General features: G+C 64.0%; 109 protein-coding genes and 1 pseudogene (2 of these 110 running past the window's edge). 89 read left to right on the top strand and 21 right to left on the bottom strand.

The features are described 5' to 3' along the window. The 5 genes in view from ACYCVF_RS00285 to ACYCVF_RS00305 are tightly spaced (at most 29 nt apart) and all read left to right on the top strand, a layout consistent with a single transcriptional unit that may run on beyond the window. A protein-coding gene (locus ACYCVF_RS00285) for a DUF3141 domain-containing protein (protein ID WP_459596522.1) crosses the window boundary here: on the top strand, positions 1-1,594 show its 3' portion. Its footprint begins 626 nt before the window's first position; 1,594 of the gene's 2,220 nt are visible here — the last part of the coding sequence; its start codon lies off the left edge, out of view; it ends in the stop codon at positions 1,592-1,594. A gap of 29 nt (positions 1,595-1,623) precedes the next feature. Further along, complete coding sequence (locus ACYCVF_RS00290) at positions 1,624-2,586, top strand: phosphate acetyltransferase (RefSeq protein ID WP_459596523.1); 963 nt, start codon at positions 1,624-1,626, stop codon at positions 2,584-2,586. Between the two features lie 5 nt (positions 2,587-2,591). Then, positions 2,592-3,806, top strand: a complete 1,215-nt coding sequence (locus ACYCVF_RS00295; RefSeq protein ID WP_459596524.1) for an acetate/propionate family kinase — start codon at positions 2,592-2,594, stop codon at positions 3,804-3,806. Continuing rightward, on the top strand, positions 3,803-4,591 hold the full coding sequence (fabI, locus tag ACYCVF_RS00300; protein WP_459596525.1) for an enoyl-ACP reductase FabI: 789 nt from the start codon (positions 3,803-3,805) through the stop codon (positions 4,589-4,591). Before ACYCVF_RS00295 ends, fabI begins: the two co-directional genes overlap by 4 nt. 18 nt (positions 4,592-4,609) lie before the next feature. Next, entirely contained in the window at positions 4,610-4,864 is a 255-nt protein-coding gene (locus ACYCVF_RS00305) for a DUF3551 domain-containing protein (RefSeq protein ID WP_459596526.1), read from the top strand. A gap of 260 nt (positions 4,865-5,124) precedes the next feature. Here ACYCVF_RS00305 and ACYCVF_RS00310 read toward each other — a convergent pair whose 3' ends face one another. From ACYCVF_RS00310 to ACYCVF_RS00330, 5 genes are all read right to left on the bottom strand, one after another. Beyond that, the gene (locus tag ACYCVF_RS00310) at positions 5,125-5,583 is read right to left on the bottom strand and encodes a MaoC family dehydratase (RefSeq protein WP_459596527.1); all 459 of its coding nucleotides are present in this window, start codon (positions 5,581-5,583) and stop codon (positions 5,125-5,127) included. A 13-nt stretch (positions 5,584-5,596) separates the two neighbouring features. Beyond that, the gene (locus ACYCVF_RS00315) at positions 5,597-6,247 is read right to left on the bottom strand and encodes a 3-oxoacid CoA-transferase subunit B (RefSeq protein WP_459596528.1); all 651 of its coding nucleotides are present in this window, start codon (positions 6,245-6,247) and stop codon (positions 5,597-5,599) included. A 4-nt stretch (positions 6,248-6,251) separates the two neighbouring features. Next, positions 6,252-6,905 (bottom strand): CoA transferase subunit A, encoded by a 654-nt coding sequence (locus ACYCVF_RS00320; protein WP_459596529.1) that lies wholly within the window; start codon positions 6,903-6,905, stop codon positions 6,252-6,254. 90 nt (positions 6,906-6,995) lie between these two features. After that, positions 6,996-7,439, bottom strand: a complete 444-nt coding sequence (locus ACYCVF_RS00325) for a hypothetical protein (protein ID WP_459596530.1) — start codon at positions 7,437-7,439, stop codon at positions 6,996-6,998. A gap of 152 nt (positions 7,440-7,591) precedes the next feature. Further along, positions 7,592-8,518 carry an alpha/beta fold hydrolase gene (locus ACYCVF_RS00330; RefSeq protein WP_459596531.1) on the bottom strand — a complete coding sequence of 309 codons (927 nt, stop codon included), beginning with the start codon at positions 8,516-8,518 and terminating at the stop codon, positions 7,592-7,594. 131 nt (positions 8,519-8,649) lie between these two features. Between ACYCVF_RS00330 and ACYCVF_RS00335 the strand changes: the two genes are divergently transcribed. From ACYCVF_RS00335 to ACYCVF_RS00355, 5 genes are all read left to right on the top strand, one after another. Then, positions 8,650-11,157, top strand: a complete 2,508-nt coding sequence (locus tag ACYCVF_RS00335) for an alpha/beta hydrolase (RefSeq protein ID WP_459596532.1) — start codon at positions 8,650-8,652, stop codon at positions 11,155-11,157. 8 nt (positions 11,158-11,165) lie between these two features. Beyond that, on the top strand, positions 11,166-12,029 hold the full coding sequence (locus tag ACYCVF_RS00340; protein WP_459596534.1) for an alpha/beta fold hydrolase: 864 nt from the start codon (positions 11,166-11,168) through the stop codon (positions 12,027-12,029). A gap of 39 nt (positions 12,030-12,068) precedes the next feature. Next, positions 12,069-12,419, top strand: a complete 351-nt coding sequence (locus tag ACYCVF_RS00345; protein ID WP_459596535.1) for a phasin — start codon at positions 12,069-12,071, stop codon at positions 12,417-12,419. A 58-nt stretch (positions 12,420-12,477) separates the two neighbouring features. Beyond that, positions 12,478-12,930, top strand: coding sequence for a potassium channel family protein (locus tag ACYCVF_RS00350; RefSeq protein ID WP_459596536.1), 453 nt, complete (start codon positions 12,478-12,480; stop codon positions 12,928-12,930). A gap of 142 nt (positions 12,931-13,072) precedes the next feature. Then, positions 13,073-15,877, top strand: coding sequence for a PAS domain S-box protein (locus ACYCVF_RS00355; protein ID WP_459596537.1), 2,805 nt, complete (start codon positions 13,073-13,075; stop codon positions 15,875-15,877). 185 nt (positions 15,878-16,062) lie between these two features. Here the strand turns inward: ACYCVF_RS00355 and ACYCVF_RS00360 are convergent, their stop codons facing one another. Next, positions 16,063-16,419: an HdeA/HdeB family chaperone gene (locus ACYCVF_RS00360; RefSeq protein ID WP_459596538.1), complete on the bottom strand. Its 357-nt coding sequence runs from the start codon at positions 16,417-16,419 to the stop codon at positions 16,063-16,065. 487 nt (positions 16,420-16,906) lie between these two features. Next, a complete protein-coding gene (locus tag ACYCVF_RS00365; RefSeq protein ID WP_459596539.1) occupies positions 16,907-17,590 on the bottom strand; it encodes a helix-turn-helix domain-containing protein in 684 nt (227 codons plus the stop codon). 246 nt (positions 17,591-17,836) lie between these two features. Between ACYCVF_RS00365 and ACYCVF_RS00370 the strand changes: the two genes are divergently transcribed. From ACYCVF_RS00370 to ACYCVF_RS00380, 3 genes are all read left to right on the top strand, one after another. Continuing rightward, positions 17,837-18,469, top strand: a complete 633-nt coding sequence (locus tag ACYCVF_RS00370; protein ID WP_459596540.1) for a response regulator transcription factor — start codon at positions 17,837-17,839, stop codon at positions 18,467-18,469. Between the two features lie 170 nt (positions 18,470-18,639). After that, positions 18,640-19,014: a response regulator transcription factor gene (locus ACYCVF_RS00375; RefSeq protein WP_459596541.1), complete on the top strand. Its 375-nt coding sequence runs from the start codon at positions 18,640-18,642 to the stop codon at positions 19,012-19,014. 498 nt (positions 19,015-19,512) lie between these two features. Continuing rightward, positions 19,513-20,178, top strand: a complete 666-nt coding sequence (locus tag ACYCVF_RS00380) for a helix-turn-helix domain-containing protein (RefSeq protein WP_459596542.1) — start codon at positions 19,513-19,515, stop codon at positions 20,176-20,178. A gap of 31 nt (positions 20,179-20,209) precedes the next feature. On the opposite strand, the gene ACYCVF_RS00385 is transcribed toward ACYCVF_RS00380, so the two are convergent. From ACYCVF_RS00385 to ACYCVF_RS00395, 3 genes are all read right to left on the bottom strand, one after another. Further along, the gene (locus ACYCVF_RS00385) at positions 20,210-20,740 is read right to left on the bottom strand and encodes an invasion associated locus B family protein (protein WP_459596543.1); all 531 of its coding nucleotides are present in this window, start codon (positions 20,738-20,740) and stop codon (positions 20,210-20,212) included. Positions 20,741-20,824: 84 nt separating this feature from the next. Then, positions 20,825-21,715, bottom strand: a complete 891-nt coding sequence (locus ACYCVF_RS00390; protein ID WP_459596544.1) for an alpha/beta hydrolase family protein — start codon at positions 21,713-21,715, stop codon at positions 20,825-20,827. 12 nt (positions 21,716-21,727) lie between these two features. Further along, the gene (locus ACYCVF_RS00395) at positions 21,728-23,416 is read right to left on the bottom strand and encodes an aspartate:alanine exchanger family transporter (protein WP_459596545.1); all 1,689 of its coding nucleotides are present in this window, start codon (positions 23,414-23,416) and stop codon (positions 21,728-21,730) included. A gap of 140 nt (positions 23,417-23,556) precedes the next feature. On the opposite strand from ACYCVF_RS00395, the gene ACYCVF_RS00400 reads away from it, so the two are divergent. From ACYCVF_RS00400 to ACYCVF_RS00420, 5 genes are all read left to right on the top strand, one after another. Further along, complete coding sequence (locus ACYCVF_RS00400; protein WP_459597927.1) at positions 23,557-24,228, top strand: YoaK family protein; 672 nt, start codon at positions 23,557-23,559, stop codon at positions 24,226-24,228. Then, positions 24,225-25,982: a SulP family inorganic anion transporter gene (locus tag ACYCVF_RS00405; RefSeq protein WP_459596546.1), complete on the top strand. Its 1,758-nt coding sequence runs from the start codon at positions 24,225-24,227 to the stop codon at positions 25,980-25,982. The genes ACYCVF_RS00400 and ACYCVF_RS00405 overlap by 4 nt, the downstream gene beginning before the upstream one ends. Before the next feature lie 82 nt (positions 25,983-26,064). Further along, positions 26,065-28,818 carry a decarboxylase gene (locus tag ACYCVF_RS00410; RefSeq protein WP_459596547.1) on the top strand — a complete coding sequence of 918 codons (2,754 nt, stop codon included), beginning with the start codon at positions 26,065-26,067 and terminating at the stop codon, positions 28,816-28,818. A gap of 11 nt (positions 28,819-28,829) precedes the next feature. Next, on the top strand, positions 28,830-30,530 hold the full coding sequence (locus ACYCVF_RS00415; RefSeq protein WP_459596548.1) for an aspartate:alanine exchanger family transporter: 1,701 nt from the start codon (positions 28,830-28,832) through the stop codon (positions 30,528-30,530). A gap of 32 nt (positions 30,531-30,562) precedes the next feature. Next, a complete protein-coding gene (locus ACYCVF_RS00420; protein ID WP_459596549.1) occupies positions 30,563-30,997 on the top strand; it encodes a hypothetical protein in 435 nt (144 codons plus the stop codon). Positions 30,998-31,965: 968 nt separating this feature from the next. Here the strand turns inward: ACYCVF_RS00420 and ppk2 are convergent. Together ppk2 and ACYCVF_RS00430 are read right to left on the bottom strand one after the other, a co-directional pair. Further along, positions 31,966-32,766, bottom strand: a complete 801-nt coding sequence (gene ppk2, locus ACYCVF_RS00425; protein WP_459596550.1) for a polyphosphate kinase 2 — start codon at positions 32,764-32,766, stop codon at positions 31,966-31,968. Between the two features lie 42 nt (positions 32,767-32,808). Further along, positions 32,809-33,264 carry a hypothetical protein gene (locus ACYCVF_RS00430; protein ID WP_459596551.1) on the bottom strand — a complete coding sequence of 152 codons (456 nt, stop codon included), beginning with the start codon at positions 33,262-33,264 and terminating at the stop codon, positions 32,809-32,811. Between the two features lie 149 nt (positions 33,265-33,413). Between ACYCVF_RS00430 and ACYCVF_RS00435 the strand changes: the two genes are divergently transcribed. From ACYCVF_RS00435 to ACYCVF_RS00600, 34 genes and pseudogenes are all read left to right on the top strand, one after another. Next, positions 33,414-33,869, top strand: coding sequence for a hypothetical protein (locus ACYCVF_RS00435; protein WP_459596553.1), 456 nt, complete (start codon positions 33,414-33,416; stop codon positions 33,867-33,869). Next, complete coding sequence (locus ACYCVF_RS00440) at positions 33,862-35,097, top strand: HlyD family secretion protein (RefSeq protein WP_459596554.1); 1,236 nt, start codon at positions 33,862-33,864, stop codon at positions 35,095-35,097. Before ACYCVF_RS00435 ends, ACYCVF_RS00440 begins: the two co-directional genes overlap by 8 nt. After that, positions 35,097-35,528, top strand: coding sequence for a hypothetical protein (locus tag ACYCVF_RS00445; RefSeq protein ID WP_459596555.1), 432 nt, complete (start codon positions 35,097-35,099; stop codon positions 35,526-35,528). The genes ACYCVF_RS00440 and ACYCVF_RS00445 overlap by 1 nt, the downstream gene beginning before the upstream one ends. 85 nt (positions 35,529-35,613) lie before the next feature. Then, positions 35,614-36,405, top strand: coding sequence for a DUF2092 domain-containing protein (locus tag ACYCVF_RS00450; protein WP_459596557.1), 792 nt, complete (start codon positions 35,614-35,616; stop codon positions 36,403-36,405). Further along, the gene (locus ACYCVF_RS00455) at positions 36,402-36,683 is read left to right on the top strand and encodes a hypothetical protein (RefSeq protein WP_459596558.1); all 282 of its coding nucleotides are present in this window, start codon (positions 36,402-36,404) and stop codon (positions 36,681-36,683) included. Before ACYCVF_RS00450 ends, ACYCVF_RS00455 begins: the two co-directional genes overlap by 4 nt. A 93-nt stretch (positions 36,684-36,776) precedes the next feature. Next, a complete protein-coding gene (locus ACYCVF_RS00460; RefSeq protein WP_459596559.1) occupies positions 36,777-38,660 on the top strand; it encodes a sensor histidine kinase in 1,884 nt (627 codons plus the stop codon). A 127-nt stretch (positions 38,661-38,787) separates the two neighbouring features. Further along, on the top strand, positions 38,788-40,443 hold the full coding sequence (locus ACYCVF_RS00465) for a DUF3300 domain-containing protein (protein ID WP_459597929.1): 1,656 nt from the start codon (positions 38,788-38,790) through the stop codon (positions 40,441-40,443). After that, on the top strand, positions 40,440-41,354 hold the full coding sequence (locus ACYCVF_RS00470) for a DUF2950 domain-containing protein (protein ID WP_459596560.1): 915 nt from the start codon (positions 40,440-40,442) through the stop codon (positions 41,352-41,354). Before ACYCVF_RS00465 ends, ACYCVF_RS00470 begins: the two co-directional genes overlap by 4 nt. After that, positions 41,338-41,805 carry a hypothetical protein gene (locus ACYCVF_RS00475; protein WP_459596561.1) on the top strand — a complete coding sequence of 156 codons (468 nt, stop codon included), beginning with the start codon at positions 41,338-41,340 and terminating at the stop codon, positions 41,803-41,805. Before ACYCVF_RS00470 ends, ACYCVF_RS00475 begins: the two co-directional genes overlap by 17 nt. Before the next feature lie 246 nt (positions 41,806-42,051). Next, positions 42,052-42,516 (top strand): annotated as a pseudogene (locus tag ACYCVF_RS00480) (TonB-dependent receptor); the annotation flags it as partial. Positions 42,517-42,546: 30 nt separating this feature from the next. Further along, positions 42,547-43,866, top strand: a complete 1,320-nt coding sequence (locus ACYCVF_RS00485; RefSeq protein WP_459596562.1) for a DUF3422 domain-containing protein — start codon at positions 42,547-42,549, stop codon at positions 43,864-43,866. Between the two features lie 67 nt (positions 43,867-43,933). Next, positions 43,934-44,950, top strand: coding sequence for an NADH-quinone oxidoreductase subunit B family protein (locus tag ACYCVF_RS00490; protein WP_459596563.1), 1,017 nt, complete (start codon positions 43,934-43,936; stop codon positions 44,948-44,950). Next, a complete protein-coding gene (locus tag ACYCVF_RS00495; protein WP_459596564.1) occupies positions 44,947-46,386 on the top strand; it encodes a nickel-dependent hydrogenase large subunit in 1,440 nt (479 codons plus the stop codon). The genes ACYCVF_RS00490 and ACYCVF_RS00495 overlap by 4 nt, the downstream gene beginning before the upstream one ends. Before the next feature lie 197 nt (positions 46,387-46,583). Next, positions 46,584-47,675, top strand: coding sequence for a hydrogenase small subunit (locus ACYCVF_RS00500; protein ID WP_194392650.1), 1,092 nt, complete (start codon positions 46,584-46,586; stop codon positions 47,673-47,675). 29 nt (positions 47,676-47,704) lie between these two features. Then, a complete protein-coding gene (locus tag ACYCVF_RS00505) occupies positions 47,705-49,495 on the top strand; it encodes a nickel-dependent hydrogenase large subunit (RefSeq protein WP_459596565.1) in 1,791 nt (596 codons plus the stop codon). Between the two features lie 9 nt (positions 49,496-49,504). Next, positions 49,505-50,248 carry a Ni/Fe-hydrogenase, b-type cytochrome subunit gene (cybH, locus tag ACYCVF_RS00510; protein WP_459596566.1) on the top strand — a complete coding sequence of 248 codons (744 nt, stop codon included), beginning with the start codon at positions 49,505-49,507 and terminating at the stop codon, positions 50,246-50,248. A 14-nt stretch (positions 50,249-50,262) separates the two neighbouring features. Continuing rightward, on the top strand, positions 50,263-50,844 hold the full coding sequence (locus ACYCVF_RS00515; protein WP_459596567.1) for a HyaD/HybD family hydrogenase maturation endopeptidase: 582 nt from the start codon (positions 50,263-50,265) through the stop codon (positions 50,842-50,844). Positions 50,845-50,870: 26 nt separating this feature from the next. Next, on the top strand, positions 50,871-51,167 hold the full coding sequence (locus ACYCVF_RS00520; RefSeq protein WP_459596568.1) for a HypC/HybG/HupF family hydrogenase formation chaperone: 297 nt from the start codon (positions 50,871-50,873) through the stop codon (positions 51,165-51,167). A gap of 255 nt (positions 51,168-51,422) precedes the next feature. Further along, positions 51,423-51,869 carry a thioredoxin domain-containing protein gene (locus ACYCVF_RS00525; protein ID WP_459596570.1) on the top strand — a complete coding sequence of 149 codons (447 nt, stop codon included), beginning with the start codon at positions 51,423-51,425 and terminating at the stop codon, positions 51,867-51,869. Beyond that, complete coding sequence (locus ACYCVF_RS00530; protein WP_459596571.1) at positions 51,866-52,729, top strand: hydrogenase expression/formation protein; 864 nt, start codon at positions 51,866-51,868, stop codon at positions 52,727-52,729. Before ACYCVF_RS00525 ends, ACYCVF_RS00530 begins: the two co-directional genes overlap by 4 nt. Continuing rightward, positions 52,726-52,935, top strand: coding sequence for a rubredoxin (locus tag ACYCVF_RS00535; protein ID WP_239625902.1), 210 nt, complete (start codon positions 52,726-52,728; stop codon positions 52,933-52,935). Before ACYCVF_RS00530 ends, ACYCVF_RS00535 begins: the two co-directional genes overlap by 4 nt. Continuing rightward, the gene (gene hybE / locus ACYCVF_RS00540; RefSeq protein WP_459596572.1) at positions 52,932-53,459 is read left to right on the top strand and encodes a [NiFe]-hydrogenase assembly chaperone HybE; all 528 of its coding nucleotides are present in this window, start codon (positions 52,932-52,934) and stop codon (positions 53,457-53,459) included. Before ACYCVF_RS00535 ends, hybE begins: the two co-directional genes overlap by 4 nt. Further along, complete coding sequence (locus ACYCVF_RS00545) at positions 53,456-54,550, top strand: nickel-dependent hydrogenase large subunit (protein WP_459596573.1); 1,095 nt, start codon at positions 53,456-53,458, stop codon at positions 54,548-54,550. Before hybE ends, ACYCVF_RS00545 begins: the two co-directional genes overlap by 4 nt. Then, positions 54,543-54,884 (top strand): hydrogenase maturation nickel metallochaperone HypA, encoded by a 342-nt coding sequence (hypA, locus tag ACYCVF_RS00550; protein ID WP_459596574.1) that lies wholly within the window; start codon positions 54,543-54,545, stop codon positions 54,882-54,884. The genes ACYCVF_RS00545 and hypA overlap by 8 nt, the downstream gene beginning before the upstream one ends. Continuing rightward, complete coding sequence (gene hypB, locus ACYCVF_RS00555; RefSeq protein ID WP_459596575.1) at positions 54,884-55,804, top strand: hydrogenase nickel incorporation protein HypB; 921 nt, start codon at positions 54,884-54,886, stop codon at positions 55,802-55,804. The genes hypA and hypB overlap by 1 nt, the downstream gene beginning before the upstream one ends. After that, a complete protein-coding gene (hypF, locus tag ACYCVF_RS00560) occupies positions 55,804-58,053 on the top strand; it encodes a carbamoyltransferase HypF (RefSeq protein WP_459597931.1) in 2,250 nt (749 codons plus the stop codon). Before hypB ends, hypF begins: the two co-directional genes overlap by 1 nt. Beyond that, positions 58,053-58,289, top strand: a complete 237-nt coding sequence (locus ACYCVF_RS00565; RefSeq protein WP_459596576.1) for a HypC/HybG/HupF family hydrogenase formation chaperone — start codon at positions 58,053-58,055, stop codon at positions 58,287-58,289. Before hypF ends, ACYCVF_RS00565 begins: the two co-directional genes overlap by 1 nt. Then, positions 58,286-59,428 carry a hydrogenase formation protein HypD gene (gene hypD / locus ACYCVF_RS00570; protein ID WP_459596578.1) on the top strand — a complete coding sequence of 381 codons (1,143 nt, stop codon included), beginning with the start codon at positions 58,286-58,288 and terminating at the stop codon, positions 59,426-59,428. The genes ACYCVF_RS00565 and hypD overlap by 4 nt, the downstream gene beginning before the upstream one ends. Next, positions 59,425-60,465, top strand: coding sequence for a hydrogenase expression/formation protein HypE (gene hypE / locus ACYCVF_RS00575; protein ID WP_459596579.1), 1,041 nt, complete (start codon positions 59,425-59,427; stop codon positions 60,463-60,465). Before hypD ends, hypE begins: the two co-directional genes overlap by 4 nt. 8 nt (positions 60,466-60,473) lie before the next feature. Continuing rightward, complete coding sequence (locus ACYCVF_RS00580; protein WP_459612923.1) at positions 60,474-62,174, top strand: hydrogenase maturation protein; 1,701 nt, start codon at positions 60,474-60,476, stop codon at positions 62,172-62,174. Beyond that, on the top strand, positions 62,171-63,628 hold the full coding sequence (locus ACYCVF_RS00585; protein WP_459596581.1) for a sigma-54-dependent transcriptional regulator: 1,458 nt from the start codon (positions 62,171-62,173) through the stop codon (positions 63,626-63,628). Before ACYCVF_RS00580 ends, ACYCVF_RS00585 begins: the two co-directional genes overlap by 4 nt. Then, a complete protein-coding gene (locus ACYCVF_RS00590) occupies positions 63,603-64,970 on the top strand; it encodes a PAS domain-containing sensor histidine kinase (protein ID WP_459596583.1) in 1,368 nt (455 codons plus the stop codon). Before ACYCVF_RS00585 ends, ACYCVF_RS00590 begins: the two co-directional genes overlap by 26 nt. A 1,033-nt stretch (positions 64,971-66,003) precedes the next feature. Continuing rightward, positions 66,004-66,165 carry a DUF2934 domain-containing protein gene (locus ACYCVF_RS00595; RefSeq protein ID WP_459596584.1) on the top strand — a complete coding sequence of 54 codons (162 nt, stop codon included), beginning with the start codon at positions 66,004-66,006 and terminating at the stop codon, positions 66,163-66,165. Further along, positions 66,162-66,347 (top strand): hypothetical protein, encoded by a 186-nt coding sequence (locus ACYCVF_RS00600; RefSeq protein ID WP_459596585.1) that lies wholly within the window; start codon positions 66,162-66,164, stop codon positions 66,345-66,347. The genes ACYCVF_RS00595 and ACYCVF_RS00600 overlap by 4 nt, the downstream gene beginning before the upstream one ends. Before the next feature lie 379 nt (positions 66,348-66,726). On the opposite strand, the gene ACYCVF_RS00605 is transcribed toward ACYCVF_RS00600, so the two are convergent. Further along, positions 66,727-68,514, bottom strand: a complete 1,788-nt coding sequence (locus ACYCVF_RS00605) for a peptide ABC transporter substrate-binding protein (protein WP_459596586.1) — start codon at positions 68,512-68,514, stop codon at positions 66,727-66,729. A gap of 454 nt (positions 68,515-68,968) precedes the next feature. On the opposite strand from ACYCVF_RS00605, the gene ACYCVF_RS00610 reads away from it, so the two are divergent. The 6 genes from ACYCVF_RS00610 (at position 68,969) to ACYCVF_RS00635 (ending at position 75,555) form a co-directional block, all read left to right on the top strand. After that, the gene (locus ACYCVF_RS00610; RefSeq protein WP_459596587.1) at positions 68,969-69,751 is read left to right on the top strand and encodes a MetQ/NlpA family ABC transporter substrate-binding protein; all 783 of its coding nucleotides are present in this window, start codon (positions 68,969-68,971) and stop codon (positions 69,749-69,751) included. 172 nt (positions 69,752-69,923) lie between these two features. Continuing rightward, positions 69,924-70,628 (top strand): SDR family oxidoreductase, encoded by a 705-nt coding sequence (locus ACYCVF_RS00615; RefSeq protein ID WP_459596588.1) that lies wholly within the window; start codon positions 69,924-69,926, stop codon positions 70,626-70,628. Positions 70,629-70,656: 28 nt separating this feature from the next. Beyond that, positions 70,657-72,261, top strand: coding sequence for an ABC transporter substrate-binding protein (locus ACYCVF_RS00620; RefSeq protein ID WP_459596589.1), 1,605 nt, complete (start codon positions 70,657-70,659; stop codon positions 72,259-72,261). A gap of 18 nt (positions 72,262-72,279) precedes the next feature. After that, entirely contained in the window at positions 72,280-73,260 is a 981-nt protein-coding gene (locus tag ACYCVF_RS00625) for an ABC transporter permease (protein WP_459596590.1), read from the top strand. Between the two features lie 2 nt (positions 73,261-73,262). Beyond that, positions 73,263-74,096, top strand: a complete 834-nt coding sequence (locus ACYCVF_RS00630; RefSeq protein WP_459597933.1) for an ABC transporter permease — start codon at positions 73,263-73,265, stop codon at positions 74,094-74,096. Between the two features lie 31 nt (positions 74,097-74,127). Beyond that, the gene (locus tag ACYCVF_RS00635) at positions 74,128-75,555 is read left to right on the top strand and encodes an NAD(P)-binding domain-containing protein (RefSeq protein ID WP_459596591.1); all 1,428 of its coding nucleotides are present in this window, start codon (positions 74,128-74,130) and stop codon (positions 75,553-75,555) included. A 10-nt stretch (positions 75,556-75,565) separates the two neighbouring features. Here the strand turns inward: ACYCVF_RS00635 and ACYCVF_RS00640 are convergent, their stop codons facing one another. Beyond that, entirely contained in the window at positions 75,566-76,075 is a 510-nt protein-coding gene (locus ACYCVF_RS00640; RefSeq protein WP_459596592.1) for an Lrp/AsnC family transcriptional regulator, read from the bottom strand. A gap of 189 nt (positions 76,076-76,264) precedes the next feature. On the opposite strand from ACYCVF_RS00640, the gene ACYCVF_RS00645 reads away from it, so the two are divergent. From ACYCVF_RS00645 to ACYCVF_RS00690, 10 genes are all read left to right on the top strand, one after another. Then, positions 76,265-77,389 carry a PLP-dependent cysteine synthase family protein gene (locus ACYCVF_RS00645; RefSeq protein WP_459596593.1) on the top strand — a complete coding sequence of 375 codons (1,125 nt, stop codon included), beginning with the start codon at positions 76,265-76,267 and terminating at the stop codon, positions 77,387-77,389. A gap of 217 nt (positions 77,390-77,606) precedes the next feature. Beyond that, a complete protein-coding gene (locus ACYCVF_RS00650) occupies positions 77,607-79,265 on the top strand; it encodes an ABC transporter ATP-binding protein (protein WP_459597935.1) in 1,659 nt (552 codons plus the stop codon). Between the two features lie 60 nt (positions 79,266-79,325). Continuing rightward, a complete protein-coding gene (locus tag ACYCVF_RS00655) occupies positions 79,326-79,721 on the top strand; it encodes a carboxymuconolactone decarboxylase family protein (protein ID WP_459596594.1) in 396 nt (131 codons plus the stop codon). Positions 79,722-79,773: 52 nt separating this feature from the next. Further along, positions 79,774-80,808 carry a putative FMN-dependent luciferase-like monooxygenase gene (locus tag ACYCVF_RS00660; protein ID WP_459596595.1) on the top strand — a complete coding sequence of 345 codons (1,035 nt, stop codon included), beginning with the start codon at positions 79,774-79,776 and terminating at the stop codon, positions 80,806-80,808. A 37-nt stretch (positions 80,809-80,845) separates the two neighbouring features. Further along, a complete protein-coding gene (locus ACYCVF_RS00665) occupies positions 80,846-81,463 on the top strand; it encodes a CMD domain protein (protein WP_459596596.1) in 618 nt (205 codons plus the stop codon). 10 nt (positions 81,464-81,473) lie between these two features. After that, on the top strand, positions 81,474-82,058 hold the full coding sequence (locus ACYCVF_RS00670; protein WP_459596597.1) for an alkylhydroperoxidase domain protein: 585 nt from the start codon (positions 81,474-81,476) through the stop codon (positions 82,056-82,058). A gap of 60 nt (positions 82,059-82,118) precedes the next feature. Next, on the top strand, positions 82,119-83,276 hold the full coding sequence (locus tag ACYCVF_RS00675) for an ABC transporter substrate-binding protein (protein WP_459596598.1): 1,158 nt from the start codon (positions 82,119-82,121) through the stop codon (positions 83,274-83,276). A gap of 56 nt (positions 83,277-83,332) precedes the next feature. Further along, complete coding sequence (locus tag ACYCVF_RS00680; RefSeq protein ID WP_459596599.1) at positions 83,333-85,156, top strand: ABC transporter permease; 1,824 nt, start codon at positions 83,333-83,335, stop codon at positions 85,154-85,156. Then, positions 85,156-86,004 (top strand): ABC transporter ATP-binding protein, encoded by an 849-nt coding sequence (locus tag ACYCVF_RS00685; RefSeq protein ID WP_459596600.1) that lies wholly within the window; start codon positions 85,156-85,158, stop codon positions 86,002-86,004. The genes ACYCVF_RS00680 and ACYCVF_RS00685 overlap by 1 nt, the downstream gene beginning before the upstream one ends. Continuing rightward, positions 86,001-86,741, top strand: a complete 741-nt coding sequence (locus ACYCVF_RS00690) for an ABC transporter ATP-binding protein (RefSeq protein WP_459596601.1) — start codon at positions 86,001-86,003, stop codon at positions 86,739-86,741. The genes ACYCVF_RS00685 and ACYCVF_RS00690 overlap by 4 nt, the downstream gene beginning before the upstream one ends. 23 nt (positions 86,742-86,764) lie before the next feature. On the opposite strand, the gene ACYCVF_RS00695 is transcribed toward ACYCVF_RS00690, so the two are convergent. Next, positions 86,765-88,276 carry a helicase HerA domain-containing protein gene (locus tag ACYCVF_RS00695; RefSeq protein WP_459596602.1) on the bottom strand — a complete coding sequence of 504 codons (1,512 nt, stop codon included), beginning with the start codon at positions 88,274-88,276 and terminating at the stop codon, positions 86,765-86,767. 105 nt (positions 88,277-88,381) lie between these two features. Continuing rightward, the gene (locus tag ACYCVF_RS00700) at positions 88,382-89,200 is read right to left on the bottom strand and encodes a CxxCxxCC domain-containing protein (protein ID WP_459596603.1); all 819 of its coding nucleotides are present in this window, start codon (positions 89,198-89,200) and stop codon (positions 88,382-88,384) included. 625 nt (positions 89,201-89,825) lie between these two features. Here ACYCVF_RS00700 and ACYCVF_RS00705 point away from each other — a divergent pair. Next, on the top strand, positions 89,826-90,878 hold the full coding sequence (locus ACYCVF_RS00705; protein WP_459596604.1) for an Acg family FMN-binding oxidoreductase: 1,053 nt from the start codon (positions 89,826-89,828) through the stop codon (positions 90,876-90,878). Between the two features lie 27 nt (positions 90,879-90,905). On the opposite strand, the gene ACYCVF_RS00710 is transcribed toward ACYCVF_RS00705, so the two are convergent. From ACYCVF_RS00710 to ACYCVF_RS00730, 5 genes are all read right to left on the bottom strand, one after another. Next, entirely contained in the window at positions 90,906-91,970 is a 1,065-nt protein-coding gene (locus ACYCVF_RS00710) for a ketopantoate reductase family protein (protein WP_459596605.1), read from the bottom strand. A 582-nt stretch (positions 91,971-92,552) separates the two neighbouring features. Next, a complete protein-coding gene (locus ACYCVF_RS00715) occupies positions 92,553-93,188 on the bottom strand; it encodes a MarR family winged helix-turn-helix transcriptional regulator (protein WP_459596606.1) in 636 nt (211 codons plus the stop codon). A gap of 814 nt (positions 93,189-94,002) precedes the next feature. Further along, positions 94,003-95,328 (bottom strand): flagellar protein export ATPase FliI, encoded by a 1,326-nt coding sequence (fliI, locus tag ACYCVF_RS00720; protein WP_459596607.1) that lies wholly within the window; start codon positions 95,326-95,328, stop codon positions 94,003-94,005. 42 nt (positions 95,329-95,370) lie between these two features. After that, the gene (flgF, locus tag ACYCVF_RS00725; RefSeq protein WP_459596608.1) at positions 95,371-96,099 is read right to left on the bottom strand and encodes a flagellar basal-body rod protein FlgF; all 729 of its coding nucleotides are present in this window, start codon (positions 96,097-96,099) and stop codon (positions 95,371-95,373) included. Positions 96,100-96,102: 3 nt separating this feature from the next. Further along, positions 96,103-96,891, bottom strand: coding sequence for a DUF1217 domain-containing protein (locus tag ACYCVF_RS00730; protein WP_459596610.1), 789 nt, complete (start codon positions 96,889-96,891; stop codon positions 96,103-96,105). A gap of 141 nt (positions 96,892-97,032) precedes the next feature. Between ACYCVF_RS00730 and motA the strand changes: the two genes are divergently transcribed. From motA to ACYCVF_RS00830, 20 genes are all read left to right on the top strand, one after another. Next, the gene (gene motA / locus ACYCVF_RS00735) at positions 97,033-97,929 is read left to right on the top strand and encodes a flagellar motor stator protein MotA (protein ID WP_459596611.1); all 897 of its coding nucleotides are present in this window, start codon (positions 97,033-97,035) and stop codon (positions 97,927-97,929) included. Beyond that, complete coding sequence (locus ACYCVF_RS00740) at positions 97,926-98,867, top strand: flagellar motor switch protein FliM (protein WP_459596612.1); 942 nt, start codon at positions 97,926-97,928, stop codon at positions 98,865-98,867. The genes motA and ACYCVF_RS00740 overlap by 4 nt, the downstream gene beginning before the upstream one ends. Further along, positions 98,848-99,162, top strand: coding sequence for a hypothetical protein (locus ACYCVF_RS00745; protein WP_459596613.1), 315 nt, complete (start codon positions 98,848-98,850; stop codon positions 99,160-99,162). Before ACYCVF_RS00740 ends, ACYCVF_RS00745 begins: the two co-directional genes overlap by 20 nt. Positions 99,163-99,238: 76 nt before the next feature. Next, positions 99,239-99,613: a flagellar motor switch protein FliN gene (gene fliN / locus ACYCVF_RS00750; protein WP_459596614.1), complete on the top strand. Its 375-nt coding sequence runs from the start codon at positions 99,239-99,241 to the stop codon at positions 99,611-99,613. 2 nt (positions 99,614-99,615) lie between these two features. After that, positions 99,616-100,656 carry a flagellar motor switch protein FliG gene (locus ACYCVF_RS00755; protein WP_459596615.1) on the top strand — a complete coding sequence of 347 codons (1,041 nt, stop codon included), beginning with the start codon at positions 99,616-99,618 and terminating at the stop codon, positions 100,654-100,656. Positions 100,657-100,669: 13 nt separating this feature from the next. Next, complete coding sequence (flhB, locus tag ACYCVF_RS00760) at positions 100,670-101,755, top strand: flagellar biosynthesis protein FlhB (RefSeq protein ID WP_459596617.1); 1,086 nt, start codon at positions 100,670-100,672, stop codon at positions 101,753-101,755. A 63-nt stretch (positions 101,756-101,818) separates the two neighbouring features. Further along, complete coding sequence (gene flgB, locus ACYCVF_RS00765) at positions 101,819-102,220, top strand: flagellar basal body rod protein FlgB (protein WP_061020723.1); 402 nt, start codon at positions 101,819-101,821, stop codon at positions 102,218-102,220. Between the two features lie 11 nt (positions 102,221-102,231). Beyond that, positions 102,232-102,648: a flagellar basal body rod protein FlgC gene (gene flgC, locus ACYCVF_RS00770; RefSeq protein WP_061020724.1), complete on the top strand. Its 417-nt coding sequence runs from the start codon at positions 102,232-102,234 to the stop codon at positions 102,646-102,648. Between the two features lie 2 nt (positions 102,649-102,650). Next, positions 102,651-102,980, top strand: coding sequence for a flagellar hook-basal body complex protein FliE (locus tag ACYCVF_RS00775; protein ID WP_459596618.1), 330 nt, complete (start codon positions 102,651-102,653; stop codon positions 102,978-102,980). 18 nt (positions 102,981-102,998) lie between these two features. Beyond that, entirely contained in the window at positions 102,999-103,787 is a 789-nt protein-coding gene (gene flgG, locus ACYCVF_RS00780) for a flagellar basal-body rod protein FlgG (RefSeq protein ID WP_459596619.1), read from the top strand. 13 nt (positions 103,788-103,800) lie between these two features. Next, positions 103,801-104,277, top strand: coding sequence for a flagellar basal body P-ring formation chaperone FlgA (gene flgA, locus ACYCVF_RS00785; RefSeq protein ID WP_459596620.1), 477 nt, complete (start codon positions 103,801-103,803; stop codon positions 104,275-104,277). Next, a complete protein-coding gene (gene flgI / locus ACYCVF_RS00790) occupies positions 104,274-105,404 on the top strand; it encodes a flagellar basal body P-ring protein FlgI (RefSeq protein ID WP_459596621.1) in 1,131 nt (376 codons plus the stop codon). The genes flgA and flgI overlap by 4 nt, the downstream gene beginning before the upstream one ends. 67 nt (positions 105,405-105,471) lie before the next feature. After that, positions 105,472-106,227: a MotE family protein gene (locus tag ACYCVF_RS00795; RefSeq protein ID WP_459596622.1), complete on the top strand. Its 756-nt coding sequence runs from the start codon at positions 105,472-105,474 to the stop codon at positions 106,225-106,227. After that, on the top strand, positions 106,228-106,935 hold the full coding sequence (gene flgH, locus ACYCVF_RS00800) for a flagellar basal body L-ring protein FlgH (RefSeq protein WP_459596623.1): 708 nt from the start codon (positions 106,228-106,230) through the stop codon (positions 106,933-106,935). Positions 106,936-106,977: 42 nt separating this feature from the next. Further along, the gene (locus ACYCVF_RS00805) at positions 106,978-107,421 is read left to right on the top strand and encodes a flagellar basal body-associated FliL family protein (protein ID WP_459596624.1); all 444 of its coding nucleotides are present in this window, start codon (positions 106,978-106,980) and stop codon (positions 107,419-107,421) included. Continuing rightward, positions 107,418-108,158, top strand: a complete 741-nt coding sequence (gene fliP / locus ACYCVF_RS00810; RefSeq protein WP_459596625.1) for a flagellar type III secretion system pore protein FliP — start codon at positions 107,418-107,420, stop codon at positions 108,156-108,158. The genes ACYCVF_RS00805 and fliP overlap by 4 nt, the downstream gene beginning before the upstream one ends. Positions 108,159-108,425: 267 nt before the next feature. Further along, positions 108,426-109,334, top strand: coding sequence for a flagellin N-terminal helical domain-containing protein (locus ACYCVF_RS00815; RefSeq protein ID WP_459596626.1), 909 nt, complete (start codon positions 108,426-108,428; stop codon positions 109,332-109,334). Between the two features lie 270 nt (positions 109,335-109,604). After that, positions 109,605-110,519: a flagellin N-terminal helical domain-containing protein gene (locus tag ACYCVF_RS00820; protein ID WP_459596627.1), complete on the top strand. Its 915-nt coding sequence runs from the start codon at positions 109,605-109,607 to the stop codon at positions 110,517-110,519. Between the two features lie 306 nt (positions 110,520-110,825). Next, complete coding sequence (gene fliF / locus ACYCVF_RS00825; RefSeq protein ID WP_459596629.1) at positions 110,826-112,451, top strand: flagellar basal-body MS-ring/collar protein FliF; 1,626 nt, start codon at positions 110,826-110,828, stop codon at positions 112,449-112,451. Beyond that, on the top strand, positions 112,448-112,915 hold the 5' portion of the coding sequence (locus ACYCVF_RS00830; protein ID WP_459596630.1) for a hypothetical protein. It continues 231 nt past the right edge of the window; 468 of the gene's 699 nt are visible here — the first part of the coding sequence; its start codon is at positions 112,448-112,450; its stop codon lies off the right edge, out of view. Before fliF ends, ACYCVF_RS00830 begins: the two co-directional genes overlap by 4 nt.

Here is a 112,915-nt window from a genome sequence, read left to right on the forward strand (position 1 = left end):
CAAATATCCGATGCGCTATTCTGGCGGCCTGTTGGGAGGGAGCTGGCTGACCGCATTGACCAGCGATCTCGGCGCCGGAAAGTTCGATGGCGCCTGGCTGGTGCAGAACTTCGAGAACCAGAACCCCTCCAATACGCTCTGGACCAAGCAATACAACGTCTACTCCAAGGTCGATACCGAGGCCGACCGCTACCTGGACTTCGAGCGCTGGTGGGGCGGGCACGTCAACCTGAACGCCGAGGAGATCCAGTTCATCGTCGATGAGCTCTTCATCGGCAACAATCTCGCCGCCGGCAGGATCGAGATGTCGGACGGGCAGAACGTCGATCTGCGCAATATCAGGTCGCCGATCGTGGTGTTCTGCTCCAAAGGCGACAACGTCACACCGCCGCAGCAGGCGCTGGACTGGATTCTCGATTGCTATGCCGACGTCGATGAGATCAGGGCCTATGGGCAGACCATCGTCTACACCATTCATGAAAGCATTGGCCACCTCGGCATCTTCGTCTCCGGCGGCGTTGCGAAGAAGGAGCATGCGGAATTCTCCAGCAACATCGACCTGATCGATATTCTGCCTCCTGGACTTTACGAAGCGACGTTCGAAGCCAAGGGTGAAGAGACCAAGAGTTCCGACCTCGTCGTCGGTCAGTGGGTGATGCGCTGCGAGGCGCGAACGCTCGACGATATCAGCGCCATGGGCGGCAATTCACCCGAGGACGAGCGGCGCTTCGCGGCCGCAAAACGCGTCTCCGAGATGAATCTCGCGGCGTACCAGAAGTTCGTCCAGCCCTGGATCAAGAAAATGGTCACGCCACAGATGGCGGAGACCATGCGCAACCTGCATCCGCTGCGGCTGCAATACGAGGTCCTCAGCAGCCAGAACCCGTGGATGAGCGCGGTGAAATCGGCCGCCGAAGAGATCGAGGAGAAACGCAAGCCTGTGGCAAAGGACAATCCGTTCCTGGCCTTCCAGGAGCAGATGTCCAAGCAGATCGTGCATGTGCTGGATAGCTGGCGCGACCAGCAGGAGGCGCTAAGCGAAGCGATCTTCCTCAACGTTTATGGCTCGCCCGCGCTTCAGGCGGCGGTCGGGATCGATCCGAACTGGGAGCCTTCGCGCAAGCGCGAGATGTCGGCCGAGCACCGGGCGATGCTCGAAAAACGAATCGCCGAGCTGAAGTCCAGGATTGGCGAGGGCGGTCTTCGTGAAGCCGCCATTCGCAGCCTGCTCTATATCGGCTCGGCACGCGGGATGGTCGACGAACGGAGCATCGAGTCGCTGCGGCAGATTCGCCGCGATGCCGGCGGATCGCGCTTGACGCTGCCCGAGTTCAAGATGCTGGTACGTGAGCAGTTCTTCATGCTGTTGCTCGACCAACAAGCCGCCCTGGCCGCGATCCCGAGGATGCTCCCGGAGGACGTTGCGCAACGGCTGGCGGCATTCACGATGATGCGCGAGGTCCTTTCCGCCAGCGGCGAAATCACCGGCGAACGTGCGAACCGCCTGCAGCGCATCGCCGCGCTGTTCGGCGTCGAGGCGGGAGAGGGGACGTCAAACATTGCCCCTTTCGACCCAAAGGCGAAAGCGTCCTAGGCGTTCATGGAAGAATCGGGAGCGAGATCATGTCAGCCGATACCAGGCCAGCGCAGTCTCCCAGCAAATATGATCGCCTGATTGCGGCAGCGAAGGCAGTACCGCCGGTGCCGACCGTGGTGGTGCATCCTTGCGATGAGACGTCGCTGCGCGGAGCTGTCGATAGCGCGCAAGCCGGCATCATCCGGCCGATCCTCGTCGGACCCGAAAGAAGGATCAGAGAGACAGCGAGCAGGCACGAGCTCGATATCTCCAGCTTCGAGATCGTCGATGCCGCACACAGCGAGGAAGCGGCGTCCAGGAGCGTCGAGCTGATCCATGCTGCCAGGGGCGAGATGCTGATGAAGGGTAGCTTGCACACCGACGAACTTATGCGCGCCGTCACGGCCAAAGCGGGCGGCCTGCGCACCGAGCGGCGCATCAGCCATGTCTTCGTGATGGACGTGCCGGCCTATGCCGAGACCCTGTTCGTGACGGACGCCGCGATCAACATCTTTCCGGACCTGGATGCCAAGCGCGACATCATCCAGAACGCGATCGACTTCTACAATCAGGCCGGCTTCGGCAGCGCGCCGCGCGTTGCGATCCTGTCGGCGGTCGAGACCGTGACCTCCAAGATTCCATCGACGATCGAGGCGGCGGCCCTGTGCAAGATGGCCGACCGCGGTCAGATCAGTGGCGGCGTGCTCGACGGGCCGCTGGCCTTCGACAACGCCATCGATCCCGAGGCGGCACGGATCAAGGGCATCAAGTCGGAAGTTGCCGGGCGAGCCCAGATCCTCGTCGTTCCCGACCTCGAGGCCGGCAACATGCTGGCGAAGAATCTCGCCTACTTCGCCAAGGCCGATGGTGCCGGTATCGTGCTTGGCGCCCGGGTGCCGATCGTGCTGACGTCGCGGGCGGACACGCCCCGTGCGCGCATGGCGTCCTGCGCTGTGGCGTCCCTCTACGCCAACGCCCGGCGTCAACATGCTCCAACAGTCGCCGCGTGACCGCCATGGATACGATCCTCGTCGTCAACGCAGGCTCCTCGAGCGTCAAGTTCCAGGTTTTCTCGATCGAGGGCGAGGGCAGGCTGCGGCGGCAACTCAAGGGTCAGATGGACGGCATCGGTAGCCGTCCGCGATTGCGAGCGAGCGGCGCGAGTGGCGATCCGCTGGCCGAGCGCGCCTATCCGATCGAGACGGTCGCCGACGTTCCGGCTGCGATGGAGATCGCGGGAAATTGGCTGCGTGACGAGCTTCGTATCCACCCGATCGCCGTCGGGCACCGCGTCGTGCATGGCGGTCCGGACTATGATCGGCCGGTCTTGATTGATCACGGCGTTGTAGCCCGACTGGAGCGGTTCGTCAGCCTTGCACCGCTGCATCAACCGCACAATCTGGCGCCGATCCGATCGATCCTTGCCGGCTTCCCGGCCCTGCCGCAGGTGGCCTGTTTCGATACCGCCTTTCATCGGACGCACAGCGCGGTCGCGGACCACTACGCGATCCCGCATCAGCTCCACGCCGAGGGCGTGCGGCGCTACGGCTTTCACGGGCTGTCTTACGAATACATCGCGAAGACCTTGCCGCAGGCCGCGCCCGATATCGCGAACCGACGGGTCATCGTAGCTCATCTCGGCAGTGGTGCGTCGATGTGCGCCCTCAAGGCAGGACGAAGCGTCGAAAGCACCATGGGCTTCACCGCGTTGGACGGGCTGCCGATGGGAACGCGCCCCGGGCAGCTCGATCCCGGTGTCGTGCTCTATCTCATCTCCGAAAAGGGCATGTCGGCGTCGAACGTCCAGAACTTTCTCTATCGCGATTGCGGATTGAAGGGACTCTCGGGCATCAGCAACGACATGCGCGAGCTCGAGGCCAGCGAAGATGTCAAGGCGAAGCTGGCGATCGATTACTTCGTGTATCGGATCGGCCTCAACGCCGGCATGCTCGCGGCTGCATTGCAGGGCCTGGATGCCTTCGTCTTCACCGCCGGCATTGGTGAGAACTCCGCGACGATTCGTGCTCGCGTCGTCGAACAGCTCGGATGGCTGGGTGCCAGCCTCGACGAGGCCAGCAACTCTCGCCATTCGCGGCTGATATCGCGTTCCGGGGGTCTTATCCCCGTCTATGTCATACCGACCGACGAGGAACTGATGATCGCGCAGCACACGCTGTCGCTGCTGATGAAACAGCCATCGACCAACTCCAGGCAAGAGAGGGCGTCATGATTCCCGTGTTCCCGGATACCAAGGTGGCCTTGAAGGGCAAGAAAGGCCTCATCGTCGGCATCGCCAACGACCAATCGATTGCCTGGGGCTGCGCAAGGGCGTTTCGCGCCCTCGGGGCGGAACTCGCCGTCACCTACCTGAATGACCGTGCCAGGAAGCATGTCGAACCGCTGGCACAGGCGCTGGAAGCGCCGATCTTCATGCCGCTGGACGTCATGGTGGAAGGTCAGACCGAACAGGTGTTCGAGCGGATCGCGAAGGAATGGGGCCAGCTCGATTTTCTACTGCACTCGATCGCCTTCTCGCCGAAAGAGGCGCTGCACGGCCGCGTGGTGGATGTCGGGCGCGACGGCTTCCTGAAGACGATGGACGTCTCCTGCTGGTCGTTCATGCGGATGGCCCATCTGGCCGAACCGCTGATGAAGAACGGCGGCACGATGTTCACCATGACCTATTACGGCAGCCAGATGGTGGTGAAGAACTACAACGTGATGGGGGTCGCCAAGGCCGCGCTTGAAGCGGCGGTTCGCTACATTGCGGCGGAGCTCGGCCCGAAGGGCATCCGTGTCCACGCGATCTCACCAGGCCCGCTCGCCACGCGCGCGGCATCGGGCATTCCCGAATTCGATGATCTCATGGACAAGGCGCAGTCGACCGCGCCGACCCGCAGCCTCGTCAGCATCGAGGACGTGGGCAATGCCACCGCGTTCCTGGCGCTCGATGGGGCCAAGCTGATCACCGGCGGCGTTCTCTATGTCGACGGGGGCTATCACATCATCGACTGAACGGTGCAGGAGGTTCAGGTGCGTGCGCTTGGGTTGAGTTTGTTTCTGCTCGTGATCCATTTCGTGCCGGCCCAGGCACAAAACTACGATCCTCGCTATGCCGTATGCATGAAGGTCTACGAAGGGTCCTTTGGCGGAGGTGAATGGATCGACTGCAGTTACGTATCGCTGCGGCAGTGTCAGGTTTCAGCACTCGGCCGAGCCGCCATGTGCGTGATGAACCCGTACTTCGGTCAGACTCTCCCTCGTCAGGGCTACCAGCGATATCCGTGAGGGTACCGACGGCGTCGCGGGATTGCTGCGGCCTGTGTGCGCGGCACACCTAAATCATCATGATGGGATGAGGCTTGATCGATGCAACGGCGGAGGTGCGCTCCCTCTCCCGCTTGGAGAGGGCTGGGGAGAGGGTGTATCCCCAAAGGGGCAATCCCCAAGAGGAGAAAGCCCTCTCCCAGCGCTTCGCGCCGACCTCTCCCGCAAGCTGGAGAGGTGAACGACCCACGGCAATCGCATCGAACTAGAACCATTCGGCTTTAGCGATAGTGCAGGGCGATCAACTCGGCGACGCAGGCGGGCTTCTTGCCGCCCTCGATCTCGATGACGAGATGATAGTTGACGCGCAGGCCGTCCGGCGGCACGTCCTCGGCTTCGGCGACCGTGATCCGCCCGCGCAACCTCGATCCGGCGGGCACGGGGGCAAGATATCGAATTCGATCCGCGCCGTAGTTCAGGGTGTTGCGAAGGCCCTTCAGGCCCATCACCGAACGAATGAAAAGAGGCGCAAGCGACAGGGACAGCAAGCCATGCGCGATGGTGGTGCCGCCTGGTGCTTCCCTCCTGGCGCGTTCCTGATCGACGTGGATCCACTGCTCGTCGCAAGTCGCCTGGGCGAACTGGTTGATGCGATCCTGCGTCACCTCGATCCAGTCGCTGACACCGATCTCGGTGCCGATCGCGGATTTGATCTCGTCGAAACTGCTGAATATGCGCATGATCGTCGCCCGCTCAAATCTTCATTTCCGGGATGTTGTCGGGCACGACGAGTTCGGCGTCCGTCACCGCCATGACCTCGCCCACGCTGGTGCCGGGAGCAATCTCCAGCAACGTGGCCTTGCCGTCGGGAAAGCCGATCACCGCCATGTCGGTCACGACCAGGTGCACCGGTCGGGCCGAGGTCAACGGCAGCGTGCATTTGGCGACGATCTTGGACTTGCCTCTCGCAGCGTGCTGCATGGCGACGATGACCCGCCTGGCGCCGCTGACGAGATCCATCGCGCCGCCCATGCCCGGAACCATCTTGCCGGGGATCATCCAGTTGGCGAGAAGTCCGTGGGCGTCGACCTGGAGCCCGCCGAGCACGGTGACATCGACGTGGCCGCCACGGATCAGCCCGAATGACATCGCGCTATCGAAGGTGCTGGCTCCCGGCAGCGCGCTGATCGGGCGGCCGCCGGCGTCGGTCAGGAAAGGGTGCTCCAACCCTTGCTCGGGAATCGGGCCCGTGCCGATCAATCCGTTCTCCGACTGGAAGAAAACGTTCAGCCCCGCCGGGACGTAATTGGCGACGAGCGTCGGAATGCCGATGCCGAGATTGACGAGGTCGCCGCTTCTGAGTTCCCTGGCGACGCGTCGGGCGATGATCTCCTGTGCGTCCATGGCTTCACCCGTTTGGATTGGTAATCAGATAGTCGACGAGCGGCGCCGGCGTCACGACGTGGTCGGGCGCGATGACGCCAACGGGCACGATGTGCTCCGCCGTCACGATCACGGTGTCCGCCGCCATCGCCATGACCGGATTGAAATTGCGCGCGGTCAGCGCATAGGAGAGATTGCCGAGGTAATCGGCGAGAAAAGCGTGCACGAGAGCGAATTGCGCTCGCAATGCGGTCTCGAGCAGGAACGGCTTTCCGTCGACCTCGATCTGGCGCTTGCCCTCCGCGACCAGCGTACCAACGCCGGTCGGCGTGAGGACGCCGCCAAGACCGCACCCGCCCGCGCGGATGCGCTCGACGAAGGTGCCTTGTGGAATCAGATCGACCGCGATTTGCTTGGCCAGCATCTGTTGCTGCGCCTTCGGATTGAGGCCGATGTGGGTCGCCGTCAGACGCGAGACAAGTTCGGCATCGAACAATTTCCCGACTCCCTTGCCTGGTAACGCAGCGTCGTTGCTGATGATTGAGAGTCCCGCCTTTCGTTGCCGGACGATCTCGTCGAGCAGACGACGCGGCGTGCCGACCCCCATGAAGCCGCCGACCATGATGCTTGCGCCTGCCGGAATCATCGCAACGGCTTCTTCGATGGAAACGGCCTTCATGGTCCTAACTCCAGTCGGCAGAGATCAAGGAAGCGACGGAGAATCCTCGCTTTGCGTTCGTCTCGGTCCATTGATCTGCGTCAAGGCTTCTCATGATTCGTGAACCGCGATGCCGATGCCTTCGAGCGCGTTGGTCCACAGCTTGCGAATCTCGACGTGGCGATGTTCGAGCGCAGCGCTGACAGCGTTGCGATGGGCCAAAAGCTCCGGTCCTTTCAGGAACAGGATTTGCGCCTGAAGCAACCGGCCGCTCTCCAGTTCGATGCGCCGCAAGGCCAGGACGAAGGGATCGTTGGCATTCGCTTCCCTGGGGAGCAAAGCTGCCGGCCTTATGCCTGCATGAACGCCATGCGCGAGTGTTGCCAGGCCGACGGCCAGCGCCAGTGGTTGATCCGGAATGCCTTCGGCTGGCTGTGGAAACCATGCCGTCTCCCAGGACATCGACAGGTACCCCAGCGCAAGATCCGGGACCCAGGACGTCGCCCGAAGCAGCAGGGAGACGATCTCCGCCTCATGGTAGACCTGCGCGTTCAATTCGGTCTGCCAGGCAGACACGAGCTTTGCGGGCAGCGCTATCGCGAACTGCCGCGCAAGTGCGCCGTGGGCGGAGGTCAAGAACGCGGCGACGCGAGTCTGCTGTTGCGGCGGCACACGGCCTTGCGGGTCGAGCGGTCCGAAGTATTCGCTCATGTGGTTGGTCTCTGCATGGGAATGGCACGCAGATGATCATAGCCGGCGGGAAACGGAATGAGCTCGCCGCCGGCTTGCTCCGGCGCGATCCAGACCGCCTTGTTGCCTACCCAGCGGCCGGCTAACACGTCCTCGGCGAAGCGGGCGAGCAGATCCGCGGTCAGCGCCGGCTTCTCCAGCGTAAAGGCGTGATAGGCGCGCTGGATGATCACGAGCGCGCTGTTCGGAATCTGGACGCGCAAGGTCTCATGGAGTGCGCGGGGCGTCAGAAAGTCGAATTCGCCGTTCAGGATCATGGTCGGCAGGGTGATCGAGGACAGTTGCGACGTCAGCGGCCGGAAGTCGAGGAAGGACTCCATCAGGTTTTGCAGCGCGTAGACGTCGTTGACCAGCCAGCCCTGCCGTTTCACGCTGTCGAGCTGGTCCAATACCGGTCCTAGCCATTGATCGGAGACGTTCATCGGCAGCAGCAGATCCTGAAGGTAACTGGTGCCGCCCAGGACCAGCGCAGTCCGCAGCGCGTTGCCAAGCAGGAACAGCTGCGGCGGCAGCTCCGCAAAGCAGCTCATCGGCACCAGCCCGGTCAACCGCCCGCCATGCTCGATTGCATAGCGCAGCGCGATCAGGCCACCGAAGCTGATACCGGCAAGAAAGATCGGACCGTCGCCGAGCTGGTCGACGAGGAGATGAAGCGCGGCGACCTGATCGTCCTGGCTGATGAAGAGCGCGGGCTTGTCGGACTCTCCCTGGCCGAGCAGGTCGAACGTCGCGACGCGGAATTGCCGCGCAACGAGGGCGTCGCGATAGGCGGCCCAGAGCTCGGCATATTGTGTAAGCCCGTTGACGAGCACATAGGCAGGAGCGTTCGCTGGCCCATCAAGCTCGTAGCGGATGCGATACGAGCCGTGGCTGAGAAAGGGCATGCGAGCGTCCGGACCAGATGGATGGCAACCGCAATGCTCGTCCACCAAAGCGGCGATCCATTGAGTTAGATCAAGGGTCGGCCGCGATCGCATACCTAGCCTTTTGACAAAGTTGCCAGGAGGAAGCTGCCATGACCGGGAAAAATTTCGTTCGGCACTGCTGTGTCAGTCTGGTGTTGCTGCTGGTGGGGACCACGCTGGCGGTCGCGCAGCCCTACAGCCGCCGATCGTCGCAGATGCAGCACGATGAGCTGAAGAAGACGGTTGAGATCCCGAACTTTCGTCTCGGCGGCAAGTACGATCTGTCCGATCCGTCAAAATGGGAGAATGGCGGCGAAGGCGGCGTGACGCTGGAGTCGCTCGGGGCCGGCAAGCTGCATTCGGCTTACATCGCCGTCGGCACGCCGCGGCGCAATGCCGCCGGGGAGATCACCAATGCCGTGATCATCAACTCGTACTATTCCGGCGACTCGACGGACATGTACGAGCAGTGGGTCAAGGGTGCTGCCTTGTCGGGTGGCGTGCCGATCATCGGGCCGGGCCGGCCGATCGATACCAATCGCTACTATGTCGTCATGGTCGATCCGCTCGGCACCTGGGGTGCAAGCAAACCGTCCGATGGTCTCGGCATCAAGTTTCCGCAATACAGCTACTACGACATGGTCCAGGCGAACTATCGCATGCTGCGCGACGGCCTGAAGATCGCCCGCGCTGCCTTGGTCACCGGCGTCTCGATGGGAGGCACGCAGACCTATGTCTGGGGCGTCATGCATCCGGAGTTCATGGGCGGCTTGATGCCGATCGGTGGCACCACCCAGTCGGATTCCGAGGACCCCGTCGGCAACTGGACTTTCCAGCTCATGACCGCCGCGATCGAGGCCGATCCGGTGTGGCAGCAGACCAAGGGCGACTATTACAAGCTGCCGAAAGAAAAGCACCCGATTCCCGGCATAGCCTTCGGCTGGTCGGTGCTCGGCCTGACCGGCTACGACTTCGCTTTCCGCACGACGCAGAGCTTTGCGGCCGTGCAGCCGGAAGTGTTCTACTGGGAGCCGCCGAATGAGAAGGCGGCCAGCAGCGTGATCACGCGCGCCAAGCTCTACGACGCGGTCGATCTCGTCTGGCGCAACAGGGTGGGTGAAATTCACAACGTCAATCCCTATCTCGGCCGCATCCAGGCGCGCACGATGGTGATGCACATCACCAATGATGGCTGGCTGAACTTCAAGCTTGCCGAACGCGCCGTCGATCGCGTGCCGGGCGCCCAGCTCATCTCCGAGGAGAGCCCGGTCGCTCATTACGGCGTGTTCTCGATCATCAACCACCGCAAGCACGATCCGAAGTTCGTCGCCTTCATGGAGGACGTGGCGAGTCTCGATCGCGCGCAGAAGTACGTCGACAAGAACTATCGCGTTCCGGGCGTGGCGGCAAACATCGATCCCGCTAAATCGTTCTGGAAGAACGCCGTGACCTATCCTTACCCGGTCAAATATGCGGCCACGAAAGACAAGCGGGGCACGTCCTGGCAGATCGGCTACATGGACGAGTACGCCGGCACCGAGAAGGATCCAAAGGTGCTCGTCATCATCCATGGCAAGGGCGCGTTCGGCGGGCATTACGGCAATGTCATGCAGTATGCGCTCCGTAGTGGCCTGCGCGTGATCGTCCCTGACCTGCCACACTACGGCGTGTCCGGTCCCGGCAATCTCGACAAGAGCCCGGCGCGGACGATGCAGGACATGCGCGAGGCCGTGTACGATCTCGTGGTCAATCAGCTCGGCGTCAAGAAGGCCTATTATCTCGGCCATTCCCTCGGCGGCCAGGTCGTGATGGGCTATGCCCTCACGTGGCCGGACGCCGTCCAGGGCCTTGCACTCGAAGCTCCTTCAGGCCTCGAAGAGTATCCGCGGGACATCACGATCGCCAAGGACAAGAAGGCGCGCCTGTTCGATCAGGTCTTCGACCATGATTTCGACAAGTGGAAGGAAACCTGGGGTCCGACCGGCATCCTCGCCGCGGAGATCGGACGCTCGGAACAGAGCGTGCGCGACTTCTTCTATTTCAAGAAGCGTGATCCGGAGACCAACGCCGTGTCGGCGGCGAAGAGCGGCTATTTCTATAGCGACAGCGAATATGCCCGCCTCCACACCGACCAGCGCGTCGGGCTCATCAAGGGCAACCCGAAGGAGCTCGAGCAATGGGTCAATGTCTTCATCTACGACATCTATTCGATCGGGTCCGAGCTGCAGCAGGATGACCCGAAGAACCTTTACCAGCGGGTAGCCCAGATCAAGGCGCCGATCTTCCTCTCCTTCGGTGACAAGGAGCCGTTCATCCCGACGCCGGCGTTCAACGGGTTGACGGACCTCGGACGCGACGTCATCACGCCGTTCATGTCGCGCATGACCGGTGCGGGCAATCGGCCGATCCTCAAGATCTATCCGGAGACCGGTCACTTCATCCACACCGATAATCCGGTGGAATTCCCGGTCGACGTGGTGGACTTCGTGACTAAGGGAACGGTCGATACGTCGTCGCCGCTCGGCACGGATCGGATGATCAAGGGTTCGGCCGTTTCGGCATTGCCGGTGGCACCGACTCCACCCGGCGCCGCACCGACGGCCGGCCTGAACAAGTAGGCTGGACCATGTCAACGGTTGAAGCGGGCGAGGTGCGGCTAGGCTGGCGGGAGTGGGGAAAAGGCGATGTCACCGTCGTCTTCATCCACGGCAATCTCGCCAGCAAGGACTGGATCGAGCTCGCTGCACCGATGTTTCCGAGCGGACTGCGCGTGATCGGAATTGACTGGCGTGGGTGCGGCGACAGCGATCGGCCGAAACCTGCGGTCGACTATACCAACTACTCGATGCAGCAACATGCGCATGACATGCTGGCGGCACTGGATGCGCTGGGCATCGGGCTTTGCCATCTTGCGACCCACTCGACCGGCGGCATCATCGCCGCACGGATGCTGCTGATGCAGCCGCAGCGGTTCGGGCGGGTGTTCGCGCTCGACCCTGTCACGCCGCTCGGCATGTCGTTCAATGCCGACCAGATCGGCCTTTTCCGGGCGATGATGGCGAACAAGGAGCTGACGCGGACGGTGATGGCCACCGCGGCGTCGTCGCTGTTCGTGCCAGAGAGCCTTGCGGCGGACGTCATCCCGCGATTCCGCGAGGGTCTCGGCGAGATCCCGGCGCTGTTCGATCGCATCATTGAGCAGACTTTTGGCGTGTCCGAGGGCATCTGGATCGGCACGCCGTTCAATCTCAACCGGGAGAAGGAAAGCCGGGAGCTGGAGCGCCGCATGCCGGAAATCCAGCATCCGCATCTCGTGCTCTGGGGCGAGCAGGACGGATGGATACCGCCGGCAGACCTCGAGACCATGGCGGCGGCGATGCCGGATTGCCGGCTCGTGAGGGTACCCCGGATGGGTCATTCCATGAATCTGGAGCTGCCGGCGCTCTATGCCGGCTATTTCGGCGCCTGGTTCGGGGGGCTTCCGAAATAGATGAAATCAATCCGTTCGTCACACACAAGGAGCAAGGCAATGGCAGACATCAACCCCTCGGCGGAGAATGTACGGACGATGCTGAACGAGACCCTTGGCCGGCTCCGACAAGGCAGTGAAGAATATTTCGGCCTGCTCGAAAAAGGACTGAGTTCGTCGCCGCTGCCGATCGCCGACCAAGCCAAGCAGTTCTGCGATTTCATGCAGCGTAACGTGTCCGCGACGTTCGATCTCGGAGACAAGCTGACCAGGGCCAAGGACATGCAGGATGCCCTCAAGATGCAGTCCGAGTTCTTCCAGGACCAGATGCGGGCGCTGACCGATCAGGCCAGGAACATGGGTGAGACGGCAGTGAAGGCGATGACGGGCGCCATGACACCGAAGATCTGAGCAGATTGCCATCCAGCAAGGGAGCGCTCCGCGGTCCAGGTGCGCGATGAGGAGGACAATGGCGTTTCAATTCCTGCTCGGCACCATCGTCAGCCTCGTGAACATCATGATCCACGCGCTAGTCACAGTTGGGACGATTGGCGTCGCTCGTTTTGCTGGATTGCGATACACGGTCAGACCGAGACTGCACCTCATGGCCGTGATGGCCGCGACGGCGGCCGTTCTCATGGTAGCGCACACTTTGGAATGCGTCGTCTGGTCTGCCGCTTACCTCATGGCCGGTGTAGCGCCTGAGGGGAGCGATCTGGTCTATTTCGCCTTCGTCAACTACACGACGCTCGGCTATGGCGACATCACGCCGGTCCAGGCGCGCCGGCTGCTGGGTCCTATGACCGCGATGAACGGCATCCTGCTGTTTGGCTGGTCGACCGCCGTGCTGTTCGAGGTGTTGCGCAAGAAGCTGGAGCATCTCGCGGTGATCGAGGCGGGCGATGATGGGTCGGCGGCATGAGGTCAGACGACGGCGCGGAGCGGTACGCATGTCGGCTGCTCCTCGACGATCGAGGCCAGATCAACTCACGTCGCTTGCCGGGGATGCGCTCGGCGTCCAGAACTGCGCCGGTCGTTGATGCGCCAAAGCCAAGGTCCGGACAATGCGCGAACCTGACGAGAATCGATACCGCCTTCAGGCAATCCTGGACGCCGCAGTCGACGGGATCATCACGATTGATGAATGCGGGATCATAGAGAGTGTGAACCCGGCCGTGCTCAAGCTCTTCGGCTTCGAGTCCGCAGCCGAACTGATCGGCCGCAACGTCTCGATTCTCATGCCATCCAACCATGGCCGGCAACACGATGAGTATATCGCGCGCTATTTGCGGACCGGGGAGGCGCGGGTCATCGGGATCGGGCGCGAGCTCGAGGCGGCGCGGCGTGACGGCTCCATCTTCCCGATTGAGCTGGCCGTTAGCGAGGTATCCGGAGAGGACGGGCGGCATTTCACCGGCGTCATACGGGATATCAGTGCACGGAAGCGGGTCGAGGCGGCCTTGCGTGAGAGCCAGGCGCGCATCGAAGCCGTTCTCAGCACCGCGGTGGACGGCATTCTGACGATTGACGAACGTGGCATCATCGAAAGCGCCAATCCGTCTGCCGGCCGCCTGTTCGGCTACGACCCGGTCGAGCTTGTTGGACGAAATGTATCCATGCTGATGCCCGCAGATCACGCGAAGGCTCACGATGGCTACATCGAACGCTATCTCAGAACCGGAGAAGCACACGTGGTGGGCATCGGCCGGGAAGTAGAGGGATTGCGGCGGGACGGTTCGACCTTTCCGGCGGAACTCGCGGTCAGCGAGGTGCGTTTCGGCGACCAGCTTCGCTTCACCGGCATCATCCGGGACATCACGGTTCGAAAAAATGCAGAACAGACCCTGCTCAGGGCAGACGCCATGAAGGATGATTTCCTTGCCAACACGTCACACGAGCTGCGCACGCCCCTCAATGGCATCATCGGAATCGGCCAATCCATGCTCGACGGGGCAACCGGACCGTTGAGCCAAGAGCAGAAGCGGAATCTGGGCATGGTCGTTGCTAGCGGCCGGCGACTTGCCAGTCTCGTCAATGACATCCTGGACTTCTCCAAGCTGCGCCACGAAACGGTCGAGCTGCACCGCAGGCCTACCGATCTTCATGCTCTCACCGAGCTCGTCCTGGCGATCTCGCGCACACTCGTGGGTAAACGCGCGCTGCGGCTTTTCAACCGAATCGATGCTCAGGTGCCCCTGGTCGAAGTCGATGAAGACCGTGTGCAGCAGATCATGTTCAATCTGGTTGGCAATGCGGTCAAGTTCACGCAGGCCGGTGTCGTCGAAGTCTCGGCAAGCCTGCGGAACGAATGGCTGGACGTGACGGTGAGCGACACCGGAATCGGCATCGGCGCAGACCGGCTCGAAACGATATTCGCATCGTTCTCGCAGGGCGATGGATCCATCGCGCGCGAACAGGGCGGCACCGGACTTGGGCTGGCCATCAGCAGGCAGCTCGCCGAACTCCACGGCGGAAGTATCAGCGTCACATCGGAGGTCGGTGTCGGCTCGCGCTTCACTGTTTCGCTTCCGCTGAGCCCGACCACGCGAGAGATGCTCACGCCCGGAAGCCGGCCGGACGAATCCATCAGCCGGGTCCTTCCGGACGTTGAGCCAAGCTTGAGAACGGCGAAAGCCGCCGCGCAGCCTGCCGCCCCCGGTCTGCGGGTTCTCGTTGTGGACGATGAGCCGATAAATGTTCAGGCCCTGGTCAATTTCCTGACGCTGGCGAAATACGACGTCATCACGGCCACGGACGGCCGAGAGGCGCTTGATCTTCTGACCGGAGAACGACCGTGCGACATCGTTCTGCTCGACGTGATGATGCCTAGACTGTCGGGCTTCGACGTCTGCGAGCGCATTCGTGAGCGCTACACGGCTGCGGAACTGCCGGTGATTTTGCTGACGGCCAAGAACCGCGTTTCGGACCTGGTCATTGGGTTCGGAGTGGGAGCGAACGACTATCTGACGAAGCCCTTTGCCAGTGACGAACTGCTGGCGCGTGTCAGCGTTCATCTCGAACTCGCCAGGATCCGCGACAGTTATTCGAGATTCGTCCCCCGGCAGTTCCTGGAGCAACTCGGTAAGCAGCGCATCGTCGATGTTGCGCTGGGAGATCAGGTCCAGCGCGAAATGACGGTGCTCTTTTCGGACATCCGTGATTTCACCAGAATGTCGGAAGGCATGACCCCCGCGGAGACGTTCAGCTTCGTAAACCAGTACCTCGGCACGATGGAGCCTGCTATCTCGGGCCATGGTGGCGTGATCGACAAGTTCGTCGGCGACGCCGTCATGGCGCTGTTTCCGCGGCGGGCGGATGATGCCGTGCAGGGAGCGCTTGACATGATCCGGCGGCTGGACGCCTGGAATGCGCAGCGGGGCGACAGGAGCGAGCCGCCCATAAAGATCGGCATCGGCCTGCATACCGGAAGCCTGATGCTCGGAACGGTGGGCGCCCGTGACCGGATGGATACGACCGTCATCTCGGACGCGGTGAACCTGGCCTCTCGCGTCGAGAGCCTCACGAAGATCTACCGCGTGCCGCTGATGATCACCGAAGAGACGTACCTCGCCCTGCAGAATCCCTTCAGCGTTTCCGTTCGCCGCATCGACCGGGTTCTCGTCCAGGGAAAGTCGCAGCCTGTTGTGCTCTATGAGGTTCTGGATGCCGACGACCCGCCGGAGCGAGAGGCAAAGCAGCGCGCATTGCCCGACTTCGAGAAGGGCGAGGAGCTCTACGAGGCTCGGAAGTTCTCGGACGCGATTGTCCATCTTGAGCGGGCTCTGGCTCGCAATCCATCGGACACGGTCGTCGAGCTCCTGCTGGAACGCTCCCGCCGGTTCGCGGGGGCCGCCGAAGCCTCATCTTAGGAGTCCTATGAGTCTGGGGCACCGGCAACGATTGGATATGTGACAGAATGGGAGTTGTTCGTTGCCCATGAAGAGCCGATTGTACTCGATGCCTGCAGGAACGCGAATAGTGCTTAGCCAAAGAGTACAGGACGCCCAGGCGATCGGATCATTCGAGCGACGATCTTGGCATGATCAGCCGGTAGCTATTTGCTCAACTTGATCCCTTCACGCGCCCGATAGTCATTGAAGACGACGTCGATCGCTTGGATGACCTTCTTGCCAGGATTTGCCTTGCAATGAACGATGATCTCGTGCTCGAGCGCCTTTGTGCGATCGACGCGCATCAGATGCTTCTTGGCAAGCCCGTTGTACCAGCCGCTGTACCAGACCATCAGGTAGTCCGCGTCCTCCTGGAAAGTGTTCGCGAGTTGGGCGCAGGTCAGCGCCTGGACGTCGATATAGCCGGCTGCGTTCGCGTAGGTCTTCAGTTCGACCTGCGCAGCTGCGGGTCCAGCGGAGAGCAAGGTGCCGCCGATGGCAATCCAGATCATGCGCGACATGTTTTTAGCTCCTGATGCGAGCGAACGAGGACGACTGGTCGGCTTCAGCGACGGCCAGCTCGATCAACGGGCCCACCTCGGTTCGTCGGGGTTCCAGGTCGCACTGCTTCGCGGGCGATCGGGCGCGGCCGTAGAACGACCCCGGCTCTCGCGACACAACTCGGCGGATAATCCACGTACTGGCAGTAAACGACGGCTCCGGCCGGTTGGGTTGCCGCCATCAAGCTCGAAAACACCACCGTTGTCCCGATGGCCAAGGAGGCCAACGTGAACGAGGCTGAAAATGAGTTGCTCGACCGCATGTATCTCTCCTGTATGTCGTATTCCGCGTTCGAAGTATTCCAACCGTGCTACCTGGACGGTGAAACCATCGTCTTTCGTTGATTGAAATCAACAAACCGGAAGAAACGACGAACAGCCAAGGGACATCAGTACACACTTGGCTGCATGATCACGGGGGTAAGTTTGCGGCCAGCGACTCGCGGCTTCAGTTCTGGAGGTTGAGGCTGGCAAGCTTCGCCCGGTCTTGCAGCACGATCTGCCGCTGGGTGTTGCCGATGAAGTTGAGGACGCCAAATTCGTGCAGCCGCGACAAAGCGCGGGATACCGTCTCGAGCGTCAGGCCGAGGTAATCCGCAATGTCGCGCCGCGACATCGGCAGCGCGATAACGCCCGCGGCGGTCAGGCGCTTGTCCATCTCGAGCAAGAAGGCTGCAACCCGCTCAAGCGACGTCTTGCGGCCCAGGAGCAGCATGTGGTCTTCGGCATGATGGAGATTCGCGGTGGTCATGCGAAACAGGTTCTTGGCGACCATGGCGTCGCTCTTTGCCACGAGTTCCAGACTTTGGCGTCTGATCAGGTGAACCGTGGTATCGACAATGGCTTCCGCCGTGAAGCGATGAGCCTCGCCATTCTCGAGACCGAAAATGTCGCCGGGGAGGTGAAACGCGCCGATCTGGCGCCGGCCGTCGGTCAGCAGCTTGTAACTTCGCACTGCACCAAGCTTGACCTGATAGACGTACTCGGCCGGTTCTTTCTCCCCGTAGACTTCAGTTCCCTTCTTGTAGGTAAATTCGCTCAGACTGACGATCGGATTCGAATCGCTGGTCATTCCGAAGTCGCGGAGTGAATTGGGGCGTGGGGACCGGTCGGTTGCCATACGCACAAACATAGGCCGCTTCCTCTAGTCGCTTAACGATTTTGTCAGCAGCCCGGATCATTTCGCTGCCGGGGAGGGCCTCGCCTTTTCCCGGGCGATTAGCGTACGATGGCGGTTGTGTTATAAGCCATTGTCTCTCAGGTCATTGTACCAAAGGGCAGGCGGAATACCTTGCAAGACATGAAGCGCCTCAGGCCCATTCCTTATCGGTTGCTTTTGTTGCACATTTGAAGGTTGCCGCCCCCTCCAAGAGGTCAAATGCCGGGCTTGGTTCACGTGGTAGACGATGACGCCTCCTTCCGCACGGCAGTCGAACGCCGGCTGAAGCTTGCGGGCTATGAGGTCGCAACCTATTCGTCTGCCCAAGACCTTCTCGACCGACTGTCGGGCGACGATGGGCCCGGATGCGTCCTGCTCGATGTGCAGATACCCGGCCTCTCCGGTCTCCAACTGCAGAGCCAGCTCGCAGCGCTCGGCTCCACGTTGCCGATCGTGTTCGTGACAGGCTACGCCGACACGGCAACGACCGTACGTGCCATCAAGGCGGGCGCTGAGGATTTTCTGACCAAACCGGTTTCGTCGGAAGATCTGCTCGATGCGCTCGATCGCGCCTTGATCCGCCAGCAGGCCGACCACATCCGGCGCACAAAGCTCGGCTCGCTTCAGGTCCGGCTGAAGTCACTGACGCCGCGCGAGCATCAGGTGTTCGCGTTGATCGTACGTGGCAAGATCAACAAGCAAATCGCCTACGAACTCGGCACCGCGGAACGCACCGTGAAGGCACATCGCCATCAGGTGATGGAGAAAATGCAGGTGAGATCTCTGGCCGAACTCGTATCGGCGGCGGAGCGGTTGGGCTTCCTCGATCCCGAAGCCAAGCGACCCGGCTGAACGATCGGTGGTGCCGGCGCGTTTCCGCCGAGCAACCTGCACAAAAGGACAGTATCGTTGCCCGACAGGGTTATGCTTTAGTCCGAGCGCGGATAGCAGGCAGGCTTTGCTGGATGTGATATCTTTCGGCGAACAGACGCTTATCCGATACTCGCAAAGGGCTGCCGATCTTGTTTTCGCGCAGGCACGTTCTTGTCGTCGACGACGACGCATCGATGCGCACGAGCATCAACCGGCTTCTGCGCGCGCACGGCTTCACTGCGCTGCTGTTCGACTCGGCACATGCGCTGCTCGGTCATCCTGGCTGCGGCGAAGCCGTGTGCATCATCATCGACATCAATCTGAACGGGGCCTCTGGAATTGAGTTGCGGCGCAGGCTTGCAGAGGATGGCGTTGCCGCACCGGTCATCTATATCACCGGTAACGACAACCATTTGAGTCGCACGGCCGCAATCGAGTCTGGATGTATTGCCTATCTGACCAAGCCGTTCGCGGCAAAGGCGTTGATCGAACAGATTCATTGCGCCCGGTCGACGGCAAACTAGCGGCTTGTGATTGCATCTTTATCCTGCATTGCGGGATCGCTGATACGGATGTGCCGAGCATGGCCGGACTGGTTTTCGCAGCGAGCCGCATCTGGATCGATTGGATCGATGCTTACGGCATAAGCGCTGTCTAATCGTCTGACGGCATGTACCGATGGCTGCGCCGTCGCGTCGCACGACGTTATGAGCAAAATCCGGCGACATGGCCCTGCGGCGGTTTGACGCTGATCATCATGGCTCTCGACCAGCCAAGGGCGCAGGCCCAACCACGCAAACGAATCGCGCCGCCGAGTTCTGCTACCGGTCCAACCCCGCTCGTTCATGGCCCAGAGAGGAGCAGTTCCCGCGAGAACGTCGTTCGAGTTCACGGCTTCCGTTGGTTGATAACCCGGGCAATTGCGTAGGCCGCTCCGAATTTGCGGCAGATCAAGTGCGCTCGAGCGCAATTGCCTAAAGTTCCCGAGTTCACGGCCCATTCAATTTGTACGGAGTTCTGCAATGTTGATCAGGACCACGACAACGAGCCGCCCAGCGGTCGGCGGGCAATTGTCGGACCTTGCCGGCGAGCCGGTCTCTTGCAGCGAGTTCACCTATCGCAGAGGGACCGAAGTCTTCGGCGAGGGTGAGGAGGCCGATTACGTTTACCTGATCGTATCTGGCGCGATCCGGACCTACAAGCTGCTCACCGATGGCCGCCGGCAGATCAACTCGTTCCACCTTCCGGGCGATATGTTCGGGCTCGAGAATGGCGCGGTTCATCGCTTCACGGCCGAAGCAGTTGTCGAGACCAAGGTTCGCATCACGAGCCGTCGCGGCCTGCTCGAGAAGATCGCGCACCAGGAGGAGGGCCGGGCAAGCCTTCTCACCCTCGTCACGCGCAATCTCCAGCACGCGGAGAACCACATGCTTCTCCTGGGTCGGAAGACGGCGCTTGAGAAAGTCGCCGCATTTATCCTCGAAATGGACGAACGGCAGTCCCATCCGAATAAGATGAGCTTGCCCATGAGCCGCCGCGACATCGCCGATTATCTCGGATTGACCCTCGAAACCGTGTCCCGCGCTCTCTCGACGTTGCGGAATGACAAGATGCTGCGGTTCGAAGGGCAGACGCAGCGACAACTCGTGCTTCTGGATCGCAAAGGACTGGCGCAGCTCGATGCCTGACGGTCAGAGACGATGATGTGACGGTCGTCGTTCACTCGTCGATGTCTTGCTCGAGCGTCTGCTCCGGAGCGCCCTTGTGGACCGAGGCGAACTGCGTCAGCGGCAGCGAAGTCGTCAGCGACAGCAGATTGGAATCGACTACTTCCAATAGGAGAGCCTTTCCGGCTTCCATGTCTTTGATGATGTTTGGGTCGGCGACATCAGCCGCGATGCAGGCGTTGCTGAGACACCAGGTGTAGGGCACTTGATAGGAATTGCCTTGATCGACCGTCAGCTTGACGGGGTGTTGCAGATACATGCCGACTGGTACGAACACTTGCAGCCGCTTGTTGCGGCCGTCGTCGCGTTCGATCAAGTCAAGACGGACAGCGACCTGGCCGGTGGGAAAGGTGCCCGTGATCGAGGTCCGGCACAATGTCGGAGCTCCAGCTGCCTTGAAGCACAGCTTGCGCCAGTTTCCGTAAGTGATGTCTTTTACTTCGCGTTGACCGCGGGGGGCGACTTCGGCAGGCTTGGCGGCGGGCTGCTTGTCGCGCGCGAGAGCGTCGCGCACCGGCGTCATCGTCACGATGGCCAATAGTAGCGAAACCGATAGACAGGAACGCGCGTTGATCATGGCCGTCTCTCCAGATATCGGCAACTTCGGCTATCTCTGAGCATCGAGAAACTTTGCGACGAGCGGTGCCCAGATTGGAATCGCGTCCCGCGAACCAATGAAGAAGTGTCCCTCGTTGCCGAACGGCGGCATGAGATGATACTCGGCACGGCCGCCGGAGGCGGTGAAGGCCTCGTGCATGCGCCTGGACAGTGCTGGGCCGAAGAACGTGTCGTTCTCGATATAGATCCAGAGCATTGGTACACGCGAGGTGCGACCGAATTCACCGGTTGCTTCGACCAGCTTGTCAGGCGCGCAGTTGTTGTTCGGCTTGCCGTCGACACGGCCGCCGCGACCGGCCGCAAAAGTGATGATCGCCTTGACTTGCGGCGGGTTGAGGCTCGACAAGGCGATGGACGCCCAGCCGCCAGCGGATTGTCCGATGACGATGACGTCCTTGGGCAGGATGCGCTTGTCGGTTGCCATGCGATCGATGATCCAGAGGTCGGCCTGCGCGACCGCCATGCCAGGGTCACGGAAATTCGGATTGCTGCACTTGCCGACCTTCGAGAAGAACGGGCCGTAGAGCCCGCGCTCGGGAATATCAATGGCGGCTGCGCCATAACCGGTTCCGACCGGGGCGACGACGAAATAGCCGCGCATGGCAAACCATTTGGCAGCATCCCGGAATTCCACCAGTGGAAAGAAGCTGCGCTCCGTCGGATTGAGCGAGACGCCGTGGTTCATGACGGCCAGGGGAAACGGACCGTCGCCGATCGGGCGCACCACGTAGGCGAACGTCGGAAGTGGCAGCGGCAGCGCCCAGATCTCTTCCTGGATGCGGCGTGAAGCGGCTTGATCGTCCGCGCGCGCTGGCACAGCGGTGCAGAACAGCAACGCCGTCAGGAGCAGTCGAAGACCTTGATGACGGCGAGAATTCATGTGTGTGTCTCCTCATCCGGTGTAGGTGAAGGCCACGATGATCGGTCCGAGCACGGTCAGGACGACGTTGCCGACCGCATAGGGCACGGCGACGCCGAGCACCGGCGTCTGACTTTCGGCGATTTCGCAGCATCCCGTCACGGCCGCATCGACCGTCATGGCGCCGGCGAGCGCTCCGCAGGTGATGACCGGGTTCATGCGAAGCACGTGGTAGGCAAACAAGGTCGCGACGATCAGCGGCACCAGTGTGACGACGAGGCCCATGCCGACCAGCATCACGCCGTGCTCCTGAACCGCGATCCAGGCAGCATGGCCGTTCGCGAGGCCGATCGCCGCGATGAAGCCGCCGAGGCCGACGTCGCTCAGTGTCTGTTGCGCGGCCGGCGGCAGGGCGCCGAGGGTCGGGCGCCGCGAACGTATCCAGCCGCAGACAAGGCCCGCAACCAGCGCGCCGCCGCCGCCGCCGAGCGTCAGCCCAATGCCGCCGACCTTGAAGCTGATCAGCCCCGCGAGCAGACCTACGGCGATGCCGGCCGCAAGGAATGCGATATCGGTGCGGTCGCCGGAGCGCACGATCTGCCCGACCAGGGCGGCGGCGCGCTCGATGTTGCGGGTGCTGCCGACCATCGTCATGACATCGCCGACATAGAGCCGCGTGTCGGGGCTCAAGGGAACCTCGCGGCCCATTCGCGTCAGCGTGCGCAGAAAGACGCCGCGCGCGTCGTTGCCAAGGCGATCGGCGACCTCCTGGAGGGAACGGCCGTGGAGCTTGCGATTGTCGACCAGGACGTCGACCACATTGCCTGGTATCGCCTTGAGAATTTCATCGGCATCGATCTCGGTCCCGATGATGGGGCGAGCGGCGACGATGGCGGCCGTTCGCCCGGCAATGACGATGTCGTCGCCGGCTTCGAGCACAGTGTCCAGATGCGGTTCGATATCGGCACCCTGGCGCACGATGCGTTCGATGACGGTGCGGCTGCCGATCTCCTCCTCGATCGCCTTGACGGTGCGGCCCGCGGCAGCGTCAACGCGATAGGCCCGGGCCTGGAATTTGCGATAGTGCAGGTTCTCCGTCTTGGGCGGCTCACCGCCAGAGAGTTCAGCCTCGAGCTTCTTGGCTTCGACCTTCAGGTCGACACCCATCACTTTCGGTGCGAGCAACGGGACGTATATCAGCGTGAGAATATAGCCCAGCACATAGGTAACGGCATAGCCGGCGGCGATATTGGCCTCCTGCTGCTCCAGCACGTTCTTGGGGAGACCGAGCTGGGCCAGCGCACCCGAGGCCGTGCCGATCACCGAGGACTGGGTCAATGCGCCGGCGGCAAGTCCCGACGCCGTGCCGGGATCGAGGCCGAAACTGAAGGCGAAGACGAGTACGATGATGAGGCCGGTGCCTCCCAGCACCAACGCGAGCGCGACTTGCGCCAGCGTACGGATGCTCAAGGAAGCGAAGAACTCGGGCCCGGACCGGTAGCCGATGGTGAACACGAACAGGCTGAACAGCACGATCCGGAGCACGGAGGGAAACGTGAACGTGCCGAGCTGCCCGATCAGCACCGCGACGATCAGCGTGCACGCCGTCGTGCCGAGGGAGAATCCGCGGATTTTGACGCGGCCGAGAACGGTCCCGAGCGCAACCGACAGCAGCAGAAAGATTTCGGGCGCAGCAGAAATGATTCCCCTGATCGTGTTCATGGTCGTGGATCCCCAGCGCTTTATGGCAGCTCAGGCTGGGCGCGCTGGCGGCTGGGATGGTTGATCCAAATCAATCCTTTCATCCGCGGGGCCGCCCTTGATGGACCGATGCCGGACGCGCGATGAACCACGTCACCAACATGAGCTCGACGGACACCGCCAGTGACTCGCTGCGCCGCGACGAGACGGTGCCGATCTCACTGATGCTGGCTTTCGTCGGCGGCTATCTCGACGCCTACACCTGGATCATTCATGGCGTCATGGCGAATGCCCAGACGGCAAACCTGGTTCTGCTCTGGGTCCATGGTTCGGGAGGGAATTGGGACGACGCGCTTCATTTCGTGCCACCAATTCTCGCATTCGCGGTCGGGATTCTGCTCGTGTCCTGGCTTCGCGGCGTCGTCGGACGGCGTACCAGCGCCATCAGCACGCTCCTCGAAATCCTTCTGCTCGTGACGATCGGCGTCCTGCACAACCGCCTACCGGATCTCGCCGGCACGCTCGGAATCTCCTTCGTTGCGGCGATGCAGACCGCAGTCTTCACCAAGGTCGATGGCGTGGCCTACAGCTCGGTGATGATCACCGGCAACATGCGCCAAGCCATCGAAGGCCTCTACATGGCTCTTTCCGGTGGGGGACCGCTACGTCGCTCCGGCATATTTGCCGCGCTCTGCGTCGCGTTCGGCGTGGGCGCGGCCATCGGGGCCTTTGCGACCAAAGGCATTCCCGATCTTGCGCTCGGCATTCCGGTGACCGCCCTCCTGATTGTCCTGTTGCGGTGCGAGATCGAACGGAGCGAGGTGCCCGCATGAATTCGCTGTCCGACCTAGGCGTGGGATGGTCGCGATATTTGCCAGTCCCCGGCTGGCTCGTCGCCTATCGTGGCGAATGGCTGCCATCGGACGCAGTGGCCGGAATTACATTGGCCGCATACGCACTACCCGTATCGCTCGCCTATGCGACGCTCGCCGGTCTGGCGCCGCAGGTCGGCGTCTACGGCTACATGCTTGGCGGCGTCGGCTATGCCCTGCTTGGGTCGTCGCGGCAGCTCGCAATCGGTCCGACCTCGGCAATTTCGCTGATGATTGCCTCCACCGTCGGGGTGCTCGCCGGCGGGGACGCGGTGCGGTACGCGCAGATCGCCAGTCTTGCGGCTTTTGCGGTTGCGGTCCTGTGCTTCGTATGCTGGCTGTTCAAGCTCAGCGTCCTCGTCCGCCTGGTCAGCGACAGCATCCTGGTGGGTTTCAAGGCCGGCGCCGGGCTCACCATCATCATGAGCCAATTGCCGAGCCTGTTCGGCGTGGCCGGCGGCGGGCACAATTTCTTCGATCGTACGTTGCGGCTCGCTGGTCAACTCGGGGATCTCAACCTTCTCATCCTGGCGGTCGGCGCGGTGGCGCTCGCGCTTTTGCTGCTTGGCGAGCGGTTCCTGCCCGGAAAGCCGGTCGGCATCACGATCGTTGCGCTGTCGATCCTCGCTGCCACGCTGCTCTCCCTGCCGGCCGCCGGCGTACCGGTGACCGGGAAGATCCCGGAGGGATTGCCGACGCTCGCGCTGCCGACGTTTGGTCTCCTGCAGTTCGACGATCTCTTTCCGCTCGCCGCGGGATGTGTGCTGCTGGCCTATATTGAGGGCGTCTCCGCTGCTCGCAGCTTCGCTGCCAAGCATGGCTACACACTGGATGTGCGGAAGGAATTCCTGGGATTGGGAGCTGCGAATCTCGCCGCGGCTTGTGGCCACGGCTATCCCGTCGCCGGCGGGCTGTCGCAATCCGCCGTCAACGACAGCGCGGGGGCGCGTACGCCAGTCGCCTTGCTGTTCTGCTCGATTGCGCTGGCGCTGTGCCTGCTGTTCTTCACGGGTCTGCTGACGAATCTGCCGAAGGCCGTCCTGGCCGCCATCGTCTTTGCCGCAGTGTATCGGCTCGTGGATGTCCAGGCCCTGCTGCGGATGTGGAAGGTCAGCAGGCTCGACTTCTATGCTGCGGCGATTGCGCTCGTGGCCGTTCTGCTGCTCGGCATCCTGCAGGGTGTCCTGCTTGCGTCGATTGCATCGATTTTCCTCCTGCTGGCGCGCGCATCGCGTCCGAACATCGCATTCCTCGGCAGGCTTCCGGGAACCGGCCGCTATTCCGACAGCGCCCGGCACGACGGCGTCGAGCCGCTCGTTGGCGTGATCGCGTTCCGTCCCGAAGCCTCTCTGCTCTACATCAATGCCGAAACCATCCAGACGGTGGTTCTCGAAGCCGTGCAGAAATCGTCTGACGTCAAGTTGGTCGCCTGCGATCTCTCCGCATCGCCCTATATCGATCTGGCTGGCGCGCGCATGCTGATAGATCTCCATGACGAACTCGCCGCTCGTCACGTCGCGTTTTGCATCGTCGGCGCTCACGCGCAACTGCGCGACCTGCTGCAGGCGGAGGGGCTCGCGGAGAAGACCGACAGTTCGCAGTGGCTGCGGTCGCTCGACAGCGTCCTCGGCGACTTTCAGGTCGAACGGCCTCTGTTGCAACGCGAAGCGTCGATGCATACGCCGCCACCGCCCCCGATATCTCGCGACCGTTGACTTGGATCAATGGAGCGGTCCCCCCACCGTCCACGGTCCATCATCACCTTCCATGCGAGCCGATAATAACCGGGAGATACAGATGTCCAAGGACGCCAAGCCAACGCAGAAGCGCATCGATCAATTCTTTTCGGGGCCCGGTGCACGGGCCGACGATTGGCGTGATTTGGTGGATGCTGCAAAAGCGTGGGCCCGCGGCGGCGACCGCGCGAAATACGATGCGGTGCTGGCCGATCTCTCGGTCACGGAGGAGTTTCACGGCTATCCCGGCCTGCAACTGATGGGGGCGCTGCGCGAAGCCGCGGCGGCCGGGGATGGGGCAACATCGCTTGCCCTTGCGACACGGATCGCCCAGGCGTTGGCGACGCGATCCTTCCGCCAGCATGCGGGCGACTGGAACGTAAAGGACGAGGGCGATAGCGACGTGCCCGAGCTGGTCCCGCCGACCTTCGGCGCGCATACGACACGCAGGCCCTATTTCGAGACGCTGATCGTCACCGGGTTGTCTCCCGGCCAGTGGCCGGCGCTCGCTGCCGAATGGCGGAAGCTGCGGCGCCCGGTCGATGCCTTCGTCTATGAGCCCGTCATCGTCGGCAGTCTCGAAGACGCCTTCTGCGCGACGATGCTCAATCCCAACATCGGAGCCGTCATCATCAACGACGGCTTTGGCCTGCGTTCGCGGCACAATGCGCCGGTGCTCCGGTCGATCACGGCGTCGGCGGGCCTCAACGACGAGTCCGATGCGTCCGCGTTGCGGCTTGCACAGATCATCAAGCGTGTCAGACCCGAGCTCGATCTGTACATGATCTCGAATCGCGACGTCGAGGAGCTGGCCGGCAGCTCCGAAGCCAGCGTCATCCGCCGCATCTTCTATTCGGTCGAGGAGCTGCTCGAGCTGCATCTGTCGATCCTCGAAGGCATCCAGGATCGCTACGACACGCCGTTCTTCGACAATCTCAAGAAATACGCACAGCGCCCGATCGGGACGTTCCACGCGCTGCCGATCGCCCGCGGAAAATCCATCTTCAAGTCGGACTGGATCCGCGACATGGGCGAGTTCTACGGCCCGAACCTGTTCCTGGCCGAGAGCAGCGCCACCACCGGCGGCCTCGACAGCATGCTGGAGCCGACCGGAAACATCAAGAAGGCGCAGGAGAAGGCCGCCCGCGCCCTCGGCGCCGACCGCGTCTTCTTCGTCACCAACGGCACCTCGACGTCGAACAAGATGGCGGTGCAGGCGTTGCTCGCGCCCGGCGACATCGCGATCGTCGACCGCAACTGCCACAAGTCGCACCATTACGGGATGGTGCTCGCAGGCGCGCAGCCGATCTATGTCGAAGCCTTCCCGATGACGGAATATTCGATGTACGGCGCCGTGCCGCTGAAGACGATCAAGCAGGCGCTGCTCAGCGCAAGGGCCGATGGCCGGCTCGAGCGGGTCAAGATGCTCGATCTCACGAACTGCACCTTCGACGGCCACATCTACAACACCCGGCGGGTGATGGAGGAATGCCTCGCGATCAAGCCCGACCTGATCTTCCTGTGGGATGAAGCATGGTTCGGCTTCGCGCGCTTCTCGCCCTTCCTGCGCCGGCGCACGGCGATGGGGGCTGCCAACGAAATCGAGGCATGGATGCATGATCCGAAGTCGGTCGCGGCCTATGAGAAACAACAGGCCGAGCTCGGCAAGAGTCCGTCGGACGAGGTGCTGCTCAAGACACGGTTGATTCCCGATCCGCGCCAGATCCGGTTGCGCGTCTATCAGACCAACTCGACCCACAAATCGATGTCGGCGATCCGGCAGGGCTCCATGCTCTCGGTCAAGGACGTCGAATTCCATACGGTCGAGCAGCAGTTCAAGGAGGCCGTCTTCACACACGCCTCGACCAGTCCAAACCAGCAGCTCATCGCCAGCCTCGACATCTCGCGGCGGCAGATGGAGCTGGAAGGCTACGGCCTCGTCGCCAACGCGATCGAAATCGCGCTCGCCATCCGCCACGCCGTCAACAACAACCCGCTGCTCTCGAAGTATTTCCGCATTCTCGGCGCCGATGCCATGGTGCCGGCGCAATACCGCCAGAGCGGCTTCACCGACTATCTCGCCCCGGGCGTCAACTGGGCGAATACGCTGAAGAGCCTGGACGAGGACGAGTTCTGCCTCGATCCAACCCGGATGACGCTGGTGTGCGGCACGGCGGGTTACGACGGAACCCAGTTCAAGGGCATCCTTGCCAACGAGTACAACATCCAGGTCAACAAGACCTCACGCAATTCGGTGCTGGTCCAGTCCAACATCAACAACACCCGCAGCGACGTCGCGCATCTGATCCGCGTCCTCGCCGAGATCGCGGGCGAGGTCGATCGCGGGCTCGCGCAGGGCGGAGCCAACGCGAAGAAGACTTTTGAAGCGCGGGTCAAGAGCTTGATGACCGACGTGCCTGATCTGCCGAACTTCTCGCATTTCCACCCGAGCTTCCGCGGCGATGCCGGCACCAAGACCAACGAAGGCGACATCCGCGCCGGCTTCTATGCCGCCTATGACGTGGCGGGGTGCGAGCATATTCGCCTCACCGATCCCGAGATCGACCGGCGGCTGAAGGCCGGGCCGGAGCTTGTCTCCGCCAATTTCGTGATCCCGTATCCCCCTGGCTTCCCGATCATGGTCCCCGGCCAGGTCATCACCCAGGAGACCATCGACTTCATGCGGAAGCTCGATGTGAAGGAGATCCATGGCTACGACGCCAAGGAGGGCTTGAAGCTCGTACGCACCGAAGCTCTGGCGAAGATCGGCCGGCCCAAGCCCGTCGCGACGCCGAAGCTCAAGGCCGCGTCATAAGGAGACGCAACATGCAGAGTTTTTTCACATTCCTGCAGCAGAACCCGTTTCTGTTGCTGTTCTTCGTCGTCGGGCTCGCCGTCTGGATCGGACGGGCCAGCATCAAGGGCTATGGCCTCGGCATGGTCGCCGGTGCCATCGTGGTCGGCGCCGGCCTGTCGGTGTGGGCGTCCGTCTTTGGAGTCAAGCTCGAGCTCAACAACTTTGCCAAGAGCCTGTTCTACTATCTCTTCATGTACGGCGTCGGCTTGCGCGTCGGGCCGTCCTTCGTCAACAGCCTGAAGGGTGATGGACTCAAGTTCTGCATTCTGGCGGTGGTGTCCAGCGTCCTTGGGCTGGCACTCGTCGTCATCCTTTCGAAGTTGTTCGCGCTGCCGATTGGCGCCGCCGGCGGCATGCTGGCGGGATCGCAGACCATGTCGGCCGCAATCGGTTCGGCGGAGCAGGCCGTCACGTCGGGCGTCGTCAAGCTGCCCGAGGGCATGAAGCCGGAGGATGCATCCGGCATGATCGCGCTGTCCTACGGCATCACCTATATCTGGGGGACCGTCGGCATCATCCTGATCTGCAAATACCTGCCGCGCTGGTGGGGTGTGGACGCCAAGGCGGCGGCAAGGAAGTACGAAGAGGAATTCGGCGTCAAGGACCTCGAAGGCGGCGGCCTCACCGGCTATCGCCAGTTCGGCCTGCGTGCCTACCGGCTGGAAAACCCGGCGCAGGTCGGGATGAGCATCGCCAAGTTCCGAGCGGTCAATCCCGAATACCGCATTGTCAATGTGGTGCGTAGCGGCGAATCCCTGGGAGCTGATCCCGACCTCGTGTTGCAAAGGGCCGATGTCGTCGCGCTTGGTGGCGCGACTGCGCATCTCACCGACAAGATGGGCCTGATCGGGCCCGAGGTCGCGGATGCCAAGGCGCTCGGTATTCCCATGGATCAGGCCGACATTCTCGTCACCAACAAGGAGATGGTCGGGCGCACGTTCGAATCGTTCCGTGACACCGCATTGGCCGGCCAGTTGCAGGTTACCAAGGTCGAGCGCGGCGGCGTACCGTTTCCGGCCGGTCTCAAGACCGAGCTGCAGCGGATGGACATCATCTCGGTTGTCGGCCTCAAGTCGGCCGTCAACGAGCTTGGCGAGATGTGGGGGCGCATCGCGCGGACCAACACTTCGACCGATCTGCTGACGCTCGCCGCGGGCATGATCATCGGCTTCCTGATCGGCATGATCGAATTCCCGGCTTTCGGCGCCAAGATCGGCCTCGGCAATGCCGGTGGTCTGTTGCTGTCGGGCGTGATCGTCTCCTCGCTGGTCTCGCGGCTGCGCTTCTTCGGCAACACGCCGAATGCGGCGCGCAACGTGCTGGAGGATCTCGGCCTCGTCGTCTTCGTGGCCATCGTCGGCGTCAATGCCGGCGCAGGGTTGTTGGCGCAGCTCACAGGCGCGGTTGCCCTGAAGATCTTCGTCGCGGGCTTCATTGCCTGCACGATCCCTCCGTTCATCGTCTGGGCGATCGGGTACCACGTCTTCAAGATCAATCCGGCCGTGCTGATGGGCGGCGTCGCCGGTGCACGGTCGCATTCCGGTCCGTGCCGTGAGGCTGCGGTCGAGATCCAGAGTTCCGTGCCCTGGATCGGCTTCCCGGTCGGCTACGCCGTCTCGGGCATCCTGCTCACCGTATTCGGCTACTTCGCGATGATCCTGGCTCAATAACCGGCGCTACAATCAAAAGGGGAAGTGACATTATGAGAAAGCTTGCTATCGGCGCCGTCCTGGCTACCTCGCTCGCAGTTGTTGCCGGCTTCACCACGCCATCGCGTGCCGAGACCGGCGAGGTGGCGGTGGTCTTCACCAAGGGCGGTTTCGTCATCGGCGTCGGCGGCGGGGAGGGAGTTCTTCTGCTCCGCGGCAAGAGATATCCGTTCACGGTCTCCGGCATGAGCGTCGGCTTCACGATCGGCGCCTCGACCACCAAGCTGGTTGGCCGCGCCCTCAATTTGAGGGGGCCCGCCTCGATCGAAGGCTCTTATGCCGTAGGCGGAGCGGGCGGGGCGGTTGCCGCAGGAGCCGGTGCGGTTCAGCTGCAGAACGCGAACGGCGTCATCCTGCAGCTCAGCGGCCCGAAAGTCGGTGCGGAGCTGTCGGCCGCGGTTGGTGGCGTGACGATCCGCTTGAAGTAAGCGAGATAACGGGCCGCGCCGATGCGTGGCCCGTTTTCCTGCGCGGTGGAATGCGTTCACGGGCGGAGGCATGTCGACGACCAATGCCGGCGCGGCGACGCTGTCTTATCGCTATTCCACTTATGCAGGTTGGGATCGATGCAGAACAGCAACCTGATCGTCTGTCGTCAGGCGTTGTGTGCGCCGTGTCAGAGCGCGAAAAACAGCCAATGATATGTGAAGCCTTTGATGTCCGCTGTCTGCCGGCAGCGGGCATCAGCTCTGTCTGATATTCACTTCAGCGTGCGATGCGAGAATGCCGACGATGGGGCGACAATTGATCGCCACCATCGAGGTGCAGTTTATTCTCGACTCTTCATCTGAAAAGGAATCCACTAGGTTCATCACCGCTGCGAACCGGGCGGCCATCGGTGATCGAGGGGGTTGTAGTTTCGCCTGATCAGGGGGGACGTCATGCCGCAGGGTCAGTGCAGCAAAGATCAGTCCGCCGATTATGGTTGTCGCTTCGCGACGACAGCGGGAGATGCGCCTCCAAGCCACGAGCTCTGCGCGTTCGAACTTCCCGGCTGCAATGCATGCCCTAGGGCACTCCGGGTCACTCGTATCGCGAGAAATGAGGAAGATCCCATGAAATCGGAGCTGTGGCGCGCGTGGATTGCGCGCGTTGCAAACCCCTGACCGGTAGTCTGAAGTCCTCGCATCATGGCAGCCGTTCTGACCATTGATACGGATCACCTTGAGGACTCGACTTACGGCCACTTGGCGCAGCTGCAATGCAGCACTTTACAGCCGATGGTCTACACTTGGTAAGTCACCTCTGAAGTTCACAAGCGCGGTGCTTCGCCTGGGAGGCGAAGCCCGAGGGAGACCAGAACGTTCGAAATGGAGACGCAAGCCAGGAATCTTGCGCGAGCCAAATTCGACGAGGGGGTTGATCGTCTACGCTCGCACAATGAGTTGCGCGGCGTTCAATATCGCTCGGCGACGAAGTTCATCCCGCGCAAGCCCGCCTGGTCATTGTAACGTCCCTTGTTGGAGCGTGGCGGCAGCTTGACCTTGTCCTTCTTGATGCGCTTGTGGGGAATCGCCTTCAGCAGATGGGCGATGCAGTTCAGCCGCGCCCGGCGCTTGTCATCGGAACGGATGATGTACCATGGTGCGTGCTTTGTGCTCGTCCGCTTGAGCATGAGATCGCGTGCCCGCGAATAATCGTACCAGCGACTATAGGATTCGAGATCCATCGGGCTCAGCTTCCATTGCCGGACTGGATCGTCGATCCTGGCCCCGAAGCGGCGTTCCTGCTCGTCCATTCCGACCTCGAGCCAGATCTTGACCAGGATGATTCCACCGTCGATGACGTACTTCTCCATTTGAGGACAGAGGGTCAAGAATCGATCGTGCTCCCTGGGCGTACAGAAGCCCATGACATATTCGACGCCCGCGCGGTTGTACCAGCTCCGGTCGAAGATCACGATCTCTCCGCCGGCGGGAAACTGTTCCATGTAGCGCTGGAAGAAGAGCTGGGTCTTTTCCCGATCGGAGGGCGCTGGAAGCGCGACGACGCGGAACACCCGGGGACTGACCTTTTCCGTGATGGCCTTGATCGTGCCGCCCTTGCCGGCGGCGTCCCTGCCCTCGAAGAGCACGATGACCCGAAGCTTGTTCGCCTTCACGAAATCCTGGAGGTGGCACAGCTCGATCTGAAGCTTTTCGAGATGCTTCTCATAGTCCTTGCGCTTCATTCGTTCCGCAGGTTCGTTCTTTGCCATGCATCCCTCTTTCGTAACCTCTGCTCGGCCGCATCCGAGAACCTAGTCGTCTCCCCAGGAGATGGTCACGCCGATGTCCCCCGGCATGCCACCCGGGAAATCGATGATCTGGTAGGCGATGCGATAGCCGCGCGGTTTCAGATAATCCGTCCAGAGCTGGAAGATCTCCTTCGGAATGCCGGTCAGTGTGTTCTCCCAGCCGGGCTCCATCTGGTTGATGGCGCGCCCCTTGTCCGTGCACAGCGTGTTGGGAAAGCGGTAGACCTGCACTTCCGTTAGACCGTTTCGCACCGCACGCTGAATGACGGTCGATGCGAGCTTGATCTTCTCCTCCTCGGACTTTCCCGATGGTTTGCTCAGTCGTTCGATCAGGGCGTGCTTCTCGGCTTCGGCGGCGGCGGCGAGGCGGACATACTGTTCTGCCTTCTCGGCCTCCTTCAGCGCGGCTTCCTTCCGGATCTGCGTTGCATTGGGGATGAGGTCTTCAATGCCTGGCATGGCGGCGGCTCCTGATTACTGGCTTTCTCCGGCGATCGAGGCTAGGCTGGGCGAAGTTCATTCCCTTGATACAAATCAAGCAATTCGCCGGCGACGTCGTCACTCTGCGCGCAGCTTTAGGGACGCTCGGTCCCGGTCAGGAGAGAACCTTGAGCGAGCAACTGCACCCGATAGGCCCGCATCATCTGCCGTTCTACATCATTGCGCCCGGCGAGACCGACTGGCTGATGGTGCTGACCGGGCTACTATTGATCGGCGCCGTTTTCAGCGTCGGGCTGCTTTATTGGTATCTGCACAGCCTGCCCGAGCGCATGGCGCACAAGACGCAGAAACTGCAGTTCGAGGTCGTGGCGGTGCTGGGCCTGATCGCGCTGTTCACGCACGAGCATCTCTACTGGATCGCCGCGCTGGTGCTTGCGCTGATCGAGCTTCCGGATTTCGGGACGCCCTTGCGCAGCATTGCAGGATCGGTCGAGCGGATCGCGGACGGTGCTTCGCCGGGCGACGACGGTCGGGTGAGGGTCGGTGATACGCCTTCGACGGAAACTCCGGCCCAAACTCTGCAACCGGCGGCATCCAGCAGCAAGGTACCCAGCCATGCTTGAGCTTGCCATTTGCTCTCTGTTGACGATCCTTCCTGACTACCTCTACCGCCGATATGTGCAGGGCAAGCGGTTCGGCAAGGAGATCACCCTGTTTTCAGTCTGGTATGAGCTCAGATGGGGCATCACCGGCTGCCTGATGCTCACCGTGGCGCTCATCACGAGCGTCTTCTTCTTCCACCCGGCGACTTCGAACGCGGCGCTGTTGTTCCGAACGGTGCCGATCCTGCCCGAAGGCTCCGGGCGTGTCGCGCAGGTCAATGTCGGCTATAGTGCTTTGGTGAAGAAGGGCGACGTGCTCTTCAATCTGGACAGCTCGAAGCAACGAGCGGCGCTGGAGACTGCTGCCCGCAAAGTCGCAGAGATCGATGCGACGCTGGAGACTGCGAAGTCCGACGTCGTGAAGGCCGAAGCGCAGATCCAGGAAGCCAGGGCCAGCTATCAGCAGGCCAAGGATGAGCTTGAGGTCAAGGTCGAGCTGCAGCGCCGCAATCCAGGCATTGTGCCGCAGCGCGATATCGAGAAGCTCCAGGTCATCGTGGATCAGCGGCAGGCGACGATTGACGCCGCCGCCGCCACCAAGCAGTCGGCGGTCTTGCGCGTTTCGACGCAGTTGCCGGCGGAGAAGGCGAGCGCGCAGGCCTCGCTAGCGGAAGCGCAGGTTGATCTCGACAAGACCTTCGTTCGTGCCGGTGTCGACGGGCGCGTCGAGCAGTTCCTCGTTCGCGCCGGCGACGTCGTCAATCAGCTGATGCGTCCCGCCGGCATCCTCATTCCCGAGGGCGCCGGTCGGGCGCGGCTACAAGCGGGCTTTGCTCAGATCGAGGCCGGCATCATGCGGGAAGGGATGGTGGCCGAGGCGACCTGCATCTCGAAGCCATGGGTGATCATCCCGCTCGTGGTCACGTCTGTCCAGGACTACATCGCGGCCGGTCAGTTTCGGACCGGCGAGCAGCTCATCGAGGCGCAGAATCTCGCCAAACCCGGCACGATCCTCGTGTTCCTCGAGCCGCTTTTCAAAGGCGGCCTCGATGGTGTGACTGCCGGCAGCAGCTGCATCGTCAATGCCTACACCAGCAATCACGACGAGATCGTCGATCCCAAGACGTCGACAGCTCGCAAGGTCGCGCTTCACGTGATCGACGGAATTGGATTCGTGCATGCGTTGCTGCTGCGCATCCAGGCGCTGTTGCTGCCATTCAAGACGCTGGTGTTCGGAGGCGGCCACTGATGAGGAGCAGATGGCTGCATGATGTGAGAACACTGGGCGCGGGAACAGTGCTATTGCTCGGTGCCTCGTTCGCATCGGCCGGCGGCGCGGGTGCCGTCGATCTGAACGGTGCCTGGGCGACCAGCGCGGATCAGTGCGAGAAGGTCTTCACCCGCGAGGGCGGAAAGCTCGGCTTTTCCGACATGTCCGAGGTCTACGGCGGCGGCTTCATCGTCGACGGCAAGCAATTGATCGGCAAATTCGGTCGTTGCACCGTCAAGGCGAGGAAGGACGACGGCACAGACGTCAACCTGATCGCGTCCTGCGCGACCGACATCATGCTGTCCAGCGTTCAGTTCAACCTGAAGCAGCTCGATGCGAACAGCATCGCCCGGCGTTTTCCGGGGATGGAGGACATGGAGATCAGATATCATCGCTGCCCGTTCAACTGAGCAAGCGGCCGCGTAGGCTTGATGCATGTCAAGCAAACTGCGTGTGGGTAAGCGTCAAGTGCCGTTCATCCCCGGGAGGATAGACATGACATCCACGAGACGTGTTCACAAATCGATCTACGCGACGCTCGGAGCTGCCACGGTTGTGGCAGCTTTTGGCGTCCAGGCGCACGCGGACGATCCGGCAAAGATTCTGAAGTTGATGTCGGACCATCTCGCCGGTCAGAAGACGCTGTCCGCATCCTTCGACAGCGACATCGAGATCATCACGCCCGAACTCCAGAAGATTCAGTTTGCGAGCTCCGGCGAGATCAAGATGAGCCGCCCGGACAAGCTGCGGGTCAGGCGCACCGGCGGCTATTCCGATGTCGAGCTGGTCTATGACGGCAAGATGATTTCGATCTACGGCAACAACGCCAAGAGTTATGTCCAGGCAGACGCGCCCGGGACCATCGACAAGATGATCGATGCTCTTCAGGCGCGCTCAGGAGCCGGCATGCCGGGCGCCGACCTCCTGCTCTCCAATGTGTTCGACGAACTGATGGCCACGGTCATCGAAGGCAAGCATATCGGGCAAGGGGTGGTCGACGGCATCGAGTGCGAGCATCTCGCATTCCGCACGCCAGACACCGACTGGCAGATATGGATCGAAAGCGGCGCCAAGCCCGTGCCGCACAAATACGTCATCACCAGCAAAACGATGGCTGGTGCGCCGCAATATACGCTCCGGATCAAGGGCTGGAAGACCGATGCCCTGGACGCCGCGGCCTTCGCGTTCGTTGCGCCGGCGGGAACCACCAAGGTCGATCTGGAGAGCGCCGTAATTGCAGAGTTCGACGAGCTTCCCCCTGGTACACCGACAGGAGCAAAGAAATGATCGCATTGCGAAAAATCGCTCTGTCCGCCGCAGCCGTGGCGGCCTTTGCGGCCGGCTTGTCCTGCAATGAAACCGGCAGCCTCATCGAAGGAGCCTTCTTTGCCGAGGCCCAGGCGAGGGTCGGGCGCCCCTTGACGCCCATGAGCTATGCCGGTGTTGCCCGGAGAACTACACGCCGCGCGGTTGCGGTGGGAGCGGTAGGAGCTGCCGGTGCCTACTATGGCTCCTCCTGCGTGCAGGTCGTGGATGCCTACGGGCGGGTCGTGACGCGCTGCTGAGCAAACCTGCCTGGGGCGAGTCGTTTCCGCCGTGCGGCCGGGCTCCAATTGTGCTGGGATGAGAGCCGATCATCGCAGCAGGCGAAGAAGAGCATGAGCGGACGCCTCCCCATCGCTGCAGCCGTCTGGTCCGGCGGGTCCGCCTGTCTTGCCGTATGCCTGATGGCCCTTCTGGTGATGCTCTCCGGATCGGCGGTCGGCGCCGATCGCAGCGAACCTAAGCGGATTCTGTTGCTGCATTCTTTCGGGCGGGACTTTCGTCCGTGGAGCGAGTATGCGCTGAGCATCAAAGCCGCGCTGGAGCAGAAGGCGCCGTGGTCGCTGGATGTCCAGGAGCACACGCTGCTGACGGCAAGGTTCAACAATCCCGGGCCGGAAGAGCCGTTCGTGGATTACCTCCGCTCACTTTATGCGGGCGTACCCCCGGATGTCGTTGTGAGCGTCGGGGCCCCGGCTGCTCGCTTTGCTCAGAAGTATCGCGACCAGCTCTTTCCCGATGCGCCGATGGTCCTGACCGTGGTCGAACAGCGGCTGGTGAATCGCGCGGACTTGACCGACAACGACACCGTGATCTCGGTCCAGAACGACTTCACGGCTGTCTTCGACAGCGTCCTCAAAGTCCTGCCGGGCACGAAGACAATCGCTGTCGTAATCGGAGCCTCTCGCCTGGAACAGTTCTGGTTCAACGAGATCAAACGCGAGACGGCGGCTTTCGAGGACCGCGTGGCGTTCGTCTGGTACAACGAATTGTCCTTCGACGAAATTCTGAAGAGAGCATCGGTGCTTCCGCCGCACACGGTGCTGTTCTGGGGCTTGATGTCCGTCGACGGAACCGGGATCATTCATGAAAGCGATCTGGCCTTGCGCCGTCTTCGCGCCGTCGCAAATGCTCCGATATTTTCCTACCAGGAGGCGTTTTTCAACGGCTATACGGTCGGCGGCCCAATGCATTCGATCAGCGCGACCACCACGAAGACGGCCGATGCCGTGATCCGCATCCTGGCCGGCGACAGACCAGGCGCGATCAAGTTCGAGCCCCTCCAGCTCGGGTCTCCGAAATACGACTGGCGCGAAATGCAGCGTTGGGGCATCAGCGAGAGCGACCTGCCCGCTGGAAGCGAGGTCCTGTTTCGCCAGGCGGGAATCTGGGAGACGTATCGCTGGCAGATCGCGGTGATCGCCTCCGTCATCCTGATCCAGACGGGTCTGATCAGCGGCTTGCTTTACGAGCGACGCCGGCGGCTTGTAGCCGAGGTCGAGTCGCGACAGCGTCTTGCTGAACTGGCCCACGTCAACCGGTATGCGGCGGCAGGCGAGCTGACCACGTCGATCGCCCACGAGCTGAACCAACCCTTGGGGTCGATCCTGACGAACACCGAGACGGCGGAGCTGATGTTGAAGAGTGAGTCGCCCAATCTGGCGGAAATCGGAGAAATTCTCGCCGACATCAGACGGGACGACCAGCGGGCCAGCGAGGTGATCCGCAGGCTGCGCAGCATCCTGAAAAAGACGCCGTTCGAGATCGCCAAGATCGATCTCAATGACACGGTGGGGGAGACGATCAGGCTGTTGTCCGCTGTGAGCGACGGGCGCCGGATTGCCCTGAAATTTGCGCCATCCACCAGCGTATTGCGGGTGAAGGGCGATCCCATTCAGCTTCAGCAGGTCATTCTCAACCTGATCATCAATGCGATCGATGCGATCTCGCAGGCCGGTGCGACGGAGCGAGAGATCAATGTGGCAACGGGCCGGTCCGACGCGTTCGCCGAGATCCGGATCGCCGACAGCGGGCCGGGGATTGCTCCCGCCGACGTGAAGAACATCTTCAACCCATTCTTCACCACCAAGCCGCACGGCATGGGCATGGGCCTTGCGATCGTCAGGACCATCGTTGAAGCCCACGGCGGCACGATGTTCGCCGAGAACCAGACATCGGGCGGTGCGCTGTTCACGATCCGGCTGCCGCTCGTGCATTGATCTCGGTCGCCGAACTGCCGACTGATGCATCGCAGCAAACGGCATGCGGGAGCTTTCCTTGATCTTTGTCAACGAAGACCTGAGTGCGTCGCCGATGCTGACGGTCGCCTCGTCAATGGAGAACGTAATGTTTCGCAGCGGCAAGATCCTGGTTGCGCTCATGCTGTTCATGGCGACACCCGTCTCAGCTTTTGCGCAGACGCCCGACAAGCCGGCGGCCGCGGCGGTGCAACCGCCGAGCCCAGCCGCTCCGACCGCGGAGTTGCTGAAGCCCGAGCAGCTGGAGGCGCTCGTTGCACCGATCGCTCTCTACCCGGACGATCTGCTCGCAAACGTGCTGGCCGCTTCCACCTACCCGCTGGAGGTGGTGCAGGCAGACCGATGGCTGAAGGAGCGCAAGTCGCTGAAGGGCGATGCATTGAAGATTGAGGTCGACAAGCAGTCCTGGGACGACAGTGTCAAGGCGCTCGCGAGCACGGCGGACGTTCTCGCCATGATGAGCGACAAGATCGAGTGGACCAAGAATCTGGGCGATGCCTTCCTCGCCCAGCAGCCGGACGTGATGGACGCGATCCAGCGCCTGCGCACCAAGGCTTACGACAACAAGAAGCTGGTGACGACGAAGCAGCAGAAGGTCAGCGTCCAAACCCAGGAGAACAAGCAGGTCGTCGTGATTCAGTCCGCGGATCCAGAGACGATCTACGTTCCGTATTATGATCCTGCGACGGTCTACGGATCGTGGCCCTATGTGGAATATCCTCCCTACTACTTCGGATACCCGTCATATATCGGCGCCGGCGTAGTCGCCGCAGGTCTCGCGTTCGGCACGGCCTGGGCGATCGGACGCTGGGGCAATTATTGGGGCGGCGGCTGCAATTGGGGCAATCGCAACGTCTACGTCAATCACCGGGCCACCAACATCAACGCTGGCTGGCAACATAATCCGACGCATCGTCAGGGCGTGCGCTACAACAATGCGAACGTATCGCAGCGCTTTGGCAACAACAGCCTGAACGCGGGCGCGGCGGACCGGATGGATTTCCGCGGCCGCGACGGGCAGCAGGTGTTGAAGCCCGGCCAGGGCGCGGGCGAGCGTGCGGGAGACCGGGCAGGAGACCGGGCAGGTGATCGGGCTGGCGGCGCGGATCGCGCCGGAAGCCGCGACGGCGACCGCGCGGGCTCGGCCGACCGGGCCAAGGGCGGCGGAGATCGTGCCAAGGCCGGTGGCGATCGCGCCAAGAAGGGCAATGACCGCGCCAAGGGCGGCGGAGACCGCGCAAAAGCGGCGAACCGGAGTAGCGGCGGTGGCAATCGCGGCGGCGCCATGAACGTGTCTTCGGGCAAGGCTGCGGCTGCGGCGTCGAACCGCGGGCGATCGAGCATGGCGAGTGCGGCTCCGCGCGGCGGAGGTGGTGCGCCGAGCATGGCCGGCCGCGGAGGTGGCGGCGGTGCAGCAATGCGCGGCGGAGGCGGCGGTGGAGGCGGACGCGGAGGTGGTGGCGGCGGCGGCGGCCGTCGTTCCGACATCGCGCTGAAGCATGATGTCGTGCTGCTGGGCCATCTCGGCAATGGGCTCGGCTACTATCGCTTCAGCTATATCGGCAGCGATAAAGCCTATGTCGGCGTCATGGCGCAGGAGGTCGAACAGGTCATGCCGAACGCCGTCCTGCGCGGCAGCGACGGGTATCTGCGGGTCCATTACGAGAAGCTCGGCCTGAAATTCCGCACCTACCGCGACTGGCTCGCCGCCGGCGCAACGATCCCGGCGGAGGTGACGCGATGATCGGCCTGAGATCATGTCGTCGCGCCGCTTTGCCGTGCGTCATGGCGCTCGCCCTGATGAGCACCGCGAGCCTGGCACAGCAATCCTATCAGACGCCGGAGCAGGCGGCGTCCGCGCTGGCTGCCGCGGTCAAGAGCGGTCCGCGTGAGATCCTGAAAGTCCTCGGCAGATCTGCGGTCGACATCGTCTCGTCCGGAGACGAGGTCGCCGATGCCGATATTCGTGCACGCTTCGTCTCCATGTATGACTCCAAGCACGCGATCAAGGCGGAGGGCAACACGAAGGCCACGCTGATGCTGGGACCGGAGGACTTCCCGTTTCCGATTCCGCTCGTCAACACCAGAACGGGCTGGGAGTTCGACACCGACGAGGGACGCATCGAGGTGCTTCGTCGCCGTATCGGCCGCAACGAGCTCGATGCGATCCAGACTTGTCTCGCCTATGTCGATGCGCAGAGCGAATATGCCGACAAGGATCGCGGCGAGGGCGTAGGCGTCTACGCGCAACGCATTGTCTCTACGGCCGGCAAGAAGGATGGGTTGTTCTGGTGGGACGACAGCGACCCGAGCCCGCTTGGCGTGCTGGCGGCACAGGCCTCGGCCGAAGGCTACAAGGCCGGTGAGAAGCCGGCGCCGTATCACGGCTATTATTTCCGCATCCTCAAGGGCCAGGGGTCCGATGCGCCGGGCGGCGCGCTCAACTACGTCGTCAAGGGCAAGATGATCGGCGGCTTCGCGTTGATCGCCTGGCCCGCGGAATACGGAAATTCAGGCGTCATGACCTTCCTCGTCAATCACGCCGGCACCGTCTACCAGAAGGATCTCGGCAAACGCACGGAATTCGTCGCCCCTCGCACCACGCTGTTCGATCCCGACCAGACCTGGAAGAAGGTCGATGCTGCAAAGCCGTGACCACATCCGCCTTGCACGGCGCGCGTTCCTCTTTCGCCTGGCGGCGCTGGTGCTCCTGGCAGTCTCAGTGCCGGTGACGCCGTCGCTTGCCCAGGCGTCCGGCCAGGTGCGAGTCAAGATCGTCAAGGCGGGTCTGCTCGTCGGTGGCGGGGCCGGCAGCGGCGTCCTGACCTATCGTGGCCGCAACTATCCTTTCCGGATTTCTGGCGTCAGCCTGGGCATCACCGCCGGCGCGACGGTCGGACGGCTCGATGGCTGGGCCTCGGGCATTCGCGACATCGGCGACTTTGCCGGCACCTACGCTTCTGTCGGTGGCGGCGCCGCTCTGGTCGGCGGCGTCAATGGCGTCCATCTGCGGAATGAGAAGGGCGTCACGATGGTGCTGCAGGGACCAAAGGCGGGGGTGGAGTTCGCCGCCAATCTCAGTCGGGTCACGATTTCTCTGAAGTGAGTCTGCGCATCGACTCAACCAAGTATTCACGCGCCAGTGGATTGCCCGTGATCGGGCCGTCCTGCTGGCCAGCTACGATGCGAGCCTTCCGCGATCCAGCATCAAACTATGTTTGCGCTCTTGCTTAGTTGGTTTCCAGGGCTGCGCATCGTGAGCTCAGAGCCTCAAGAGTGCCGGCAAGGCCAATTCTTTTCGTAGGACAAAAGCTTGGGTCCAAGACAAGGCGCCTCGGCACGGCGGTTGCCGGAGGTCTATGCCTCTCTGGCTGGCTATCCCCAGGCGCAGATTGGCAACGCACCCGGCAGCTACATTCCGAATGCGCCGGCGATGGTTGCATCAGCCGTCGTCGTGCTCGGCGAGAAGGCCGGCCGGTTTCGGAGCCTTGCGCTGGCGTTATCTGGCGTCGTGTCCGTTGGCCGAGGATAGTGCGTTCCGTTCACCGGCGACCAGCGTCTTCAACGAATCCCTTGGCTACCGCACCGACAACGACTGGCGCATCCAGCTCGACATACTCAATCTCTTCGACAGCAGGACGAACCGGATCACCATGCCCATGGTTCCTTGCTCAGGACCGATATGCTCTACAATCACTGCGCCGCCGGCGGCGCGCCGACCGCGGTTTGTCAGAACGGCATGATGGACTATGTAATGCACCCGGCCGAGCCGCTGGCGTTCCGCTTGAGCGTGGCTGGCACGTTCCAGGAGAAATAGGCTGTGCAGCGAAAAGCAGATGATCCGCCGATGAACTCTGGTCTAGACCTCGCCTGCTTTCAGTTGCATCCGCAGCGGGGCGCGGTGTTGAGCGAAGTCCATGCGCGCCCGTTCACTCGGCTGACCGGACCGCTCGCCGTGCTGCGCTTTGCGTTTCTCAACCAGGGCGATACGGCTGCCGCTGACCGGCAGAGCTTTGCCGCCTTTTGCGCCGCACATGGACTGACAACGCCGGATGCATCTGCAAAACACCATCAAGCAACGGTCGGAACCGTCACTTTGCGCTGGGAGCAACATTCCGAGTTCACGACCTTCACCTGGATCAGAAATCATGCGGGCGCCTCGCGACCGTTCGGTGATGTGGATGACGAGCTTGCTGCGCTGATCGGGTCGCTTCCTCAGACCGGCCAATTACTGGTCGCACTCAAGCTCGAGGTCGAGGAGACGTCTGCCGCGGTCGAACGCGCCGAGCAGCTGTTCGAGAAAGGCAGCCTGGCCATGGTCAACGTACGAAGCGGCCCGGCGGTGGTCGCTTCCGACTTCCGGGTCGACGAGCAGGGCTTCGTGCGTATCCTGGTCTGCAATAACGGTCTGTCTCCAGGCCGTTTGGGCGCACTGGTGCAGCGCGTGCTTGAGATCGAGACATATCGCACGCTGGCGCTGCTCGGCTTACCGGCTGCGCTCGCGCTCGCACCATCTGCCGATCACATTGGACGGAGGCTGGTCGAGGTGCTCGAGGAGATGCAGGGCGCGGCAGACTTCAAGCTCAACAATCATCTGTTGACCGAGCTGACTGCGCTCGCCGCCTCGCTCGAGCGCGGCGCCGCCGGCAGCCTCTTCAGATTTGGGGCCAGCCGGGCTTATTACGATATCGTGCAGGCTCGACTCGGGGTGGTCGAAGGCGGCGAGATCGCAAACTATCCGACCTGGTCGTCATTTCTCGCCCGTCGGATGGCGCCCGCAATGCGGACCTGCGCCGCCCTGGAGGAGCGTCAGGCGACTTTGTCGATCAAGCTTGCGCGTGCCGCCGACCTCCTGCGCACCCGCGTCGACGTCGAACTCGAGGAGCAGAACCGCGACCTCTTGCGCTCGATGAACGAGCGTACCAAGCTGCAGTTGCGCCTGCAAAGCACGGTCGAGGGGCTGTCGGTGGCGGCGATCGGCTATTACGTCGTCAGCCTGTTCGGCTATCTTGCCAAGGGCGCGCATGACGGCGGCCTGCATGTCGAGCCGTCGCTCGCGACTGCGCTCTTCGTGCCGGTCGCCATCGGCGTCACCTGGATCGTCACGCACCGGATCCGCAGGCGGCATTTGAAGCATGACGGTGGGACGTCGGCCAGGCAAGATTGAGTTACTTCAAGCCAAAGCCGTGCTGGTGTGCTACGAGCGGCCGATGCTTGGAGGCTGGGGAGAAGCCATGAGCGGATCGAACGGAATGACCAACGTGCTCTGGTTGCAGGGTGCCAGTTGCGGCGGCTGCACGATGTCGATCCTCGAAAGCGGCGCCTCCGGCTGGTTCGACGAGCTCAGGCAGTTCGGCATCAACTTGCTATGGCATCCGTCGGTCAGCGAAGAAACCGGCGAAGAGGCGATCGAGGTGCTGCAGTCCGTGCTCGACGGCAAGGTGCGGCTCGACCTGCTCCTGCTGGAAGGATCAGTGGCGCGGGGGCCGAACGACACCGGCCGCTTCAACATGCTCGCGGGCACCAACCGTTCGGTCTATCGCTGGATGCTCGATCTTGCGCCGCGCGCCGACTATGTGATCGCGGTCGGAAGCTGTGCGGCCTATGGCGGCGTTCCGGCTGCCGGATCGAACCCGACCGATGCGGTCGGCTTGCAATTCGAAGGGTCCGACAGCGGCGGTGCGCTGGGCGCGGGCTTCCGCTCGCGGCTCGGTCTTCCCGTCATCAACGTGGCGGGTTGCGCGCCGCACCCAGGCTGGATGATGGAAACCATCGTGGCGCTGACCACCAGGGATCTTGCCGCCGCCGACCTCGATTCCTACGGGCGGCCCAAATTCGTCGCCAATCACCTTGCCCATCACGGCTGCTCGCGCAACGAGTTCTACGAGTTCAAGGCCAGCGCCGAGACCATGTCGGAGCGTGGCTGTCTCATGGAGCATCTCGGCTGCAAGGCGACGCAGGCGGTGGGCGACTGCAACCAGCGCGCCTGGAACGGCGGCGGCTCATGCACCAAGGGCGGCTATGCCTGCATCGCCTGTACCTCGCCGGGCTTCGAAGGAGCGCAGAATTTTCTGGAGACAGCCAAGCTCGCGGGCATTCCGGTCGGGCTTCCGACCGACATGCCGAAGGCGTGGTTCGTCGCGCTCGCCGCGTTGTCGAAGTCCGCGACGCCGCGCCGCGTGCGGCTGAACGCGACCGCCGACCATGTGGTCGTGCCGCCGGGTCGCGCGACGACGAAGGGCAAGCCATGACTCGGATCACGATAGGCCCGTTCAACCGCGTCGAGGGCGATCTCGAAGTCCGCCTCGATGTCGAGAGTGGCCGCGTCGTGCGCGCCGAGGTGACGGCGCCGCTCTACCGAGGTTTCGAGCAGATCCTGGAAGGTCGGCCGCCCCTCGATGCGCTGGTGCTGGCGCCGCGGATCTGCGGCATCTGTTCGGTCTCGCAATCGGTGGCGGCTGCGGCCGCCCTGCGCGCCGCCATGTCGATCGAGGCGGCGCCAAACGGGTTGCTCGCCACCAACATCGCCCATGCCGCGGAGAACGCGGCCGACCATCTGACCCATTTCTACATCTTCTTCATGCCGGACTTTGCCCGTGAGGCCTATGCCGCCCATGGCTGGCACGAGGAGACACGCGAGCGCTTTGCCGCCACCCGCGGCAGCGCGGCGCGCGATGCCTTGCCGGCGCGAGCGCGGCTGCTCGAGACCATGGGCATCATTGCCGGAAAATGGCCGCACAGCCTGGCGTTCCAGCCCGGCGGCACCACGCGCGCCATCGATCTGGGCGAGCGGATCCGGCTCTTGTCGATCACGACGGCGTTTCGAGCCTTCCTGGAGCGCATCGTCTTCGCGGACTCGCTGGAGAACGTGCTGGCGATCGCAACCGCCGACGAACTGGACGGCTGGCGCGATGGCCGCGGCGGCGACTTCGCACATTTCCTGCGGCTTGCGGACAGTCTGGCATTGACCGGGCTCGGCCGGGGGACGGGGCTGATGATGAGCTACGGCGCCTATCATGGTGTCGACGGCGAGTTGTTTCCGCGCGGCCTGTTCGGCCCCCGCGCAATCGTCGAACCACTGCCGCTGACGCAGATCACCGAGGACGTCTCGCATGCCTGGATGCGGAATTCCTCTGCGGATCCCGCCCATAGCAGCACGGCACCGGATCCGGACAAGCCGGCGGCCTACAGCTGGTGCAAGGCGCCGCGGCTGTCGGGCCAACCGATCGAGGTCGGTGCGATCGCGCGGCAGACGGTGGCGGGCCAGGCACTGATCACGGATCTGGTTGCGCGGGACGGCACCAACGTGCGCAGCCGCGTGATCGCGCGGCTGATCGAGACCGCGCGCATCGCGCTTGCCATGGAGCAGTGGACGCGCGCGCTGCGGCTGTCGGAGCCGTTCTGCCAGAATTCGCGCGAGTTGCCAGACGGAAGCTGTGTCGGATTGGTCGAGGCCGCCCGCGGCAGTCTCGGGCACTGGATGGCGGTGCGCGACGGCAAGATCGAACGCTACCAGATCATCGCGCCGACGACCTGGAATTTCTCGCCGCGCGATTCGTTCGATGTCGGCGGTCCACTGGAGCAGGCGCTGGTCGGCACCGATGTCGGCGACGCCGGGCCGCGCGCGGTGGCGATCCAGCACATCGTGCGCTCGTTCGATCCGTGCATGGTGTGCACCGCGCATTGACCGGAAACTTCGTTGCCGGCTGCAAATCGAATTGTTTCCGCTTTTCGTGTTGGCGGCGTCCTCTCGTACCGCTCATGAAAGTGGTTCAAATCCGCAACGTTTTGGAATCTCTCCAGTTTTGAATCGCTCCAGGTCGTTGGCCTGCTTCTTGCTGTCCTTTGCGTCATCGAAAAGTCAAAGCGAAGGCGGGAGGATTCATGGGCGCGGCGACGGAAACGTTTTACAGCGTGATCAGGCGGCAAGGCATCACGCGTCGGAGCTTTCATAAATTCTGCAGCCTGACGGCGACGAGCCTCGGCCTCGGGCCGCTGGCGGCGAGTCGCATCGCGAACGCGCTCGAGACCAAGCCGCGCGTTCCCGTGATCTGGATGCACGGCCTCGAATGCACCTGCTGTTCGGAGAGCTTCATCCGCTCCGCGCATCCGCTGGTCAAGGATGCGGTGCTGTCGATGATCTCGCTCGACTACGACGACACCATCATGGCGGCTGCGGGCCATCAGGCCGAAGCCATCCTCGAGGAGACCCGCGCCAAGCACAAAGGCCAGTATATCCTCGCGGTGGAAGGCAATCCGCCGCTGAACGAAGGCGGGATGTTCTGCATCGACGGCGGCAAGCCGTTCGTCGAGAAACTGAAGATGATGGCCGAGGACGCGATGGCGATCATCGCCTGGGGCGCCTGCGCGTCCTGGGGCTGCGTGCAGGCGGCAAAGCCAAATCCGACACAGGCAACTCCGATCGACAAGGTGATCACCAACAAGCCCATCATCAAGGTGCCCGGATGCCCCCCGATCGCCGAGGTGATGACCGGCGTCGTCACCTTCATCACCACCTTCGGCAAGCTGCCCGAGCTTGATCGCCAGGGCCGGCCGAAGATGTTCTACTCGCAGCGCATTCATGACAAGTGCTACCGGCGCCCGCACTTCGACGCGGGGCAGTTCGTCGAGGAGTGGGACGACGAGTCCGCGCGCAAGGGCTATTGCCTCTACAAGATGGGCTGCAAGGGGCCGACCACCTACAACGCCTGTTCGACCGTGCGCTGGAACGGCGGCGTGTCCTTCCCGATCCAGTCGGGTCACGGCTGCATCGGCTGCTCGGAGGACGGCTTCTGGGACAAGGGGTCGTTCTACGATCGTCTCACCAACATCAAGCAGTTCGGCATCGAGAAGAACGCCGATCAGATCGGCATGGTGGCGGCCGGCGCCGTCGGCGCCGCGGTGGCTGCGCATGCGGCTGTCACCGCCGTCAAGCGGCTCGCGACCAAGCGCGAAGACGCCGACCACAATAGCTGATCGAAAAGACACAGCAGGGCAGGACAATCATGGGTATCCAGACTCCCAACGGCTTCAATCTCGACAATTCCGGCAAGCGCATCGTCGTGGACCCGGTGACGCGTATCGAAGGCCACATGCGGGTCGAGGTCAATGTCGACGCCGACAACGTCATCCGCAACGCAGTCTCGACCGGCACGATGTGGCGCGGCATCGAGGTGATCCTGAAGAACCGCGATCCGCGCGACGCCTGGGCGTTCACTGAACGGATCTGCGGCGTCTGCACCGGCACGCACGCGCTGACCTCGGTGCGCGCGGTCGAGAACGCCCTCGGGATCACCATCCCGGAGAACGCCAATTCGATCCGCAACCTGATGCAGCTTGCCCTGCAGGTGCACGACCACGTCGTCCATTTCTATCACCTTCACGCGCTGGACTGGGTCGACGTCGTTTCCGCGCTCTCGGCCGATCCGCGGGCGACCTCGACGCTGGCGCAGTCGATCTCGAGCTGGCCGCTGTCGTCGCCCGGCTACTTCAAGGATCTGCAGACCCGGCTGAAGAAGTTCGTCGAGTCCGGACAACTCGGTCCGTTCAAGAATGGCTATTGGGGCAGCAAGGCATACAGGCTGCCGCCCGAAGCCAATCTGATGGCGGTGGCGCATTATCTGGAAGCGCTCGATTTCCAGAAGGAGATCGTCAAGGTTCACACCATCTTCGGCGGCAAGAACCCGCATCCCAACTGGCTCGTCGGCGGCGTGCCTTGTCCGATCAATGTCGACGGCACCGGCGCAGTCGGCGCCATCAACATGGAACGGCTGAACCTGATCTCCTCGATCATCGACCGTCTGATCGAGTTCAACGAAATGGTCTATCTGCCCGACGTTGCCGCGATCGGCTCATTCTACAAGGATTGGCTCTATGGCGGCGGCCTTTCGAGCCAGAGCGTGCTCTCGTATGGCGATGTGCCGGAATACGCCAACGACTATTCCGCCAAGAGCCTGAAGCTGCCGCGCGGCGCCATTATCAACGGCAACCTGTCCGAGGTGCTTCCGGTCGATCACGCCAATCCCGACGAGATCCAGGAGTTCGTGGTGCACTCCTGGTACAAATATCCCGACGAGACCAAGGGGCTGCATCCCTGGGACGGCGTCACCGAGCCGAACTACGTGCTGGGACCCAACGCGAAGGGGACCAAGACGGCGATCGAGCAGCTCGACGAAGGCGGCAAATACTCCTGGATCAAGGCGCCTCGCTGGAAGGGGCACGCCATGGAGGTCGGTCCGCTGGCGCGCTGGGTCGTCGGGTACGCGCAAAACAAGGCGGAGTTCAAGGATCCCGTCGACAAGTTCCTGCGGGATCTGAACCTGCCGATGTCGGCGCTGTTCTCGACGCTCGGCCGCACGGCGGCGCGTGCGCTCGAATCCGTCTGGGCCGGACGCCAGATGCGCTACTTCCAGGACAAGCTCGTCGCCAACATCAAGGCCGGCGACAGCTCGACCGCCAATGTCGACAAGTGGAAGCCGGAAAGTTGGCCGAAGGAGGCCAAGGGGGTCGGCTTCACTGAGGCGCCGCGCGGCGCGCTCGCGCATTGGGTCAAGATCAAGGACACCAAGATCGACAACTACCAGTGCGTGGTGCCGACGACCTGGAACGGCTCGCCGCGCGATCCCAAGGGAAATATCGGCGCCTTCGAGGCGTCGCTGATGAACACGCCGATGGTCAATCCCGAGCAGCCGCTGGAGATCCTGCGCACCATCCATTCCTTCGATCCGTGCCTGGCCTGTTCGACGCACGTCATGAGCCCGGACGGCCAGGAACTCGCCAAGGTCAAGGTCAGGTAGGAGAGGATCATGATGGACGCAGTTGCTCCCGCCTCGGACGCCAGGCCCGACCTCGCGGCGATCGCAGCCGATGCTTCCGGAGAACGTGCGGTGGGTCGTCCCACCGTCTATGTCTACGAAGCTCCGGTACGGATCTGTCACTGGGTGAACGCGTTTTCGATCATCGTGCTGATGGTGACCGGCTATCTGATCGGAACGCCGTTGCCGACGGTCGCGGGCGAGGCGTCCGACCATTTCGTGATGGGCTACATCCGCTTCGCCCATTTTGCCGCGGGGCAGGTGCTCGCGGTATTCTTCCTCACGCGCATCCTGTGGGCGTTCGTCGGCAATCACCACTCCCGGCAGATCTTCTACATCCCGGTTCACCGCAAGCAGTTCTGGAAGGAAGTGCTGCACGAAATCCGCTGGTACGCGTTTCTGGAGCGCGAGCCGAAGATGTATGTCGGCCACAATCCGCTGGCGCAGACCGCGATGTTCACGGGCTTCACGCTGTTCGTGGCCTTCATGATCGTCACCGGCTTTGCGCTCTATTCGGAAGGTCAGGGCATAGATAGCTGGCAGTACAAGCTGTTCGGCTGGGTGTTTGCGATATGGCCGAATAGCCAGGACGTTCATACCTGGCATCATCTCGGCATGTGGGCGCTGGTCGTGTTCGTGACGGTGCACATCTACGCCGCGATCCGCGAAGACATCATGTCGCGCCAGAGCATCATCTCCTCGATGATCTCTGGCGAACGGCAATTCCGCGACTGAGACGGGGCCGCCAAGTGACGCCGGAATTCTCGCAAGACGATCGCATTCTGGTGCTCGGCATCGGCAATATCCTGTGGGCCGACGAAGGGTTCGGCGTGCGCGCGGTGGAGGAGTTTCATCGCTGCTACGCCGTGCCGGACAATGTCACCATCCTCGATGGCGGCACGCAGGGGCTCTATCTCGTCAACTATCTGGAAGAGGCGGACCGGCTGATCGTGTTCGACGCGATCGACTATGGCCTCGAGCCCGGCCAGTTGAAGCTCGTGCGTGACGACGAGGTGCCGCGTTTCACCGGAGCCAAGAAGATGAGCCTGCACCAGACCGGCTTCCAGGAAGTGATCAGTGCGGCCGACCTGCTCGGCCGTTGCCCGAAACATCTGGTGCTGATCGGCTGCCAGCCGCTCGATCTCGAAGACTGGGGCGGACCGCTGACGCCGCCGGTGCGCGACCAGATCGCGCCGGCGATCAATCTCGCTTGCGCCATCTTGGCCGAATGGGGCGTCACGGTGAGCCAACGCGCCGCGCCATTGGCGGATACCGAGCGGCTGCTCGCCAATGACATCGATCATCTCCATTACGAGACGCGGCCGGCCTGATCGGCCACACTACCGGAGATCTGCCCATGTGCCTCGGCCTGCCCATGACGATTGTCGAGACCGACGGAATCTCGGCGCTGTGCGCGTATCGCGGCGAGCAGCGTCGAGTCTCGGTGCTGCTGCTCTCGAATCCGCCGGTCGGCGCCAAGGTGCTGGTCTATATCGACACCGCGATCCGGCTGCTGGACGAGGACGAGGCACGCCTCATCGCGAATGCGATCGAAGGTCTCAGCGCGGCGCTCGACGGCGAGGATTGCGACCGCTTCTTCGCCGACCTCATCGACCGCGAGCCGCAACTACCCGAGCACCTCCGGTCCGGCTAGCACCGCCGCTGCTTCTCCCGATGGATGCGTTACCAGGCAGCCGCCGTGCGCCTGGAAGGTCACTTTCTACATGTAAAGCGAGCTCTCACCAGATAGGGCAAGTATCTTTCCATCGAAGCTTGGTTTTACAGGCGGTGCCAGGAAATAAATGATCTGGATCAATGGGATAAATCCGGACAGGTGATAACCAATCCTGGCACGTGCCTTGCTAACCTCTAGCTCGAGCAAAATCATAAGCTTTTCAGGGGAGGTTCGATGGAATTCCAGGCGGGAAAGCATGATCTGGCGCGGAGTGGTCTGCCCGAGGTCGATGCTGTGACGGTCGATCGTTTTCTTGGCGGAGCGGACGAGGCCGGTGCGGTCGCGGTGCTGCTGTCGGCAGGCGATCCGAACCGCTTTCCGGAGGCAATCGATGTCGCCGTGGTGCTGCCCGAACTCATCGCAGCGTTCGGCAATCGGCTGCGCGGCGCGATCATCGCCCGCGGCGACGAGAGCGCGCTCGGCCAGCGCTTCGGCGTGCGCGTGCAGCCGACGCTGATCTTCGTCGCCAAGGGCGAGACGCTGGGACTGATCGCCAAGATCCAGGACTGGTCGGTCTATGTCGACCGCATCACCAAGCTGATCGACCGGCCGCGCGGGCAAGGCGCCGCAGTCGCCGTCACCATCGTTCCCCGGCATCGCGAACAAGAGGTCGGACTATGAAGGCCGGCTTCTGGGATACGCCCGAAGGCGCCGCGCAACCGGTCAACGTGTTTCCGATCGGCGAAGAGAGTCTCAATGCAGGGAAGGGCAGCCTGACGGCGGCCGGCGCGCTGGCAAAGCTTGCAACGCTCGACAGTGCGGAGCTTGCAAAGAGCTGTCCGAATGCCGTCTCGTTGCTCTCGCAGATCGCGGATGCCATTGAAGGCCAGAAGTCGGACGCGCCGACGCAATTGTTCCGGCTCGCCAATCTCAACGATCTCGAGAGCAAGCTGGTGGCCGACGTGCTCGGCGAAGGCGAGGTCGCCGGCGTCGTCGCGCTGCCGGACGGATCGTTGGCGCAGATCCAGGAATCGGTGCTGGCCGGAATCTGGCGCGTACGGCTCGAGACCGACGCCACTTCCGAATATCTCGAGATCGGGGCCATTCCGGAGATCGTCAGGCGCGCGGCGGTCGACCTGACATCCGCCGACTTCGAGATCGGGCAGGTGCCGGAGGGCGCCATGAACGTGCTGCCGGTGCTTGCGGAGATCCGCGAGCGGGCGCAGGCTTGGCGGCCCGGCATTCGCTCGCAGATCATCAATTTCACGCTCCTGCCGATGAGCCCGGTCGACATGAGCTTCCTGCAGGACACGATCCGGAACGGACCGATTCAGCTCGTCTCGCGCGGCTACGGCACCTGCCGGGTGCTCTCCACCGGTATCCGCAATGTCTGGTCTGTGCAGTTCTTCAACGCCATGGACACCATCATTCTCGATACGCTCGAAGTCGGCGGCGTGCCGACGGTTGCGCTGGCAGCGGACGAGGATTTCGAGGATTCCGCCGAGCGGCTGCGGGAAATCATCGAGGCCTACTTCAAATGAGCGCCTTCGAGAATTTTGGCGTCCGCCAGGACGTCGCCGACGTCACGCGGCTGGAATGCGGCATCTGCTGGACCGTCTACGATCCGGCGGATGGCGATGAGGTAGCGCAGATCGCGCCGGGCACGCCGTTCGCGGCGCTGCCGGAAGAGTGGCACTGCCCGAATTGCGACGCGCCGAAATCCAAGTTCATGGCGATCGAAACATGACCGGCTGCGCGCCAGCGAGTCCATCAAGTCCTGCCGGCGGCGACGACGCCGCGGCGTGGGGAGAGCTTCTGGCCGCAAGCTATCGGGAGATCGACGAACGCGCGATGCGCGATCTTCCCATCTACAACGATGCGCTCGGCGTGGAGGCGGTCGGTTTCCGCCCCTTCAACGGCACGATCGTCGGCATCATGGTCACGCCATGGTTCATGAATGTGGTGATGCCGGGAGGCGCGGCGGCGCCGGCCACCTCGGTCGCGGCCGTGCGAATGCGCTTTCCCGCGGGCGATATCGAATTCACCCTCAGCGACGTCGCCCGGATTGGCCGGATCGCGAGCTGCTCGCTGTTCTCGCCGATGTTCCAATTCGCCGACATGGATGCCGCGCGAGCGACGGCCGAAGCCGCGCTTGCCGAATTGATGCTGCCGGCGGACAGCGAAGAGGCGGTTCGCCGCCGCGAGCCCGCGACAAGCCCGATCGACCGGCGTAACTTCCTGCGCGGTGCCTTGACGGAGCGGCGCGGATGACCCTCTCGTTCCGCAACGAGATCGATGTCACGGTGATGTTGTCCGGCGCCACGGTCGCCGACGTCGCGATCGAGCCGCGCAGCCGGCCGCCGCTGACGCGGCTGTTTGCGGGAAAGCCCGCGACTTCGCTGCTCGCCGTGCTTCCGCGTCTGTTTTCGCTGTGCTCGGTCGCCCATCACGTGGCGTTCCAGTCTGCGGTGGAATCCGCGCAAGGGCGGCAGGCGGCTCCTGCAACGGCGCGGAGTCGCGTCACCGCAGTCGTCGTCGAGCGGCTGACCGAACTGCTTCGCGGCCTGTTCATCGGACGGCTCGCGCTCGACGGCACAAGCGCGCCGGCGATGCGCGCGGTCATGCAGGCGAGCGCGCTGCTCGGCCGCGCGGACGAAGCCGTCCCACCGGCCTTGCATCGCGACGCGGTGGTGAAGATCAAGACCGCGCTCGGCGCGATCGGGATCGCCGGCGACGAAGACGGGACGCTCGCGCCTGGCAGCGCGCTCGCCGCTTCGGTCGCGGGATGCGATGGCAAGCTGGTGTTGCAGCCGGATGCCGATTCATCCTTCCTGACGGCGGCGGACGATCTAGACATCGTCACGCGTCTGCTGGCGGACGGTGCGGCCTATTCCGATGCGCCGGACCTCTGCGGCCGGATTCCGGAAACCGGCGTCTGGGCGCGCAGGGCGCGCCGTGAAGCGGTCTCGGCGGCGGAAGCTGGCCCTGCCGCGCGTCTGAAGGCGCGGGTGGCCGAGGTCGGGCGGCTCTGCGTCTGGCTCGATCGTGGTGATGCGAATCTCGATGACGACGTCGTCGCGAGCTACCGGCTCGACGCAGGCAAGGGGGCGGCCGCTGTCGAATGCGCACGCGGGCGCCTCCATCATGCGGTCGCACTCGACGAGGAGGATCGCATCGTCAAATTCGAGTTCCTGGCACCGACCGAGTGGAATTTCCACGCCCGCGGACCGCTGGTCAGGAGCCTCAAGGGCGCGACGCTCGCGGCCGGCCGGCAAGGACAGGATGCGGTTCGCGCGCTGGTCGGCTCCTTCGATCCCTGCGTCGGCTTCAACCTGGATTTTCGCGAGGCCGGCCATGCATGAGATGGCGCTGTGCGAAGGCATCGTCGGTATCGTCGAGGAGGAGGCGCGCAAGCGCGCCTTCACCAAGGTGAACGTCGTCTGTCTGGAGATCGGTGCGCTGAGCCATGTCGCGCCGGAGGCGCTGAAATTCTGCTTCGATGCCGTCGCCGCGCGGACCATCGCGCAAGGCGCGCGGCTGGAGATCGTCGAGACGCCCGGCACGGCCTGGTGTATGGCCTGTTCCAAAGCCGTCGAGATCGGGCAGCGTTACGAGCCGTGCCCGTCCTGCGGCGGCTACCAATTGCAGGTGACGGGCGGCGAAGAGATGCGCGTAAGGGAATTGGAGGTCGACTGATGTGTACGGTCTGCGGCTGCGGCGACGGCAAGGCATCGATCGAACATGCGCATGATCATCATCATGATCACGGTGATGGCCATGAGCACGGCGGGGACCACCATCATCATCACCACCGCGGTCATGGCCACGATCACGGTCACCACCATCACCACGGTCATGCCCATGCCCCCGATGACGCCGGGCTGCTCGACTGCGGCGCCAATCCGGCGGGCCAGCAGATCGCCGGCATGAGCAGCGACCGTATCATCCAGGTCGAGCGCGACATCCTCGGCAAGAACGACCGGCTTGCGGCCGACAACCGCGCCCGCTTTGCGGCCGACGGCGTGCTTGCCTTCAACCTGGTCTCCAGCCCCGGCGCCGGCAAGACTTCGCTGCTGGTCCGCGCCGTGTCCGAGTTGAAGACAAACTTTGCGATCGGCGTGATCGAAGGCGACCAGCAGACCTCGAACGATGCCGAGCGCATTCGCGCCACCGGCGTGCCGGCGATCCAGGTCAATACCGGCAAGGGCTGTCATCTCGATGCCGCCATGGTCGGCGAAGCCTATGACCGGCTGCCCTGGCTGAACGGCGGCCTGCTCTTCATCGAGAATGTCGGCAATCTGGTTTGCCCGGCGGCGTTCGATCTCGGCGAAGCCTGCAAGATCGTGGTGTTCTCGACCACCGAAGGCGAGGACAAGCCGCTGAAGTACCCCGACATGTTCGCAGCCTCGTCGCTGATGCTGATCAACAAAATCGACCTTGCGCCCGTGCTCGATTTCGATCTGGCGAAGACCATCGAATATGCGCGCCGGGTCAATCCGAACATCGAGGTGCTGACGGTGTCGGCGCGCACCGGCGAAGGCTTTTCCGCCTTCTATGCCTGGATACGCAGGCGCTGGGCGAAGGTGAAACAGACCGGGATGGCGGCACAGGGATGATGGGCGGCGAAGCCACGGCACGAGAGGGCAAGAGGCTGCGCCTGCATGTGCGCGGCGCCGTGCAGGGCGTCGGCTTTCGTCCCTATGTCTATGGTCTCGCCACGCGCTACCGCCTCGGCGGCTTCGTCGCCAACGATTCCCACGGCGTCGTCATCGAGGTCGAGGGCGAGCGCGCCTCCGATTTCGTCACGGCGCTGCCGCTGGAGAAGCCGCCGCTCGCCCGGATCGACGAGATTTCGGTGCAGCGGATCGGGCCGGTCGCGGCCGATGAGTTCTGCATCCGCGCCAGCGAGCAGGGCAGGGTGTCGACACGAATCGTCGCCGATGCGGCGACCTGCGAGGAATGCCTGCGCGAGCTGTTCGATCCGGCCAGCCGCTTCCACCTCTACCCCTTCGTCAACTGCACCCATTGCGGTCCGCGCTACACCATCGCCGAGCGGCTGCCCTATGATCGAGCGGCAACGGCCATGAAGCACTTTGCCATGTGCGCGGCCTGTGCCGCCGAATATGCCGATCCTGCAAGCCGCCGTTTCCACGCCGAGGCGATTGCCTGCCCGCAATGCGGTCCGCGGCTCAGCCATGGCATAGCTGAGATCGCGGCTGCGATCGCTGTCGGGCGGATCGTGGCGATCAAGGGGCTCGGCGGCTATCAGCTACTCTGCGATGCCCGCCATGATGACGCCGTCGCGCGGCTGCGGCAACGCAAGCATCGCGACCAGAAGCCGTTCGCGGTGATGGTCGCCTCGCGCGACGACGTGGGCGGGATCGCCGACGCCAGTGCTGCCGAGCTTGCCTTGCTCGAAACGACGGCGCGGCCGATCGTGCTGATGGCGTCGCACAGGCGCCTCGCGGGCGCGATCGCGCCAAAATTGTCGCGAATTGGCGTGATGCTGCCGGTCAGCCCGCTGCATCATCTCATCTTCCATGCTCTGCAATCGGCGCATCCGCGCAGGGGCGAGAGCTGGGCGATCGTCGCCACCAGCGCCAATCCCGGCGGCGAGCCGATTCTGATCGACAATCACGAGGCGGAGCTGCGGCTTTCCGGCATCGCCGACCTCGTCGTCACGCATGATCGCGACATCGTCACGCGCGCCGATGATTCCGTGGCCATGGTCGTCGCCGGCCGGACGCAGTTCGTCCGCCGTGCCCGCGGCTATGTGCCCGAGCCGGTGCGCCTCGCGCGGTCCGTGCCGCCGATCCTTGCGGTCGGTGGTGCGCTGAAGTCGACCGTGACGGTGACGCGTGGCGACCAGGCCTTCGTCTCCCAGCACATCGGCGATCTCGACACCGCCGAAGGCGTCCGCTTCTTCGAGGAGACGGTGCAGCACCTGTTGTCGACGCTGGATGTCGATCCGGTCGCCGTCGTCCATGACCTGCATCCGAACACGGCGTCGACCCGCTTCGCCGAAGCCAGCGGAAGACGGCTGATCGCTGTCCAGCATCATCACGCCCATGCGGCTGCAGTGATGGCGGAGTACGGCGTCGAGGGTCCCGTGCTGGCGCTGGTGCTGGACGGCTTCGGACAAGGCAGCGACGGCGGCAATTGGGGCGGCGAGCTGCTCGCCTGCGAGGGCGCGCACTTCCGGCGGATCGGTCATCTCGCGCCTCTCATGATGCCCGGCGGCGATCGCGCCGCGCGAGAACCGTGGCGGATGGCGGCGAGCGTGCTGCATGGCTTCTCGCGCGGCGACGACATTGCAAGCCGCTTCGCGGCGCAGCCGCAGGCGGCACAGCTCGCTGCCTTGCTCCGCCGGGGCGACGTGCCGACGACGACCAGTGCCGGCCGGCTGTTCGATGCGGTGGCGGGACTGCTCGGGGTCCAGGCTGTACAGAGCTACGAGGGCGAGGCCGCGATGAAGCTGGAAGCGCTGGTGCGTCGGCCGCGCGTTGAGGCGGGCGGCTGGACGATCGGTAATGGCGTGCTCTCGCTCCTCCCGCTGCTCGGACGTCTCGCCGACGGCCCCGACCCGGTCGACGGCGCCGAGCTCTTTCACGGCACGCTCGCCGCCGCCTGCGTCGACTGGATCGGCCGTGCGGCGCGCGAGACCGGAATCACGACCGTCGCCCTGGGCGGCGGTTGCTTTCTCAACGCGATCCTCAGTTTTGAGATCGAGCGCGGCTGCATCGCCGCAGGCCTCTTGCCGCTGCTGCCGCGGCAAATGCCGCCCAATGACGGCGGTCTCAGCCTGGGCCAGGCCTGGATCGGCGTGCTCCAGCTCGAACAATACGGCCTTGAAGGAACAGCCTGATGTGTCTCGCGATACCTGCCGAGGTCACGAAGCTCCTGCCCGACGAGATGGCCGTCGTCTCCATCGACGGCGTCAGCAAGGAGATATCGGTCGCCTTGATCGAGGATCTCGCCGTCGGCGACTACGTGATCATCCATGTCGGCTATGCCCTGGCGAAGATCGATCCGGAGGAGGCGAGGCGGACGCTCGAGCTGCTGCGCGAGCTCAGCGCCGAGGGGCAGGGGGCCGCGCCATGAAATACGCCGATGAGTTTCGCGACAAGGAGATCGCCCTCGGGCTCGCGAAAGCGATCCGCGCGGAAGCCGATCCGCAGAAGCCCTATCGCTTCATGGAATTCTGCGGCGGCCATACCCACGCGATCTCGCGCTACGGCCTCGAGGACATGCTGCCGAAGAATGTGCGGATGATCCACGGCCCCGGCTGCCCGGTGTGCGTGCTGCCGGCCGGACGCATCGACATGGCGATCCGGCTCGCCGAGCGGCCGGACATCATCCTGTGCGTCTATGGCGACCTGATGCGCGTTCCCGGTTCGCAGGGCGCGTCGCTGTTGAAGGCCAAGGCGCGCGGCGCCGACATCCGCATGGTCTATTCCACCATCGATGTCATCCGGATCGCCGAGGACAATCCTGGGCGTGAGGTGGTGTTCTTCGCCATCGGCTTCGAGACCACGACGCCGCCGACCGCGGTCATGATCCGGCTGGCGGAGAAGAAGCAGCTCGCAAACTTCACCGTGTTCTGCAACCACGTGCTGACTCCGCCGGCGATGCAGAACATCCTGGAAAGTCCCGACATCCGCAACATCGGCCGGGTCGAGATCGACGGTTTCGTCGGGCCGGCCCATGTCTCGACGATCATCGGCACGGCTCCTTACGAGTTCTTTGCCGAGGAGTTCGGCAAGCCCGTGGTGATCGCGGGCTTCGAGCCGCTCGACATGATGCAGGCGATCCTGATGCTGGTGCGACAGGTCAACGAGGACAGGCACGAGGTCGAGAACCAGTACAGCCGCGCGGTGAACCGCGACGGCAATCTGCGTGCCAAGGAGGAGGTCTCCGACATCTTCGAGCTGCGCGATCAGTTCGAATGGCGGGGGCTCGGACAGGTCCCCTATAGCGGGCTGAAGCTGAAGCGCGCTTACGCCACGTACGATGCCGAGGTGCGCTTCGACATGCACGAGCTGCGCGTCGACGACAATCCCGCGTGCGAATGCGGCGCGATCCTGCGCGGCGTCAAGAAGCCGGTCGACTGCAAGCTGTTCGGCACCGTCTGCACGCCGGACACGCCCATGGGCTCCTGCATGGTCTCCTCCGAAGGCGCCTGCGCCGCACATTGGACCTATGGCCGCTTCCGCGACCACCAGCAAAGGCGCGCGTCATGAAGGCCTACCAGCGCAAGCTCGACATCAGGAACGGCTGCGTCGACCTGTCCCACGGCTCGGGCGGCCGGGCCATGGCGCAGTTGATCTCGGGTCTGTTCCACGAGGCCTTCGGCAATGAATGGCTGGCGCGCGGCAACGACCAGTCGGCCTTCGACGTCGGTGCCGGGCGCATGGTGATGACCACCGACGGCTATGTGGTCTCGCCGCTGTTCTTCCCCGGCGGCAATATCGGCTCGCTTGCAGTGCACGGCACCGTCAACGATATCGCCATGGCCGGTGCCCGTCCGCTCTACCTCTCTGCAAGCTTTATCATCGAGGAAGGCTTCCGCTTCGCCGACCTCAAGATGATCGCGGAATCGATGGGCGAGGCGGCGCGCACGGCCGGCGTCCACATCATCACCGGCGACACCAAGGTGGTCGAGCGCGGCAAGGCCGACGGCCTGTTCATCTCGACCGCCGGCGTCGGGGTGGTGCCTCACGGGCTCGATCTCTCGGCGGAGAATGCCCGCCCCGGCGATCGCATCCTGATCTCGGGCACGCTCGGCGATCACGGCGTGGCGATCATGTCGAAGCGGCAGAATCTCGCCTTCGAGACCGAGATCGTCTCGGATTCGGCGGCGCTGAACGGTCTCGTCGCCAAGATGGTCGAAGCCGGCGGCCGCGGCGTCCGTCTGATGCGCGATCCCACCCGCGGCGGCCTTGCCGCGACGCTGAACGAGATCGCCCAGCAGTCCGACCTCGGCTTCCACCTTCGCGAGGAGGCGATCCCGGTCAAGCCGGGTGTGGCGGCAGCGTGCGAGCTGCTCGGCCTCGATCCGCTCCATGTCGCCAATGAGGGCAAGCTGGTCGCGATCGTCGCGCCCGAGCTTGCCGGCGCGGTGCTGGACGCGATGCGGGCGCATCCGCTTGGCCGCGACGCCGCCGACATCGGCGAAGCCGTGGCCGACGATCATCATTTCGTGCAGATGGCCACGAGCTTCGGCGGCGGGCGGATCGTCGACTGGCTATCGGGCGAGCAATTGCCGAGAATCTGTTAGGGTCCATGATGCGCATTCTGCTCCTGTCGCATTCCTTCAACAGCCTGACGCAGCGGCTCCATGTCGAGCTCAGGGAGCGAGGCCACGACGTTGCCGTCGAGCTCGACATCCATGCCGAGGTCACGCGCGAGAGCGTGGCGCTGCATCGGCCGGACCTTGTGATCGCACCGTTCCTGAAGCGGGCGATTTCCGACGACGTCTGGCGCGGCGTGCGTTGTCTGGTCGTCCATCCCGGTCCGCCCGGCGACCGCGGTCCGGCGGCGCTTGACTGGGCGATTCTGGACGGTGCAGGCGAGTGGGGCGTCACGGTCTTGCAGGCGGATGGCGAGTTCGACGCCGGTCCGGTCTGGGCGTTCCGCGGCTTCCCGATGCGGCGCGTGCCTAAGTCCAGCATCTACCGCAACGAGGTGACGTGCTGCGCGGTTGCAGCGGTGCTCGAAGCTGTCGCGGCGATCGAATCCGGACGGACTGCCCCGCAGCCAATGGATGCGGACGACCCGCGCATTCGCGTGCGCGGCCCTTGCCGCCAGGCGGACCGGGCGATCGACTGGCAGCACGACACCGCCGCGACCGTGCTGCGCAAGATCGACAGCGCCGACGGCATGCCGGGCCTGGTCGACAGCCTGTTCTTCCAGGAGGTCAGGCTGTTCGATGCGCATGAGGCGCACGGCATCTCCGGCGTGCCCGGCACCGTCGTGGCGCGATGCGACGGCGCGCTGGCGCGCGCCACGATCGATGGTGCGGTCTGGATCGGGCATGTCAGGAAGCTCGCGCCGAAGAGCCTGAAGCTGCCGGCGGCGAAAGTCTTCGCCGCGGAGGCGGCGCAGCTGCCGCACCGGCCCGGATGCGGCTACGCCCCGATCCGATATCGCGAGCATGGCGAGGTCGGCGAGCTCGCGTTCTCCTTCTACAACGGCGCCATGGCGACTGGCGACTGCGAGACCCTGCTCGAGGCCTATCGTGCGGCGCTGGCGCGCCCGACCAGGGTGCTGCTCCTGACCGGTGGCCGGGATTATTGGTCAAACGGCATCCATCTTGCAGAAATCGAGGCGGCCGACAGCCCCGCGGACGAGTCCTGGCGCAACATCAATGCGATCGACGACCTCGCCCAGGCGATCATCGAGACCACCGACCGCCTGGTCGTCTCGGTCATTCGCGGCAATGCGGGCGCGGGCGGCGTCTTCCTGAGTCTTGCCGCCGACGAGGTCTGGGCGAGCGACCAGACCGTCCTCAATCCGCATTACAAGGACATGGGCAATCTTTACGGTTCGGAATACTGGACCTATCTGCTGCCGCGCCGTGCGGGCGCCGCGAACGCAACCCGGATCACGCAATGCCGGCTCCCGATGGGCGTGGCGGAGGCCGCGCGCCTCGGCATCGTCGATCGCGTGCTGTCGGGCGAGGCGCTCGCCGATGCAAGCCTCGTGAAGCTCGGCTCTGCCATGGCGTCGGATGCCGGCTTTGCCATGCGCCTTGCCGCCAAGCGGCAGCGGAGCGCCGCCGATGAGGCCGAGAAGCCCCTGCAGTCCTACCGCGACGAGGAGCTGCGGCGGATGAAGCTGAATTTCTACGGCTTCGATCCGAGCTACCACGTCGCGCGCTACAATTTCATCCACAAGGTGCCGAAGTCGCGCACGCCGCTGACCATCGCTGGTCACCGTGTCAGGCGTGCGCCAGATCGGCCAGTCGGCATGGTGGTGCCATCGTGAGCATTCAGGGAACCATTCTCGTCGTCGACGACGAAGTCCGCTCGCAGGAAGCACTTCGGCGCGTGCTCAGGGAGGATTTCGAGGTGCTCTGCGTCGGCAACGCGACCGATGCAGAGAAGCTTCTGGAGGGCGAGATCGTCCACGCGATCCTCTGCGACCAGCGGATGCCGCACGAGTCCGGCGTGAGCTTCCTGAAGCGCGTCCGCGAGCTCTGGCCGGATCCGGTGCGGATGATCATTTCCGGCTATTCGGACTCAGAGGACATCATCGCGGGGCTGAATGAGGCCGGCATCTATCAATACATCACCAAGCCCTGGCAGCCGGACCAACTGGTCGAAACCGTCAAGGAGGCGGTTCAGCTCTATCGGCTGCAGAAGGAGACCGAGACCGCCGGCGTCGACGTCAAGGCGACCTCGGGGCACATCAAGAAGGTCGTCTCGGTCAAGCGCGGAGTGGCCAAGCAGCTCTACGATTTCGACCGCATCGTACATTCCAAGGAAAGCCCGATGCACGCCGTGATCGAGCTCGGCAGGCGCGCAGCCGACTACGATATCTCGGTTCTGATCACCGGAGAATCCGGTACCGGCAAGGAGCTTCTGGCTCGCGCCATCCATTACGGGTCGGCGCGGGCCAATAAGGCGTTCGTGGTCGAGAACTGCGGTGCGCTGCCGGACGAACTCCTGGAAAGCGAGCTGTTCGGTTGCAAGAAGGGCGCCTTCACGGGCGCCTACCAGGATCGCATCGGCCTGTTCGAGGTCGCCGATGGCGGCACCATCTTCCTCGACGAGATCGGCGAAACCTCTCCGGCGTTCCAGGTCAAGCTGCTGCGTGTGCTGCAGGAGAGCGAGATCCGGCCACTCGGCGCGCAGCGGGTGCGTAAGGTCGACGTGCGCGTGGTGGCGGCGACCAATCGCGACCTGGAGGCGGAGGTCGAGGCCGGTCGCTTCCGGCGCGACCTGTACTACCGCCTCGCCGCATTCCCGGTACACATGCCGGCGCTGCGCGAGCGCCCGATGGACATTCCGCTGATTGCGGAGGGGGTGCTGTCGGCGGTCAAGAGTTCCTTCAACCGGCCGAATCTGCGCTTTGCGCGTTCGGCGCTGGATGAATTCGGCAAATATCACTGGCCGGGCAACGTACGCGAGCTCCAGAACGAGATCCAGCGCATGGTCGTGCTCGCCGACCGGGACGAGCTGCGCGCGCCGCCGCTGCTCGGCCGTCGCAACGGGAAGCGATCCGCGCCGCTGTCGATCCCTGGCAAGATGAACGGATCGGCCTCGCTGAAAGACAAGGTGGAGGATCTCGAGAAGTCGGTTATCATGAACTGCCTGGAGAGGAACGACGGAAACATCAGTCGTGTCGCCAGCGAGCTGGGTCTCTCGCGGGTAGGGCTCAGGAACAAGCTGTCCAGGTATGATCTGAGAAAAAATGCCAAAGGCGACGCATTCTCCTGAAGCGAGTGAGGCGGATTCACTGCTCAAGCTGGTGACCAGCGGCGGAGCGATCGAGTTCGACCGCGAGCGCGAAGGCGCCTGGATCGAAGTCATCCGCAAGATGGACGAGGTCTATTCGGACCTTTTGCGCTACGAGGTCGACCTCGAGCACAAGAACGCGGAGCTCGAGGAGGCGCAGGCCTTCGTCACCAACGTCATCGAATCGGTCTCCGACATCCTGATCGTCTGCGACGCCAAGGGGATGGTGCAGCAGGTCAATTCTGCGTTCCAGCATGCGCTCGGCCGCAGCGTCGGGGACGTGGTCGGCAGGAGCATCTCCGACGTCATCGATGCCGCCGACGGTGCCAAGCTGGTGCCGCTGTTGAAGCCGCGCGGAACGCCCGACGTCATCGACGGTGAATTGAGGTTCGCGACGGATGGTGGCAGCACCGATCTGTTCGCGATCAACAGCTCGCCGCGCCACGATCATCGCGGGCGCTTCATCGGCGTGGTGCTGACGGGGCGGCCGATCGGCGAGCTGCGCCGCGCCTATGAGGCGCTGCACAAGGCCCATCACGAATTGCAGCGCGCCCAGCGGCAACTGGTCGAGCAGGAGAAGATGGCAAGCCTCGGCCGTCTCGTCGCCGGCGTCGCGCACGAGCTGAACAATCCTATCAGCTTCGTCTACGGCAACATTCACACGTTGATCCGCTACCGCGCGGCCATCGTCGCCTATCTCGACGCGATCCACGGCAAGGGCCGGGCGAGCGACCTCGCCGCATTGAAGAAGAGCCTGCGCATCGACGAGGTCATGGAGGATTTCGGTCCGCTGATCGAGGGCACCATGGAGGGGGCGGTTCGGATCAGCGAGATCGTGAAGAATCTGCGCCGACTCTCCTTCAGCAAGCTCGGCGAGGTTGAGCGTGTCAATATCGAGCGTTTGATCAACACCGCGGTGCTTTGGGCCGTCCGCACCAAGCAGGTGCGCATCGACCTGCAGATGGAGCTCGAGCCGGAACTCTGGATCTCCGGCAACGAGGGACAATTGCATCAGGTCATCGTCAATCTCGTCGAGAACGCGATCGACGCGATGCGCGGCACCGAATTGCCGCGGCTGGTCGTCTCGGCAGCGCGCAGGGGCAACGAGATCCTGTTCCGGATTTCGGACAACGGTCCGGGAATCGACAAGGACCACATCAGCCACATCTTCGAGCCGTTCTTCACGACCAAGCGAGTCGGCGAGGGCACCGGGCTCGGTCTCTGGATCAGTTACGGCATTGTGCGCGAGCATGGCGGCGAGCTTCTCGCCGCGAATGAGCCGGACGGCGGCGCGACGTTTTCGTTTGCCTTGCCGGCGGCGTAAACACCGGGCGCGCAGAAACGAAGATTGTCGATACGACGTCGGTGCGGATGCGGGCACATTTGTGTTGGCCGACCTCACCGGGGCTCGGTGAGGATGCAAATCAGGAGGCGCCGGCACTGATCTCCAACGGTTGGGTCGATAGGTTTCTCGGCTTTCTCCCCCATTGGCTCAATCCGATCCTGTTTCGCACCCCGTCAACTCCTTCCCACAAAAATATTCCACTCTACCGAAATTCGGTTTTGACGTATGTGTCGCCCGTCCCGGCTCATCCTTGAGGGGCGATCGTGTGGTCGTCATGTTCGCGAGCCGGGCTTACGGTGGACGCGGCAGCGTCGGGCGCGAAAGGCCGGGGGCAGGGCGGATTGCTCTCCGTGAGCCCTGGGCATCGCGCGGACGAACGGCGCTGCCAGGCTTCGTCTCGCCTGCAAGTTTCCGGCTCCGTCGACAGGGCCGGGAAAACTGCGGCGAAATGGCGGGCCGTGCGTACGGCAAAACCGTGTGGTCCTGGCCGTCGTTGCTACGGTCAAGCTCTTGCGAATGCGGCAGCTGCGTCAACCGGCGCGGGTGCCGGTGACTTTCGCCGGGGCGAGGGAGGCCAGAGGGAACTCGGCTCCCGGGAGAGCGCGGCATAAGCCGTCCGACCATCGCGCAGGGAAGGCCGAGTGATCGGCACCACCTGTATGCTGCTGTGCGGTTCTTCTGCGTGTGCATTTTGCGCAGCAGACCGCGGGTGCGTTGTCAGCACCCGGCCTTCCCTGCCCCCTCTTGGCTCGAGAGGGAGAGCGACGATGCAAAGCTCGGGCGAAACAAGCCGCGAGAACGCGAAGGCGTGGCCGCCGTCTGGGACCGAGGGCAACCGCAGGTTCGCCGGTCAGATTCCGTCCGACGGGTGGCTGGCGCGAGGAACTCTTGCATATGGTCGAAGCTTGAATCCGCGGGCCGGCCTCGCCGCCGATGGCCGGCCTGCACGGCCCCGCCTCCAAGCCCCCCATACCCCCCAGGGTGGGGTCGTGCTTCACAAGCAGGAGCTGCAATGGCCGAGCCGACCGAGCAAGACATCAGAGAACGTGCGCATCAGTTGTGGGAGCAGGCCGGCAAGCCAGAAGGCCGCCAGGAAGAGTTTTGGCACGCCGCCGAGCAGGAGCTACGCAACGAGGACAAGTCGAACACGCTGCGGACGCCGGATACGCTGTGACCGACGCGACATGCCCGTTCTGCCAGGGTCTCGGATGGGTCTGCGAGAACCATCCGCTCCGGGCCTGGAGCGAGAAGCTGGGCGGCTGCCGCTGCGGCGAGGGCATGCCCTGCACCTGCAACACGGCCGAAGATCCCGAAACGAGAGTGGTGATCGTCGAAGCGGACACGACGTGGCACTGAAACCGCGAGGAGATGAGCCGCGATGTCGAGTGAGCTCCCTCTCCGCCTTGCGTGTCCCCTACAAAAGAAAAAGCCGCCGGGCTCTTCACCCTGGCGGCTTCGAAAAGTCCGTAGCTGTTGATCGCCTCCGCAGCTCGTGCGTACCGCCGTTACCTTGTTTGCGGCCATGCCTGGTCTTTGTAGGGCAAGGCGCGTGATTCTGCTGTGATCTGGAGCACACAGTGGAAGAGATGATGGAGAACGCGTGGTGAGGTGCACGACGGGCCGCCTGCCTTGCCCCGGCGCTGCGCTGCAACGCCGTCAACGCGTTCTCGCGCGTTTTCGATGCGCCATGTGCGTTGCAGCGTGTCCGGACGCGAGAGCCTTCGTCGAACCACCCTCAGCTCCGATGCCACGCCGCCAGATTCCAGGTGATGGTGTCCCAGCCCGAGATGTCGGTCATGAGGCTGTTGACGCTGGCGTTGACGATGTGGCGCGAGAGCAGCGGCAGGAACACGTTGGCCCCGCAGAAGATCTCGTCGACCTTGATCAGCAGCGCGGCGCGCTTGACGGGATCGAGCTCGTTCTGCGCGGCCTTGTACGACTTGTCGGCTTCGGGATCGGAATAGCGCGAGTTGTTGCGGCCCAGCCATTTGTTGTCCTTGGTGGCGATCTCCCAGGAGACGCACTGGTTCAGCAAGCGCTCCGGATCCGGCTGCGGCTGCGTCGTGTTGTACATCTCCATGTCGGCATAGAATTTCGAATAGGTGTCGGGGTTGCCCACGTCGGAAGAGAAGAACACCGATGCGGTGACCGCCTTGATCTCGATCTCGATGCCAGCCTTCTGGCAGGCCTGCTTGATGATGGCCTGGGTCTTCTGGCGCGGGGCGTTGGTCGAGGTCTGGAAGACGTATTTGAGCTTCTTGCCGTCCTTCTCGCGGATGCCGTCCGCGCCCCTGGTCCAGCCGGCCTCGTCGAGGATCTTGCTGGCCTTGTCGATGTCGAACTCGTATTTCAGCTTGGGGGACTTGAACTGCTTGGGCGCGTTGACGAAGCTTGCGGTTGCGATGGCGCCGCGTCCGTAAATGAACTTCTGGATCGAATCGCGGTCGATCAGGAGGTTGATCGCCCGGCGAACGGCGGGATCGGACAGCGTCGGGTGCTTGGTCTTGACGCTGGAACGCTCGCCATCGACCTCGGTCCAGGGATCCGTGGTGTTGAGGATGATGAACTCGACATTGCCGGAAGGCGTGATGTCGAGCTTGCCTTTGCCGCCCGTCTCCATGCGCTTGAGGACCTCTTCCTCCACCTGCATGTTCCAGGCAAAGTCGTACTCGCCGGTCTGGAGCACGGCGCGCGCCGCGGACACCGCGTCGCCGCCGCCCTTGACCTCCAGCGTATCGAAGTGCGGCTGGTTCTTGACGTGATAGTCGGGATTTCGTTCGGCGCGGATCATGTCGCCCGGCTTGAACTCGAGGAATTTGTACGGACCGGTGCCGACCGGCTTCAGATTGCCCGGGGCTTCGCGCGACTTTGCGCCGACATAGTCGCCGAAATGATGCTTTGGCAGGATCTGGCCGACCGAGCCGACGAAGGGGTCGGCCCAGAACGGCGTCGGCGCCTTGAAGAGCACCTTGACGGCGTAGTCGTCGATCTTCTCGACCTTGATGTCCTTGTAGGAGCCCGTCGTATAGGCCGCGGTCGCGAGGTCCGCGGCGTACTGCCAGGTGAAGACGACGTCGTCGGCGGTGAAGGGCTTGCCGTCATGCCACGTCACGCCTCGCTTCAGCTTCCAGATCACGCTCATGCCGTCGGCCGAAAGACCCCCGTTCGCCTTGGTCGGCGCCTCGGCGGCCAGGCAGGGAATGAGATTGCCGTCCCTGTCCCAGCCGGCGAGCGGCTCGAAGAAGATGCGCGTGGCGATCTGGTCCTTGGTGCCGAGCGCGAAATGCGGATTGAGCAGGGTGGGCGCCTGCCAGAGCAGCATCTTGAGCAGGCCGCCGCCGCCGGCCTTGGTCGGCTTGTAGGCGAGCGTGGCGTCCGCCATCGCCACGTCGTGCCACGCCAGGATTTGGCTCGCAACCGGTGCCGCGATCCCGATCGCGGCGACTTTCAGGATAAACGAGCGACGCGACAGCCTGCCTTGCTTGACCTCGGCGATCAGACCGCGGATTTCGTTCTCGTTCATCGGATGTCCTCCACCTGCGCAACGCGTCACCAGGCGGCCATCATGTTTCATGACGGCCGGGGCGGCAATGCCGGCAAGACGGGGATACGACGAAATGACGATGTGGAGAGCGCCCCTGTCGGGCGGCGGATCCGGATCGACGCCTGGGAGACCCAGGCGCCGATCCGGTGCGATCTGGTTGAACTTGGGGAAGTTCTAAGGCCGCACCGGAAAGCTAACCCGGCAGGCGCAGATCCATCAAGTTTCGGAGTGTTGCGCAGGCGAAAGAATCATTGCTGCCGCCGGGAAATCGCCACACATCAACGGCGCTCGGCGCGGTTTGTTTTCCGTTTGATGTCGAATGGAGAACGTGCGCCCGCCGGGGGGCGGCAATATGGTTTTCCATTTCATTGATTTCGCGCGGCGGAGCAGCGAATAGGGTTCCAACATTTGCCGCAGACCTACGGAGACCAAGATGTCGTTTCGCCTCCCGCTGATCCTCTCGACCGTGCTCGCCGTCTGGTCGGCCGCAGCAACCGCCGAGACCATCAAGATCGGGGTGACGCCGGGTCCGCATGCTCAGATCCTCGAGGCCGTGAAGCCGATCGCCGCCAAGCAGGGGCTCGACATCCAGATCCTCGAGTTCTCGGACTATGTCGTGCCGAACGCCGCGCTCGATGCCGGCGACATCCAGGCCAATTCGTTCCAGAACCAGCCTTATCTGGACAACCAGAAGGCCGACCGCGGCTACAAGATCGAGGCCGTCGGCCTGACCGTGAATTTCCCGATCGGAGTCTATTCGAAGAAGCATAAGGCCTTCGCCGACCTTCCCGAGGGCGGCAAGGTCTCGATCCCGAACGATCCGACCAATGGCGGCCGCGTTCTGCTGCTGCTGCGCGACAAGGGCGTGATCAAGCTGAAGGATGGCGTCGGCTTCAAGCCGACGGTGCTCGACATCGCCGCGAATCCCAGGAAGCTGAAGTTCATCGAGGTGGACGCGGCGCAGGCGCCGCGCGCGCTCGACGACGTCGACGCTGCCGCGATCAACACCAACTACGCAACCCAGGCCGGCCTCGATCCGGTCAAGGATCCGATCCTGCGCGAGGATCCCAAGGGCCCCTACGTCAACCTGATCGCCGTCCGCACCGCCGACAAGGACAAGCCCTGGGTCAAGATCCTCGTCGACAGCTACCACACTGCCGAGGTCAAGGAGTTCGTCCTGACCAAGTTCAAGGGCGCGGTGCTGCCGAGCTGGTAGGGGGGCGCAAACGGCGCGAAATCCGCCCCGCTGAGATGAAAACTCGGTCAGTCATTCGCTCTCCGGTCAAAAAGGCAAAAAAATTCCAATGCCGTGATGCGATCATTTCATTCCGGAACGGGCCATTTGGGAGAGATTTGTGCCGGGTCAGAGATCGTATCGAACGGCCGTCGTGACGGGAGCATCGAGCGGCATCGGGGCCGCGACGGTCGAAAGGCTCGCCGCCGCGGGATTTGAGGTGCACGCCATCGCCCGGCGCGCCGAGCGGCTGAAGGAACTGAGCGAACGCACGGGCTGCATCGCGCATGCGCTCGATATCACCGACGCCGAAACCTGCCGCAGGGCGATCGGCGAGCTCGATGTCGATATCCTCGTCAACAATGCCGGCGCCTCGCACAATGCCCGGCTTTACGATTACCCCTTCGAGAAGATCGACCAGCTGATCGACCTGAATTTACGCGCCGTGGCGCACCTGACGCGCTGCGTTCTGCCGGGCATGATGAGCCGCAACAAAGGGCACGTCGTCATCGTCAGCTCGATGGCGGGCCATTATCCGATGCTCGGCTCGGCGATGTACTCCGCGACCAAGGCGGCGGTGTCGCAATTCCTCGAGGTGATGCGGCTCGACACCAACGGGTCGCGCATTCGCTGGACCGAGATCGTACCGGGCCGGGTGGCGACCGAGGCCTTCGCGGTGTCGAGCGGCGACGCCAAACTCGCCAAGGAAAAGTTTCTCGACGGTAAGGAGCCGCTGCAGCCGGCGGACATGGCCGACATGATCATGTTCGCCTTGTCGGCCCCGCCGCATGTCAACATCAGCCGCATCGATGCCTATCCGACCCGTCAGGCATCGGGCGGATTTGTCTACTCCGAATGACGTAATTCAACGCGAGAAGGTTTTGCTGATGTCGTTCACCAGACGGAATGTGGTCGCCGGCATTGCCGCGGCCGGACTTGCGGGCGTCGCGATGCCCGCCGTCGTATCACGCGGGTACGCCGCCACTCCGAAGAAAGGCGGCCTGCTCAGGATGTGGATCGCCGAACCGGTGATGCTGACCGGAGCCTTCAACTCGACCGGGCAGATCTACGAAATCTCCGGCAAGCTGTTCGACGGGCTCGCACGCTACGATTTCGACCTCAATCCGAAGCCGCAGCTCGCACTGTCCTGGGATGTCTCCGCCGACGGCAAGTCGATCACGTTCAAGCTCAGGCCCGGCGTGAAGTGGCACGATGGCAAGCCGTTCACGGCGTCCGACGTCCAGTTCTCGGCGCTGAAAGTCTGGAAGGAGCTGCATCCGCGCGGACGCTCGACCTACCGCTATCTGGCCGACGTCGAGGCGCCCGACGCGCTGACGGCGATCTTCAAGTTCGAGCGGCCCTCGCCCTATGTCATGAACTCTCTCGCTTCCGTGGAATCCCAGATCCTGCCACGGCATCTCTACGAGGGCACGGACATCCTCACCAATCCCGCCAATTTGAAGCCGATCGGCACCGGGCCCTTCAAGTTCAAGGAGTGGCAGCGCGGCCAGTACATCATCTTCGAGCGAAATCCCGACTATTGGGATGCGCCGAAGCCGTATCTGGACGGCGTGGTGATGGTGATCATACCGGACGCGGCGTCTCGCGCGGTCGCGCTGGAGGCGGGCGAGCTCGACGTTGCCGGCGCGATCCCGGTGCCGCTGGCCGATGCGCACCGGCTCGCGGCCCTGCCGACGCTGGAAATCCCGGTGCAAGGTAGCGAGGCGCTGGCGTTCCAGGCCTTCATGGAGCTCAATTTGCGGCGTCCCTATTTCCAGGACGTTCGCGTGCGCCGGGCGATGTACCACGCGATCGATCGCAATTTCGTTCGCAAGAGCATCTATTTCGACTTCGCCAAGGCGGCCACGGGGCCGATCTCCTACGAGAACGCAAAGTTCTATTCGGCCGATGTCCCTCAATATGAGTTCAGCATCGCCAAGGCCAATGCGCTGCTCGATGAGGCCGGCATGAAGCGTCAGAGCGACGGGCTGCGCTTCAAGATCACCCATGATCCGCTGCCGGCTGGCGACCACTTCGCGCGCACGGGCGATTATTTCAAGCAGCAGATGGCGCAGCTCGGCATCGCCGTCGACATCAGGAACCAGGACTTCCCGACCTATTACCGCCGCGTCTACAAGGACTATGATTTCGACACCACCTCGACAGGCGCATTCGGGCTGACCGACCCGACCGTGGGGATCCAGCGCTTCTACTGGTCCAAGAACATCGTGCCCGGTGTCGCCTTCTCCAACGGCAGCGGCTACAGCAGCGCGGAGGCTGACAAGGCGCTGGAAGACGCCCAGACCGAGGTCGATCCGGCCAAGCGCGTCGGTCTGTTCCGCGATTTCCAGAAGATCGTCATGACGGACCTTCCGTTGTTTCCGATCGCCGACGCGCGTTACATCACGATCAAGAGCAAGACGGTCATGAATATCGAGGTCGATCCGCTCGGCGCTCACGGCAGTTTCGCCGAGGCCTATCTCGCCCGCTAGCAAGGACGCAAGACGCCATTGTCCCGCTACGCCATATTCCTGCTCCGTCGGCTCGCACAGGCCTGCATCATCGTCGCGGGCATCGTCTGCGTGAATTTCGCGGTGGTTCACCTCGCGCCAGGCGATCTCGCCGAGGTGATGGCCGGGCAGGGCGGCGGCGGCGATGCCGGCTATGTCGCGCTGCTGCGCGAGCGGTTCGGACTCGACCAGCCGCTGTGGGTGCAGTTCCAGCGCTACGCCTTCAACTTGCTGCGTCTCGATCTCGGCTACTCCTTCAAGGACAACATGCCGGTCGCCACCCTGATCGCGGACAAGCTGGCGGCAACCGCGATCCTGATGATTGCCTCGCTTGGGACTGCGTTCCTGCTCGGGATCGGCCTCGGCACGCTCGCGGCTGTCCGGCAAAACTCACTGTCCGACGTCGTCATCTCGCTCCTGGCGCTGATCGGCTACGCCACGCCGCTGTTCTGGCTTGGTCTGCTTCTCATTCTCCTGTTCACGGTCAAGCTCGGCTGGCTGCCGTCGAGTGGCATGCGCACGATCGGCGTGCCGGCTTCCGGCCTCGCCGGCGTCCTCGACGTCGCCCGTCACGCCGTGATGCCGGTGCTGACGCTCACGGTATTCTACATGGCCGTGTTCATCCGCCTGATGCGCGCCTCCGTGCTGAACGTAGCTTCTCTCGATTTCGTTCGCACTGCCTACGCCAAGGGCATGAGCCGGCGGCAGGCCTACACGAACCATGTCGTCGGCAACGCCTTGCTGCCGATGATAACCATGCTCGGTGTCAACGCCGGCGGTATCCTTGGCGGCTCCGTCGTGGTCGAAACCGTGTTCGGCTGGCCCGGCCTCGGGCGGCTGACGTTCGATGCGATCTTCGCCCGCGACGTCAACCTGCTGCTCGGCATCCTGTTCTGCTCGTCGCTGCTGGTGGTGATCACCAATCTCGTCACCGATCTGGTTTCGGCCTGGATCGATCCCCGCATCGAGGTGTCCGCATGACCTTGCGTGCATTCCGGCAGACGCCGTGGGGGCGGCCGCAGGTCCTGGTCGGTTGTGCCATCCTGCTCGCGATTCTGGCAGCGGCGCTGTTCGCGCCGCTGCTGTTTCCCGAGGGGCCCTGGCCTGCGGTCGGCACGCCCTATATACCGCCGTTCCAGAGCACGGCGACGCCTCTGGGCACCGATACGCTCGGGCGCGACGTCGTCGCCGGCCTGCTCTACGGCGCGCGCGTGTCCTTGATCGTCGCCGTCGCCGCGACCGCCGCCGCGATCGCGGTGGGTATCCTGATCGGCGCCGTCGCCGGCTATGTCCAGGGCTGGGTCGACGATCTCCTGATGCGCATCACCGAGATTTTCCAGACCCCGCCGAACTTCATCTTTGTGATCGCGCTCGTGGTGATCCTCAAGCCCTCGATTGGCGCCATCATCGGTGCCATTGCGGTGGTGTCGTGGCCGCCGATCGCGCGTCTGGTGCGTGCCGAGTTCATGTCGCTGCGTAACCGCGAGTTCGTACTGTCCTGTCGCCTCGTCGGCGTGCCGCCGGCCAAGATCATCTTCGCCGAGATCCTGCCGAACTGCCTGTCGCCGGTGATCGTCACGAGTTCGATCATGGTGGCCACCGCCGTGCTGCTGGAAGCGGGGCTGTCCTTTCTCGGGCTCGGCGACCCCAACGTGATCTCGTGGGGCGGCATGGTCGCCATCGGCCGGCCGGCGCTGCGCAGTGCACCCTATCTCTCGGTCTTTCCGGGGATTGCGATCTTCGTGACCGTCATCGCCATCAATCTCGTCGGCGAGGCGCTCAATGAAACCTTCGATCCAAGGCGCAGGCGTCGTTGATCGAAACCCCATCCGAACAGACGGCATCGACATGAACAGCTCCCTGAAGGCTCTGGAAGACAGGCTCAGCCACGAGATGAAGCTGTTCTCCTACCCGGCGCGCGCCTGGCCGTTGCAACGCCAGGCCGAGGACGGCACCTCGATGGTCGACGTTCTCGTCGTCGGCGCCGGGCAGGCGGGCATCGCGGCGGCTTTCGGGCTGCTGCGCGAGCAGATCACCAACGTCCTGCTGGTCGACCGCTGCGATCCCGGCCAGGAGGGCCCCTGGGTCACCTGGGCGCGGATGCGGACGTTGCGCACCGTCAAGGAGCTGACCGGACCGGACAACGGCTTGCCGGCAGCCGCATTCCGTTCCTGGTACGAAGCGCGCAAGGGCGCCGGGGCGTGGGACGAGCTGGTGCGCATCCCGAAGGAAGAGTGGATGGAATATCTGCTCTGGCTTCGCGACTATCTCGCGCTGCCGGTCGAGAACAATACCAGCGTCGAGCGGATCGAATACGCGGGCGAGGCCTTGCGCGTGACGCTGGAGACGCCGCGCGGTTCGCGCGTGGTGGTGGCGCGCAAGGTGGTGGTCGCCACCGGCATCGATGGTGCCGGCGGCCCCAACATCCCGGCTTTCGCGCATGGCGCGCCCCGGCATCTATGGGCGCACAGCTCCGAGCCGGTCGACTTTGCGGCGTTGAAGGGCAAGCGCGTTGCCGTGCTCGGCGCCGGCGCCTCGGCGTTCGACAACACCGCGACTGCACTGGAGGCCGGCGCGCGCGAAGTCCGGCATTCGGTGCGGCGGCCGCGCCTGCCGACGGTGAGCGCACTGCGCTATCTCGAATTCGCCGGCTTCTTCCGCAATTTCCGCATGCTCGACGATGCGCGCAAGCTGCGCTTCATGCGCCGCTATTTCGCGCTGCCGACCCCGCCGCCTGCCGATACGCTGGAGCGCTGCCGCGCCCACGCCAATCTTGACCTGAGGCTCTCGGACGGCTGGACCGCGATGCAGGCTGCCGGCGATGGACTTGCGATCACCACGCCGAACGGCACCTTCGAGGCCGACTTCGCCATCCTCGGCACCGGCTTCAAGGTCGACCTTGCCAACGTGCCCTATCTGGCGTCCCTCGTTCCGGACATGCTGTTCTGGAAGGATCGCTTCACGCCGGGCGCCGACCGGGTCGACACCCACATCGCGAGCTATCCGTACCTGACGCCGGGAATCCAGGCGGTGGGGCGAACCCCGGAGGCGGACCGCGCCTTGCGCAATCTGCATCTGCTCAACGGCGCCGGCCTCATGAGCGAGGGGCCGATCTGCACCGGCATCAACGGCATGCCCTGGGGCGTCTCGGCACTGGTGCAGGCGATCTCCCGCGATCTGTTCCAGGCCGACGCGGACGTCTTCTACGAGCAGTTCGCCGCCTACGACGTGTCGGATCCGAACGAAGGCTACAAGCCGGCCGCCGTCGCGCGCTGAAGCGGCGAACTCACATCGCCGCCGAGTGCCGCGACGAGCCCTCGCGGCCGCGGGCGGTCGAGGCATACATCAGCGGCAGTTCGGTGGTGGACTTGATCTGCTCCATCGCGAACATCGACGAGACGTCGTGCAGATCGATTTTCGCGATCAGCCGCTGATAGAGATCGTCATAGGCGGCGATGTCCGGCACGACCGCGCGGATCAGATAGTCGACGTCGCCGCTGAGCCTGAAGAAGTCGACCACTTCCGGAAAGCTGATCACGGTCTTCTTGAAGCGCGCCGCCCATTCAGCGTTGTGCTGGTTGGTCCTGACCGCGATGAAGACGCTGACACCGAGATTGAGCTTGTCCGCGTCGAGCAGGGCGACGCGGCGACGGATGTAGCCCGTGCTCTCCAGCTTCTGGATCCGGCGCCAACACGGCGTCGAGCTCAGTCCAACCCGGTCTCCAACCTCCTGCACGGACAGGCTGCTGTCCACCTGGAGCGTCGCCAGTATCTTGCGATCGAGTTCGTCGAGCATGCGGTCTCCGAATGCAGGAAGAGAGTGGAAGTTTCGTGTTGCCGAGTTCAATTCCACGACAATGCTATTGCTGGATATCCGCGTTTGCGAGCAGAAAAATTCGTCACGCTGCCGTCAAAGGCGGCAGGAAGCAAGCAAACTGCGGCCCGGCTTCGCTACGCTCGCGGTATCGCTGGAAGAGTTTTGCCGATGACGCCGCCTTGTCGTGAATGGGTCAATGCCTCGATACGCCGCATCGAGATGGAGCGAACGCGCTGTGCCGAGACGCATCTGCTCAAGGTCGAGCTGCCCAGCATGCCCGGCCTCACGTTGTACCTGAAGGACGAGACGACGCATCTGACCGGCAGCCTCAAGCATCGCCTCGCGCGTTCGCTGTTCGTCTATGCGCTTTGCAACGGGCGCATCGGCCCGAGCTCGACGGTGGTCGAGGCCTCCAGCGGCTCGACGGCCGTGTCCGAAGCCTATTTCGCGCGCCTCCTCGGCCTTCGCTTCGTCGCGGTGATGCCGAGGACGACGACGGCGGAGAAGCAGGCCGAGATCGTCGCGAACGGCGGAGAGGTCCATCTCGTGGACGAGCCCGGCGAGATCTACGCCGCTGCCGTCCGCATCGCCAATGAGACCGGCGGCTGCTATCTCGACCAGTTCACCTTTGCAGAGCGCGCGGTCGACTGGCGGGTCGACAACATCGCCCAGTCGATCTTCCATCAGATGTCCGAGGAAGAGCACCGTGTTCCGACCTGGGTCGTGTGCGGCGCGGGCACCGGCGGCACGGCCGCGACGATCGGCCGCTACATCCGCTATCGCGGCCTCACCACGCGGCTCTGCCTCGCAGATCCCGTGGAATCGGTCTACCACCGACATATGGCCGACCGGAACGTGCGGACGTGGCCGGGCCGTTCGGTGATCGAAGGCATCGGCCGGCCGCAGGTCGAAGCCTCCTTTGTCGCGGATCTGATCGAGCGCACCATCGCGGTGCCGGATGCGGCGAGCATCGCCGCGGCGCGCGTGATGTCCCGGTTCATCGGAAGGTCCTGCGGTGGATCGACCGGCACCAACCTCTGGGCATCGCTGCTGATCATGCAGGAGATGGCCGCGGCCGGCGAGCGCGGCGCGCTCGTCACGATCCTGTGCGATTCCGGCGAACGCTATCGCAGCACGCTGTTCGAGGACACCTGGCTTGCGAAACGCAAACTGTCTTGCGCGCCTTATCAACGGCAGCTCGAAGCCATGCTTGCCGTGCCCGACGTGCCGTCGGGTCCGGCGCGTCCGGAGCCGATTCAAGCGCCGCCGCCGCGCGCCCATGTCGGGGGTTGATCGCTTCCATGCGCAACGTCGGGCAGAGAATGGATTTTCCGATTTCAGCCGCACCGCGCGTGTTCCGGCCTCCAGCTTGCGAAGGGCCGAATAACGACGTAGCAGCCTTGCACAATGCCGCCTTGTGCAAGGCGGAAGCTATGGACATCATCGGGCCCGGGCCGGCTGGAGATCATCAAGGGCTTATGACGATCGCGGGGGTTGCGGCGTGAGTGCGATGGGCTTGTCAGGCAGTGCGGAGCGCGATGCGACGCTGCTCGAGCTCGACGACCTCGCGGTGAGCCTTCCGTCCGGGGCCGATCGCGCGTTCGCCGCCGAGTGCGTGTCGCTCAACGTGAAGCCCGGCGAGGTCGTCTGCGTCGTCGGTGAGAGCGGCTCGGGAAAGTCGATGACGGCAAGCGCCGTGATGCGCCTGCTGCCGCCTTCGACCTCGATTGCGCGCGGCCGCATCCTGTTCGAAGGGCAGGATCTCGCCTCCCTGCCGGAAAGCGCGATGCGCCGGATCCGCGGCGCGCGCATCGGTATGATCTTCCAGGACCCGATGACGACGCTCAATCCGATCAAGCGGATCGGACGGCAGATCGCCGAAGTGTTCGAGCTTCACACTGATCTCGGCCGCGAGCAGATCGGCGCCCGCGTCCTTGCGCTGCTCGAGAGCGTTCACATCCGCGATCCCGAGCGCGTCATGCGGTCCTACCCCCACCAGATATCCGGCGGGCAGCGTCAGCGCGCGATGATCGCGATGGCGCTGGCGCTCAAGCCGCGCCTGCTCATCGCCGACGAGCCGACCACCGCGCTCGACGTCACCACGCAGGCACAGATCCTCGCCCTGATCCGCGAGCTTCAGGCCAGGACCGGCACGGGCGTGCTCTTCATCACCCATGATTTCGGCGTCGTGGCCGATATCGCCGATCGCGTCGCGGTGATGCAGTCGGGCCGCATCGTCGAGCAGGGCACGGCGCAGCAGGTGCTTGGTGCACCGAAGCATCCCTATACCCGCCGACTGATCGCCGCGGTCCCGAAGCTGATCGCGCCGCCGCCGCGCCCGCAGGCCCAGGACAAGGTGCTGGTGCTCGACAAGGTCTCCAAGGCATACGCCTCGCCGGGCCTGTTCGGCTTCGGCAAGCGGCAGACGCTGGCCGTCAATGAGGTGAGTCTGGAATTGCCGCGCGGCGCCACGATCGGCGTCGTCGGCGAAAGCGGATCGGGCAAGTCGACGCTGGCGCGCTGCATCGTCCGCCTGCTCGAACTCGACGCCGGCAAGATCTGGCTGGACGGCGTCGACTACGGCGCGCTCAGGCCGCGCGAATTGCGCAAGCGTTCGCAAGCGATGCAGATGGTCTTCCAGGATCCCTTCGCCTCGCTCAATCCGCGACGCCGGGCGCGCGATCTGGTGGCTCAGGGCCTGCTCGAGCTCGGTGTTCCCCGCAGCGCCGCTTACGCGCGGGCGGCCGAGCTTTTCACCATGGTCGGTCTCGATCCGGCCGCGCTGGAGCGCTATCCGCATGAGTTCTCCGGCGGCCAGCGCCAACGCATCGGCCTTGCACGTGCGCTGGCGCTCGAACCAAAAGTGCTTGTCGCCGACGAGCCGGTCTCCGCGCTCGACGTCATCGTGCAGGCCCAGGTGCTGGATCTGCTTGCCGAACTGCGTCAGCGGCTCGGCATTTCGTTGGTGTTCATCACCCATGATCTGCGCGTCACCGCTCAAATCTGCGACTTCGTCGCGGTGATGCAGAACGGACGAATCGTCGAGCAGGGGCCGACGGCGTCCGTGTTCGCCGGGCCCGAGCATTCCTATACGCAATTGCTGCTCGGCTCGATCCCGGGGCAGCGCTGGGCGGCGCCCTCCGCACATGTGGCGGTTGGCAATGCATAGGCAGTCCGGGGTGACGGTTGCAGGTTTGCGCGAGGCAGAGTTCCGCAAGGAGATGGACGGATGACGTCGGCTCATTTTGACGAGGGCATGGCGCTGAAACGCAAGGTGCTCGGCGACGACTATGTCGACCGTGCCTGGTCGGAAGCGCAGAACGACGATTTCGCGATGGCCATGCAGGAGGTCATGACCGAGGCCGGATGGGGCACGGTGTGGAAGCGCCCGGGTATCGACATCAAGGCGCGGCTGATGATGAATCTTGCGATGTTGACGGCGCTCAACCGGCCCCACGAGCTCGCGATCCACCTGCGCGGCGCGATACGGAACGGCTTTACGCGGGAGGAAATCCGGGAAATTCTGATCCACACCGGGCCCTATTGCGGCTGGCCGGCGACGCTGGACGCAGTTCGCGTGGCACGGCGCGTCTTCGCGGAAGCGGAGACCGGTAAGGCTGAGTGATGGCACGGCAAGAGACTGGACTCCGGAGGCTCGTGAGCGAACGATGGTTGGCATGACACGGTCGGCAAAGCCGAAGAGACTTGGATTTTTCACGCGGCTGCTCGACGACGCGCCGCCGGCGGACCGCTATCACTTCGCCGCCGAGCAGATCGTGCGCGCCGAAAAGGCGGGCCTGGATTCCGCATGGATCGCGCAGCATCATTTCCACGAGCGCGAGGGCGGCCTGCCGTCGCCCTTCACCTTCCTCGGCTACGTCGCCGCGCAGACCTCGCGCATCCGCCTCGGCACCGGAATCGTCACGCTGCCGCTGGAGAATGCGGTGCGTGTGGCGGAGGACGCCGCGGTGCTCGATCTGCTCTGCAACGGCCGCTTCGAACTCGGCGTCGGCACCGGCGGCAACCCGTCAGCCTTTGCGGCCTTCGGCCTCGACAGTGCCCAGCGGAACGAGATCTTCGCGCGCAATCTGGACGTCGTCCGCGCGGCCCTGGTCGGCAAGCCGCTCGACGGGGGCGACACGCTCTATCCGCAGCGGCCGCAATTGGACAAGCGCATCTGGCAGGCGACATTCTCGGTCGCGGGCGGTGCCCGGGCCGGCAAGGCGGGCGACGGTCTCTTGCTGTCGCGCACGCAGCCGCGGGCCAAGGAGGCGCCGAAGGCCACGCTGGCCGAGATCCAGAACCCGATCATCGATGCCTATCTGGCTGCGCTGCCGCCGGGCTGCGAACCGCGCATCATGGCCTCGCGTAGCGTCTTCGTCGCCGACGACCATCGCGAGGCGTTGCGCTTCGCAGACATCGGGTTGCGACGCGCGCTGCCGCAGTTCCTCAAGGGAGGCCACGCCGAGCCGGGCGAGACGCTGGAGGAGATGATCGCCGCGTTCGACACCCATGTCGGCGGCGCGGACGAGGTGATCGCCTCGCTCCGCTCGGATGCCACGCTGGAGCGGGTGACCGACCTCGTCTTCCAGGTACATTCGGTCGACGCCCCGCATCCCCACGTCCTGCGCTCGATCGATCTCGTCGCGGAGAAGGTTGCGCCGGCGCTGGGCTGGACCCGGGCGGCACCTGATGTAGCGCTGGCGGGATAACTGGAATGAACATGATCGCGTTGCACGAGGCTGACTGATGGGTACGCAGGATATCATCGACACGCTTGCCGGGATCGAGCCGGGATCGGCTCTCGACGCCATTCGCGCGCGCCGTCTTCAGGCGCGCGAGAACGCGCAGAAGAGCTATCTTGCGCTGTTCGAGCCGATCGACGCGAGCGACGTTTCGCTTGCCGAGCGCGCGGCCGTCGCGTTCTTCGTGACCGGGCTCCATGGCGAGTCCCCCGTCGCCGCCTTCTATCGCGAGAAGCTCGCCACCAACGCGGATGGGGCGACCCTGCTCGAGGCGATCGAGGCCGAGATCGAGCGCGGCAAGACCTCCGGGCCGTATGGCGCGTTTCCGGCCGGACCGTTGTCGATCGAGAACCAGGCCGGGATGATCTATCGCGCCGGCGCGGAGCGCAGCCCGGTTCTCGGCGCCCGGCTGGTCGCAGCACTGGAGCACGCGCACCTCCTGGTGTTGCGGCCGCGCGATGCCGCATCTGCCGACATGAAGGCGCTGCTGGCCGCCGGCTGGTCGGAGACCGGCATCGTCACCCTCTCTCAGCTCGTTGCGTTCCTGTCGTTTCAGGTGCGCGTCGTCACAGGCCTACGCGTGCTCGGCGCTTCGCTCGGGCGCGTTGCGGTCGGTGCGTAAGGAGACCATCATGAGCACTGCAAGCACCGTCAATCCGCCCGTCGTTTTCACCCAGGACGAGCTCGGCTGGGTCTCGTGGATCGATCCGCTGCCAGAGGCCGAGCTGACCGAACGGCACTTCGCCGGTCTGGTCGATCGCGCCCGAGCAAAGTCAGAGTATTTCCGTCTCCTGGTGCGCGATCCCGAGGTGCTGGAGGCCCGGACCAGGACCGACAAGGACATTTTCTACAATACCGTCGACGGACTGCCGCGCGCCGAGCGCGAGCTCGCGGCGGCGGCGACCTCGCGCTACAACGGCTGCATCTACTGCGCCTCGGTGCATGCGCGCTTTGCCAGCACCTACTCCAAACGCCGCGACGACGTGCAGCGCCTGCTCGACGAAGGCATCAAGGCCGATCTCGGCGAACGCTGGAATGCCGTGGTCAAGGCCTCGGTTGCACTGGCCGCGACACCGATCGCGTTCGGTCCCGACAATGTCGCGGAGCTGCGCCGCGCGGGCCTCGACGATGCCGAGATCGTCGACGTCATCAACGGCGCCTCGTTCTTCAATTGGGCAAACCGGCTGATGCTGTCGCTTGGCGAGCCTTCGAAATAGGCAATCCCACCGGCACGAGAATTGCTGCTTGTTTCAACATTGAAATGGATGGAGCCGTGCATGAGCAACATCGATCGCCGTACCCTGGTCAAGGGCTCTCTCGCCGCCATGATGGCGGGAGCGGCCTTTTCGCCCGCCGCCCTTGCGCAATCCGCCGAACCGATCCTGCTCGGCGTCAGTGGCCCGTTGACCGGGCCCAACGCGCAATATGGCGCCCAGTGGAAGCAGGGCTTCGATCTGGCGCTCGACGAGATTCACGCCACCGGCGGCATTAACGGCCGCAAGCTCGCTTACCAGTTCGAGGATAGCCAAAGCGATCCGCGCCAGTCGGTGGCGATCGCCCAGAAGTTCGTCTCCGATCCCCGCATCGTCATGGAACTCGGCGACTTCTCCAGTCCCGCCTCGATGGCGGCCTCGCCGATCTATCAGCGCGGCGGTCTGGTGCAGTTCGGCTTCACCAATTCGCACCCCGACTTCACCAAGGGCGGCGACTTCATGTGGAGCACGTCGGTGAGCCAGGCCGATGAGCAGCCGCTGCTCGCGTCCTATGCAGTGAAGCGGCTCGGCCTGAAGAAGCTCGCTGTGCTGCACCTCAACACCGACTGGGGCCGCACCAGCCGCGACTATTTCGTCAAGGCGGCGAAGGAATACGGGGCCGAAGTCGCGATATCCGAAGGCTACATCGCGGAGGAGCGCGATTTCCGGTCGACGCTGGTGCGCGTGCGCGACGCCAGTCCGGATGGCTTGATCCTCATCTCCTACTATTCCGACGGTGCGCTGATCGCCCGACAGGCACGTCAGGTCGGCCTGAAGCAGACCATTTGCGCCGCCAGCTCGGTCTACTCGCCGAAATTCCTGGAGCTCGGCGGTGAGGCGGTCGAGGACGTGCATCTCGGCACGCGCTATTTCCCGGAAGACCCGCGACCCGAGGTGAAGAAGTTCATCGCAGGCTTCAAGGCCAAGTACAACGGGCAGGAGCCCGACGCGTTCAACGCCTACTCGTATGACGCGATGAACATGGCGGCGGCCGTGGTCAAGATCGGCGGCACCGATCGCCGCGCCATACGCGACGCCTTTGCCAAAGTGAAGGACGTCTCCAGCGTCATCTTCGGCCAGGCGACGTTCGACGTCGAGAGCCGCCGCGTCAAGGGCGCCATGAATGCCGAGCTCGTCGTGCGCAAGGGCAAGTTCGCACTCTTGGATGGCAAGCCGACCTGACGTAATGGCCGGCGCGATCGCTCCGGCCGCTCTTCTCTCCACATTGGGAACGCTGTGTGTCTTCCTGGCTCGACTACACGATCAACGGGCTGATCGTCGGCAATGTCTACGCGCTCGTCGCGGTGGGGCTCGCGCTGATCTTCGGCGTCAGTCGGCTGATCAACTTCGCGCAAGGCTCGATCTATCTGGTCGGCGCCTATATCGGCTGGGTCGCGGTGGTCCAGCTGCACACGCCGCTTCCGCTCACCATCATCCTGGTGGCGGCGTCCGCCGCGGCGGTCGGCTTGATCATCGAGCGGTTCGGCTTACGTCCGCTCCAGAACTCGGTGCGCATCGCACCGTTGCTCGCGACGATCGGCATCAGCTTCGTGCTCGATCAGCTGGTGATGCTGATCTTCTCGCCCAATCCGCGCGCGCTGCCGAGTCAGCTGCCTGACGTCCGCTTCCAGCTCGGTGGCGGCACGATCGGGCCGCTTGATCTCTTGATCGCTGGCGTCGGGCTCACCAGCGCGCTGCTGCTGTTCGTGTTCCTGCGCTACACCAAGCTCGGCTGGGCCGTGCGCGCCACCGCGCAGGATCGCGACGCGGCGATGCAGATGGGCGTCGACGTCAACCGCGTCAATCAGGCGGTGTTCGGCATCGCGGCTGCGCTCGGCGGCGTCTCCGGCATGCTGGTCGGCATGTACTACAACCAGATCGACACGGCGATGAGCCTACAGGCGACGCTGAAGGGCGTCGTCGCTGAAGTCGTCGGCGGCGCCGGCAACGTGCCGGGCGCGGTGATCGGCAGCCTGCTGCTGGGACTGGTGGAGAGCTATGGCGTTGCCGTGTTCGGCACCAGCTACCGCAATCTGTTCGCGTTCCTGCTGTTGGTCCTGGTACTCGTGCTGCGGCCGAACGGCCTGCTCGTCAGCGCCCGGCAGGCCCCGCCGGAGCCGCTCACCGGAACCTTCATCGCGCCGAGCCGACCGGTGCGCATTCCGCGCTTGGCCCTGCTGATCGCGGCTGCCGCCTTCGCAATCCTGCCGTTCTTCCCGGTGTCCTTCTACGTGCTCCAGACCCTGATCAATGCCTGGCTGCTCGGCATGCTCGCCCTCAGCCTGACATTGGTTGCGGGCACGATGGGGCAGGTTTCGCTCGGTCACGCCGCGCTGCTCGCGATCGGCGCCTATACATCCGCGCTGCTGTCGCTGACGCTCTCCGTCCCGGTCGGCCTCGCCGTCATCGGCGGTGGCCTGATGAGCGCTGCGCTCGGCACGCTCCTGATCTCGCCGTCGTTCCGCCTGCGCGGGCACTACGTCTCGATCGCCACCCTCGCCATCGGCGAGATCGTGGCACTGGCGATCTTGAACTGGGAAAGCGTCACCCGCGGTCCGATCGGCATCTCCGGCATTCCGCCGCTGTCGCTGTTCGGCCACGACCTGATCAGCCCGTCATCGGTCTACTGGTTTAGTCTCGCCGTGATGATCGTGCTGGCGCTGCTCCAAGGGCGGCTGCTCGGCTCGCATCTCGGCCGCAGCTTTCGTGCCATCCGCGACGACGACATCGCGGCGCGCGCCTATGGGCTCAGCCTGAACCGCTACAAGTCGCTGGCCTTCATCTTCGGCGGTTTCGCCGCCGGCGTCAGCGGCGGCATCGCCGCGCATCTCTATTCCTACATCAATCACGAGACCTTCAACACGCAGCAATCCATCCTGGCGCTGACGGTCGTCATCCTCGGCGGCCTGGGCAACGTCGTCGGCGCGATCGTCGGAGCGGTCGCGCTGGTCGGCCTGCCCGAAGTCTTCCGCATCGCGGCCGAGTACCGCATCCTGATCTACGGCATCGTGCTGCTGCTCCTCGTGCGGTTCAGGCCGCAGGGCCTGCTGGGGACGATCTGATGGCGGAGCAGCACGCGGCCCTGTTGTCCCTGCGCGGCCTGACGCGCCGCTTCGGCGGCGTCACCGCCGTCGACACCATTGATCTCGACCTCGCCAAGGGCGAGCTCATTAGCATCATTGGCCCGAACGGCGCCGGCAAGACCACGTTGTTCAATCTCGTGACAGGGCTCGACCGGCCCGACGCCGGTACTGCCGCCTTCGAAGGTCGGGACATCACGGGGCTCTCGCCGGAGCGGCTTGCTGCCCAGGGCATTGCGCGCACCTTCCAGCTCGGCCGCGTGTTCGGCAATCTCAGCGTGATAGACAATGTCCTGATCGGCGCGCACACCCGTCTGCGTGCGGTGAAGCCGGCGGTGCCGGTGATCGGTCCGCTCCTGGAGCTGGGGCTGGCGCTGCTGCGGCCCGCCAGTGTCAAGGCGGAAGAAGAGCGGTTACGCGAGGAGGTGAAAGCCATACTCGCGCGCTTCGGCGAGCGGCTCCTGCCGCGGATCGACCAGCCGGCCTATAGCCTTTCCTACGCCAACCGCCGCCGCGTCGAGATCGCGCGGGCGCTGGCGCTGAAGCCGCGGCTCTTGCTGCTGGATGAACCGACCGCCGGCATGAACCCGACCGAAACCGCGGAGATGCAGGGCCTCGTCGCCGAGCTGAAGGCGGAAGGGCTGACCATTCTCCTGATCGAGCACAAGCTGGAAATGGTGATGCGCCTGTCTGACCGCGTCATCGTCATGGACGAAGGCAGGAAGATCGCCGAAGGCCGAGGCGAGGAGGTCCGGAGTGATCCCAAGGTGATCGAGGCCTATCTCGGCCACGGGCTGACGGCAGCGTCCGAGCAGGAGAGCGCGGCATGACGAATCCTTCGCCCGAACCGCTGCTGGCCTTGTCCAACATCAACACCTTCTACGGGCAGGCCCAGGTGCATTTCGACCTGTCGATAACGGTCGCACGCGGCCACATCGTCTGCCTGCTCGGCGGCAATGCCAGTGGCAAGTCGACGACGATGAAGATCATTCTGGGTCTGGTGAAGCCGCGCTCGGGCGAAGTGACGTTCGACGGCGCCTCACTGATCGGCCTCTCCACGCCACAGATCGTCCGCCGTGGCATCGCCTCGGTGCCGGAGGCGCGGCGGCTGTTCGCGGACATGAGCGTGCGCGAGAACATCCTGATGGGCGCCTTCGTGCGCAACGACCGCGATGCTGTCGCGCAGGATCTCGACAGGATGCTGACGCTGTTCCCGAAACTGGGCCAGCGGCTGTCGCAGCGCGCCGGCTCGCTCTCCGGCGGCGAACAGCAGATGGTGGCCATGGCGCGCGCGCTGATGAGCCGCCCCCGCATGATCGTGATGGACGAGCCGACCATGGGCCTCTCGCCGCTCTATGTCGATCGCGTGCTGGAGCTGATCCGCACCATCAACAAGGAGGGCGTCTCGGTGTTCATGGTCGAGCAGAACGCCAGCCTTGCGCTCGAGATCGCGCATGAAGCCTACGTGCTCCAGACCGGCAGGATCGTGCTCTCCGGCCCGGCGCGGGTTCTGAAGGACGATCCCCGCGTGCGTGACGCGTATCTCGGAGGTTCGGAGGCCGCGTAACGCGTTCGTCGGAGACGACGGGATCAGAGCGAAGCCATGCCATGCGCCGGCTCGGCCGGCAGATCATCGCCATTGGGATCGCCCGGGGCTGTGGCCCAGGCCAGCTCCACCAGCGTCACGATCCTGCGTCCACCGCCGTCGAGCTGGCAGACGATCAGGCCCTGCTCCTCCATGTAGCCGAGCAGCCGCTGCGCCCGGCGCAGCGAATGCGAGCCGTAGGCCCGCGCGATCGCGGCGTCGCCGGGACACGGCCAGCCTTCCTTCGCTGCGCGCGCGATCATCATGAACACGCCCTGCATGTCGTCGGGCAAGATGGATGCGCGCAGCGAGACGTCCTGCCAGGCATCGTCTTCGGTATGCTCGGCGCCAAGCCCGGCGCGCGCGCGCGTCAGCATGCGGCGGAATTCATTGAGGTCGGGCACGGCCGAACCGAGGCCCTCGATGCGGCAGCGAACCACGAACTCCTGATAGAGCACGCCGACGGCGCGGAAGCCGGCGTCGGGCTCGGCGAGCACGGCACGCAGCGTACGATCCACGCGCTCGCGCCGCTCCGCGAGCTCCTCGGCGCTGACCGGCACCTCGATCACCTTGGGCCGGATCTCCGGCGCGGCGGCCTTCGCGGCGCGGAGCTGCTCGAGCAGGTCCGGCGCCGGCCGTCGCTGCGGCCGGCTGGCGTCGGGCGGCGGCGCGGCCAGGATCACGGCGCGCATATCCTCGAGCGCGGCCTCCGGCATCGGCATCAGCCGCGGCGTGGAATTGCGCGGGCTGGTGTCCGTCGGGCCGATGTTCAGCCGCAAAGGACGGCGCGACAGCGCAGGACCCAGCGCCATGAACTGGCCGCGTTCGAGGTCGCGAAAGGCTTCGGCTTGGCGCCGTTCCATGCCGAGCAGATCGGCGGCGCGCGCCATGTCGATGTCGAGGAAGGTCCGGCCCATCAGGAAGTTGGAAGCTTCCGCCGCGACGTTCTTGGCGAGCTTCGCCAGGCGCTGGGTCGCCATGATGCCGGCGAGCCCGCGCTTGCGGCCGCGGCACATCAGGTTGGTCATGGCGCCGAGCGACAGTTTTCGGGCCTCGTCCGAGACTTCGCCGGCCACTGCGGGCGCGAACAGCTGCGCCTCGTCGACGACGACGAGCATCGGGTACCAGTGGTCGCGGTCGACGTCGAACAGGCCGCCGAGGAACGCCGCGGCGCGCCGCATCTGATTCTCGGCGTCCAGCCCTTCGAGATTGAGCACGGTGGAGACCCGATGCAGCCTGGCGCGCTCGCCCGCGACCTGAAGGCCGCGCTCGGTGTGATCCTCGGCCTCGATCACCAGATGGCCGAAGCGCTCGGCCAGCGTGACGAAATCGCCTTCGGGATCGATGATGGCCTGCTGCACCCAGGGCGCGCTCTGTTCCAGGAGCCGCCGCAACAGATGCGACTTGCCGGAGCCCGAATTGCCCTGCACCAGGAGGCGGGTTGCCAGCAGTTCCTCGAGGTCCATGGCCGCCGCGGCGCCTGCCGTGGTCTGCCCCATCTCGATCGCAACCGTCATGTCCCCGACTCAAGTCCCCGCCATTCGCGGACAGGGGCTTATCAACCTGGTCGGGGCGCGTCGAGCGCTACAGTGCGAATCATGTCGCGTTGCCCACGGCGGCGTTCAGGCGTGGTTCGACTGCCGTAGAAGTGCGGGCCGATAGGGAGGCTGCGGATCGTCGTCCTCGTTCTCGGGAATCGCGCATGAGCCGAATTCCTGCCGGATCTGCGCGATCTCGGCAATGCGCTCGTGCAGCCGTTGCAGGTGCGCTGGCGATGTCGCCCGCCAGAATCGGAAGGTATCGGCTGTGACTGGCACGAAAGCGGTGCCGAACGGCGTCGGCTCGGGAACGATGGTGCGTCCAAGCAGCAGGAACCGCTCTCTGCCTGATACGATGAGCGTGGCATAACCGCGATTTCCAATCCGCCTGATGCCGTTCAGCGACCATTCGGCGAGCTTGCTGAAATACGGCTCCTCGCGCCAGCGATCGGGGCAATCGTCATCGACCGTGACGTTGACCGCATCCTGGCTGAAGTGCACCACGAGGCCTGCACGCTCGGGGAACCAATCATCGTCGAGATGGCCTTGCAGCCAGGCGCAGGTGAAAGATCGGCACATCTGCGGACGGCGGTCGTAAATGGTGCATCCCGTACCTGCCTGCCAATGCCTGCAGAGCTGGTTCACCGGCTTTTCGACGGCGGCCACTTCGAGGATATCGCAGCAGGCGTTGCACGATCCGCATTGCCGGGCGGGCCGCGCCGATCTCGGCAGGCCGGTGGCGCGGAAGCCCCGTCCGTCGCGGACGAGCAGCTTCTGCTTCTCCAGCGCGGACAACGCCCGCTCGATCTTGAGACGGGACAGTCCGGTGGCGTCGATCACGCCCTTCATCGTCGTCGCGCCTGCCTCCACCGCGCGGACGACGCTCAGCATCGCCTGATCCATTGTTATTGTTCTTGTTCTCTCGGTCGTGCATTGCCATCACGCCGGAACAACAGGCCGGCAGCAAACAGGTCTGAGACACCTGACTTAGAAAGATATCTTGCTCAGGTCGTCCGCCGCAGCAAGGAGCAGGACTTGTTCTGGGCGCATGCAACGCTTGCGCGAATGGAGGGCTCGCACGTGAGGGAGGGCACCATCGCGTCGAATCCACACGCTTTGCTTGCGAAGCGCTGCGATGTGACGGACGGCATCCCGTCGTCTCACGCAGTCGTGATATCGGTGGGTCCGCGTCGGCGCGATGTGACAGCGATCCCGTTAGCGGGGAATAGCGACGGCTGTTGAGTCTGCGCCACAGCGGGAACAGCGCCAGCGCCGCTGGTGCGAGCGGCGGCACAGGTGGCGCGATCACGCTCATTGCGGTCACCGGCCTGATCTGAATCCAATCGTTCTGGAGCGCATGAGGGCCGAGGTCTGAAACAGACGGCTGCGCGCCAGGTCCGCCCTGCACAAGCGTCTCGTTCAGATACGAATCGGCTTTGCGCGGCATCAATGTGGAATACACACCAGGCTGGCATCCTTGCTCCGTGGCAACAGCGTGGACGGTCTCATGGTCAGCAGGCGAAGTTTGATGGCGGGTCTCGCCTGCTCGAGCATGATGCGGCCGCAGTCATCGCGCGCGGCGACCGCCGCCACCTACGAAGACGCTGTACGCGCCACCTGGGCTCCGTTGCGCCCGGAGGGCGGCCTGCACGAGATCGTCCGTTATGCAACGCTGGCGGCCAACAGTCACAATACCCAGCCGTGGCGCTTCACCCTGACTCCGCGCAGCATTTCCATCGCGCCGGACGTCTCGCGTCGCTGTCCGGTGGTCGATCCAGACGATCACCATGTGTTCGTCAGCCTCGGATGCGCGGCCGAGAACCTGACTCATGCGGCGCTGGCCATGGGGTTGCGGCCGGCATTGCGCTTCGAAGCCGGTGCCGTCACGGCGGAATTCGAGAGCGCCGCGATCGAGCGCTCGGCCCTGTTCGCGGCGATCCCGCACCGGCAGTCGACTCGTGCGCCCTATGATGGTCAGCCTGTTTCCGGCGATGTGCTGCGTGAACTGCAGCGGGCGGGCACCGGCGACGGCGTCGCGGTCCTTCTCCTCACCGACCGCAAGCAGATGGCGGAGATTGCGGATTACGTGGTCGAAGGCAACACGAGCCAGATGCGCGACCGGAGATTCATGGACGAACTCGAAACCTGGATCCGCTTCAACGAGGGTGAGGCCGTCGCAACGATGGACGGCCTGTTCTCGCGCGCTTCGGGCAATCCGGCGCTGCCGCGCTGGCTGGCGCGCCAGCTGATGCCGTTCGTATTCACCGAGCGCGGCGAGAACGACAGGTATCGCGCCTGCATCGAAAGTTCGGCGGGTGTCGCGGTGTTCGTCGCCGAGCGCGACGACGCCGCGCACTGGATCGAGGTGGGCCGTGCCTGCCAGCGTTTTGCCTTGCAGGCCACGGCGGTCGGTCTCAAATATGCTTTCGTCAACCAGCCGGTCGAGATTGCGCGCCTTCGCCGGCAGCTCGCCGCCTATCTCGGCCTGGGCGCGCGCCTGCCGGATCTCGTGGTGCGTTTCGGTGCCGGGCCGGAGCTGCCGAAATCACTGCGCCGGCCCGTGGCGCAAGTGATCGCGTGAGACGAGTCACTTCCGCAGCGGGATGCGCTACTGCGCGCCGGATCCACCCTGCACGATCCTCTCGTTCAGCTTCTGGTCCACGGTGTCGACGGTGCGGTCGATCTCGGCGTTCGGCATGCCGAACTGATGCGAGATCAGCTTCACCAGGAGATCAACGCGCTCGATGAAGGGCGCGCCGCTCGCAACCGCGCGCGCCGCCGAAGACGGCTTGAGCAGGCTTTCGGCAGCCTTGGCATATTTTGCGAACGGTACCTGGTCCTGCGGATCGGCGCCGAGCCGGCGGGCGATCGCATCGACATGGTCGTAGATCGTCTGCGAACGCGTGAGGTCGCCGTGCACGGCATCGCGGATCGACTGCGGTTCGTTGGGCGTGATGCAGCGGTAGTTGCCGGTCAGCAGCATGGACCATTTCGCCAGCGGCACGAACAGCGAGTCGAACACTTTCAGCTTCACCGGCACGTCATGGCCGTCGAGCGTCACCGCGTCGATGTCGGCTTCGAGCTCGCGCAGCAGCTTGTTGTGCTTCTCATCAGCGAAGACCGATGCCTTGAAGTTGGTGGGCAGGCCGACATGAAGCACGTTGGCGGCCTCTTCCGGCGGACGGAACGCCTGCGGGTCGGGCGAGCACAGCGTCACCAGACCCGGCTCGAACCGCTCCCACACCTGCGCATTGGTGTAGGCTTCTTCGAGATCCATGTCGGCGAGTGCCGGAATCCGCTTCAGATAGGGCAGCGGCGGCATGTTCATGATCGACAGGCACGGCAACTTCGCCGCTGCGATCTTGACCATGAGAACGCGCACCGTGTGGTTGGTGTATTGCGGCTCCTGCATTGCGAGGCCGACCAGATCGTAGCGGGAGAGGTCGACATTGGCAGGCGTGATCGCATCGAGCTTGCCGGGGAGATCGCGAGAGAAGATCGCCCGGTGGACTGCCTCGTCGCGCAACTTGATCCGCACCTCGGTACCGTCCCGGTTGATCAGCTCCGCCGTCCTGGCGCGGCAGACCACGGTCACGTTATGCCCCGCCATCAGCAGCTTTGTGCCAAGCAGCGAGCCGTAAGAAGCCCCGAGAATCAATATGTTGCGCGCCATGCTCCGTCCCTTTGGAAAATGTGTTGTGAGCCCCGGCCCAACATCCGGGAGCGAATTGGCGCCATGTAAAGCGAAGTGCCGCGCGATGGCAACTGGGATAATGCATGCCAGCGGCTGGGCGAACTTCAATTCACCGCCCGCCCCGGCGCTTGCCGCCTTACTGGATCTGCTTCCGCCCCATGGGGCAACGCGTCGGGGCAGGGTCGTCGCCTTGCCAATCCGCTTCTGCGAAAGATTTTCATTTTACCGAAATCGGAAATATCGCATGTTTCGCCCGTCCCGTCATGACCTTGAAGGCGAACTCGTCACGTGTCGCGGATCGATGGCGCCTTTTTGTTTCGCGAGTTGGGGGGCCAGCTGAAGGAGCAGACGCGCGCTCGACGAAACCCTTAGAAGCCTTCTAACTAGGGAAACAGTCCGGATTTGCTTCGCGGCGCACGCAATACCTGCTCTGAAAGAGCTGGCTCATTCCAATCGCGGAAGGACCAGGTGCGCGTCTCGCAACGATTCTTCCGCTGCGAGACCATCCGCAAGTCTTGCGTCGTCATCCCAGGCTGTGTGGCTGCCCTCGAGGCGTCCGCCTCACCGCTGGCTCGCTGCGCGCGCTGGGTCGAGATGCTGCTCGATCTTGGGGCGGTCACGCGTGCGCTCGAAACTGGTGCACAGCAATTCGGTCTCCTCGAGCGAGATCGGAGCACGATAGAGCCGGCACATGAATTCGGCGGTAGCACGTCCCTTGACGGTCCCCGGGCCGCGCTCCGCGAGGAACATGCAATCCCGGCAGATGCTGGCATCGAGCCGCTGATGGGCCGCATCGAGGTGATTGAGGACCTCACGGAGAGAGTCGCGCAGCCTGATGCACTCGTCGGTGCCGAGCGCCGTGACGGCGTTCACGACGTGGTTGATCGGGTCGTGCTGGCTAAGGCATTTCTCGCCCTGGGCGGTGACGTGCAGGACGACGGAACGCTTGTCTTCCTGCGACGGCTTTCGTACCAGAAAGGACTTGCTCTCCAGAGTCTTCACGATCTGCGATGCAGTCGCTCGCGTCGCGCCGATGAAGCCGGCCAGCGCGGACGGAGTGCGCGAAAACCTGTTGGCGCGGCCAAGGAAGCGCAGCGCCATCCACTCCCGATCACGCAATCCATGCTGATTGCCTTCGAAATACCAGGCCCTCGCCGCCTGAACCAGCAGCTCGACGGCTTCCCGCGCCAATGGCATGGATCTACCTCGTCCCCGGAACTTCGTCGGTGGCGTCCCGAAGCCGTCTTGCGCCCTGAGCGTCCGACCGGCGTGTCGCGTCGAACTCTCGCTCAAACGCACGGACCGTAACGCGCCGGCTTTGGGCCGATGGGCATCGCGTCATCCGCAGCGAGAGGCTATGGCGCCGATGGCATGCCAGCAGCATCGCCATCGCGGGGGAGCCCGGGTCGCCGTCGCCGGAAGACGGTGGATCGGAGTAGCTCAACCGAAGCCCCCAAAAGTTCAAGTCACAAGCAGACGTTTCTTGTATCCGCGGAAACGATGAATGAGCTTCTCAACAAAATCAAGTCAAGACGCTCGTGGAGACTGGATGTCGTCGCAGCCGAACGTGACGTTCAAGACAATCTCACTCTCTCGGACACATGAAGGTGAGCGCAAACTCTCTGTCTGCGCGCGACGTGCCTCAGCTCTACGACGGTTTGATTTCATGGCATGTTGCTGTCCGCCGTTGACGCAAACTGATCGAAGCTTGTGCATGACCACGGTGTGTGTCGGCACGTCATCCACAACTTGTGCGTTCTGCCCAAGAATCCTCAGGGGAATTCACAGGAATTACCCGCAATGGTTGCTTCGGCCGTGAGCGCAGGATTGTCTGTCCGATAGCGCCCGGGAGCGCGATCTCACCCGAACCGGGATGCGTTCACGACGGAAGTCGGCGGCGAATCTGCGCGCATGCACGGGAAGCGTAGCGACATGCGCAATCTCCTGTCGATAACCACGGGCCGGACGGGTGACAGGCTTGTATCGTACGCCTTCGCACCCGCTCCACCCGCTAGTCGCCCTTGAGCATGTCCCGGAGTTCGCGGAACGGATCTGCGCTCGGGGGGGCCGAAGCGCCTTGGCGCATCGCGCTGTAGATTCTCGGAACCATGTCGACCGCTTGATCGAGGCTCGAATCACGTCCCGACTGATATCCGCCCATCAGGCGGAGGTCGCGCGTGTCCTCGTATTTCGCGATCATGGCGCGCAGCTTGCTCACCAATTCGCGCTCCTCGGGATCCCAGACGTTGTGGGCGAGGCGCGAGACCGAGGCCAGCACGTCCACGGCCGGATAGCGCGCCTGGTCGGCAATGTGCCTGGAGAGCACGATGTGCCCGTCGAGTGTGCTGCGGATGGTGTCCGCGATCGGCTCGTTGTGATCGTCGCCGTCAACCAGCACGGAGAAAATCCCGGTTATCGTGCCAGATCCCTCCTCACCGGGACCGGCGCGCTCCAGGAGGCGCGGCAGATCGGTGAAGACCGTCGGCGCGTAGCCGCGCGCGACCGCGGGCTCCCCGGCAGCGAGCGCCACCTCGCGAGCGGCATGAGCGAAACGGGTGATCGAATCGACCATCAGCAGCACCGATTCGCCCCGATCGCGAAAATATTCGGCGACCGCCATGGCCGTTTTCGGCGCCAGCCGCCGCATCATCGGGCTCTCGTCCCCCGTCGACACGATCGTGACGGCGCGATGACGGTCGATGCCCAGCACGTCCTCGATGAACTCGCGCACCTCGCGGCCGCGCTCGCCGACCAGCGCCAGGACGACGGTGTCAAAACCCTGGCTGCGGGCGAGCATCGCCAGCAGCGTGGATTTGCCGACGCCGGAGCCGGCGAAGATGCCGACGCGTTGGCCGGCGCAGATCGGCGAAAACAGGTCGATGACGCGTACGCCGGTGCGCAGCGGCTTGTGTACGCGAGCGCGCTTCATGGCTGACGGCGCCTCCGCTTCCGCCGAGACCGCCTGGGCTCCCTGGGTGAGGGGGCCCTGTCCGTCCAGCGGCTCGCCGAGGGCGTTGATGACGCGGCCCTTCCAGCCAGCATCTGGCGCGAAGGACAGAGGCGGCATCCGGTAGGCGACCGAGCCGAGGCCGCCGGCAAATTGCCGGTCGAACGGCTTGGCAACGATGCCGTCGCTGTCGATCCGCACCACCTCGCCGATCTGGCGCTTGCCGGCCGAATTGACGCCGATGAGCTCGCCGAGCCTGACGAAGCGCGACAGGCCGGAGACGCGGAAATGCGTCGGCGCGATCTCGGAGATCGCGCCGCTGACGCTTGCCAGGGGAGTGCTCTGCTGAAGCTCCAGCAGCGCCCACTCGAGTTGCCGAAGAGCGTTCAAGGAAACCGTCCAACCTCAATCTCAATGCGCGCGAGGCGCAGTCTACTTGCCGGGTTCGCCGAGAGTCCGGATCGCGTTCTGGAGCGAGCTCTCGGTGCCCTCGATCATCGAATTGGTGCCGTCGAAGGCGCGGGAAGCCGAGATCAGCCGCGTCAATTCGAGCATCGGATTTGCGCCGGAGCCCTCGACATAGCCCTGCTTGAAGCCGTCCCGGGAGAAATCGGCGATGACGGTCGCGGGCCGGTCGGGCGTCACCCCGGAATTGCCGTAGCGTTCGAGATTGGCGTCGGCTGGAATGTTGAACAGGCCGATGGTGCCGATCTCGTTGTTGTCCTGGGTGATCGCGCCGCTGCGCGCGATCGATATCGGTCCGCCGTTCGGGTCGAGCGTGATCTGCGCACCGCCGGAATCGACGACGGGGAAGCCGCTCACGGTCTGAAGGTCGCCGTTGGGGGCGATCTGAAGGCGGCCGTCGCGCGTGTAGACGGTGCCGTTCGGACCGGCGAAGGCGATCCAGCCCTGTCCGACCACGGCGACGTCGAGCGGGTTGCCGCTCTCGGTGATGTTGCCAATCTCGCGCGAGATGATGTTGTCGCCGGGCGAGGAGAACGCCACCGGGGTCGGCCCCGCCTTGGACAGCACTGTCTCGAACTTCACCACGTCGGTGCGGAACGCCGCCGTGTTGACGTTGGCGACGTTGTTGGCGATCGTCTGGAGGCGCTTTTCGAGAGCGACCTGCGCCGACAATCCCACATAGAGGGCGGATTGCATGACTTACCTGTTGAACTTGATGTTCTGAAGCGTCGTGAGCATGTTGGTATCCATGCTGATCGTCGTCGACGCGCCGGCGATCAGGACCAGCGCGGGATTGGTCGAGGGGGCGTTCTGGGTCTGGGTCGCATCCCACATCGCGGCGAAACGCTGCACAAATTTAGTAACCTTGGCCGGGTCCTGGAAATCGACGAGATCGATCTTGTCCGTGATCATCTTGGCCTGGGCATCGATGTCGGACGAACTGATCGTCGACGGCCAGCCCATTGCAGTCTGCACTACCTGCGTCAACGCCTTGTCGGCGAGGATCTGGTAGGAGGTCGTGATCGTGGAAGCCTTGCGGGCGAAGTAGAGCGCCAATCGCAGGCCTTCGTTCTGATCGCCGGCCTTCTCCTCCATCGTCTGGGTGACGTATTGGCTCGCCGTGCCGGTCGTGGCCGCGGCGGCCTGGGTTGCCTTGTCGCCGAGGGCGGCGAAGTTGAAGGCGGCGGCAAACTGCCGGTAGCGAGTGTCGGTCAGCTTGTTGGCGAAGGCGTCCTTGTTTGCAATGCCCTCGGTCAGCACCTTGCGCATGAATGCCTTGGCATAGGTCATGTCGCTGAGGCCGTAGGCCTTCATCGCGTAGGAATATAGACGATAGTCCTTCAGGAAATCGTCGATGGTCTTCACGTTGCCGATGTGGCTGAGGAAATAGTCGGTCTCGCGGCTGACGTCCGGCTGCTTCGCGACCTGCGTCAGCGACCTGCCCATGTCCTTCGTCAGTCTGGTGTAATCCGCGATGGTGGATAGCATGACGCGCGCCCCTCTGGTCGCTGTTGCGGCTTCGTCTCAGGCTGCCGCGAATTGCTTGCGCGGGGCTGGCGACACCGAAGCCAGCTTCGCGCAAGCGTCGCCGACTAGATATTCCCGCGGGATCGGTGATGGAGCGGCGCGTTGGGCAGTTTCGTGGGGATATTCATCACGGTAGCGGCGTTGCTCGGCGGCTTCGCTGCCATGGGCGGGCATCTGGCCGTGCTCATGCAGCCGTGGGAATTCGTCATCATCGTGGGCACCGCGGTCGGCACCTTCATCGTGGCCAATCCCTGGAAGACCGTCGTAGACACCGGCGTTGCCTGCATGCAGGCCATCACCGGCTCGGTACCGGGGCAGCGTTACTATCTCGACCTGCTCGGGGCGCTGCACGCGCTGATGCGTGAACTGCGGGGCAAGGGCCGCAACGAGGTGGAAGCACACATCGACGATCCCTCGTCCTCCGAGATATTCAAGGCGTTCCCGAGCGTGCTCGGCGATCCGTCGCTGCTCCAGTTCATCTGTGACTATGTCCGCCTCATCATCATGGGCAACGCGCGGACGCACGAGATCGAAGCGCTGATGGACGAGGAGATCCACACCATCGTGAAGGGCAAGTTGACGCCCTACCACTCGCTGGTTACCGTGTCCGAAGCGCTGCCGGCGCTCGGCATCGTCGCTGCGGTGCTCGGCGTCATCAAGGCGATGGGCGCGCTCGACCAATCGCCGAAGCTGCTGGGCGGCTACATCGGCGCGGCCCTCGTCGGCACATTCGCCGGCATTTTCCTGTCCTACGGCATCATTTCGCCCTTCGCGCTGAAGGTCAAGATGACGCGCGAGAAGAAATGCCGGCCATACATCATCGTCAAGCAGACGCTGCTGGCGTTCATGAACGGTGCCATGCCGCAGATCGCGGTCGAGCACGGCCGCAAGATGATCGCGAGCAGCGAACGGCCCTCGATCGACGTCGTCGAGAATGAGACCATCGCGGGTCCCAAGGCGGTCGTGGCCGAGCCCGAACCCAAGGCGGCGCGCGCATGATGATGGAAGACGCCGAGGTCGATCAGCGGAAGCAGCTGCCGAACTACCTGCTGGACGCCGCCGGCATATCGATCGATCGTATGCCGATGCTCAATGTGATCTTCGATCGCATGGCGGCGTCGTGCACCGACAGTCTACAGCCGATGGCCGGAACGCCCTGCTATTTCTCCGTCAACGGCATCAGCAACGACCGTGTCGGCGACGTCATCAAGGACTACGAGGCCAACGCGGTCGCGGCGGTGCTCTATGCCGAGCAGTGGGACTCCCGCATCATCATCATGCTCGACCGCGACTTCGTGTTCACCATGGTCGAGGCGATGTTCGGCTCCGACGGGGCCGAGCCGCCGCTCGACGTCGAGCGCTCGTTCTCGAACATCGAGCTCCGCCTAGTGCAGGCGTTGTTCGAACGCTTCGCCAAGGCGCTGCAATCCGCTTTCGCCGGCACCTCCAACGTCACCTTTCGCGTGGAGCGGGTCGAGACCGCGATGGCATCGCTGGCGATCGGGCGGAGCGGCAACATGTCGATCTGCGCGAACATCATGCTGCAGGCGCTCTACCGCGGCGGCCAGATGTTCCTCATCATTCCGCACTCCGCGCTCAATCCGCTCAGGCAGAAGCTCGCGCACGTCGTCGTCAGCGACGGTCGGGCCTCCGATCCGCGCTGGCGGGAGCAGATGGAGAGCGAGGTTCAGCGTACCGAGGTGACGCTGAGTGCGGTGCTGGACGAGAAGACGATATCCCTCGGCGACATCGTGAAGTTCCACGTCGGGCAGGTGCTCGAGCTCGAAGCCACACCGCGCACGCTCGCTCGCCTCGAAAGCAACAACCAGGTGCTGTTCTGGTGTCAGATCGGCCAGCTCGATGGCTATTACGCCATGCAGGTGGCCGATCCCGTCGATCAGAAGCGGGAGTTCGTCGATGATATCCTATCTCGTTGATGCCGTGCTGCTGATTGCACTCGCCTTCACCAGCATGCGGGTGACCCGGATGCACCGCGAGCTCGCACGGCTGCGCAGCTATCAGGGCGAATTCTCGACCATCATGCACGAAACGGCGGGCGCCTTCGAAACGGTCATCACCGCGGCGCACGATTCGACCGCAAGTCTCGGAGGGCTCGCCAAGGTGCTGAGCACGAAGATCGATCAGGCGCATGAGGCGATCGCAGCGCTGGATGCGCGGACCGGGTTCACGCCCGCCGCGACCACGGGCGGCGCCGACCTGAACAAGCACTGAAGCCGAAGCCGGCGGAACGAATACGATCGGAACGCCACGGCGCTCCGGAAGCGGAAATACCAAGAGGCGAGACCAAATGGCGCAATCCTTCGACTACGAGTCTGCACATGCATCGGCAGAGTCCGAGACGTCTCCGCTGGAGCGGCTGGCGGAGATCGCGCAGCGCACGGCCGAGGAGACCGGCAAGTTCGCCAATGTCGACGCGATCCTGCGCATTCCCGTCACCATGCAGGTGGTGCTCGGCTCGGCGACCATCCCGGTGGCAAACCTGATGAAGCTCGGACGCGGTGCGGTGGTTCCGCTCGATCACCGTGTCGGAGAGCCCGTCGACGTGGTCGTCAACGGCCGTATCGTCGCTCGCGGCGAGGTCGTCGTCGTCGAAGAGGACAATTCCCGCTTCGGCGTCTCGCTCACGGAGATCGTCGGACCGCTGGGGCAGGGTGATACCTGACCATGGCGGCACCGGTCGGCATCGCTCCCGTCAAGCAGCGAGGCGTTACAACGCTCGGCGGCACGGAAAAGGTCGCCGCGCTCCTGCTGGCGATGGGCCGGCAGGCGGCCGCGAGCGTGCTGCAGCAGTTCGAACCGCAGGAGATCCGCATCGTCACCAAGGCGGCGGCGGAATTGCGGCCGATCACCGCGCAGGAGCTGGAGGGCATCGTCGAAGAGTTCGCCCAGCAGTTCTCGATGGGCGCCAACATTCTCGGCACCCTCGGTGGCCTGGAAGCCGTGCTCGGCGACGTGCTTCCGGCCGACCAGGTCTCGCAGATCATGTCGGATCTGCTCGGCAATTCCAGCCGCTCGGTGTGGGACCGCGTCTCGTCGGTGTCCGAAAACTCGCTCGCGAGCTACCTGTCCAAGGAGCATCCGCAGACCGCGGCGCTGATCCTGTCCAAGGTCAAGCCGGCCTGCGCCGCCAAGGTCATGAGCCAGCTGCCCTCGAGCCTGCGCAACGAACTGATGCGACGCGTCCTGAGCCTCAAGCCGATCGTCGATGACGCCATGCGCATCGTCGAGAAGACGCTGCACGAGGACCTGACGTTGAACTTCGCCCGAAACCTCGGCGCCGATACCTATGCCCGGGTCGCGGACATCATCAACAAGATGGAACGCGGCCACATCGAGGACATGTTGAAGAGCCTGTCGGAGAAGCGACCGAAGTCGGCCGAGGTGCTGAAGGAGCTGCTGTTCACCTTCGACGACGTCGTCAACCTGACGCCGAAGGCGCGCACCATGATCTTCGACCAGGTGCCGACCGATCGGATCGTCGTCGCGCTGAAGGGCACCGACAAGAACTTCCGCGAGCTGATCCTGTCCTCGGTCGCCTCGCGCGTGCGTCGCGTCGTCGAGCACGAGCTCGCCATCGGCGAGCCGTCGAACCAGCGCGACGTGCTGGAGGCGCGACGGGTGATCACCGACCTTGCGCTTGAGCTGGCAGAGAAGGGCGAGATCGAGCTCAATCCCGAGCAGGAGGATGAGCTGGTCTTCCGCTGACCGCTGAAAGGGCATGGCAGAAACATCCGATCAGGAGAGCAAGACAGAAGAGCCGACCGAGAAGAAAGTCCGTGATGCGCTCGAACAGGGCAAGATTCCGGTCTCTCGGGAGGCCTCCATTTTCGCCTCGATGGCCGCGTTGATGGTGATTCAGGCGTTCCTGATCGGCCAGGGCGTGCAGCAGTTGACGCCGACGCTGACGAGTCTCCTCGACGATCCCGAGGGCTTCCCGCTCAGCACCGGCGCGGACGCGCAGAACCTGCTCACCGTGGTCGGCCTCCAGGCCCTGCGGTTCCTGGTGCCGCTGGTCGTCATCCTGGTGGTGTTCGGGCTCGCCGCTTCGCTGCTTCAGAACGCGCCGCGCGTGGTGCTGGAGCGTATCAAGCCGGACCTGAATCGAATCTCCCCGGTCAGCGGCTGGAGCCGGTTGTTCGGGACGCAGGGCCTGATCGAGTTCGCCAAGTCGCTGTTCAAGCTCGGCGCGGTGACCGCCGTGGTCGCCTTCGTGCTGCGCTCGTCCGAAGCGAGGGCGTTCGAGGCGATGTACACTGATCCGGTCGCGCTGCCGGAGATGATTCTCAACATCGCGATGCGAATCGTCTCGGCGATCTGCATCGCGACGATCGTCCTGGTGGCGATCGATCTCGCCTGGGCGCGCTTCCACTGGCGGCGCGAACTGCGCATGACCAAGCAGGAGATCAAGGACGAGCACAAGCAGGCGGAAGGCGATCCGCTGGTCAAGGCGCGCCTGCGTTCGCTGGCGCGCGACCGTTCGCGCCAGCGCATGATCGCTTCGGCCTCGCGGGCGACGTTGGTGATCGCCAACCCCACGCATTTCGCGATCGCGCTGCGCTACAAGCGCGAGGAAAACGCCGCGCCGCTCGTCGTGGCCAAGGGCATGGACGTGATCGCGCTGAAGATCCGCGAAGTTGCCGAGCAGAACCGAATCCCGGTCATCGAAAACAAGGCGCTGGCGCGCGCGCTCTACGAGGCGGTCCAGGTCGACCAGGTGATTCCGGCGGAGTTTTTCCGGCCTGTCGCCGAGATCATCTACTTCCTCCAGTCCAAGCAGGCGGCGCGGCCCGAGAAGGTTCAGTAGATTCGGAGGATGGCATCTGCCTCATCAGCCTGACGAAAGCTTGCCGCCCTAAGCTTCTCGCGAATGGATCAGAATGGGGCAGTCGTGGGACCGCTTTATCTCTTCGAACTCGCATCGTCGCAGGCGCGGTACCTCGAACTACGCCAGTCGACCATTGCCACCAACGTCGCCAACGTCAACACGCCGGGCTTTCGGGCGCGCGACGTCGAGCCGTTCAACAAGGTGCTCGACGGCATGCCGGTCAGGCTTGCGACGACGTCGCCGTCGCACATGCAATTGTCCGCAACCGAGACCGACACGCGGGCGACCGCGAAGAAGGACAGCTGGGAGGTGGTTCACTCCGGCAACTCCGTCAGCCTCGAGCAGGAAATGATCAAGGGCAGCGACGTCAATCGCGATTATTCGATGAACTCGGCGATCGTGCGGTCGTTCCACCGCATGGTTCTGTCGAGTGCAAAGGCTTGAGGTGAACTGACATGCTGGACTCCCTGCAGGCGTCATTGACGGTCGCGAGCTCAGGGCTCGAAGCGCAGTCGACGCGCATGCGCATCGTCTCGGAAAATCTCGCCAACGCCACCTCGACGGGACGCGCCGCCGGCGCCGATCCGTATCAGCGCAAGACGATCACCTTCGATGCCGCGATGGACCGTGCCTCGGGCACGCAGCTCGCGAAGGTCAAGGAGATCGGGGTCGACACCACGCCGTACCGCGTGGAGTACGACCCGGGGCATCCCGCTGCCGACAAGGCCGGCTACGTCAAGCTGCCGAACGTCAACATGATGATCGAGATGGCCGACATGCGGGAAGTGAACCGGTCCTATGAAGCCAATCTCCAGGTCGTGAAGCAGGTGAGATCCATGCTCGGCATGACCATCGACCTTTTGAGGAGCTGACAATGCTTGAGGCGATTTCATCCACGGCGACCTCCGCCGGCCAGGCGGCGACCCGCGCGACCGAGACGCAGGCCGTCTCGCCCGCGGTGACCACCGCGACCCAAGCCAGCGACGACCTCGGCTTCGAATTCGTGATGAAGCAGGTGACCAGCGACGCGATCGGGACGTTGAAGGCGGGCGAGGCGGCGTCGATCTCGGCGATGCAGGGCAAGGAATCGACGCGCCGCGTCGTTGAGGCGCTGATGTCGGCCGAGCAAGCCCTGCAGACGGCGGTCGCGGTTCGCGACAAGGTCGTGCAGGCCTACCAGGAAGTCGTTCGGATGTCGATCTGATCGGAAGGAATGAAATAAGTGAAATCGCTCGCCATTGCGGCCACGGGCATGAATGCCCAGCAAACCAACATCGAAGTCATTGCGAACAACATCGCCAACATCAACTCGACCTCCTACAAGCGGGCGCGCGCGGAGTTCACCGATCTGTTCTACCAGATGGACCGCATGCAGGGCGTCGCGAACGTCAACGGCTCCTCGCCGATCCCCGAAGGCGCCAATCTCGGTCTCGGCGTCAAGTCGGCGGCGATCCGCAAGCTGCACATCCAGGGCGCGCTGACGCAGACCGGCAATCCCTACGACATGGCGATCAACGGCCGTGGCTGGTTTCAGGTGCTCGGCCCGAACAACGAGGTGCAGTACACCCGCGCGGGCTCGTTCAACACCAATGCCAACGCCCAGCTCGTCACGATCGACGGCTATCTGCTGGATCCCGCGATCATTGTGCCGCAGGGAACGGTCGAGGTCACGGTCAACGCCACCGGCCAGGTGTTTGCCAAGCTTGATACGGAAGTGAACCCGCGGCAGATCGGCCAGCTCAACCTCGCCAACTTCGCCAACGAGGCCGGCCTCGAGCCCCTCGGCGGAAATCTCTATCGCGAGACCACGGCGTCCGGCACGCCGGTCGTCGGGCTGCCCGGCGATGCCGGCTACGGCAAGATCAATCAGAAATATCTCGAAGCCTCGAACGTCGACCCGGTCAAGGAGATCACCGAGCTGATCTCGGCGCAGCGCGCGTACGAAATGAATGCCAAGGTCATCCAGGCCTCGGACGAAATGGCCCAGACGGTCTCGAAGGGCATGCGCTAGTTCCGGTGTCTCGATGTTGAACAGGGTGGGCCTGATCATGCGCGGGTTGGCCGCCGTGCTGCTGGTTCTCGGGCCGGCCCGGGGCGCCGCGGCCGAGGAGAAACGGCTTCCCGTGCCGGCCGTCTCGATCCGGGCCGGCGAGCTGATCCGGGAGGAGATGATCACCGAACGCGCCTTCGCGCCGAGCCTGCTCGGCGTCGCCATGTTCATCGAGGGGCGTCAGGTGCTGGTCGGCCGCATGGCGCGGCGCGCGCTGTTCCCAGGCCAGCCCATTCCGACCAATGCGGTGGAAGATCCCTGGACCGTGGCCCGCGGCGCCATGGTCAAGGTCGTGGTGGAAGACAGCGGCCTGTCCATCGTCACTTACGGCTCGGCGATGCAGTCGGGTGCGGCCGGCGCGCTGATCCCCGTGCGCAATACGGACACCGGAGTGGTCATCAGGGGCGTCGTCCAGCCGGACGGCACCGTCAAGGTCGTGGACGGGTCATGACCAGACTCCTGCTCGCGCTTGCTCTGCTCATGTCGGTCGCCAGCGCCCAGGCCACCGTCCGCATCAAGGACATCGCGGACATCAAGGGTCTGCGCGAGAACCAGATCGTTGGTTACGGTCTCGTCATCGGCCTGAACGGTACGGGCGATACGCTTCGCAACGCTCCGTTCACGGAACAGTCCCTGCAATCGATGCTCGAGAACATGGGCATCAACGTCAGGAACGAGACCACGAGCACCAACAACCCCCCGCGTCCGACGACGCTGCGCACGCGCAACGTCGCCGCGGTGATGGTGACTGCGGACCTGCCGCCCTCGATCGGGCCCGGCGAACGCATGGACGTCACCGTGTCGTCGCTCGGCGACGCGACCTCGCTGCTCGGCGGCACGCTGGTCATGACTTCGTTGCGCGCGGCGGACGGCGCCGTCTATGCGGTGGCGCAGGGCGCGATCACGGTCGCCGGTTACAGTGTCGGAGGCCAGGCGCAGAACGTCAGCCAGGGCACGCCGACGGCCGGGCGCATCCCGAACGGTGCGCTGGTCGAACGCGAGGTGCCGGGAAGTCTCCACGAGATGGAGTTCCTGGTGCTGCAGCTGAGGAACCCCGACTTCGTCACCGCAACGCGCATTCTCGATGCCATCAACAGCTACGCCGGCGGCCGCTACCGCGCGCAGATCGCCTTCGAGCGCGATTATCGAACTATCGTGTTGTCGAAGCCGCGCCATATCGGTCCTGTCCGCTTCCTCGCCGAAATCGGCGAATTGGCGGTCGAGCCGGACACGCCGGCACGGGTCGTGATCAACGAGCGAACCGGCACCGTGGTGATCGGACGCGACGTGCGGATATCGACGGTCGCCGTGACTCACGGCAATCTGACGGTCCGTGTCACGGAGATGCCCGTCGTGTCGCAGCCGGCGCCGTTCTCGCGAGGGCAGACGGTGGTCGTTCCGCAGACCGTCGTCGAAGCCAACGAGGCGGGAGCGCAGGTGGCAATCCTGAGCGGGGTCGATCTGCAGCGCCTGGTGCGCGGCCTGAACCAGATCGGCCTGAAGCCGTCAGGGATCATCGCGATCCTCCAGGCGATCAAGTCGGCAGGCGCGCTTCAGGCCGACGTCATCGTGCAATGATGCACAAGCGTCGTGCAAGCTTGTGCGCTCAATGCTGAGGTCTCGACCGAGAATCGTATGCGGCCCGATGCTGAAGCTGGATCACAAAGCCAAACTCCTCCTGCTGGTCGCGGCCACAGTGCTCGCGAGCGCATTGCCCGTGCTGGCGCTGGAGGAGGCCAAGCCGTCGAGACCGCTCAACTTGCTTTCCTTCGCGCGCGCCCGCGCACCCGGACCGCAGAAGCCGCAGCCGCTGGCGGCCCCGGTACCAAGCGGCGATGCGTCGATCCGGGCGACGGCATGGGCGGCGGAAGATTCGGGACCCGCGATCACCGGCGCGATGCCGTCTTCCGAGCCACCGGCCCCTGCGCCGGCACGCCCGGCAAAGCCCGGCAGCGTCCCGCCTGCGAAACCCTTGCCGCCGCAGGCCGCGGCGGCTCCGGACAACGAAATCGCCCTGTTCTGCAGCAACATCGCCGATTCTTCCGTCGACGCCAGGCTGGCCTGGCAGCTCAAGGAGCTGGAGAAGGCCGAGAGCCTGCTGCGTGAGCGGATCGCCGAAGTCGAGGCCAAACGCGCCGAATACGAGAAATGGATGGCGCTGCGCGACGACTTCCTGAAGAAGGCCGAAGCCAGCGTGGTCGAGATCTATTCCCGCATGAAGCCCGAAGCTGCGGCGACACAGATCGCCGGCATGGCCGACGAGACCGCCGCCGCCGTGCTCGCCAAGCTCAGCCCCAGGAGTTCGAGCGCAATCTTCAATGAAATGGACACGGCGCGCGCGGCACACCTCGCCGACCTGCTCGGCGGCATGCGTCGCGTGGATGACGGAAAGCCAAAATAGATGACCAAGCCGATCCTCGTCCTCTCGCTGCTGGCCGCGTCCGTGCTCCTGGCCGGATGCTTGCATGACCCGGCCGAAGTGCTGATCGGTCCACAAATGTCGCCCGTCGGCAGCGGCCTGAGGATGCAGGCCGATCCGATCCCGGTGACGCCGCGCATGCGCACACCTGTCAGCTATCGTTCGACGTGGGACGATGGCACCGATCTGTACCGCGATCCCCGCGCACGGCGCACCGGTGACGTCGTGACGGTGATCATTTCGATGCAGGACAAGGCCAAGCTCGACAACAAAACCGGCCGTTCCCGCGATTCGCAGGTCAAGTTCGGGCTCGACTGGCTGATGGACGTCGCCGGCTGGAGCGACACGGGCCAGACCAACGCCAACCTCAGCACCAATACGCAGATCAAGGGCAACGGCCAGATCGACCGCACCGAGGACATCAAGCTGTCGATTGCGGCCATCGTCACCGACGTGCTTCCGAACGGCAACATGATGATCAGCGGCTCGCAGGAATTTCGCGTCAACACGGAGATGCGCGTGCTCAACGTCGGCGGCATCGTGCGTCCGCGCGATATCTCCCGGACCAACACGATCTCCTACGACAAGATCGCCGAGGCGCGCGTGTCCTATGGCGGGCGCGGAAATCTGTCGGATGTGCAACAGCCTGGATGGGGACACCGGATCTATGACGCCGTGGCACCATTCTGAAGTTCGCTCCGCTCGGGTCGCCTCACCACGGCAGGGACTGGCATGCGCCTGATTGCCGCCATCGTCGTGCTGACCCTGATCGCGATCGGCGCGGGCGCCCTTGCCGGCCTGCATCTGATCGCGACCGCCGAGCGCGTGGCCGATGCGAAGAAGAACGCCACGCCGCCGCCGATCGCGTCGAGCTACGCCGGCAGCGCGCGGCTCCGGAAATTGTCTCCGATCGTGACCAATCTCGCCGCGCCGGCCAACAATTGGGCGCGCATCGAAGCCTCCATGGTGACCGACAGCATGAACGACGAGGACGCCGGCATTCTGGCCGCCCACATCAGCGAGGACATCGTCACCTACCTGCGATCGGCGACGGTTGCGCAGTTCGAGGGATCGCGCGGGCTCCAGCATCTGCGTGACGACCTGACCGAGCGGGCCAGCATCCGCTCGTCAGGCAAGGTCCGCGAATTGATCATCGAGACGCTGGTGATCCAGTGAGGATCAGGGTCCTGCCGATCGCGTTGGTTCTGGTCGTGCTGCCCGAAGCGGCGCTGGCCCAGATTCCGGACCTGAATTCCCTGTTGCCGCCGGGAAACGGCTCGACCAGCGGCCGGATCGTCCAGCTGATGGCGCTGATCACGGTGCTGTCGGTGGCGCCGGGGCTGCTCATCATGGTGACGAGCTTCACGCGATTTGCGGTGGCGTTGTCGTTCCTGCGCGCCGGTCTCGGTCTCCAGACCACGCCTGCCAACCTGGTGCTGATCAGCCTCGCGTTGTTCATGACCTTCTACGTCATGGCGCCGACCTTCGACAGGGCCTGGGAGACCGGCGTCCAGCCGCTGATGAAGAACGAGATCTCGGAAGAGGAAGCCTATCTGAAGATCACCGATCCGTTCCGGGAGTTCATGCTGGCCCATGTCCGCGACAAGGATCTCCAGACTTTCGAAGCGCTCGCCGCGGAAAGCTTTCGCAGGAAGTTCGACGACAAACGCATCGATTTGCGCGTCATCATTCCGGCCTTCATGATCTCCGAGCTCAGGCGCTCGTTCGAGATCGGATTCCTCATCATTCTGCCGTTCCTGGTGATCGACATGATCGTCGCGACGCTGACCATGTCGATGGGCATGATGATGATGCCGCCGACGATACTCGCCCTGCCGTTCAAGATGCTGTTCTTCGTGCTGATCGACGGCTGGAATTTGCTGGCCTCCGGCCTGGTACGCTCGTTTTCGTAAAGGCCGCGATGGCAGGCGGACCGGCTGGTCATAGTTAAGCGGGACATGCCGGTTATGGTTAGCGGTCTGTAATGTTAACCATATGATTTTGCTTATAAATTCAGGTGGCTCTTAATCCGGAAGCAAGATTCGGCGTGCTAGCAATGCGGCACGGCGGGTTGGACCCCACCCACATCAGTCCAAAGGCATGATGCCGCCCTTCCGTACCGGTGAAAGCCCGGTATGTCCCCTCGTGAAATGTAACGCGTACATAAAGGGACATTCGCAATGTCAAGCCTGCTTACGAACTCGACTGCCATGACCGCACTCCAGACCCTGCGGTCTGTGAGTTCGCAACTCTCCACCACGCAGAACCGGATCTCCACCGGTCAGCGCGTGGCCACCGCGTCGGACAACGCCGCCTACTGGTCGATCGCCACCTCGATGCGCGCCGACAACGCCGCGCTCTCCGCGGTCTCGGACTCGCTCGGTCTGTCGGCCGCGACCGTCGACACCGAATACACCGCTCTGACCTCGGTGATCGGCGACAAGGACTCGGGCCTGACCAAGCTCCAGGCGCTGCTGGTCCAATCCAAGACCGCCGGCATCGACCGCACCAAGATCCAGGCTGACATCACCCAGATCCAGCAGGACATGAAGCTGAAGGCCAATTCGGCCACATTCAACGGCATCAACTGGCTGAGCACCACGACCGGTACCACTCCGACGAGCTTCAGCCTGGTGTCGTCATACTCGCGCGTCGGCGGCACGCCCACCATCGGCTCGATCACGGTGACGACGGCCAACTACACGCTCTACTCGACCACGCAAACCGGCATTCTGGACACCGTGGCCGGCAGTGCGTCGGTCGACACGATCAACATCTCCGCGCTGACCGACTCGGCCGCCGACCAGACCACGCTCGATGGCTACATCTCGAAGGTCACCGCGGCGATCAACTCCGTGGCCTCGGCCGCCGCCGATCTCGGTGCCGTCAAGAACCGCATCTCGACCAACACGAACTTCGTGAAGTCGCTAATGGACTCGGTTGACCGCGGTGTCGGCCAGCTCGTCGACGCCGACATGAACGCGGAATCCACTCGCCTGGCCGCCCTGCAGGTGCAGCAGCAGCTCGGCGTGCAGGCGCTTTCGATCGCCAACAACAGCAGCCAGAGCATCCTGTCGCTGTTCCGCTAAGACGGACGTCATCGAAGTAAGGGCCGCGCTTCTCGCGAAGTGCGGCCCTTGTCGTTTGGCGTGCCGCGCGCCGTCATTTCGGCTCGCTGTTGCCGTTGGAGCACAGAGCCACAAGCCCCGCACAAGCTTCGCACGCTAACCTCGCCGTTACGACAGATTGGGTCTTGAACCTGCGCCTGCGGGAGCCCAAAGGCATGACGCCGTTCTGTCGTACCGGTGCAAGTCCGGTATGTCCCCCAAGCTCGATTCAAACTTCAAAGGGACATCAAAATGGGTTCTAGTCTCCTCACCAACTCCTCCGCCATGACCGCGCTCCAGACCCTGCGGTCTGTCAGCGCGCAACTCGCCACCACGCAGAACCGGATCTCCACCGGCCAGCGCGTGGCCACCGCTTCGGACAACGCCGCCTACTGGTCGATCGCAACCTCGATGCGCTCCGACAACGCAGCGCTCTCCGCGGTCTCCGACTCGCTCGGCCTCTCCGCTGCGACCGTCGACACCGAATATACCGCTCTGACCTCGGTGATCGGCGACAAGGACTCGGGTCTGACCAAGCTCCAGGCGCTGCTGGTCGAAGCCAAGACCGCGGGTATCGACCGCACCAAGATCCAGGCGGACATCACCCAGATCCAGCAGGACATGAAGCTGAAGGCCAATTCGGCCACCTTCAACGGCATCAACTGGCTGAGCACGACGACCGGCACCACTCCGACGAGCTTCAACCTCGTTTCGTCCTACTCGCGCGTCGGCGGCACCCCGACAATCGGTTCGATCACGATCACGACCGCCAACTACACGCTCTACTCCACCACGCAGACCGGTATTCTGGACACCGTGGCCGCCAGCGCCTCGGTCGACACGATCAACATCTCCGCGCTGACCGACTCGGCGGCCGACCAGACCACGCTCGATGGCTACATCGCCAAGGTCACCGCTGCGATCAACTCGGTGGCCTCGGCCGCTGCCGATCTCGGCGCGGTCAAGAACCGCATCTCGACCAACTCGGAGTTCGTCAAGACCCTGATGGACTCCGTGGATCGCGGTGTCGGCCAGCTCGTCGACGCCGACATGAATGCGGAATCGACCCGCCTGCAGGCTCTGCAGACCCAGCAGCAGCTCGGCGTTCAGGCGCTCTCGATCGCCAACCAGAACAGCCAGAGCATCCTGTCGCTGTTCCGCAGCTAAGCGACGCCTTCGAAGACGACCGTGCTCCCTCGGGAGCACGGTCCCCGCCACGTTTCGCGGGCGTGACGGCACGGGACGTGCCGGCAATCGACCTTTCGACCCCAGACTTCGTGCAGCTCGCCGCAGCCGATCGCGCTGCCACGCGCCCGAGCGTTCGCTTGTAGGTGCTGAGCCGACCGGGCCCGCCCGAGCTTCATGTAAAATTGCAACGCCTCGCCAGCGAAACGACACATTGGTGGCCTCGCACAACCTTCAGACAAGGTTGAAGGCTGAGTGTCCTCTACGTTCGCATTGGTACGAGGTCACATGCTCAGTCGTGCGCAGGTACAGCAGCTGCTCAATAATCTGCTGGAGCTTGGGCCGCGTCGCCTGATGGCCCTGGGACTGATCGGCTTTGCGGTTCTCGTCACGGTCGTCGGCGGCGCCTATTACCTCAGCCGGCCCGAGTTCGAAGCGCTCTATACCGGCCTCACCCGCGAAGACGTGACGCGCATCGGCGCGGCGCTGCGCGAGCAGAACATCGCGTTCGACGTCAATTCGGCGGGCGATGCGGTCTCGGTGCGCCCGAGCCAGACCATGCAGGCGCGGATGCTGCTCGCCGAGAAGGGGCTGCCGACCAGCGCCAATTCCGGTTACGAGCTGTTCGACAAGATCGGCTCGCTCGGCCTGACCTCGTTCATGCAGGAAGTCACCAAGCTCCGGGCCCTGGAAGGCGAGATTGCCCGCACGGTCCAGCTGATGAAAGGTGTGAAGGCGGCGCGGGTGCATATCGTGCTGCCGGTGCGTGGTTCGTTCCGCGCGACGCAGCAGCCGCCTTCGGCGTCGGTCGTGCTGCGGACCGACGGCGCGATCGAGGCGCGCACGGCGCAGTCGATCCGTCATCTCGTCGCCGCTGCCATCCCCGGCATGAGCCGTGACAAGGTGACGGTGCTGGACGCCGACGGCTCGATGCTGCTCGCCGAAGAGGACGAAGCGAGCGCCGCGCCGGCCAAGATGGCGAGCCTGCAGAAGACGGTCAGCGGCATGGTACAGGAGAACATCCGCAAGGCGCTGACGCCGTATCTCGGCCTCGACAATTTCGAGGTGAGCGTCGCGCCGCAGCTGTCCACCGACAAGCGGCACATCAACGAGACAGTCTACGATCCGGAGAACCGTGCCGAGCGGTCGGTGCGGAACGTGCGCGAGAAAGAGTCCTCGCAGAACGCCGACCGGTCGACGCCGACCACGGTGCAGCAGAATCTTCCCGACCAGCAGGTGAATGCCGGCGGCGGCAAGAACTCCAACGAGGACAAGAGCCGCCGCGAGGACGTCACCAATTTCGAGGTCTCGTCCAAGACCACGACGACGGTGAGCGACGGCTATTCGGTCAAGAAGCTGTTCATCGCCGTGCTGGTCAACCGCGCGCGACTGGTCGCCGATCTCGGCGACAAGAGCAACCAGGCCATCGTCGACAGCAAGCTCGCCGAGATCAGTCAGCTCGCGGCGACGGCGGGCGGACTGGACAAGGCGCGTGGCGACCAGATCCAGGTCACGGCCGTCGATTTCATCGAGGGCTCGCGTGAGCTGGCGCCGGTACCGCCGATCAGTTTCGTCGAGATGATCAACAAGCAGCTCGGCAGCGTCATCAACGCGGTGACGATCCTGGCCGTTGCTTCGATGTTGGTCTGGTTCGGGCTTCGACCCGCGGTCAACGGCATTCTGACCCATCGCGCGGAGCAGGAGCAGGCCGAGGCCGCCGAGGCCGCCCAGCTCGAAGCTGCGGGGGCCCTGGCATTGTCGGACGGCGAGGAGACCGAGCTCAATCTCGTCGAAGACCTCGAAGGCAAGATGCAGCGAACGCCGCAGAAGCGGCTCGAGCAGATCGTCCGACTCGATCAGATGCAGGCGGCGGCGATCCTCAAAGACTGGATGCGACGTGAGGAGGCGGCATGAACGCGGCAATCGGAAAACTCCTGACGCAGTTCGACGCGAGTGGCCGGGCCAAGTCGCCGCCTGCTCCAGCGCCGAAGATCCAGGACGTGCTGACGAGACCCAAGGATGCGCGGCGCGAGCCGCAGCCTCAAGCGCAGCCTCAGACACTCAAGCAGCCGCAGCTTCAGGCGCTGGCTCCGGCGCCCGCGACGGAAGCTCCGCCGGACCATCTCCTGGACGATGCCTATCGGCGAGGCCATGCGGCCGGCGTCGCGGAAGGCGACTCCAGGCTGGCCGAGGAGCGCGTCCGCAGCGCGATCCGGCTCGGCGAGGAGCGGGCCAAATGGTCCGACCAGCAAGCGGTCGCGATCGTCAGCGGCTTCGAGGCGGCCTGCCGCGAGATCGAGACCAACATCGCAAGCTCCGTTGCGCGGATATTGCTGCCGTTCCTCGCCGACGCCGTGCGCGACAAGGCGATCGGATCG

It is taken from the genome of Bradyrhizobium cedriense (genome assembly GCF_054602315.1).

What these genes read in the sequence shown, in the direction of transcription:
- ACYCVF_RS00290 (WP_459596523.1), top strand. Translation starts at nt 1,624, where the DNA reads ATGTCAGCCGATACCAGGCCAGCGCAGTCTCCCAGCAAATATGATCGC.
- ACYCVF_RS00295 (WP_459596524.1), top strand. Translation starts at nt 2,592, where the DNA reads ATGGATACGATCCTCGTCGTCAACGCAGGCTCCTCGAGCGTCAAGTTC.
- fabI (WP_459596525.1), top strand. Translation starts at nt 3,803, where the DNA reads ATGATTCCCGTGTTCCCGGATACCAAGGTGGCCTTGAAGGGCAAGAAA.
- ACYCVF_RS00310 (WP_459596527.1), bottom strand. Translation starts at nt 5,583, where the DNA reads ATGCGCATATTCAGCAGTTTCGACGAGATCAAATCCGCGATCGGCACC.
- ACYCVF_RS00315 (WP_459596528.1), bottom strand. Translation starts at nt 6,247, where the DNA reads ATGGACGCACAGGAGATCATCGCCCGACGCGTCGCCAGGGAACTCAGA.
- ACYCVF_RS00320 (WP_459596529.1), bottom strand. Translation starts at nt 6,905, where the DNA reads ATGAAGGCCGTTTCCATCGAAGAAGCCGTTGCGATGATTCCGGCAGGC.
- ACYCVF_RS00330 (WP_459596531.1), bottom strand. Translation starts at nt 8,518, where the DNA reads ATGCCCTTTCTCAGCCACGGCTCGTATCGCATCCGCTACGAGCTTGAT.
- ACYCVF_RS00335 (WP_459596532.1), top strand. Translation starts at nt 8,650, where the DNA reads ATGACCGGGAAAAATTTCGTTCGGCACTGCTGTGTCAGTCTGGTGTTG.
- ACYCVF_RS00340 (WP_459596534.1), top strand. Translation starts at nt 11,166, where the DNA reads ATGTCAACGGTTGAAGCGGGCGAGGTGCGGCTAGGCTGGCGGGAGTGG.
- ACYCVF_RS00345 (WP_459596535.1), top strand. Translation starts at nt 12,069, where the DNA reads ATGGCAGACATCAACCCCTCGGCGGAGAATGTACGGACGATGCTGAAC.
- ACYCVF_RS00350 (WP_459596536.1), top strand. Translation starts at nt 12,478, where the DNA reads ATGGCGTTTCAATTCCTGCTCGGCACCATCGTCAGCCTCGTGAACATC.
- ACYCVF_RS00355 (WP_459596537.1), top strand. Translation starts at nt 13,073, where the DNA reads ATGCGCGAACCTGACGAGAATCGATACCGCCTTCAGGCAATCCTGGAC.
- ACYCVF_RS00360 (WP_459596538.1), bottom strand. Translation starts at nt 16,419, where the DNA reads ATGTCGCGCATGATCTGGATTGCCATCGGCGGCACCTTGCTCTCCGCT.
- ACYCVF_RS00365 (WP_459596539.1), bottom strand. Translation starts at nt 17,590, where the DNA reads ATGTTTGTGCGTATGGCAACCGACCGGTCCCCACGCCCCAATTCACTC.
- ACYCVF_RS00370 (WP_459596540.1), top strand. Translation starts at nt 17,837, where the DNA reads ATGCCGGGCTTGGTTCACGTGGTAGACGATGACGCCTCCTTCCGCACG.
- ACYCVF_RS00380 (WP_459596542.1), top strand. Translation starts at nt 19,513, where the DNA reads ATGTTGATCAGGACCACGACAACGAGCCGCCCAGCGGTCGGCGGGCAA.
- ACYCVF_RS00385 (WP_459596543.1), bottom strand. Translation starts at nt 20,740, where the DNA reads ATGACGCCGGTGCGCGACGCTCTCGCGCGCGACAAGCAGCCCGCCGCC.
- ACYCVF_RS00390 (WP_459596544.1), bottom strand. Translation starts at nt 21,715, where the DNA reads ATGAATTCTCGCCGTCATCAAGGTCTTCGACTGCTCCTGACGGCGTTG.
- ACYCVF_RS00395 (WP_459596545.1), bottom strand. Translation starts at nt 23,416, where the DNA reads ATGAACACGATCAGGGGAATCATTTCTGCTGCGCCCGAAATCTTTCTG.
- ACYCVF_RS00400 (WP_459597927.1), top strand. Translation starts at nt 23,557, where the DNA reads ATGAGCTCGACGGACACCGCCAGTGACTCGCTGCGCCGCGACGAGACG.
- ACYCVF_RS00405 (WP_459596546.1), top strand. Translation starts at nt 24,225, where the DNA reads ATGAATTCGCTGTCCGACCTAGGCGTGGGATGGTCGCGATATTTGCCA.
- ACYCVF_RS00410 (WP_459596547.1), top strand. Translation starts at nt 26,065, where the DNA reads ATGTCCAAGGACGCCAAGCCAACGCAGAAGCGCATCGATCAATTCTTT.
- ACYCVF_RS00415 (WP_459596548.1), top strand. Translation starts at nt 28,830, where the DNA reads ATGCAGAGTTTTTTCACATTCCTGCAGCAGAACCCGTTTCTGTTGCTG.
- ACYCVF_RS00420 (WP_459596549.1), top strand. Translation starts at nt 30,563, where the DNA reads ATGAGAAAGCTTGCTATCGGCGCCGTCCTGGCTACCTCGCTCGCAGTT.
- ppk2 (WP_459596550.1), bottom strand. Translation starts at nt 32,766, where the DNA reads ATGGCAAAGAACGAACCTGCGGAACGAATGAAGCGCAAGGACTATGAG.
- ACYCVF_RS00430 (WP_459596551.1), bottom strand. Translation starts at nt 33,264, where the DNA reads ATGCCAGGCATTGAAGACCTCATCCCCAATGCAACGCAGATCCGGAAG.
- ACYCVF_RS00440 (WP_459596554.1), top strand. Translation starts at nt 33,862, where the DNA reads ATGCTTGAGCTTGCCATTTGCTCTCTGTTGACGATCCTTCCTGACTAC.
- ACYCVF_RS00445 (WP_459596555.1), top strand. Translation starts at nt 35,097, where the DNA reads ATGAGGAGCAGATGGCTGCATGATGTGAGAACACTGGGCGCGGGAACA.
- ACYCVF_RS00450 (WP_459596557.1), top strand. Translation starts at nt 35,614, where the DNA reads ATGACATCCACGAGACGTGTTCACAAATCGATCTACGCGACGCTCGGA.
- ACYCVF_RS00455 (WP_459596558.1), top strand. Translation starts at nt 36,402, where the DNA reads ATGATCGCATTGCGAAAAATCGCTCTGTCCGCCGCAGCCGTGGCGGCC.
- ACYCVF_RS00460 (WP_459596559.1), top strand. Translation starts at nt 36,777, where the DNA reads ATGAGCGGACGCCTCCCCATCGCTGCAGCCGTCTGGTCCGGCGGGTCC.
- ACYCVF_RS00465 (WP_459597929.1), top strand. Translation starts at nt 38,788, where the DNA reads ATGTTTCGCAGCGGCAAGATCCTGGTTGCGCTCATGCTGTTCATGGCG.
- ACYCVF_RS00470 (WP_459596560.1), top strand. Translation starts at nt 40,440, where the DNA reads ATGATCGGCCTGAGATCATGTCGTCGCGCCGCTTTGCCGTGCGTCATG.
- ACYCVF_RS00475 (WP_459596561.1), top strand. Translation starts at nt 41,338, where the DNA reads ATGCTGCAAAGCCGTGACCACATCCGCCTTGCACGGCGCGCGTTCCTC.
- ACYCVF_RS00485 (WP_459596562.1), top strand. Translation starts at nt 42,547, where the DNA reads ATGAACTCTGGTCTAGACCTCGCCTGCTTTCAGTTGCATCCGCAGCGG.
- ACYCVF_RS00490 (WP_459596563.1), top strand. Translation starts at nt 43,934, where the DNA reads ATGAGCGGATCGAACGGAATGACCAACGTGCTCTGGTTGCAGGGTGCC.
- ACYCVF_RS00495 (WP_459596564.1), top strand. Translation starts at nt 44,947, where the DNA reads ATGACTCGGATCACGATAGGCCCGTTCAACCGCGTCGAGGGCGATCTC.
- ACYCVF_RS00500 (WP_194392650.1), top strand. Translation starts at nt 46,584, where the DNA reads ATGGGCGCGGCGACGGAAACGTTTTACAGCGTGATCAGGCGGCAAGGC.
- ACYCVF_RS00505 (WP_459596565.1), top strand. Translation starts at nt 47,705, where the DNA reads ATGGGTATCCAGACTCCCAACGGCTTCAATCTCGACAATTCCGGCAAG.
- cybH (WP_459596566.1), top strand. Translation starts at nt 49,505, where the DNA reads ATGATGGACGCAGTTGCTCCCGCCTCGGACGCCAGGCCCGACCTCGCG.
- ACYCVF_RS00520 (WP_459596568.1), top strand. Translation starts at nt 50,871, where the DNA reads ATGTGCCTCGGCCTGCCCATGACGATTGTCGAGACCGACGGAATCTCG.
- ACYCVF_RS00525 (WP_459596570.1), top strand. Translation starts at nt 51,423, where the DNA reads ATGGAATTCCAGGCGGGAAAGCATGATCTGGCGCGGAGTGGTCTGCCC.
- ACYCVF_RS00530 (WP_459596571.1), top strand. Translation starts at nt 51,866, where the DNA reads ATGAAGGCCGGCTTCTGGGATACGCCCGAAGGCGCCGCGCAACCGGTC.
- ACYCVF_RS00535 (WP_239625902.1), top strand. Translation starts at nt 52,726, where the DNA reads ATGAGCGCCTTCGAGAATTTTGGCGTCCGCCAGGACGTCGCCGACGTC.
- hybE (WP_459596572.1), top strand. Translation starts at nt 52,932, where the DNA reads ATGACCGGCTGCGCGCCAGCGAGTCCATCAAGTCCTGCCGGCGGCGAC.
- ACYCVF_RS00545 (WP_459596573.1), top strand. Translation starts at nt 53,456, where the DNA reads ATGACCCTCTCGTTCCGCAACGAGATCGATGTCACGGTGATGTTGTCC.
- hypA (WP_459596574.1), top strand. Translation starts at nt 54,543, where the DNA reads ATGCATGAGATGGCGCTGTGCGAAGGCATCGTCGGTATCGTCGAGGAG.
- hypB (WP_459596575.1), top strand. Translation starts at nt 54,884, where the DNA reads ATGTGTACGGTCTGCGGCTGCGGCGACGGCAAGGCATCGATCGAACAT.
- hypF (WP_459597931.1), top strand. Translation starts at nt 55,804, where the DNA reads ATGGGCGGCGAAGCCACGGCACGAGAGGGCAAGAGGCTGCGCCTGCAT.
- ACYCVF_RS00565 (WP_459596576.1), top strand. Translation starts at nt 58,053, where the DNA reads ATGTGTCTCGCGATACCTGCCGAGGTCACGAAGCTCCTGCCCGACGAG.
- hypD (WP_459596578.1), top strand. Translation starts at nt 58,286, where the DNA reads ATGAAATACGCCGATGAGTTTCGCGACAAGGAGATCGCCCTCGGGCTC.
- hypE (WP_459596579.1), top strand. Translation starts at nt 59,425, where the DNA reads ATGAAGGCCTACCAGCGCAAGCTCGACATCAGGAACGGCTGCGTCGAC.
- ACYCVF_RS00580 (WP_459612923.1), top strand. Translation starts at nt 60,474, where the DNA reads ATGCGCATTCTGCTCCTGTCGCATTCCTTCAACAGCCTGACGCAGCGG.
- ACYCVF_RS00590 (WP_459596583.1), top strand. Translation starts at nt 63,603, where the DNA reads ATGCCAAAGGCGACGCATTCTCCTGAAGCGAGTGAGGCGGATTCACTG.
- ACYCVF_RS00595 (WP_459596584.1), top strand. Translation starts at nt 66,004, where the DNA reads ATGGCCGAGCCGACCGAGCAAGACATCAGAGAACGTGCGCATCAGTTG.
- ACYCVF_RS00605 (WP_459596586.1), bottom strand. Translation starts at nt 68,514, where the DNA reads ATGAACGAGAACGAAATCCGCGGTCTGATCGCCGAGGTCAAGCAAGGC.
- ACYCVF_RS00610 (WP_459596587.1), top strand. Translation starts at nt 68,969, where the DNA reads ATGTCGTTTCGCCTCCCGCTGATCCTCTCGACCGTGCTCGCCGTCTGG.
- ACYCVF_RS00620 (WP_459596589.1), top strand. Translation starts at nt 70,657, where the DNA reads ATGTCGTTCACCAGACGGAATGTGGTCGCCGGCATTGCCGCGGCCGGA.
- ACYCVF_RS00635 (WP_459596591.1), top strand. Translation starts at nt 74,128, where the DNA reads ATGAACAGCTCCCTGAAGGCTCTGGAAGACAGGCTCAGCCACGAGATG.
- ACYCVF_RS00640 (WP_459596592.1), bottom strand. Translation starts at nt 76,075, where the DNA reads ATGCTCGACGAACTCGATCGCAAGATACTGGCGACGCTCCAGGTGGAC.
- ACYCVF_RS00645 (WP_459596593.1), top strand. Translation starts at nt 76,265, where the DNA reads ATGACGCCGCCTTGTCGTGAATGGGTCAATGCCTCGATACGCCGCATC.
- ACYCVF_RS00650 (WP_459597935.1), top strand. Translation starts at nt 77,607, where the DNA reads ATGGGCTTGTCAGGCAGTGCGGAGCGCGATGCGACGCTGCTCGAGCTC.
- ACYCVF_RS00655 (WP_459596594.1), top strand. Translation starts at nt 79,326, where the DNA reads ATGACGTCGGCTCATTTTGACGAGGGCATGGCGCTGAAACGCAAGGTG.
- ACYCVF_RS00660 (WP_459596595.1), top strand. Translation starts at nt 79,774, where the DNA reads ATGACACGGTCGGCAAAGCCGAAGAGACTTGGATTTTTCACGCGGCTG.
- ACYCVF_RS00665 (WP_459596596.1), top strand. Translation starts at nt 80,846, where the DNA reads ATGGGTACGCAGGATATCATCGACACGCTTGCCGGGATCGAGCCGGGA.
- ACYCVF_RS00670 (WP_459596597.1), top strand. Translation starts at nt 81,474, where the DNA reads ATGAGCACTGCAAGCACCGTCAATCCGCCCGTCGTTTTCACCCAGGAC.
- ACYCVF_RS00675 (WP_459596598.1), top strand. Translation starts at nt 82,119, where the DNA reads ATGAGCAACATCGATCGCCGTACCCTGGTCAAGGGCTCTCTCGCCGCC.
- ACYCVF_RS00685 (WP_459596600.1), top strand. Translation starts at nt 85,156, where the DNA reads ATGGCGGAGCAGCACGCGGCCCTGTTGTCCCTGCGCGGCCTGACGCGC.
- ACYCVF_RS00690 (WP_459596601.1), top strand. Translation starts at nt 86,001, where the DNA reads ATGACGAATCCTTCGCCCGAACCGCTGCTGGCCTTGTCCAACATCAAC.
- ACYCVF_RS00695 (WP_459596602.1), bottom strand. Translation starts at nt 88,276, where the DNA reads ATGACGGTTGCGATCGAGATGGGGCAGACCACGGCAGGCGCCGCGGCG.
- ACYCVF_RS00700 (WP_459596603.1), bottom strand. Translation starts at nt 89,200, where the DNA reads ATGGATCAGGCGATGCTGAGCGTCGTCCGCGCGGTGGAGGCAGGCGCG.
- ACYCVF_RS00705 (WP_459596604.1), top strand. Translation starts at nt 89,826, where the DNA reads ATGGCGGGTCTCGCCTGCTCGAGCATGATGCGGCCGCAGTCATCGCGC.
- ACYCVF_RS00710 (WP_459596605.1), bottom strand. Translation starts at nt 91,970, where the DNA reads ATGGCGCGCAACATATTGATTCTCGGGGCTTCTTACGGCTCGCTGCTT.
- ACYCVF_RS00715 (WP_459596606.1), bottom strand. Translation starts at nt 93,188, where the DNA reads ATGCCATTGGCGCGGGAAGCCGTCGAGCTGCTGGTTCAGGCGGCGAGG.
- flgF (WP_459596608.1), bottom strand. Translation starts at nt 96,099, where the DNA reads ATGCAATCCGCCCTCTATGTGGGATTGTCGGCGCAGGTCGCTCTCGAA.
- ACYCVF_RS00730 (WP_459596610.1), bottom strand. Translation starts at nt 96,891, where the DNA reads ATGCTATCCACCATCGCGGATTACACCAGACTGACGAAGGACATGGGC.
- ACYCVF_RS00740 (WP_459596612.1), top strand. Translation starts at nt 97,926, where the DNA reads ATGATGATGGAAGACGCCGAGGTCGATCAGCGGAAGCAGCTGCCGAAC.
- ACYCVF_RS00745 (WP_459596613.1), top strand. Translation starts at nt 98,848, where the DNA reads ATGATATCCTATCTCGTTGATGCCGTGCTGCTGATTGCACTCGCCTTC.
- fliN (WP_459596614.1), top strand. Translation starts at nt 99,239, where the DNA reads ATGGCGCAATCCTTCGACTACGAGTCTGCACATGCATCGGCAGAGTCC.
- ACYCVF_RS00755 (WP_459596615.1), top strand. Translation starts at nt 99,616, where the DNA reads ATGGCGGCACCGGTCGGCATCGCTCCCGTCAAGCAGCGAGGCGTTACA.
- flhB (WP_459596617.1), top strand. Translation starts at nt 100,670, where the DNA reads ATGGCAGAAACATCCGATCAGGAGAGCAAGACAGAAGAGCCGACCGAG.
- flgB (WP_061020723.1), top strand. Translation starts at nt 101,819, where the DNA reads ATGGATCAGAATGGGGCAGTCGTGGGACCGCTTTATCTCTTCGAACTC.
- flgC (WP_061020724.1), top strand. Translation starts at nt 102,232, where the DNA reads ATGCTGGACTCCCTGCAGGCGTCATTGACGGTCGCGAGCTCAGGGCTC.
- ACYCVF_RS00775 (WP_459596618.1), top strand. Translation starts at nt 102,651, where the DNA reads ATGCTTGAGGCGATTTCATCCACGGCGACCTCCGCCGGCCAGGCGGCG.
- flgA (WP_459596620.1), top strand. Translation starts at nt 103,801, where the DNA reads ATGTTGAACAGGGTGGGCCTGATCATGCGCGGGTTGGCCGCCGTGCTG.
- flgI (WP_459596621.1), top strand. Translation starts at nt 104,274, where the DNA reads ATGACCAGACTCCTGCTCGCGCTTGCTCTGCTCATGTCGGTCGCCAGC.
- ACYCVF_RS00795 (WP_459596622.1), top strand. Translation starts at nt 105,472, where the DNA reads ATGCTGAAGCTGGATCACAAAGCCAAACTCCTCCTGCTGGTCGCGGCC.
- flgH (WP_459596623.1), top strand. Translation starts at nt 106,228, where the DNA reads ATGACCAAGCCGATCCTCGTCCTCTCGCTGCTGGCCGCGTCCGTGCTC.
- ACYCVF_RS00805 (WP_459596624.1), top strand. Translation starts at nt 106,978, where the DNA reads ATGCGCCTGATTGCCGCCATCGTCGTGCTGACCCTGATCGCGATCGGC.
- ACYCVF_RS00815 (WP_459596626.1), top strand. Translation starts at nt 108,426, where the DNA reads ATGTCAAGCCTGCTTACGAACTCGACTGCCATGACCGCACTCCAGACC.
- ACYCVF_RS00820 (WP_459596627.1), top strand. Translation starts at nt 109,605, where the DNA reads ATGGGTTCTAGTCTCCTCACCAACTCCTCCGCCATGACCGCGCTCCAG.
- fliF (WP_459596629.1), top strand. Translation starts at nt 110,826, where the DNA reads ATGCTCAGTCGTGCGCAGGTACAGCAGCTGCTCAATAATCTGCTGGAG.